Raw genomic sequence first — 112,557 nt, 5'->3', positions numbered from 1 at the left:
TTTGACTCAAGGCACCCAGATGTATGCGCTGGTGCCTACAACCGCAGACCCGACAAAGCTGGAGGTCATCGAGGTGGAATGCATTACAGCGTTCAACCCGGGCGGCAACCCAGCAGACCAAGTTGAAATTACGTGCCTGAGTGACAAGGTAAGGCGATACCTGCGCGGCTTGCGCACGCCTGGACAGGCTTCGTTCTCAGTAGACGCTGATCCGAAAAACGCCTCACACGTCCGGCTTTACCAGCTTTCCGAGGATGACTCGGTCGAAAATACGTCGTGGGTCATTGGCTGGGCTGACGGCTTCGATATCAAGCCCACCTTAAATGCGGCTGGCGATGATTTCGAGCTGCCACCGACACGCACCTGGTTCGTGTTCGACGGCTATGTCGCCGACTTCCCATTCGACTTCGCAGGAAACACAGTCGTGAAGACTGCGGGCACCATCCAGCGCTCCGGCGGCTCCGCCTGGATTCGCAAGTCGGCTAACGCATAAGGCATCGTGATGAAATTAAGTCTTGAAAGCTTGCGCGGCGTGGGTGCGTTCACCGGTCGCCCGGTCGAGAAAGAAATCAAATGGCAGCAGGGCGAAAAAGAATTCGTCGCCACGGTCTACGTCAGGCCGCTGGGGTTTCAAACGGCGATCAACGATGCACTATCCGCCGCTGGCAAGGTGCAGGTTCACGCGGGCCGAATTGCCGCAAGTATCTGCGACGAAGAGGGAAAGCCCGTCTTCACAGTTGAAGACATCACCGGAGAAGCTGATCCAACGCGTGGCTCGCTCGACCCCAGCCTGACTTTCGCGTTGCTGACAGTCATCGCCCAGGTCAACAACTTGGGAAAGACGGCGCCCTCTCCGACGACGAAGAGTTCTGGCACGAGCTCGTCCTCGCCGGCATCGGCGGGCGTACGATCGCGGAAGCCAAGGAAAGCCTCAGCCTGAACGAGTTCAGGTCCTGGCTGAAGTACCGGGCGCTACGTGGCTCTCTGAACATCGGCATGCGGGTGGAACGCGGATCGGCATTGCTCGCAATGATGTACGCCAACGTGAATTACAAGGACGGCCCGTACAAGATTTTCGACTTCATGCAGCATGAGGTCGAGCCGGCCATCAGTCTCGAGCAGGCTATGGAAAGCTGGGCATAAAACTTAAAAGGCCCGCACAGCGGGCTTTACCTTTGGAGGCGAGTTGAATGAGCAAGTCACTGGGCACGCTCACGTTGGATTTGGTGGCCAGGATCGGTTCCTTCACTGGCCCTCTTGACAGGGCGAGCCAAGAGGCAAAGAAACGCAACGCGGAAATCGCCAAGTCTTTTGAAAACCTGGCCAAGGGTGTGGGCGTTGCCATCGCAGCTGTCCCTGCCGCTCTGACAGGGCTGGTCGCCTACACGGCCGGCAGCGCTAAGGAAATCTCCAACCTTGCAGCGCTGGCTGGTCTTGGAACAACCGAGTTCCAAAAATACGCAGCAGGCGCGAAAACTGTTGGCGTTGAGCAGGACAAGCTCGCGGACATCTTCAAGGATACCAACGACAAGCTGGGTGACTTCTTCAACACCGGCGGCGGCGAGCTGAAAGACTTCTTTGAGGTCATCGCGCCGAAAGTCGGCGTGACAGCGGAAAGTTTCAAAAAGCTCAACAGCGCCGAAGCTCTTCAGTTGTATGTTTCGACCCTTGAGAAAGCAAATGTCTCCCAGGCTGAAATGACCTTCTATATGGAAGGCATTGCCGACGAGGCCAGTGCGCTCGTTCCCTTATTGCGCAACGGTGGGAAGGAGTTCAAGCAGCTTGGCGATGCTGCGGAGTCTGCCGGCGCTATTCTCAGCGTTCAAACCATAGCCGTCTCGAAACAGTTTTCGAGCGAGCTTATGGGGCTCATGCAGAACTTGCAGGGGACAAAAAACAAGATCGCTGATGATTTCATGCCAGTGGTTCAGCAATTGACAAAAGACCTTAATGACAGCGTCAAAGCGGGTGGCGGTGTAACAAAGGTCGTGGGGGAGATGGGCGACAAGCTCGTTACCGCAACTGCATTTGTCGTTAATGCTGGCGATGGAGTTACGAGAGTATTCAAGATCGTTTCTGATACCCTTGTAGGTATGTACGCGACGGCAGTTGGCTACACATCTTCGATGATGGCGGATGTCGCGGCGGGTTTGGCAAAGTTCACTATTGGTGATGTTTCCAAGCAGTTCATAGCAGACAGCGTCCGGCTTCGCGATGAAGCTAAAGTAAACTTTGGGGCCGCTGCCGAGGCGGCAGCAGGGATCAAGGCAACTCTCGAGGAACCGCTGGCCGGTGATTTAGGCAAAAAGTTTATTACTGACGCCCGCGCAGCCGGCGCAGAGTATCAGCGACTATTTGGCGGCGTTGGCTTCAGTGATCAGGGTGGCACGGGCAGTGGTGTCGATCCCAAAGCTCTGGAAGCGGCCAAGCAGGCTGCAAAGGACGCTGCGTCGGCAGCGAAGAAACTGAGCGATACCTTCAAGGGTTCAGAGACCGACCTGCAGCGCCAGATCGCGCTGATCAATACCAGCGCGGATGCGCAGAAAAACGCCACGGAAGTGGACAAGATCCGCTTCGAAGTTGCATCGGGCAAGCTCGTCGGGATCAACGCTGTTCAGCAGAAGCGCCTCGAGGGTCTGGCATCTGAACTGGATGCTCTCCAAAAGCTCAAGGTTGCGAACGAGGAAGAGGCCAAGGCCGTCAGCTTCCTGGCCACCCTCAAAGATGAAAACGCATCCATCGGCGCTGGCTTCGATATGGAGCTTGCTGGTGCAGGGATGGGCGACAAGGCCCGTGACCGCCTGAAGCAGGATATGGCCATTCAGGAGGATTACGCGCGCAAGGCCGCAGAGCTCCAGGCGCAACGCAACTCCGGCGATATAAGCGCCGAGCTGTACGCCAAAGAGACCGGCATGCTCTCCGAAGCGCTGGCTGAGCGGATGGTTAAGCAGCAGGACTATTACAATCGTGTCGACAAGGCCCAGTCCGACTGGATGGCGGGCGTGAGTGATGCCTGGAAAAACTATGTAGACGCCGCCGAAAACTACTCGGCGATCGCGGCCGACTTCGTCTCCGGCAGCCTGAATGATTTGACCGGCGGCCTGGGCAACGTGTTCTCCGACGTGGTCACCGGTGCAAAGGACGCTGGAGACGCTATCGCTGACTTCGCTGGGAACATGTCCAAGTCGGTTATCAACGCTCTGGGCGACATGGCGGCGCAGTGGTTGGTCTATCAGGGTATTCAACTGCTCGTTGGTAAAAGCGGCCAATCGGCGGCGGCCACCGGCTTGATCGCCAACGCGCAGGCAGCGTCTGCGCAGGCAGCGCTGAACGCTTACGCATCGACCGCCGGTATTCCGCTGATCGGTCCAGCTGCTGCGCCGGCCGCCGCACTCGCCGCTGCTGCTGCAACTGCGCCAATGGTCGCCGCCGTATCCGCATCCGCACTCGCCGGTATGGCCCACAACGGCATGGACAACATCCCGAAGGAAGGCACCTGGCTGCTCGATGGCGGTGAGCGCGTGCTCAACCCGAACCAAAACCGCGACCTGACCAGGTATCTGGCTGATAAGGCCGGGAGTGGTACTGGCGGGGCACCGTCTTTCACCATCAACGCGCCTGTCACGGTCGAGGCACAGCCCGGCATGAGCGCTGCTGAAGCTGCAATTCAGGGCAAGGCGATAGGCGACAGTGCTGCGGCGCAGATCCGCCAAGTGCTCCAGCAAGAAATGAGGCAGGGCGGCCTGCTCTGGAGACGCGCGTAATGGCTGAGACATTCGATTTTGATGTACAGGTCGGCGCGTCCGGCGATGTGAAGCAACGCACATGGTCGAACGACTTTGGTGACGGCTACACCCAGGCTGGCGGCGTCGGTATCAACACCAAGTCTCAGGCGTGGGACGTGACGGTGACCGGACGGTTCGGCGTGGGCCAAAAACTCCAGCAGGTCCAGGACTTTCTTGACCGACATGAGGGGTTCAAGTCATTCCTCTGGACTCCGCCTGGCAGCGGGCAAGGGCGGTATACCGCCAACGGCTACAAACTGTCGACCCTCGGCGCTGGCCTTCACTCGCTATCCACCAGCTTCAAGCAAACCTTCAAACCCTGACCCCGCCAAGTGCGGGGTTTTTCGTAGGTAACCACCATGATTTACAGCGCGGACATCCAGAAGCTGGAGCCCGGCAACCAGATTCGCCTGTACGAACTGGATGCGACGAGGCTGGGAGCCACGCTCTGGCGCTTCCACGGGCATGAGCATGAGGGCGACATCATCTGGCAGGGCCAGCTGTATTCGCCTATCCAGATCGAGGTCACCGGTTTAGATATCCGTGGTGATGGCCGCCCAGCCATACCCAAGCTCAGGCTGGCCAACGAGCTGTCGGGCATTCCGCGAGCTGTTTCTGCTCTCTGCCTGCAGTTCAAGGATCTGGCCGGGGCGAGCTTCAAGGTGATCGAAACCTTCAAGCACTTTCTGGATGCCGCGAACTTCGACGGCGGCAATCCGGATGCTGCTGATCAGAGCCGCACCAGCCTGTGGAGAATCGAGCAGAAGACCGAAGAGAACTTTTCGGCGGTCGGCTTCGAGCTTTCCAGCCCCATCGACATGGAAGGCCAGCAGCTGCCGTCCCAGCAGATCACTAAGTTGTGCCGCTGGGCGATGCGCGGCCAGTACCGGCAGGAGGCTTGCGCCTACACAGGCACCGCGTATTTCGACAAGAAGAACGAACCCACCGACAACCCTGCGCTTGACCGCTGCGGGGGCTGGTGGAGCAGCTGCAAGTTGCGCGGCAATACCCGCCGGTTCGGCGGCTCAATGGGCGCAAGCCTGATCGCCAAGGGGTAACCATGCGAATCAATCAAAAGCTTCAGGACGCCATGCGGGCACACGCCGAGCAGTCACACCCGGCCGAGGCCTGTGGGCTTCTGATCAAGACCGACGCCGGTCGTGAGTACGTACCGTGCGGCAACGTGGCCACCAACCCGCTGCAGCACTTCCTTATCGACAAGCACGACGCTGCGGCGGCAGAAGACAGGGGCGAGGTGCTGGCCATCGTGCACAGCCACCCCGACCGAGCCGCAACGCCGAGCATGACCGATCTGGTCAGCTGTGAGCTGCATGAATTGCCCTGGGCGATTGTGGGCTGGCCTGGCGGCGACATTCAGTGGTTCAAGCCGAGCGGCTTCCAAGCCCCTTTGCTGGGCCGGGACTTCTCGCATGGCCTGCTCGATTGCTGGTCTGCCTGCCGGGACTGGTACGCCCGCGAGGCCTCACTGTCGCTGCCGAACTTCGAACGCAAGGAACTGTGGTGGGAAGATCCGGACAGCCCCAGCCATTACGAAGAGAACTACGAGGCCTGCGGCTTCGTACGGGTCGAACAGCCCCAGCGGGGCGACCTGCTGGTGTTCCAGATCCCGACCGTGGGTAGGCCTTGTCATTTCCCAAACCACGCCGCGATCTACCTCGGGGCCGATGCCAGCCTGCACAGCGAGGACGCGCCGGCACTGGGCGGGTCTGGTCCGTTCATCTATCACCACATGCCCGGTCGCCTGGCTGCCCGTGAGGTCTACGGCTGGTCGATGGCCAACCGCGTGAAACTGATCCTGCGCCACAAGGAATACACCCCATGACCATGCGCACCATCGTGCTCTACGGCGTTCTGCGCAAGCATTTCGGCCGGGAGTACCGCATTGATGTACACAGCGTGCGCGATGCCGTGAATGCCCTTTGCGCGATGAAGCCTGGCTTCGAGAAGTTTCTGCGGACCGGCGAAGAGCGTGGCTTGGTGTTCAGCGTCTTCTGCGGCAAGCGCAACGCCGGCGAGGCCGAGTTCGATATGCAGGGCAGCGACAACACCGATATCCGCATCGTGCCGCTGATCCAAGGCAGCAAGCAGGCTGGCCTGTTCCAGGTGGTGCTGGGCGTCGCGCTGGTTGTGGGCGGCCTTGTCTCCGGCGGTACGAGTACAGCACTCGGCCTCGGCCTGCTCGGTGCGGGTGCGGCGACAGGTCTTGGCGGAGTGGTGCAGATGCTTTCGCCGACGACGACCGCCAGCGTCGGCAGCAACAACGACGATGGAAACAACCCCAGCTATGGCTTTGGGGGCGCGGTGACCACCGTTGCCCAGGGCAACCCCTATCCCGTGCTCTACGGCGAACGAGAGATCGGCGGTGCCGTCGAGTCGGGCGGCATTTACACACAAGATCAGATTTGATCATCAGGTAACACCAGACCCGCTTCGGCGGGTTTTCTTTTTTCTGGGGGCGGTATGGGAAGTGCGGTAGCAGCGCGAAGCATTCGCGGGAGCAAGGGCGGCGAGGCCACGCAGAAGCAGCCGACGATTGCGTTAAACAGCAGAGCTTCCATTGCCACCGCGCGCATCGTCTACCTATGGAGCTGGGGGCCGATCGTAGGCCCAGTGGACGGACTGCGCTCGGTAAAGCTCGACGGTACTCCGTTGGTGGCCGAGGACGGGACGGTCAACTTCCCAGGCGTGAAATGGCAGTTCCGCAATGGCGAGCTGAACCAGCAGCGTCTTGAGGGCATTGCCGAGTCCAGCAACGAAGTCGACGTAAACCAGCAGCTGCTCAGCACCACGCCCTACCTGCGTACCGTGAATAACCCGGTGCTGGATGCGCTGCGCATCCGGCTCAGCTGGCCACAACTCCAGTCGCAGGACCAGGCCGGCAACATCAACGGCGTGCGAATCGATTATGCGATTGACCTGGCCACTGATGGCGGGCCGTTCGTTCAGATGCTGGCGGACTTCGTAGACCGCAAGAACGTCACCAAGTACGAACGCAGTCACCGCATCAACCTGCCTGCTGGCAGCCGTTGGACTATGCGCGTGCGCCGGATCACACCCGAAGCCAACAGCTCGCTGATTCAGGACAGCATGTTCATCGAGGCGGTGGCCGAGGTCGTAGACAGCGATCAGGAATTTCCGCTCACCGCCGTGGGCTGCGTTGAATATGACGCCCAGCAGTTCGGCGGCGATATCGCCAAGATCGCGGTGTTGATGCGCGGGCGCATCGTGCGCGTGCCCACCAACTACGACCCTGAGACGCGGACCTATGCCACCTCTGGCGCAGGCACCAGCAACGGGATATGGGACGGCACATTCAAAGAGGCTTACACGAACAACCCGGCCTGGGTGTGCTACGACCTGGCGCTGAACCCTTACTACGGTCTTGGGCACCGGATCGATGCCACGATGGTGGACCGCTGGAACCTGTACCGCATTGCGCAGTATTGCGACCAGATGGTGCCGAACGGCATGGGCGGCACGCACCCCCGGATGACTTGCAATATCTACCTGCAAAAGCAGGCGGATGCCTACGCGGTACTGCAGGACCTGTCGGCCATCTTCCACGGCATGAGCACTTGGGATGGCAGTCAGATCACGTTCAACGCCGACATGCCCGGCGACCCGGTCTACACCTACAACCCGTCGCAGATCCTGAACAATGGTGAAATCCAGTATTCGGGCACCCGGGCGCGCGACCGCCACAACCTGGCAATGGTGACGTGGGACAACCCGGACCAGAGTTTTGCGACGGACAAAGAGCCCGTCTTTGATGATGTGGCGATGGCTGAATCTGGATCGGTCAACGAACTCTCGGTAGACGCCTACGGCTGCACTTCACTCGGGCAGGCGCAGCGCGCTGGCCAGTACGCGCTGATCACCGAACAGACGCAGACAAGGCCCGCGACCTTCCGCGTCGGCTTGGACGGCGGCATTCCGAAGACAGGGCAGATCATTGCCGTGGCTGACCCCATGCTGGCCGGTCGTGCGAACGGCGGGCGGATCAGCGCGGTGGCGGGGCGCGTCATCACCGTTGACCGCGACATCGATCTGTCGACCGGTGCCAAGCTGCGGGTGAACCTGCCCAGTGGCAAGACGGAGGCGCGGGTTATCACTTCGCTTGAGGGCCGGCGCGTGACCGTCGCCGCCAGCTTCAGCGAAGTGCCGGAAGCTGAGTGCGGCTGGATACTCGAGTATGAAGACCTGAAAACGATGCAGTTTCTGGTGCGTAACATCACACGCCCGGAATGGCATCAATACCAGCTCGAGTGCATCCAGCACGAACCGAGCAAGTTTGACGCTATCGACTTCGGCGCCGTCGTGGACATCCGCCCTATCAGCGGCATTCCAGTAGGCGTGCAAGCTGCGCCGGGCGCAGTGTTCGTGACACAGCACGTTGTGATCGAGCAGGGCATCGCGGTTACCAACATGACCATCAGCTGGGACGCTGCGCCAGGCGCGGTTGCATACGACGTGGAATGGCGCTGGGGCTCGCGCGAGTGGGTCAAGGTGCCGCGCACTGGCGAGCAGTCGGTGGATGTGCCGGGTATCTACTCCGGTCAGTACATGGCCAGGGTGCGCGCTGTCAGCGCCTTGAACGTCTCGTCCTTGCCGGCCACGTCGCTGCTGACGAACTTGCAGGGCAAGACCAGCTTGCCACCTGCCGTCACGTCGCTGACTGCCGCGTCGCTGATCTTCGGCATCAAGCTGAAATGGACTTTCCCACCAGGCGCAGAGGACACACAGCGCACAGAAATCTGGTACGGGCCGACGACCGACTTGGCCAAGGCTACGAAGCTCAGCGACCTGGCCTACCCGCAGTCGGAACACGTCATGCAGGGGCTGCTGGCGGGGGTGACGTTCTTCTTCTGGGCGCGGCTTGTGGATCGGACCGGCAATGTGGGTCCGTGGTATCCGACCGGCGTGGGCGTCATGGGGCAGACCAGCAGTGATGCTGGAGCGATCCTTGAAATGATTGCTGGGCAGATCACCGAAACCGAACTCGGCCAGAAGCTGCTGGAAAAGATCGAGCTGATCGAGAAGCTGCAGGATCAGGTCAATGCGCTTGACGGGCTCAAGGCCTACAACCCAGACGATACCTATGAAAAAGGTCAGTTGGTGGTGGGTGATGGCCGGATCTACCAGGCTGAAAAGGCGGTGCCCAAAGGAACGCCGCCGCCGAATGCGGACTACTGGGAGGACGTGGGCAACCTGCTGGAGACGGCAAACGGGTTTGCTGCCCAGATATCCGCCAACACCACCGACATCTCCGAGCTCAACGGCGTGGTCACCGCCCAGGCATCGAGCATGCAGGCGTTGCAGGCCGCGTACAGGGACGATGACGGGGAGGGTGAACTCGCGGATGCGCTGAAGGGATACAGCAGCACTGCCAGCATCGTGGCCGAGTCCAAAGTCCGGGCAAGCGAGAATGAAGCAACGGCACGCACGGTCACCCAGCTGACAGCCACGGTGAACACCAGCAGCGCACAGGTAACTGATTTGCGCGAGGTGGTGAGTACCAATCAGGCCGCTACAGCAGCGGCCATCACGCAGCTCACGACGAAGGTCGGCGATAACTCGGCGGCCATCCAGTCAGAGGCAAACGCTCGTTCGACTGCTGACGGCGCTCTGTCGAGCAAGCTAGATCAGGTGCAAGCCACGGCAAATGGTGCCAGCGCTGCGGTTCAGACTGTCAGCTCGGCGCAGGCAACCACTGACGGCAAGCTGGCGGCAATGTACACCGTCAAGTTGCAGGTGAACTCTAACGGCCAGTACGTCATGGCGGCGATAGGCGCAGGCATTGAGAACGTTGGCGGGGTGCTGCAGAGCCAGATCCTTATGTCTGCCGACCGGTTCGCACTGGTGAACACGCTGGCTGGCGGAGCGATATCGACGCCGTTCGTTGCCCAGAATGGGCAATTGTTCCTCGGTCCGACCTTCATCATGGACGGCACGATCACCAACGCGAAAATCGGTAGCTTCATCAGCTCCACCGACTACGTAGCCGGGCAGCGTGGATGGATCTTGCGCAAGGACGGGACGCTTGAGATCAACGGATCAGGCGCTGCAGGCGGCAGGCTGGTGGTCACCAATAGATCGGTACGCGTGTACGACGCCAACAACGTCAAGCGCGTGCAGTTGGGGGACCTCAGCGAATGAGCAACGGAATGAGGGTATGGGGCGCAGATGCTGCGCTTCAGCTGGACGAGAATTCGTTCACGATTCGGGTTGTGCTGTCGACGCTCGTCACCTTCTCCGGCACCACAAAGACCAGCCAGGACTTTGCTGTGCCGGGTGTCGGGCCGGGTAACGGTGTTGCAATCGTGATACCGGCTGGCGCTTACGACAGCAATCAGAGGCAGCACGAAACGGAACTCGTTGACGGTACCGCCAGGGTTTACAACCACACAAGAACTTACGGCTCAAGCACGGTTTCAACCGGCACCATGCGGCTGCTTGTCATGAGGTTTTCATAATGGCGGAAGCATATGGCCTGGAGTTTTCCAACAACAGCAATGTGGTAGTTCTCGATTCGCAATACGCGCGCCTGATGGTGATTGCTTCAGGTCGCTATCAGCCCACCGAGGAAAGCGGGCTTGGCTCAACCACCTACTTTCCTCGGCCTGTTACTTCACAAGAGCCGCCCCTAGTGTTTGTGCGGCCTGACACCGTTAGCGCGGTTGCAGGCCTTTGCATGATGCGCCTTATCGGATCGGCCGGTAACTGGACGGGGTTCTATGTGCGGGCGTATGACGTGAACACCGCTCAACCCAATGGCCGCTATTTCGTCGCTCAGTTCGCCGCCCAGCCTGTGGCTGACTTCGGGATGCGGCTATGGGATGGCGCGACCAACTTGCTGTTTGATTCTGGTACTTCAAGTGCGAACTTCACTCGCTCGTTCCAATCGTGGACCTATGAGAGGTTTGATTACACCAGCCAGAATCTTGTCAGGTGTTATTACTCAGTGCCGTTTAACTTTCCTGATAACGAATATCTATTGATTAATTCTTTCGGTATGGGTCTGAACTCGGGCAGTGCCATATCGCGGGCGCTGTATTGCTGGTGGGACTTTCCGAACAGCAAGCTTTACGCGATCACTATTGCATCCGCCAACCCAACAGCATTTTTTCTACCGGCAGTCTTCGCAAAGATGAATGTCTGAAACCCATTTAGTGAGTAAAGAGTATGCCTTGGTATAAAGCTGGGACGGTTTCCGTCACCCAAAATTCGAACGCGGTGATCGGCAACAATACTGCGTTCATTTCAAACGGCCGGGTGGGGGATGGAATTCGCTTGCCCGATGGCGGCTGGTACGAGGTCACCAACATCGCCAGCGATACAGCGATCTCGATATCCCCAAACTATCAGGGCGCGTCGAACAACGCAGGCGGTTATGCACTCGCCCCTCTGCAGGGCTACGTCAAAGAATCAGCGGATGCTCTGCGGGCGCTTGTGAACAAGTTCGGTACGCAGCTGGCCGCACTCGGCACCACTGGTAACTACGACATTCTCCCAGTGACAAAGGGTGGTACTGGCCGCACTGACGGAAGGGCGCTGTTCTCAGAGGTTGGAGTGCAGCAGGCCAGCGCGCTTTACAACGTGCAAGGCATGTACATGGGCTGGAACTCGAGCTCACAGGGCGAGGGCCATTTCGTTGTCAACCGAGGCGGCGGTGCTGGTGGGTATTCGTGGCGATCGGTGAATTCCGGGAATACAGCCACCGGCCCCAGCATGACCTACAGCTACGACGGGCTGCTGACAGTTTCATCCTTGTCCGTAACTGCTGCGCCTATTGGCATCGCATCCGGCGGTACGGGCGGCAACAGTCAGGCCACGGCACGAAAGGCTCTTGGTATAGGCAACGATCAAGCTCCCACCTTCGGTGGACTCGAGCTCAGCAACATCAGTCCTTATATCGACTTCCACTATAACAACACCGCAGCGGACTATGACGTCAGGCTGATTAACCAATCAGCTGGCGTGCTGACACTGCAGGGAGCGATGCAGGTCACGGGAAGGCTTGAGTCGGCAGGCACCTGGTGCAGGGCAGGGCTGAGCGCCGGTCGTGGCGGCACTGTTTACAACTACAACTGGACCGGCTCTAACGTCGACGTCTGGATCGACAATACCTACGTCGGGACCATGACGCTGTTCGGGTCTGACTACCGGTTCAAGAAGTACATCACCGATGCGAAAGTGCCGTCGTACCGTGATCGCATCAACGCTTACAGAATCGTCACCTACCAGCGCAAGGTGTTCGGCGCGGTGTTTCGTGGCGATGGAACCACCTATCAAGGCTTGATTGCGCATGAGGCGCAGGCGGTAAATCCCTTGGCTGTGACCGGCGAGAAGGACGGCGTCGACGAAAATGGCAACGCACGCATTCAGCAGCTGGACCCGATGGCCTTGATCACCGATCTAATGGGCGCTGTCAAAGAGCTGCACTCAGAATCGGTAGAGCTGCGTGCCGAACTGGCCGCGCTCAAGGCTGCTGCACAGCCAGCGGCAGAACCTACCGCCGCGTAAAGCCTGCACAGCGACACCCGCACCCCGCTTTTTGCCTGGAGAAACATCGATGCCGATCACCACGCAGCAACTACTGCAGATCCTCCCGAACGCCGGCCAGAAAGCCGGCGTTTTTGCACCCGTCCTCAACACGGCGATGAGCAAGTACCAGATCGTGACCCCTCTGCGCATTGCGGCATTCATCGCCCAGGTTGGTCATGAGTCCGGTCAGCTGCGTTACGTTCGCGAGCTGGGCGGTAGCGCCTACCTGTCGAAGTACGACACCGGCAAGCTGGCGGAGCGCCTCGGCAACACACCCGAGGCCGACGGCGACGGCCAGTTGTATCGCGGGCGGGGCCTGATCCAAGTGACGGGGCGTGCCAACTACGAGGAATGCGGCGAAGCGCTGGGCCTGGACCTGATCAACCATCCCGAATTGCTCGAGCTTCCGCAGCACGCTGCGATGTCGGCGGCGTGGTTCTGGCACCGGGCCGCGCTCAATACGCTGGCCGACAAGGGAGACTTCCTGACCATCACCAGGCGGATCAACGGGGGCACGAACGGCTTGGCTGATCGGCAGGCGCTGTATACCCGAGCGCTTGAGGTGCTGGCGTGAAGGCCCTGCCGTGGAAGGCATTCGGCCTGCTGCTGATCCTGCTAGCGCTGGCCGGTGCATTGTACGGGGCATACCGGCACGGCGTGACCGTCACCGATCTGGCCTGGAAGGCGAAGTGGGCCGAGCAAGTCAGCGCCCAATCCGAAGCGGTGGCCACCACGACAACCGAGTACCGAACCGAAGAGCAACGCCGCCAGAAAGCGGCCAACCAGGTGGCAAACGATGCGAGACAAGAACAGACCGCTGCGCTTACTGATGGCTCTGTCGATGATGCTTCTGGTGAGCTCATGCGCATCGAAGCCGGAAAGATGGCAGCAACCGCAAGTTGCGTGCCCAGTGATACCGGAGCTTCCGAGCGAGGCAAGGCAGCCACCCGCGCCGCCATGGTGCTCTCCGACTTGCTCGGCAGGGCTGACGCGCGAGCGAGAGAGCTGGCTAAGGCTTATGACCAGTCCCGAATAGCCGGGCTGGCGTGTAACCGCGTTGTCGAAGAGCTATCCAACACCACCAATTCAGCCAGGCCGTAGGCCGCCGAGGAAGCACTGTGCAGACAGTAACGAAGCAAGAAACCTACGACTGCAAGATGAAAGATCGGCAGGCGCTGTACGTCCGGGCTAAAGGCTCTGGCGTGACACGCTGGAAGCCTGATTAAAGTTCGTGCTTCACGCACAAAAGGAGCGGCTGGTAAGGATGCGTCAACATCCGACCCAGCCACCGAACCGCAGACCATTCCTGCAAGTCCAGCCAAGGCCCCTCGCTCTGTGCACAAAGCGCGGCGAGCCTAGCACCTGTTTATCCATACAGTAAAGGCTTGCATATGACTAACCCGATTGTTCCCTGGATGGGCGGCAAGCGCCGCCTCGCCGACCGCCTTATCCCCCTTTTCCCGCCACATGAATGCTATGTCGAAGTTTTCGCTGGTGGAGCTGCCCTATATTTCATGCGGCCGCAGGCCGCCCCTGTTGAGGTTCTAAACGACATAAATGGTGACCTGGTCAGCTTGTACCGAGTGGTGCAGAACCATCTCGAGGAATTTGTACGCCAGTTCAAATGGGCGCTTAGCTCACGACAAGTGTTCGAGTGGCAAAAAACGACACGCCCTGAAACTCTCACGGATATTCAGCGCGCCGCCCGATTTTTCTATCTCCAGCATCACGCTTTCGCGGGCAAGGTTACTGGCCAGACATTTGGGACCGCGACCACTGGGCCTGCCATAAATCTGCTGAGAATCGAGGAAAACCTTTCTGCAGCTTGGCAGAGGCTTTCTGGCACTTATGTCGAAAATCTTCCTTGGCTGGAGTGCGCCGAGCGTTACGACCGTGCCCATACCTTTCACTACATGGATCCTCCGTACTGGAAAACCGCTGGCTATGGCGTGGATTTTCCGTTTGAAAATTACGAGCGAATGGCCGATTTCATGCGGAGATGCAAAGGAAAGGTGATGGTGAGCATCAATGATCATCTGGACATCAGGAAGGTTTTCGCCGGCTTCCATTTCGAACAAGTGGATATTCGCTACACCACCTCGAATCAGCGACAAGGCAAGAGCGAGGTGAGTGGGGAGCTCGTGATAATGAATTGGGAGCCGTCTGCGCTTGGGGGCTTGTTCTAAGGCTTCGCGCCGTATTTCCATCCGTTCCAATCAGCCCTGGGGGCAAAATGCAGACATCGATTAAACAAGAAACTTACGACCGCACGATGAAAGTGACGTTGGCAGTGAAAGCGAACGGAGGTTCGGTGACGGTCCAGATCCAGGCCGGTGATAACTGGATCACCACCGACACGCTCTGGAAAGACGGTGGCTATCAGCTGAGCATTCCGCCCGCGACGATCCGCTACGTGCCCGCTGCTGGCGCTGCATTTGAGGTCTACGCATGAGCCTTCTTGTCAGCCCACTCCCACGCCGCCAACCGATCCGGCGCGGCCTGGGCCTGCTCGGCGATAGCTTATCGGGCAACTGCCACACCATCGGGGCGACGGTGTTCGGTACCGAGGTCTATGGCTACGCGGCCTGGATAGCGGCGCGCACCGGCCTGTTCCCGAGCTACGTCGACAATCAGGGCAAGGTCGGCGACCACACCGGTTAATTCCTGGCTCGCCTGCCGGCATGCATCATTTCGTCCACCGCCGACCTGTGGATGCTGCCATCCCGAACCAATGACAGCACGACTGCGGGTATGACGCTGGCGGACTCCAAAGCCAACGTGATGAAGATCGTCACCGCGTTCCTGAACACACCTGGCAAGTATCTGATCGTCGGCACTGGTACGCCGCGCTTCGGTAGCAGGGCGCTGACCGGGCAAGCGCTGGCCGATGCGATCGCCTACAAAGACTGGGTGTTGAACTATGTCAGCCAGTTCGTACCGGTCGTGAATATTTGGGACGGCTTCACCGAAGCGATGACCGTCGAGGGCCTGCATCCCAACATCCTGGGCGCCGAGTTCATCAGTTCGAGGGTTGTTCCGATCATCACCGCTAACTTCGAATTTCCCGGCATCCCGCTGCCCACGGACGCTGGCGACGTTTACTCGGCCATCCGACCGTTCGGTTGCCTCAATGCCAACCCTCTGCTGGCGGGCACTGGCGGTGCGCTACCAGCTGGCGTGAATGCTGTGGCCGGGTCGGTGCTGGCGGACGGCTACAAAGCCGTTGGCTCTGGCCTGGCCGGGATCACCACGCGGTGGTACAAGGAGCCTGCCGCCTATGGTGAGGCGCAGTGCATCGAGCTGCGTGGAAACATGGCGGCGGCGGGCGGCTACATCTACATGCAGCCCACGGCCAACGTGGTACAGACCAACCTGTCGGCCGGCGACGTTATCGAAATGGTGTCGGCAGCGGAAATCATGGGTTCGTCGCGCGGCATTCTGGCTTGGGAGGCTGAGTTGACCATCACCAAGACTGTCAGCGGTGCTTCGTCAACGTCCTACTTTCGGTCGATGGACAAGTACCAAGAGCCGTTCACCATGCCGCCCAGCTTTTCCGGGGCGTTGGAAACACAGCGCGGCACGATTGACATGAGCGAAACCGTGATCACCTCACGCATGGGCCTGTACCTGGCTGCAGGCGTACCGCAGGACTCGACAGTCAAGGCCGCGCAGTTTGGGATACGCAAAATTTAGAAGGGTCGTGCGCCTCGCAATAGCGCTTCAGGCGTCTGATACTGTTCACAACTTTCGTCAGGATTTCTCACTTTGAAAGTGGGCGGCTCAGATGCGAACGCCGGCTTCGTGGTGGCGGGATTGATTCGCGGACTCTGGCGTCCGAAGAGGATGCCCTCCGGGCTCAATCGCTCTTCTATCCTCAACTCTACGGTCGACCATTTGAAATAGGAAGTGAGGGCTGAAGGGTAAGCGTCCAGCCATCACACATTGCAATTAACAAGGTGTAATGGCTGACCTCCCACCCGAGCGCCGCTGGCCTAGATAGAACGTTGATTCACCCTGGCAGATAAAGCTTCCGCGCTTTCTTTCCGCTCCGAGTAGCGATCAACCAGATAGCTCTCACGGCCACGAACCAGCAGAGTGAATTTCACCAGTTCCTCCATCACATCGACGACACGGTCGTAGTACGGTGAAGGCTTCATCCGATCTGTATCATCAAACTCCAGATACGCTTTGGGCACCGACGACTGATTCGGGATAGTCAGCATGCGCATCCACCGACCCAGGACACGCATCTGGTTCACTGCGTTGAAGGACTGCGAGCCGCCACACACCTGCATCACCGCGAGAGTCTTACCCTGTGTAGGGCGTACCGCACCCATGGTCAGAGGAATCCAGTCGATCTGCGCTTTGAATACCGCAGACATCGCACCGTGACGTTCGGGGGAACACCACACCTGACCGTCTGACCACAGCACCAGATCGCGCAGCTCCTGCACCTTAGGGTGATCGACCGGCGCGTCATCCGGCAGTGGCAGTCCGGACGGATCGAAGATCACCGTCTCGGCACCCATGTGTTGGAGCAGACGTGCAGCTTCATGCGTCAGCAGACGGCTGAACGATCGTTCTCTGGTCGACCCATAGAGCAGGAGAATGCGTGGTTTGATGTTCGAGTCATCTGGAAACCCCAATTTTTCAGCGCTCGGCAGATCCATCAGCGACAGATCAAGGGCTGGAAAGGCCTCGGCAGAGTCCATATCAAATTCGCTCATCACAGGGCTCCGATCCGATCCAGGGCTTGCTTCAGATCAGCACCCTGAAGCGTTTTCAGATCCAGGGTGAAGAACGCGGCGAATCGCCTCTTGATGTGTTCAACGGTCGCATCAAATGCGGCCTGAACATCCTCATCAGTGCCATTTACCTCAGACGGGTCGGACAATCCCCAATGGCTTTTGATGGCCGGGCCGAAATACACCGGACAAGGTTCGCCACCTGCCTTGTCGCACACGGTGATGACGATATCGGGTGGTGTGTCTGCGAAGGCTTCCGAGCCTTTGCTGTACAGGCCGGACGTATCAACTCCCAAGCCTTGCAGAGTGCTCACGGCACGTGGGTTGAGTTTGCCACTGGGGTAGCTACCCGAACTGATGGCTGCGAACCCGTCCGGGGCTACATGATTGAACAGTCCTTCTGACAGGACGCTGCGGCAGCTATTGGCCGTACACATGAACAGGATCTTCATAAGCTAACTCCTACGCGCTGATGCTCAAGCGCACGGCAAGTGCTGCCAGTGTCGCAAGCAGAATGGGAAAGGTGATTACGCAGCCGACCTTGAAGTAGTAACCCCAAGTGATGCGGATGTTTTTCTGAGCCAGGACATGCAGCCATAGCAACGTCGCCAGACTGCCAATAGGCGTGATCTTTGGGCCGAGGTCGCAGCCAATGACATTGGCGTACACCATCGCTTCGTGCGCGAGTCCAGATGCTCCCGTTCCCTGAATCGCCAAGGCACCGATCAGCACGCTTGGCATGTTGTTCATAACGGATGACAGCAGCGCGGCAGTGAAGCCGGTGCCCAATGTGGCAGCCCACAAGCCATGGTCGGCGAACCAGCCGAGCAGCGAGCTGAGCCCTTCAGTCAGACCGACATTCTTCAGCCCGTAGATCACCAGATACATGCCGAGCGAAAACAGCACGACTTGCCAGGGGGCGTTGAACATCACCTTGCGTGTCGAGATCACATGCCCCTTCGCAGCAATGATCAGCAGCACCAGAGCGCACGCGGCGGCGACAGCACTGACAGGGATGCCAAGTGGTTCAAGGGCGAACAAACCGACCAGCAGAAGCAGTAACACCCACCAGCCCGCAATGAACGTGTGGCGGTCTTTGATGGCATCTTTGGGTCGCTGTAATTGCTCGGGCGAGTACGCCAGCGGCACCTCCTTTCGATAGAACAGCCAGAGCATGCCCAGGGTCGCAACGATGCTGACGAGATTCACTGGCCACATGATCGAGGCGTACCGAGCGAATCCGATATCGAAAAAGTCCGCAGAGACGATGTTCACCAAGTTCGAGACAACCAGCGGCAGGCTAGCCGTGTCGGCAATGAATCCGGCAGCCATCACGAAAGCCAGGGTCGCTGCTGGACTGAAGCGCAGCGCAGTCAGCATTGCGATCACGATGGGGGTCAGAATCAATGCTGCGCCATCATTGGCAAACAGGGCCGAGACCGCTGCCCCCAAGAGCACCATCAGAGCAAACAGGCGTGCGCCGCTGCCTCCACCCCAGCGAGTCACATGAAGCGCTGCCCACTCGAAGAAACCTGCCTCATCCAGCAGAAGGCTGATGATGATCACCGCGATAAACGTCGCCGTGGCGTTCCACACAATGTGCCAGACCACTGGGATATCGCTGAGCGTGATGGCACCGGTCACCAATGCGAGTACCGCCCCGGCAGACGCGCTCCAGCCAACGCCAAGTCCACGGGGTTGCCAGATCACCAATACCAGCGTGATCAGAAATATTGAAACCGCCAGCAGCATGTCACTTCTCCAGAAACACTCAGCAGCAGGAAACCTGGCGTACCGGGCGACCTTCCATCGAAGCAAGGCGACCTTGGTCATCGCCGAGCCAGGAACGGTTAGCCTCAAGGGTCGTTTGGAGCACCTCCACTGCCCATTGAGGCAGTTCTGGATGAAGGCGGTAATAGATCCACTGCCCCTGACGGCGATCCTCCAGCAGCCCGCAGGTACGCAACTGCGCAAGGTGTCGGGAGACTTTTGGTTGGTGATCGTCGAGCGCCCAGATCAGTTCGCAGACACATAGCTCGCCCTCGGCAGCGAGCATCAGCATGATCCGGGCGCGGGTTTCGTCACCGAGGCATTTGAAGAAAGTGTGGGGCTGAACCGACATGGCTGACCTATACATTCGATTTTACGTATATACGAATTTACAGATATGATTGCCCCAGTGGAAGCAGCTTTTTTACTTAAGCCGACCAAACGTGCGGAAGCAGGTCGTGCAGCTTGCTTGCTCTGTGAGTTGGCAACCGCGTCAGTACGTCCTTGAGGTAGGTGTACGGATCATGCCCATTCATGTTGACGGGCGTGCGTGGATGCTGAATTTCCAGGCAGATGCTGGAAGGCTGAGCAAGTGATCCAGCATTCAGCACCTCTGTATGCAGCGGGATGAAGGCAGGCTGGATCGCGTTGGTTTCTTGAGTGTGTAGTCGAATCCACTTGTGAAGGAGATTGGCATTGAGGCTGTAGCCCTGGGCGATATTTGTGATGGAGGCACCAGGTTCGGCGCACTCTTGGACGACCTGGGCTTTGAACGATTTGCTATAGGTACGACGCTTAGGATGCATGAGAATCCGCTTGATGGGCCAGAACTGGTGTCCACTCAAATTAGGTGGACACCATAGCCTTCGGCGGTAGCTTCAGGAAGGTGTGTTTGCCGGACGGTTACGCTGAAGGCTGCGTGAGAGCTAGTGAGGTGGGGATGAGGGGGAAACCCGTCCGCCAATACTCCGCTGCCGGGCTGAGCTGGATAGTGAAAGTCGCGCAGTTCGGTATACGCAAGGTGTAGGTCCGCCTTGAGCGTTACTCCTGTTCACCCCATCTTTCCGGGCTGATTCCTTCGAGCCTCATAACCTCACGATGCTGGTCGATGACGTACTTCTGCGAGTTGATTGTCGCCCAGTAATCGCAAGCGTCGCGCAGCAGATCAGATATCCGGCTGTCCGCTTCCCTCAGCTTTATCCGGAGCTTGTCACGCTCGAGGGCTGCGTCGTTGTGCATGTCAATCAGCTTGGTGACGTGTTTACGATATCGGTCTACCTCATCGCGCAACAGCCTATTTTCTTCCGATACCAGGTGCGCGTGTTGCTTGAGCATCTGCTCCTCCGTGGGGCAGAACGGCCAGTCTTCGGCGTAGTCGATGTTCATGATGAGTGATTCTCAATTGCTGTATATGCATACAGTAGTCGAGTGCTTCGGGTTTGGGGAGTGGTGTTCGTCGGCAGGATGCCGGGAAGGGGGAAAATCAGTTCCGAAATAAAAAGTAGAGTCCGCATTTCACGGGGCCTCCAGAGGACTTTTTTTGCTTCTATTTCGGAACAAAATATCGCTACAGGCCGCAGCCTGATTGTGTTTCATGGCCGGATTGCAAATCCGCCTACGCCGGTTCGATTCCGACCTCGGCCTCCACTATTCAAAGCCCCGCAGATTAACGTCTGCGGGGTTTTTTATTGGACGCAGATTTGTATTTTTCCATCTGATCAGGACAACTCCGGGACACTGAAATCATTCATAGGCACCGCGCTCAGCCAGCAAACAAAAGGGCTGGCTCATACACGATTGGAAAGTGGCGTGAGTTGCTTGAGTGGTCTATTAATTTCATGTGTGTCTTAACGAGGGCTCAGCCTTGGTCGGTAGAATTTCTGATTCCGAACTTCATGAAATGCGGATTCGCAAGTTGCAGAACGACATCGCCGACTCAGAGCGCCTCGGGATGCCGGTGAAATTCATGCACCTGTCCGCGTTGACATCCACCAGTCGGGAGCATCATATCGAACGACATGGCGCGTTGTTCACGGGGCAGCAGATGCTCGAGTGGTGGGCAGAAGGGGATAATCGGGTGCGCTGCCGATGCGCATGCACCCCGATACTTCTGGACAGGCAGGGAAGGCCAATGACGCCTGACCTGATAGCCAATGCCAAAATGGAGTTGAAGAACTTCAAGGATTCCTGAGCTTTCGTTTGATGCTTTACGCATAAATAGAGAGAGGGAAGCTAAGAAGTCGATTGCTAAGTTGATGACGTCTTCACCGCGGACCGCAGGACTTCTTTAGCCCCTGACGCATGCACTGCCGCGTGACCGGTGCGCAGTTCTTCCATACAGATGCCCTGAAGACATACAGCACGATTATTGCTTGGCAAGGCTATCCAGCCTGTCAGGCTCAATCGAGGTAAGTCCCATGAGCAAACCCCTTGTCCGCTGGCCGATCATTCCGCGCAGAACGGCGGTCATCGTTGTAGACATGCAAAAGGTCTTTTGTGAGCCCACCGGGGCGTTGTACGTAAAAAGTACTGCGGGCATCGTCCAGCCCATTCAGATGCTGCTGCAAACCGCACGGGCTGCGCAGGTGACGGTGGTTTATCTTCGCCATATCGTGCGCGGCGATGGTTCTGATACCGGACGCATGCGTGATCTTTATCCGAATGTGGACCAGATACTGGCACGGCATGATCCGGACGTTGAGGTCATCGAAGCGCTAGCGCCTCGGTCGGGTGATGTGATTGTCGACAAGCTGTTTTACAGCGGCTTTCATAACACGGACCTGGACACCGTGCTGCGTGCGCGGGATGTCGACACCATCATCGTCTGCGGTACGGTCACCAATGTGTGTTGTGAAACCACGATCAGGGACGGGGTGCATCGAGAATACAAAGTCATCGCCCTGAGCGACGCGAATGCTGCGATGGACTACCCGGATGTCGGGTTCGGCGCTGTTTCAGCCGAAGAGGTACAGCGAATATCGCTGACGACGATTGCCTATGAGTTTGGCGAAGTGACAACGACTGCCGACGTCATCCAGCGCATTGAAAACGCCTGAAAACAGCGGGTCGAATGTGCGCAATTCTGGCCCGTTTTTCAGACCTGTGCATTCAAACCATGCGTTCTGTTTCAGACCGTTTGATCCGGTTTTAACGGTCGAACCAGCTAACTGCTTGTATGAGCGATGAATTCTTCCAGTGGCATGCTTTCTGCTCTTGCCTCGCTGACCTTCACCCTTGTTGGTGAGCCTTTCCAGCAGCGTGTCAGCGAGAGGAAACAGCCGTATGACTCTGCAATATGTGCCCATTATCAACCTGGCCCCCTATTTCTCAGAAGACCCGGACGGTAAGGCTGCCGTAGCCAAGGCAGTCAATCAGGCGTGCAGGGACATCGGGTTTCTGGTCATTACCGAGCATCAGATTCCCGGAGAGCTTATCGACAGGGTCTCGCGTTTGACCCGCCAATTCTTTGATTTGCCGCTGTCGGAAAAGCGCAAGGTAGATCGGCCCAGCCCGGAGATGGTGCGGGGTTACAGTGCGGTGGCCGAGGAGAGCCTTTCCTATTCTCTGGAGGAAAGTGCGCCGGGGGATCTCAAGGAGTCTTTCTCCATCGGGCCGAGCGATGTGCCGGATGAAGATTATTATCACAATGCCCAAGCCGGCTCGCACTTCGCACCGAATGTCTGGCCTGCGCAAAACCTGCTGCCCGGATTCAAGGAGGCTTATCAGGCCTATTTCGATGCCATGAGCGAATTGGCCCAATCGCTGATGCGCCTGTTTGCCTTGGCATTGGAGCTGGATGAATGTTTTTTCGATGACAAGATCGACCGGCATATCAGCATGTTCCGCAGCCTGAGTTATCCGGACATCAAGACCGAAGTCGAGGCTGGTCAATTACGTGCGAGTGCGCATACCGACTACGGCAGCCTGACCATCGTGCGCCCCGATAACGCGCTGGGCGGCTTGCAAGTACGTAATCGTCAAGGCGAGTGGGTCGATGTGCCGTATGTCGAGAATGGTTTTGTGCTCAACATTGGCGACCTGATGATGCAGTGGACCAACGACCAGTGGATTTCCACGCTGCATCGAGTGGTCAACCCGCCGATGACCAGCGAGCAGGACAACCGTCGACAGTCTCTGGTGTTCTTCCATCAACCCAACTACGACACGTTAATTCAATGCCTGCCAGGCTGCCTGCAGTCTGGCGCCACGCCTCGGCATGCGCCGGTGACATCAGGCGATCATTTGCTGTCCAAGTTCGTCAAGCAGACCACCTTTGGCGGTAGCAAGGTGGCCTGATATGAACTCACTGTCTTACGTCAACGTGTTCGCGCAGGACATCGTCCGCCTGAGCACGTTCTACTCGAACCTGTTCGGCTTTCGCGAAATCGAGGCCATCAGGTCACCCATCTTTCGCGGGCTGGACACCGGCAAGTCCTGCATTGGTTTCAACGCACTGGATGCGTACGAGCTGCTTGGCCTGGAAGCATTTGCAGGCAGCACGGGGTGCAGGTTTTTGCTGAACATCGACGTGTCCGACCAAGCCGAGGTGGACCGACTGGTGCCGCTGGCAGTGGCGCAGGGCGCGAAACTGATCAAGGAACCGTACCTGACCTATTACAACTGGTATCAGGCCGTGCTGCTGGACCCTGAGCATAACGTCTTTCGCATAAACGTGATGCTCTGAAACGCTGCTGCCGAGTATGCAATGGCGAGGTGGATGGGCAGATACCCGAGGCCTTGTTTCAGGGTTTTATGGAAAAATCTACTGGCTGAACTGCTAGCTATTCCGTTCATGAAAGCAGGTCTTCAATTGTGCAACAGGCAAGGCATGCCTGATTCAATAATTGAGGATATGGACATGAATGAATCTGCTAGCGCACAACCCAGACACGGCATGGTAACCAGTCCCGAATCCCGTGGTTCTTATGCCATATCCAAAGGGCTGTTGCTGGAGTGGGAGGTGGTCGCTATGGAAGGAGGCAAAAACTTTCCAGACGAGACATTTGGTCTTGCGCACGACTTCCCTGGCGTCGATGAGCCTATTAATCTCGATCCGCCTGCGTCAGCGCCGCCGCTTGCCAACCCTCCACCAGACGGACTCATACTGAGCGGGGGGCAAGATGATCGGCGTAAATGCTTGAACCTGACGGATGTCGGGATCATTGAGGAAATAACGCAAAAAGGTCATGGTACGGCTGAAAAGTGGCCTCGGTTGAGCGTTGCGGGTGGAGACGAGTTTGAAGTTAGATGGGCGTACCATGCCGTACATGTCACACGCGGCTACCGGTGGTTTATTACCAAAGACGGCTGGGATGAAAGCAAACCCATTAGCCGGGAGGCCTTCCAGGGAAAGAACTACGTCAGTGATAACCACTTCAAATCGGACGGTCAAGACGGGTTGATGTGGAGCGATATCTCGCCGTTGAGTCCTTTTGATAAACACCGGGATGAGCTTCAGCCCGCAGAGATTACAAAAGCAACATTACCCAGCGATAAACACGGACATCATGTCATTCTTCTTGCTTGGATCGTCGCCGAAACCGATAAAGCATTTTATCAGGCGTTTGATGTTGATTTTGGTGAGTAAGGCTCATTCGGCCAGCAGTGTAAGCTCTGCGCCTTGATGACTCCTGGATCCGCTCTGTTTAAGATGTGGCCGCGTTCGGAGAGTGAGGCGACGGATGTGAAGGGTAGGGTGCAAGCGTCCAGCGACGTATTACCCCCGCTTATACTACAAGGCCTGCGCAGAGAAGAAATTGATGATCAGAAGGCCCGGCCTCAGCGCCGGGCTTTTTTTGCATCATGAAAAGGCTTAAAACAACCCACGTTTTTTTATGTGGAGTTTCAAGTGTGGGTCGACTTTTAGAACGATTGCTTGCCCTTGCTTTGTTTATGCCGCTGATGTTCGCAGGTGCATGGCTGGGATTCGAGATTCCTGGAATAGATCACGACACACGGACAATATTTTTCCTTGGCTGGATGATCGCGATGGCATTTGTTGTCGATCGAATCTGCACAAGTGTATTTAGGGAAAAGTAGACATTAGAGCCGGGATCTACATGACCGTGCCTGGTATCTGCTATTGCCTCGAAATCTCGCTGAATGGAACCATGGTGGCGATGAACTTTTTTGGTGTACTTGACGTACGTGGAGTGACCCCTAATCGCGGTGAGGGCGTGCAGTGCTTGAGTGCTTCAGATTTGGAGAGTGGTGTTCGTCGGCAGAGCGCCGGAAAAGGAGTTTTTTGGAGTTGCGGACCACGACTATTTTTCCGCACCAAAACAAAAAGGGCCTACCCGGCAAAATGCCCAGTAAGCCCTTCATATATGTGGTGCCCCGAGCCGGGGTCGAACCGGCACGTCCAAAGGACGAGGGATTTTAAGTCCCTTGCGTCTACCAATTTCGCCATCGGGGCGGTAGCGCCAAGAGCAGGGAATATATACACCCGGCCCCCATGAAGCAAGCTTGAAAGCGTCTCGAAGGGTGCAAGACGCTGCTTTTTTGTCTGTCAGAAATGCTTGGCAAATCATGAGGCTACGAAATTTTATTGCAGCAAAGGCTGATGCCGTGGTCGGGCGGCTCAGGCTTTGCTGTCTTTCACCACCGCATCGTTAACCACGGCCTCGACCTTGTCAGCCAGTATTCGCAGGTAGCTTGCCAGGGCGACTTCTTCCAGGCGCAGGCCTTTGCGTTGTCGGGAGCGGGGGAGTTTGGCCAGATTGCCGAGCAGGAAGCCCTCCAGAACCGCGGGGTGGATGTAGCATTTTCGGCAGATGGCGGGGGTATTGCCCAGTTGTTTCGAGACTGCCTTGACCATGTCGACAATGTGCCGTTTGGCGTCGGCTTCTGGCTCCCAGTGCAGTTTTTGCAGCGTTGCCAGCGCCAGCGCGCTGGCCGCCCAGGTTCGGTAGTCCTTGGCCGTGAAGTCCGAGCCGGTGAGGCTTTGCAGGTAGGCATTGATATCGGATGAGGTCACTGCGTGGCGCACGCCGTCTTCGTCCAGGTACTGGAAGAGGTTTTGTCCGGGCAGCTCCATGCAGCGCTTGATCACGTTGGCCAGACGCCGATCCTTGACGCTGACCTTGTGCTCGACGCCGCTCTTGCCGCGGAATTCGAAGAGGATCTGACCGCCTTTGACCTCGACGTGTTTATTGCGCAGGGTGGTCAGGCCGTACGAACGGTTTTCCTTGGCGTACTGGCTGTTGCCGATGCGGATCAGAGTGGCGTCCAGCAATGAAATGACTGTCGCCATGACTTTTTCCCGGCCCATGCCCGGCTGGGCGAGCTGTGCTTCGATCTGCTTGCGCACTTTGGGCAGCGCATGGCCGAACTCGATCAGCCGCGAGTATTTGTCCTGATCACGTATTTCGCGCCAGCGCGGGTGGTAGCGATACTGTTTGCGCCCACGGGCGTCGCGGCCAGTGGCTTGCAGGTGACCCAACGGGTCGGCACAGATCCACACCTCGGTGTAGGCGGGCGGCACTGCCAGAGCGTTGATGCGCTTGATCTCCGACTCGTCCTTGATGCGCTGACCGTTAGTGTCGAAGTACGCGAATTTGCCGCGCAGTACCTTGCGTGTAAGGCCCGGTTGAGTGTCGTCTACGTAATGCAGTTCACTGGCGGGCTGGCTGATGGCAGTCGAGTCAGGCATGGCTAAGTTCCAAAGGCAGTTAAAAACACTGACCTCGGCCTTTTACGGTGGTGCCGTTTATTTGCTGCGTGGCGGTTTTTTTCGAAAGGTCAGGCCAGCACCGCGACCGCCTTGATCTGCGCCCAGAGCGACTGGCCTCTGTGCAGGTTCAGTTGGTCGCTGGAATAGCGAGTGATGCGCGCGAGCAGCGGCGTGCCGCCCGCGTCCAGTTTGACCAGGACGTGCGCCGAATTGTCGGCCAGCGCTTCCTCGATCACCGTGACCGGCAAGCGGTTGAGGATGCTGCTCTGGTAATCGGGTTGCAGGTTGAGGCTGACGTCCCGGGCCTGGACCTTGATGCGCAGCAGGGTGCCGACCTGCATCTGCACGTGGGCGACGCGCATGCTCAGTTTGCTGCCGGGCAGCGTCACGGTGAGCAGCTGGTAATGGTGATCATAGGCGCTGACCGTGCCTTCGATGACCACCCCCGCATCACTGCCCATCGCCAGAGGCAGGTCCAGCCGCGCCAGGGTTTCGTGGATCGGACCGCTGGCCAGCACGTTGCCTGCGTCGAGCAGTACCAAGTGGTCCGCCAGGCGTGCGACTTCATCCTGAGCGTGGCTGACGTACAGCATGGGGATGTCCAGCTCCCGGTGCAGGCGCTCCAGGTACGGCAGAATTTCACTTTTGCGCCGGGTGTCCAGCGCCGCCAGCGGCTCATCGAGCAGCATCAGCCGCGGGCTGGTCAGCAGCGCGCGTGCGATGCCTACGCGCTGGCGCTCGCCACCGGACAGCTTGTCCGGGCTGCGTTCTAGCAGATGATCAATGCCGAGCAATTCGCTGGCCTGCGGCAGTTGAATGCGGCGCTGCTGGCGCGGGATACGTTTCATCCCGAACTCCAGATTGTCCCGTACCGACAGATGCGGGAACAGGCTGGCTTCCTGAAACACGTAGCCGATCGCCCGCTTGTGCGGAGCCAGGAAAATACCTTTTTCAGTGTCTTGCCAGACTTCCTCGTGAACGCGGATGAAGCCCTGATCGGCTTTTTCCAGACCGGCGATGCAGCGCAGGCAGGTCGTCTTACCCGAGCCGGAAGGCCCGAACAGCGCGGTAATGCCCGAACCCGGCAGTCTCAGGTCGGTACGGACGGTGAAATCCGGGTAGGCCATTTGCAGGCGGACTTCTATCGGCGACGCCATGACTCAGCTCCATGCCGTTTTGGATTTGCCGCTGGAATACAACGCCAGCAGCACCAGAAAGGAAAAGACCAGCATCGCGCCGGCCAGCCAGTGCGCTTGCAGGTACTCCATGGATTCGACGTGATCGAAGATTTGCACTGACACCACACGGGTTTTCTCGGGAATGTTGCCGCCGATCATCAGCACCACACCGAACTCGCCGACCGTGTGCGCGAACCCGAGGATCGCCGCAGTGATAAACCCCGGCTTTGCCAGTGGCAGAATTATGTGGGAAAAAGTGTCCCAAGGACCGGCCCGCAAGGTGGCTGCGACCTCCAGAGGGCGGGTGCCGATCGCTGCAAACGCGTTCTGCAGCGGCTGCACGACGAAAGGCATCGAGTACAGAACCGAGCCAATCACCAGCCCGGCAAAGCTGAAAGTCAGCGTGCCCATCCCCAAGCTTTGGGTAAGCTGACCCACCGCACCGTTAGGCCCGAGCAGCAGCAACAGGTAAAAACCGATAACGGTTGGCGGCAGCACCAGGGGCAGGGCGACCACTGCGCCAATCGGCCCCTTCAGCCATGAATCAGTGCGCGCCAGCCACAGCGCGATGGGCGTGCCGATGATCAGCAGGATAACGGTGGTCAGCGACGCCAGTTTCAGCGTCAGCCAGATCGCCGCGATGTCGGCACTCCCCAGCGGCATTTACAGCTGGTATCCGAAGGACTTGATGATCGCGGCGGCTTTCGGGCCCTTGAGGTACTCGACCAGCGCCTTGGCAGCGGCGCTGTCCTTGCCTTTGTTAAGGATGACCGCGTCCTGCTTGATCGGGTCATGCAGGTCATCCGGTACGATCCAGGCCGAGCCGCCGGTCAACTTGCCATCCTTGTAGACCTGCGACAGGGCCACGAAACCCAGCTCGGCATTGCCGGTGGACACGAACTGGTAGGCCTGGGTAATGCTCTGACCTTCGACGATCTTGGCTTTGGTGGCTTCGGTCAGGCCCAGTTTGCTCAGCACCTGGGTTGCTGCCAGGCCGTAGGGAGCGGTTTTGGGGTTGGCGATGGACAAGTGTTGATACTGATTGGCCTTGAGCACCTGGCCCTTGCTGTCGACATAACCATCCTTGGCTGACCACAGCGCCAGCGTTCCTACCGCGTAGGTGAAACGCGACCCCTTGATGGTGTCGCCTTCCTGCTCGAGTTTTGCGGGTGTCGTGTCGTCAGCCGAGAGGAACACCTCGAACGGCGCGCCATTTTTGATCTGCGTATAGATCTGACCGGTAGCGCCAAACGCAGCGACCAGCTTGTGGCCGGTGTCCTTCTCGAAGTCAGTGGCTATCGCCTGGATCGGCGCGGTGAAATTGGCCGCCACGGCGACCTGCACTTCGTCGGCAGACGCATGGGCTGCAGCAGAGGCGGCCAAGGCCAGCACGGAGAACTTGAGAATGGCGCGCAGCGTGGTCGTTCGCATGAAACAGCTCCTTGATGATGAAAACGCACGCCATCGAGATAAGGGCGTTTCGCTATATAGATAAATATATAGCGTCAGCCTATTGTTCTGAAAGCACTGTTTTATTGCGGAGACAGAATTTTCAGCGCGTTTTCAGCCAGTTGCCGCGTCAGTTCGGTGGCCCCCAGCTGATGTTTGATACCGACTGCCTGGCCTGCCCAGAGGTTCACAAAGTCACTGCTGCCCAGTTTTTCCGCCTGCGCGCGCAGCGGCATCAAGGCACCGCCCGCCAACGGAAATGCCGGGGCTAGCGGGCTGATGGGGCCTGCCTCGCGCATGATCCGGTTGACGATGCCTCGCGCCGGGCGCCCGGTGAAGAGGTTGGTCAGAGCGGTCTGGCTGCCCGAGGCATCGTATAGCGCCTGGCGGTGCAGGGCGCTGACGCTGGCTTCCGGGCAGAATAGATACGCGGTTCCGACCTGTACCGCCGAAGCGCCCAGGACAAATGCTGCTGCGACCCCGCGACCGTCTGCAATGCCACCTGCCGCGATGACCGGGATACTTGTCGCGTCAGCGATTTGCGGCACCAGCGCAAAGGTGCCGACCTGTGTGTGCAGTTGATCGCTGAGAAACAGCCCCCGATGGCCGCCTGCTTCATAGCCCATGGCAATGACCGCATCGCAGCCGTGTCGCTCCAGCCAGACCGCTTCCTCGACTGTGGTGGCTGACGAGATGATCTTCGCACCGGTGGCCCGGACCCGATCCAGTAACGATGGCTGCGGAAGGCCGAAATGGAAACTCACCACTTCCGGCCTCAATCGTTCGATCAGCGTGCAACTGTCACTGTCGAAAGGCGCGCGGTTGGAGACAGGTGTTGGCGCATCGAAATCGGCACCCAGTTCCTCGTAATACGGCTTGAGCGACTGCTTCCAGCGTTCAGCACGCTCGGCATCGTCGGCCGGAGGCTGATGGCAGAAGAAATTCAGGTTCAGCGGGGCGTTGCCGGTCTGCTGTCTGAAAGTCGCGACTTCCTGATCGATTTTCTCAGGGGTGAACATGGCGCAGGGCAATGCCCCCAAGCCGCCAGCCTGAGCCACAGCAATGGCCATCTGCGATCCGCTGGCGCCCGCCATGGGGGCTTGCAACAGGGGCAGTTCGATGGCGAACAGGTCAATGATGCGGCTATCTGGCCATTGGCTCATGGGATTCTCCGGCAGGCATTCGGCAAACGCTCATTGAGCGCGAGAATGGTGTGAATGGCAAACGCAACGGCGAGCGTCGACAAGCCGGCAGGGCCATTCGGTTGACATAAAAAACGATCGGTCTACTATTCAGGCATGACTCAGCCAACTATCCCACTACCCACTCCCTCACTCGCCAGGCCCCGGCGTCCCGGCCGGCCGCCGAAGGTTGATCGCGATAACCTCGAGACCCGCGAGGCGCTGTTGCGCCGCGGTCTGGAAGTGCTCACCGAACAGAGCTTTTCGGCCACGGGGCTGGATTACATCCTCAAGGAAGTCGGCATTCCCAAAGGCTCCTTCTATCACTATTTCCCCAGTAAGGAAGCCTTCGGCCGGGCGGTGCTGGATGAGTACGCGCGCTATTTCGCACAGCGGCTGGACCGCTGGCTGCTGGATGAGGCGCTTTCGCCACTGGAACGACTGGTCGGCTTTGTGCAGAGCGCCAAGGGCGGTATGGCGCGACACGACTACCGACGCGGTTGCATGGTCGGCAATCTGGGCCAGGAAATCAGTCTCTTGCCGGACGGATTTCGAGAGGTACTGGAACAGACGCTGCTGGACTGGCAGTCAAAGCTGGCGGGCTGTCTGAGGTCTGCGCAATCAATGGGCGAATTGGCTGCAGACGCTGATTGCGATGAGCTGGCCGCGTTTTTCTGGATCGGCTGGGAAGGCGCAGTGCTGCGCGCCCGGCTGGTCAAAAGCGCTACACCATTGAACACGTTCATCGCCGGCTACCTTCGTGGTTTGCCGCAATGATTTCTCTTCAGGGCTATTTAAAGACGACCAGTCTAAATTGGAGGCGCATATGTTCAAGGGCATCTTGATCGACAAGGATGAGGCGGGCTACCACGTCAATCTGACCGACATCGACGAAGCGCGGCTGCCCACGGGCGACGTGACGATCGACGTGTCGCACAGCACGCTCAATTACAAGGACGCGCTGGCGATCACGGGTCAGAGCCCGATCGTGCGCAGCTTTCCGATGGTGCCGGGTATTGACCTGGCCGGTACGGTCGAAGCCAGCGACACCCCTGAATTCAAGGCCGGGGACAAGGTTCTGCTCAATGGCTGGGGTGTCGGTGAAGGGCATTGGGGCGGCCTGGCGCAGAAGGCCCGACTCAAGAGCGAATGGCTCATTCCTCTGCCGCAGGCCTTCACGCCGGCGCAGGCGATGGCCATCGGCACGGCGGGCTACACCGCGATGCTCAGTGTCCTGGCACTGGAAAAGCACGGCTTGACCCCGGACCACGGTGATGTGCTGGTCACCGGCGCCAATGGTGGGGTCGGCAGCTTTGCCATCGCCATCCTCGCCAGGCTCGGCTATCGGGTCATTGCCTCCACAGGGCGGGCTTCGGAAAGCGAGTACCTGCAGCAACTCGGCGCGGCACAGATCATTGACCGGCAAACCCTCTCGCAGCCTGGGCGACCGCTAGCCAAGGAGCAATGGGCGGCGGCAGTCGACTCTGTCGGCAGCCATACACTGGCCAATGTGTGCGCCGGTATTCGTTATCGCGGCGTGGTGGCGGCCTGTGGTCTGGCGCAGGGCATGGAGTTTCCGGGTTCGGTTGCGCCGTTCATTCTGCGCGGTGTCACGCTGGCGGGTATCGACAGCGTGACCCGCCCGCGCGCGGACCGGCTGGAAGCCTGGTCGAGGCTCGCGAGCGACCTGGACATGTCGTTGCTGCCGCTGATCAGCCGTGAAGTCGGCTTGAGCGAGGTGATCGACCTCGCGCCGCAATTGATTGCAGGGCAGGTTCGTGGCCGGATCGTGGTGGATACTGCACGCTGAGTGAATCACGGCGCGTCAGCACTGGCACACTCGAGTGCGACCAGTGCGCGATGCACTTGCGTCGTGCCGAGCCCGGTTTCGCATAATTGCAACGGCGTGCGACCGCCGAGTGACGTATTGCGCGTAACCAGCCATTGGCCGGCACGCTCGGGCGTTGCAAACACCTGCAGAGCGTGGCTGGCAATCATCGCCACACGGTCCAGGCGTTCGGAGGCCACCAGGTCCAGTGACTGCTGCTGGCGCTGGCGCCGTTCGAGAGTTGAAATCGATGCGTTGAACAGCGCTTCCATTTGCCGGGGACCAAGGGCCAGCGCGTCCCGGACTGCACGGATCCAGCGCGGCGCAAAGCCCGCCTGAATGTTCGTCAGGCGTTCGGCTTCGCTGCGCTGACTGAGCTGGTAAGTCAGCAACCAGAAACTGGCCGCCGCTTCACGACGACCACTTGTTTTGCTGGTAGAGGACGGAATCAAGGTACGCGCCGACCTTCGGTGGCGGAAAGGACGGCCAAGGCTATCTCAGGCGACACGTTGTTCAAACACCACGATGTTACCGGGCGTTGCCTGACGGCGCTGCAGCGCAGGTGTTGCGCCAGAGCCCTCGTGCTAAAGTCGGTCGCCTGAATACGAATGAAAAGCGCCGTGGCTGTTGGCACGCGCTTGCACCAGAAAAGGCGTCGCTCCCTATGCCGCACGACCCTCACACCGACCAGGACGCACGGATTGTCAGCCAGCCTTCGCTGCCCGACGTCAACAAGCCGCTGCGCCTCTACCTCGACCGCCTGGCACCTTCAAGCCGCCTGACCATGACCTACGTTCTGCAGGATGCGGCAGACCGGCTGGGCATGGCTGACGTCGATATTCATGATATTCCCTGGCATACCCTGCAACCTGGCCACGTTACCGCGCTGGTCGCAACGCTGCGTCAGGATGACTATGCGCCCAATACCACCTCGCTGTATGTGAACGCCATTCGCGGGGTGATGAACGAAGCCTGGCGGCACGACCTGATCAGCCACGATCAGTTGTTGAAAATCCGCTCGATCAAACCGGTCAGCGGCACGCGATTGGTCAAGGGCCGCAACATCCGTCGCACGCTGATTCGCGAGCTGATGGAAGCCTGTGCTGCCGACCCCAGGCCGCAAGGGCGTCGCGATGCCGCGATCATTGCCATTCTGTATGGCTCGGGGATGCGCAAGTCCGAGTCGGTCAACCTCGACCTTTCCCAGATCGATTTCGCCGAGCGCAGCCTGCGGGTGCTGGGCAAAGGCAACAAGCAACTGATCAAGTACGCCCCCGAATGGGCCTTCAAGGCGCTGAACGACTGGCTGGCCTTGCGCCGGTCGTGCCTCCCGCCGGGGCAGGGCGATGACCCGTTCCTGTTCAACCGGATCCGCCGTGGCAGCCATATCACCCGCGACAGAATCACCAAACATGCCATTTACTTCATCGCCAAGCAGCGCGGGCGGCAAGTGGGCGTGAACATCATGCCCCACGATTTTCGACGCTCGTTCATCACCCGGGTGATAGAAGAGTTCGATCTGTCGATTGCCCAGAAGCTCGCGCACCACACGCATATCTCGACCACCGCCAGTTACGACATGCGCAGTGACAACGAGCGGCGCAACGTTGTGGACGGGTTCGACCTTTGAGCAAAAAAAAGCCACCTCGCGTAAACGGGGTGGCTTAAAAGATCTAACCAAAGGAGTGATGAAGCAGAGCAGAGATTCACCGGCATCGCGACGCGGATTCGCGGGGCCGGGAGAAATGTTCGTTCATCGCCGGCAACGTTAACACCGCCGCTCCCGATTCAGTTATCAGCGTTATCGATAGCCGTCATTGTCAAAAAAAATAGGACGGTGGGCCTGCCTGCGGATCGCCATCCAAAAAGTGGATAGTTCGACCCTGAGGTATCCGGCAATCGGATAGCCAACAATTGGCAACAATTTCATGCTTTGCCGCACTTGAAACGTACGGGACTGAGCATGGAAAAGTTCGATATACACCGTAAAACCCGATTCGACTCGTTGGTACAGGAGTACGGTCTGGATGGCAGCCGCCTGCTGCCGTGGGAAGGCTATCCGATGCCGTTTGCTGGCGGCTGGTGCGTGGTCCGTCCGGGCACCCGCAGCGAAGCACACACACAGATCGATCAGGAAATCTTCATCGCCATCAAGGGCAGTGCGCGTCTGGTTGTCGGTGACAGGGAGATGGATTTCAGCGTCGGCGATATCGCCGCCATTCCGAAACACACCAACCATTACGTCATCAACGATTCCGCCGAGGACTTCCACTTTTATGTGGTCTGGTGGGACATGAACTACGTCAACGCATTCGTGGCGCAGCACAGCGAGACCACGGGGTGCCTCGATGAGTAAGTTCATCGTCACCATCACGCCACCGACACCCAACGGCGATTTGCACATAGGCCATATCGCCGGACCGTTTCTGGCCGCTGATGTGTTTACCCGGGTGCAGCGTCAGCGCGGTCACGAGTGTGTGCTGGTGTCCTACTCCGACGACTACCAGTCCTACATGCTGCGCAAAGGACTGGAGCAGGGCGTCGACCCGGTCGAGCTGGCCAGGCGCAATTCCGACCGTATCGAAGCTTCTCTGGCGGCCATCAACATACAGCCCGACAACTGGATGCGCCCGCACGACAATGCGTGGTTTGCCGAAGCGGTGGGTGAGGTGTTCAGTGCGTTGCGTGATGTCGGCGCAATCGAATGTCGGGATTCCAGCGAGCCGTATTGCCCTGATTGCGACGTCTGGGGCTACGAGGCCTTTGCCCGGGGCAACTGCAATTACTGCGGTGCCGAGTCCGACGCCAGTCAGTGCGAGAACTGTGCTCAGGCCCCTGACGCCGAGCTGATGACGGACTTGCGCTGCAAGCTCTGCGGTCAGCCCTCGCAATGGAAAACCGTCCATCGCGCGTTTCTGAAACTGGCCGGGTTCAAGCCGCAGTTGCGTGACCGTCTGCTGGGCCAGTCATGGCGCAAGCCGCTCGACAGCTGGTTGCGCGACAGCCTGGAGCACTTGCATGACTGGGGCGTCACGCGTCCAGGCGACGGCGGGCTCGACCTGCAGGCCGACGGCTCGTGCCGGGTGCACACCTGGTTCATGGGGCTGGCAGGCTATATGGCGGCATTTCGGGAGTACGCCGACCGCGTCGGGCGTCCGGAGCTGTTTCGTCAGTACTGGCAGTCGGGGCAGGGCACGCTGGTGCACTTTCTCGGCTTTGACTGTGTGTTCAGCCACGCCATCGTCTACCCGGCACAACTGTCGGCGCTGCGCGACATCAAGGTCCGCCAGCGCTTCATGCCCAATCAGTTTCTCAAGCTGGACGGCCTGAACCTGTCGACCAGTCGCAACCACGCGATCTGGGTCGGTGACCTGGCCCGTGAAGCCTGCGCCGACAGTGCGCGCCTGTATCTGGCGAGTATCGCGCCGGAAGAAAGCGAAGGTGATTTCCGCCTGGCGCAGTTCCTCGCATGGCGGACAGAGGTGTTCAGCGAGTTTTTCCCGGCCTTGCTGGACGCTGGAAGTAATCGTGACGACCACTGGTGGAGCGGCCTCTGCGGGGCCGACGCCGGACTCCTGGAAGCGCTGCGCTTGCAATGGAGCAAAGCCTCGGAGCCTGCGCAGTTTTCGATGAAACGCATGGCCCAGGTGCTGCTGGACGTAATCGCCATTACTCGCGCGCGTTTGGCCGAAGGTCGTCCGGTCAGCCATCTGGCGGCATTCATCGCGGTGCTTGGCAAGGCGCTGATTCCGGACATGTCAGCGCAGATCATCAGCGCGTTCGGACTGCCCGAGGCCCGCGTCCATGCCACGCTGATGAACGGCCCGGCCGCTGAATACTCCATCTGAACGGACTCACGACAATGCTCATCGATTATGAGATAGCGGTCATTGGCGCCGGGATCACCGGCGCCAGTATCGCGGCGAAGCTGTGCAGCGCCGGTGTGTCGGTCGCGCTGATCGACAAGGGCGCAGCCGGCAGCCTGGGCGCAAGCGGTTATTCCGGCGGCCTGGTTCGCCTGTATGACAGCGATCCGCTGCTGATGGAGCTGGCGGCCTATTCCATCAGCCTGATGGACGACGGGGTTTTTGCGAGCACTTACGCCACTGCGTTGCGGCGTACCGGGGTGATTTACCGGGCGGCTACGGACCAGCTGGATAACCTGCACCGCGCCATCGACCAGTACGGCAGCGAACGCTACCCGATGCGCCTGCTGTCAGGTCACGAGCTCGATGGCCAGCGCTACCCGCACTGTCCGACGCTGGAACGCGTCAACCTGTTCGAGCCGCGCGCCTGCGTCGGCAATGTGCGCCAGGCCGTCGCCGCGCTGTGTCAGTCAGTACGCCAGCAGGGCTTGCTGCTGGAGCATCGCGAGATCAAGTCCATCGACTGCCGTGCGCCCGACCTTGTGCACATCGACCTGGGCAGCGCCACGCTGCGTTGCCGCGCCGTGGTGGTCGCTGCCGGTGCCTGGAGCCAGCACCTGGTGCCGCACTCGGGGCTGGAAGCACGCTCGATTCCCCTGGCCCGGGTGCTGACCGAAGGCGACTGGTCAATGCCGGTGATTGATGCGGTGAGCCAGAGCTACGGCATACCGCTGACTCGCCATATCGTGCAGACCGGCTGTGGCGCGCGTGATAGCGGCCTGTGGCCCGAGCACCTTGCGCAGTCTGACGCACGGCATGCCGAGGACGCCTGCAAGCGCGTCGCCCAGTTGTGCGCCTCGGTCGGCAAGCCGCACGTGCTCGATGTGTTGCCCGGTTTCGACAGCTACAGCGCCGACGGTCGGCCGATGCTGGGGTTCTGCGCCGAGCGCAGCCCGGTGTATCTGGCCGCAGGCATGTCCGGGCTGGGCTTCAAGTTTGCGCCCGGCGTGGCGCACATTGCGGTCGAGCAACTGCGCAGGCATCTGGCCGGAGCTGACCGCGCTTGCTCTGGCTGGTCGGCATTGTCGCCAGGCAGGGCGATGCCGGGCTTTTCAGTCCAAGGCCTCGCGCTGGCGAGCGTGCAGTCATGACGTCTTCGATCGAATCGCGCCTGCCGGGCTTGCGAGTCGGGGTCAGCGCTCTGTTCGACCCCGACGACACGCCGCATGCACGGACCTTATTGAGGGCGCTGGCGGTGGCGCGCAATGGCATGCCGGGGCTCGAGCGGGTGCAGTGGCACTTTCTCGACGACGCTGCCGATGCCGTTCGCGGTGCCGATGTGGCCCGGCAAATGATCGACTGGAAGGCCGATCTGGTCATCGGTCATTTCTCTTCGGATGCCGCCGTCGCTGCCGCGCCGCTGTATCGACACGCCGGCATTGCCCTGCTGACCCCCGCGGCGACGATCGATTGCCTGACTCTGGAGCATGACAACGTCTTTCGTTTCTGCCCCTCGGACCGGCAACTGGCGGCGGAGCTGGTCAGCTGGCTGGCGACTCGTCAGTGGCCGCGCGTGCATGTTCAGGCCGACGACAGTGCTCACGGTCGGGCCTTGTGCGTCGCCATCAGCGCGGCACTGGCCAGTGCCGGTTTGCAACGTGTCGACGAGCTCGACCAGGCCGATGTCGAGGTGTTTGCCGGACGCCTCAAACCCAGTCTCGAGCACTGGCAAGCGCGGCGGCAAGCGGGCAGTACTCGACCGCTGGTGCTGACCGACGACGCTGCCTCGCCGTATCTGGGGCGCGCCGCAGCGCACGACATTAACACCTTCGTGATTGGCTTCGGAGCCCCCGACAACGCCGAACATCGCTGTCAGGCCCAGGCACTGCACCGGTCGCTGTTCGCTGCCGAACCGCAGACCTACTTTCGCGAAAGCCTGCTGATGCTTTACGTGCTGGCCGAGGTGGCTCGCAGCGCTCTTCGCGCCGCACAACTGCCTGACGCACTTCGGCACAGCACCTTCAACACACCGCTGGGCTCGGTCAGCTTCGATCAGGGAGAGCTGCGCAGCGCGACGACCTGCCTCTGGACGCCAGGCCCCACCGGGCTGAGCCGCATCACCCCATAGCACCCAAACACCGCTTTACACCAACTCTAAGGACAGGAACTTCATGGGTAACTCGACACCACACACCTTGCATTCGGACGCCGTCTGTATCGGCTTCGGTCCGGCCGGTATCGCGCTGGCCTGCGCGTTTGCCGATGCGCGGGAGGCCAATGACCCGCTGGGCGCGCTGTCCGTTCGCTATCTGGAGGCCGCGCAGGACAGCCAATGGCATCGCGAACTGCTGCTGGCCGGAACGGACATCAACCATCACGTATTTCGCGATCTGGTGACCCCGCGTAATCCACGCAGCCGCTTCTCGTTCGCCATGTACCTCAAGGAACACGGGAGAATGTTCGATTTCGGCCTGCTGGGCCGCCCGGCCAGTCGCCATGAATGGTCGGACTATCTGGCCTGGGTCGCCGCAGAGGTGGGCGGTCAGACCTGCTTCAACACGCCGGTCACAGGCATTGACCCGGTGCTGCGTCACGGACGCCTGCATGAACTACGCGTATGCACGCCGGATACCAGCTTCACGACGCGCAATGTCGTGCTGTCCAGCGGCAGTGCGCCGCGTATTCCGCACGCGTTCGAGGCGCTGATCGGCCCGACGCTGTTTCACACGTCGCAGTTTCTGAGCCGCCTGCAAGCCTTTGGCGAGCAGTTGCCCAAGCGCTGGCTGGTGCTCGGTTCGGGGCAGAGCGCCAGTGAATCGGTGCTGGAACTGGTCAACCGCGACCCCAACATCGAGGTGCATTCAGTGCATCGCTCGGCTGGTTTCAAACTCACCCAGTTGGGCCAGTTCCCCAACCGGGTATTCGCTCCGGATCACGTCGATTATTTCCATAGCCTGGACCCCGCGGCGCGGCAGCGTTTTCTCGACTGGAGCCGCTCGACCAATTACGCAGGGATTGATCCGGACGAAAGCCAGAAGCTGTTTTCGTTGATCTACGAAGACGCCATCGCTGGTCGCAAGCGCCTGCAGACCTACGCCTACAGCGTGATCAGCGCCATCGAGCCCGTCGCCGAGGGCTACCGGGTCGAGCTGACCGACACGTTCAGCCAGCGCACTCAGGTGCTGGAGGTCGACGCCGTGGTGCTCGGCACCGGGTATCAGCACTACCTGATACCCCCGTTGTTGAGTGGTTTGCAGCCATGGCTGCAGGCCGATGTCGACGGGGGGCTGCTCATCGATCGGGATTATCGGGTCGCCACTCAAGGCGAGTGCGACGTGAATATCTGGGTCAACGGTCTTTCCGAACGCAGTCACGGAATCAGTGACAGTCAGTCGTTTTCACTGATGGCGTTGCGCGCCGAGCGTATCGCCACGGCCCTTCAGGAGGTTGTAGCACCGGCCGCCGAACCCTTGCTGGCACAGTGGAAGTGAAGCCCATGTACAACTCTCTTTGCGAAATCGTTCACGATCAGACCTTCCTCAAGGTGACTGGCCTGGGGGCCGATTTTTTCCTGAAAATGGAATCACTCAACCCGGCAGGCTCGATCAAGCTCAAGACTGCCGTGGGGTTGATCAATGACCTTCAGGCGCGAGGGCTGCTGGGCCCGGACACGATTCTGATCGAGTCCTCGTCGGGCAATCTCGGGGTGGCGCTGGCGATGATCTGTGCTGAACGGGGCATCCCGTTTACCTGCGTGGTCGACCCCAACAGCTCCAGCCACAACATCCGCATGATGCGCAGCTATGGCGCCGAGGTCATCCAGGTCGAAATCCCGGACGCCAACGGCGGCTTCCTCGGGACGCGTATCGAGCTGATTCGTGAAAAAGTGGCCAGCGACCCGCGCTATGTCTGGCTCAATCAATACGAGAATGCGGCCAACCCGCGTGCCCATGCGCTAACCACAGCGCGTTCGATCAGCCAGCATTTCGGCCATGTGGATTATGTGTTCGTCGGTGCCGGGACCACTGGCACGCTGATGGGCTGTGTCCAGCATTTTCAGCGGTATCACCCGACCACCAGAATCATTGCCGTCGACAGCGTCGGTTCGGTGACCTTTGGCACTCCGGCCAGCCGTCGCTTCATACCGGGACTGGGCACCAGCCAGCATCCGCCAATCTTCAAGGCTGATGGTATTTACGCGCTGGAAATGGTCCCGGAATCCCGTACCGTCGCCATGTGCAGAATCCTGGCGCGCAGCAAGGGCCTGCTGGTCGGCGGGTCCACCGCAACGGTGATCGCTGCGGTGCATGCCTGGCGCGAGCGCATCGAGCCCGGTTCAGTGGTCGTGGCGTTGTCGCCGGACTGGGGCGAGCGCTACCTGGACACTCTTTACGATGATCAGTGGGTCGAACAGCGGTTTGGCCGCGAAGTGCTGAGCATGACCTTGGCGGATCTTTCCTCATCAGAGACTGCAACATCTCCGGGAAGCGTGAAAACGCCTTCGCGAGCAAGCTCGCTCCCACAGAATGGGTGTGTAAAGGTCGTGCGCGCGCACGCAACGCCTTGTGGGAGCGAGTTTGCTCGCGAAGACGGCGGTTCAGACGCAGCGCCTTCGGGTGCAAGCGCGCTTGCGCGGGAGCAGAGTTCAACCTTCTGGCTGGCCGCCGAGCGGCTGAAGCGGTCGGCTTTCCATGTGGTCGACGGTGAGGTGGTTGCACGCCTGCTGGCGGCAGACCCGTTGGCCTGTATCGATGACGTTCAGACGGCGTATCTGGCCCATGAGGCTGGCCAGACCATCAATCCCGACAGTTACTTTCTGCGCTTTGCGCAGGCACCGGCCAATCGCATCATTGCCTTGCCCGCCAGCCTGTCGGGCGAGCAGCCGGTCAGTGGCATCAAATGGATTTCCAGCTTTCCGGGCAATATCGACACGGGCCTGCAGCGCGCCTCGGCAGTGCTGATCCTCAACGATCCACTGACCGGCTATGCCTTTGCCTGTCTGGAAGCCTCGCGCATCAGCGCCATGCGCACGGCAGCCTCGGCGGTGCTTGGGGCGCGCTGGATGAACCGCCAGCAGCGTCATGTCGGACGAATGTCGTTCATCGGTGCCGGTTTCATTGCCCGCACCATCCTCGACATGTTCGTCAGCGATGGCTGGACGATGGAGGCCGTCAGCGTCTTCGATCAGCACCATGACTCGGCGCTGGCGCTGGTCGGGCATGCTGCCAGTCGCCATGGACTGCACAGCGAGCCGAGCGACCTGGTGACGTGCCTGCAAGCCGATGTGGTGGTGTTCGCCACTACCGCGCCAAGCCCTTATGTACTGGAGCGGGTGTTTCAGGCGGGGCAACTGGTGCTGAACATCTCGTTGCGCGATCTGGGGCCGGAGGTCATTGCCCAGGCCAACAACATCCTCGATGACGTCGAACACTGCCTCAAGGCTCAGACCTCGCCTGACCTTGCCGTGCAGCAGTATCAGCATCGCTCGTTCATTACCGGCACGCTGGCACAGCTGATGACCGGGCAAGTGGAGCTGAGTCCGGACAAGGCTTCGATCTTTTCGCCGTTCGGGCTCGGCGTGCTGGACCTCGCCGTGGGGCAGCGGGTGTATCGCCAGGCGGTGGCCGAGTGCAGTGCTTTGCCGGTGCCGCAGTTCTTCTTTGAATCGGCGCGCTGGTGATGGCCATGCACACGCATACCGTCGCCATTATCGGCATGGGCTCACGCGGGTTGAGCATTCTGGAGCAGTTGATCGGCATGAGTCGCCAAGACGTGCAGCAACCGCTGCGTATCGAGGTGTTCGATCCGCAGCCGCCGGGCAGCGGGCTGCACCTTGCGCAGCAGCCGGATTACCTGATGCTCAACACCATGGCTGGTCAATTGTCAGCGTTTTCTTCGGCATTCCCGGCGTGCGAACCGCCAGGCCCGACCTTTTTGCAATGGTGCAGCCGTGAGGATGTACGCCTGGACGCGCGCGGTCATGTCAGCCTGGACGGGCAGGGCAGAGCGGTGGCATTTGGCGACTTCGTGCCGCGTGCATTGCTCGGGCGCTATTTGCAGGACAGTTACCGTTTCCTGCTGCAACGCTGCCCGGCGCATGTGCAGGTGCGTCACCACGCCGAGCAGGTGCTGAGCGGCCAGCCAAGGTCACAAACGCCGGGTTTCCGGCTGCGCACCGGCAGCCTGGTAATGGACGTCGACGGCGTATTCCTCACCAGCGGACACGCACCTGAAAACCCCGCGCAGCAGGACGTCGGCGATTGCGTGGTCATCGAAGGCCTGGGACTCACGGCCATGGACACGCTGGCCCATCTGACTGAGGGGCGCGGCGGGCGCTACGTGCGCGATGGTGGCTTTGCCGGCTGGCGCTACCTGCCGTCCGGACGCGAGCCCAGGGTGCTGATGCATTCGCGTAGCGGATTGCCGTTTCATGCCAGGCCGCAATGGCATGCCTGCCGTCACGCCCCGTTGCCAAGGCTGTTTTTTACGGCCGATGCCATAGCCCGTTTGCGCGAGCAGAGGGAAGGCGGGCGGCTCGACTTTCGCGCCGATGTGCTGCCCCTGATCAAGGATGAGATGTGTGCCGTGTTTTATCAGGCCAGGGTCCGGATGGAGGCGCCTGGGCGATTGGACTCTGTTCAGCGCCTGCTGCGCGAGTCCATCACCAGATCGGCAGTGTTTGCCCGTCTGGCAGAGCAATGGGGTGCATTCGATCCTGAGCACTGGCTGAGCACTCAGACCTGGTCTGGCGCCGAAGACTCGTATGGACCGTGGTTTGTCGACTGGATCAAACGTGACCTGGCCCTGAGTCGGCTGGGCACCGCGCACAGCCCGATCTGTCAGGCGCTGGAGGTCTGGCGCGATTATCGCGACCTGTTGCGTCTGGTCGCTGATCGCAACGGCCTGACTGAATCCTCGACGCGGGAGTTCTATGGCGTATGGGCGGGGCTGAGCAATCGTCTGGTCGGTGGGCCGCAGAAGGAACGCCATGAGGACCTGCTGGCGCTGATCGAAGCCGGGGGCGTGACGCTCTTGCCGCCGATGAGTGACGTGCAGGAGCCGCATAACTGCCTGTCTGCCCGCGTTGCCCACAGCGGCGTGTCGGGCAGTCGTCAGGGGTTGATCAACGATCTGCGCGAGCGCGGGCTGATTCGCGCCGCCCATGCCTGGCCTGCCGATGGCATCGACACCGACGCAGCGGGCCGCGCAATCGGTCGCGACGGTGAGGTGCAGCAGCGGCTATGGGTTCTCGGGCCCGCCGTGGAAGGCTGCACGTTCTACAACCACTACATACCGACACCTGACCCGTGCTGTCGCGCGCTGATCGAGGCGCGCCGGGCGGTCGAGTCCTGCCTGGATACGCTGACAAAGACAACTTCAATTGGCATCACATTTCAGTTGAACAAAGCCATTCAAGCTATTAATTAAAATGGAATTATTGCCATGTACGAAATCACGTTGCTGACCGCTCTCGCTGGCGCGTTCATCGTGCTGATCATCAGCCCCGGTCCGAATTTTCTGGTGATCACCCAACTCTCGTTCAGCCAGTCGCGGCAGCAGGGTATCTGTGCCGGGCTGGGCGTGGCCTCGGGCAGCATTCTCTGGGCCTTGCTGGCCGCCACCGGGTTGGGGCTGGTATTTCAACAGTTGCCATGGCTGCAACCGACCCTGCAATTGCTCGGCGGTGCCTACCTCACCTGGCTCGGCAGCAAAAGCCTGCGCAGTGCCGGCAGCCAGCCCAAACCCAGGGACATCGCTGCGCTGGGCATTGGCAGTCTGAGCCGTGCCTATCGGTTCGGTCTGCTGACCAACCTGACCAATCCCAAGGCACTGGCGTTCTACACCAGCGTGTTCACCACCGTGACCACGCCAGGCATGCCGATGTGGGTGCGCACTGCGGGTGTGTCGATCATCGCGGTACTGGCGATTTCCTGGTTCGTGCTGCTCGCCACGCTGTTTTCGATACCTGCGGTACAGGCGCGCTATCAGCGCATGAAGAAGGCCATCGACATCGTCACCGGCCTGTTCATGATCGCTTTCGGCCTGCGCCTGCTGATCGGTTTGCTGCCTGTTGGCTTCATCCACTGAAGTCATCTGTAAAGGAATACCTGAATGCATCGCAACGACTGGCACTACCCGACTTCCATCCGCGCAGGCGCAGGACGCGTCAACGAACTGGCCGACGCCTGCAGGGTGACCGGCATACAACGTCCGCTGCTGATCACCGACAGCTTTCTGGGCAGCACCGACATGATCGCCAGCGCCGTAGAGGACTGCCGCAGTCAGTTGGGCCACTGCGGCCTGTTTGACCGGGTCAAGGGCAACCCGACCGGCACCAACGTCGCCGAGGGGCTGCACGCTTACAGAACCGGTGGCTACGACGGTGTGATTGCGTTTGGCGGCGGCTCGGCGCTGGACGCTGCCAAGGCAGTCGCGCTGATGTCGGGCCAGACCCGCCCGTTATGGGATTTCGAAGACATCAACGACAACCACCTGCGCGCCGATCCGGCTGGCATTGCGCCGGTGATTGCGCTGCCGACGACGGCCGGGACCGGCTCTGAAGTCGGGCGTGCGTCAGTGATTACCGATGAACAGGCGCAGGTCAAACGCACCATCCTGCACATTCGCATGATGCCGCGCATCGCGATTCTGGATGCCACGCTGACACTCGACCTGCCCAGGCACCTGACCGCCGCCACCGGCGCCGATGCCTTGACCCACTGCATGGAGTCCTGGTGTTCGCCGGCCTGGCACCCGATGGCCGAAGCGGTTTCGGTCAAGGGCATGCAGATGATCAAGGCGTTTCTACCGCGTGTCGTCGCCGACGGGCAGGACCTTGAGGCGCGGCAGCAGATGCTGGTGGCCTCCAGCCTTGGCGCCGCTGCATTTCAGCGCGGTCTGGGCGGCGTACACGCGATCGCCCAGAGCCTTGGGGCGCTCTACGATCAGCATCACGGCTTGCTCAACGCAATCCTGCTGCCCTATGTGCTGGAGGCCAATCGTTCGGTGCTGCAGACGCAAATGGACGATCTGGCGGTTTACCTGCGGTTGCCGTCGCCCGGCTTCTCCGGGGTGATGGACTGGCTGCTGACGCTGCGCGAGCAGATTGGCATTCCACATACGCTGAGCGAGATCGGCATCGATGATCGCGAAGCCGAGCGCGTCGGGCGGATGGCTTTCGTCGATGGCTGCTCGCACACCAACCCGATTCGCCATTCGGCGCAGGTCTACGCGCAGATTTTCAGCCGCGCTGTGAGGGGCGAGTGAACCATGGCCGCCCTGACGAGGCGGGCATACAGCGTCTTGACCAGGTCTGGCGGGGATTCGTCGAGCCGGGCCGGATCGTCGGCGGGGTGCTGTTGCTGGCTCGCCAGGGCCGTCTGGAATACGCCAGTGCACGCGGTTGGGCGGATCGCGAGCAGCAGATTCCGGTCACCCGCCACACGCGTTTTCGCCTGGCCTCACTGACCAAGCTGTTGACCTCGGTTGCGGTGTTGCGGCTCTGCGAACGGGGTGTGTTGGATCTGCAGGCTTCGGTGACTCATTGGCTGCCAGCCTTTCGACCGCATCTGGCCAATGGCCGCGAACCGTCCATCACGCTGCAGCACCTGCTGTCGCACACATCGGGTTTGAGCTACGGCTTTGAGCAGGCGCCCGAGAATGCCTATCAGCGGGCCGGGGTGTCGGACGGGCTGGACCGGGTCCCGTTCGACCTGCAGGAAAACCTGACACGTTTGGCGCGTGTGCCCTTGCTGTTCGAGCCCGGCAGCGCCTGGGGATATTCGCTGGCCACTGATGTGCTGGGTGCAGTGGTCGAACAGGCCACTGGCCTGAAGTTGTCAGAAGCCATCGATAAATGGGTCACCGTACCGTTGCGCATGCACGCGACCTCATTCAGGCACCTGCCGGAACATCCGCTGGCCAGCGCGTACAAGGACGGTCTCAGCGGCCCGCAGCGTATCGCCGACGAGGATGAGGTGCTGCTCGCCAGCGGCAAGGCGCGGCTGTCCGCAGCTCGCGTCTTTGACACCGGTGCGTATGAGTCGGGCGGTGCGGGAATGCTGGGCACGGCTGATGACTATCTTCGGCTGCTCGAATGCCTGCGTCTCGGCGGCGCGCCGCTATTGAGTGAAGCCAGTACCGCACGCTTGCTGGGCAATGCGATTGGCCAGACGAGCATCGCCAGCCGCGGACCCGGCTGGAGGTTCGGGTTGGGGCCGATGATTCTCACCGACCCAGTGCTCGCCGGGCAGCGGCAGGGTGCAGGGACCTGGTCATGGTGCGGCCTGTATGGCAGCCATTACTGGGTCGATCCGCATGCTGCGCTGAGCATGGTGGTCCTGACCAATACAGCGGTTGCTGGCGCGTGGGGCGAATTTGCCGACGCGATCGTCGATGCGCTTTACCCCGAGCCTGCGGTCAGGCCCGGGCGAATTGCTTGCGGTAGCTGCTCGGGCTGATGCCCACCAGATTGCGGAAGTGCCGGCGAAACGACTCTTCGGAGCCGAAGCCGGCGCGGTCCACCACTTCGTTCAGGCGTAATTTCGACGATTCCAGCAGTTCCTTGGCGTAGGCAATGCGCTCACCGAGCAACCAGTCGTAAGGCGTCAGCCCGGTGCTTTCCATGAAGCTGCGGTGCAGGGTACGGGTACTGAGCGCCGCCCTGGAGGCCATCTCCTTGATGGTATGCGGGCGCTGCAAGTCGCTGCGAATCCAGTCCATCAGGTTGGAAATCGGCCCGTCGCTGGCTGATACCAGTTGCCGGGATGCGTATTGCGATTGTCCGCCTTCGCGATGAGGCGGGATGACCATGCGCTGCGCGACCATGTTGGCGACGCGCGAGCCGTGATCGTTGCGCACCAGGTGCAACATCATGTCCAGCCCGGCGGCCGAGCCTGCTGCGGTGACGATGCTGCCCTGATCCACATAGAGTTCGTTGGGCTGAATGGTCAGGCCAGGGTACATGGTGGCCAGCAGGTCGGTGTAGCGCCAGTGGGTAGTGACCTTGTGCCCGTCGAGCAGACCCGCCGCCGCCAGGACGAAGGCCCCGGTACAGATCGAGCAGATTCGCGCGCCGCGTGCATGAGCCGCCTGGAGCTGTTCGATTAGCCGTTGCGGAACTGCGGATTCCACCCCGCGCCAGCCCGGCACGATGATGGTGTCGGCGTTTTCCAGCAGCACCTCGCCGGGTGTCGGCACGATAGTGATGCCCCCGGCAGCGGTGATCGGTCCGTCGTCGACCGGGAACGTCGCGAACTCGTACCAACTGACGCCCAGCTCGGGTCTTTTCAGCGCAAAGACTTCCACCGTGCAGCCAAATTCGAAGGTGCACAGCTGGTTATAGATGAGTGCGACAACGAGATGATTTTTCATGGCGCGATGTTACCGGATATTGGCATTTCAGCCAGTAGTTTGGCGTGATGCTACTGAGTAATCTGCTCTGTGTCACCGCTGAAACCCGCTTAACCCTCACTATGATGCAAGTGGTCTGCCATGCAGACCCTGGAGCCAACTCGTGCCACTCAATATCGGTATCTACGTTTATGACGACGTCGAGGTTCTCGACTTCGCTGGCCCCTATGAAGTGTTCACCACCGCAACCCGCATGCACGCTCGCAACAGCCGTGATGACCGGCAGTTGTTCAACGTATTCACCATCGGCCGCAGCACCGCGCCGGTGCGTGCCCGCGCCGGCCTCAAGGTCGATCCGGATTTCTCGATCAACGACCATCCGGCCGTCGACTGCCTGATCGTTCCGGGTGGCGTCGTGACCGCCGAACTGGAAAAACCCGACGTGATTCACTGGATCAGCGATCAGTCGGAGCCTGGCCGCGTGGTCGCTGCCGTGTGCACCGGCGCCTTCCTGCTGGCCAGGACCGGCAAGCTGGCCGGCAAGCAAGTGACCACGCATTGGGAAGACATCGACGACCTCAAGGAAATGTTCCCGTCGGTGGACGTGCTCAGCACGCTGCGCTGGGTCGATGAGGGCTCGTTCGTGACATCGGCAGGTATTTCTGCCGGTATCGACATGAGCCTGCACTTGGTCGAGCGCCTGCACAGCCGTGAACTGGCCGAACGCACGGCGCTGCAAATGGATTTCGACTGGACCGAGAACGACTGAGTCATCCAGTCGCGCTGCGGATACCCCTGAAGAGGCTATGTGCCCGAAATGTGCATAGCCAGCGCTTCAACGCGATAGCCAGCGTTCGCTTTACCCCCGCTTGAGACATTCATTCGAATGGCCGATAACCCGGCCAGATCGGTGTTTCGGCGGGGGTTTCCTGTATTCCCGAGCCTTTGGCTCAGCGGCAGGGCCGCACCCACCTTTGCAAAACCAGAGTGCAGGACACATGAAAACCCACTTCTTCAAAGTCGTTCAAACCGTTGCACAGCACGGTTCGTTCTCGGAGGCCGCCGCCATTCTGGGCTGCAGCCAGTCGAACATCAGCTATGCCATCAAGGAGGTCGAAGATTTTTTCGAAAAACGCCTGTTCATTCGCAGTCGCACAGGCTGCACGCTCACCCCTGAAGGCAAGGTCATCAGCCAGACCCTGGGAAATATCATGGCCACGCTCGAACAACTAAAAAAAATGGGGTCAGTGGTAGCGTCACCATTCATTATCACTCGCACATCCGCGAGACCGGCCTGAGTGCCTCGCTGGACTTTCTCGCCCATCATTACCCCGATATCCATCTGAACGTGCTGCACCGCAGCGAGCAGAATCCGTCGCTGGACGCATTGATAAAGGGCGTGGCCGATATCCTCATCCTGCCGGCTACTGTGCTGGACGAGCATTATCTCGAACACCATTGCTGGTCGGACCATTACGTACTGGTAGCGGCGCGAAGCAAGCAGGGCGCGGCGCAGTGTTTCGCCGAGCTTGCGCAGGTGTCGCGCTATGTGGCCTGGCGGCATCCTGGGGTGGAGCGCCTGCACCAGCAACTGGCATCGGCACAGCTACGGCTCAGCCAACGCGGCGAGCTCAGTTGCCTGGACACGCTGCTGGACCTGGTCGCCAAGCGCCATTGCATCTCGATTGTGCCCAGCGCGCTGTTGAGCGGGCGGCTTCGCGAGCTGGAATCTATCCCGCTGCCGCTGACCGTGAGGCGCCAGATCAGCGTCGTGGCGCGGCCTGCTTCATTGTTGTCCAACGCCGCCAATGCCGTGGTTCAGGCACTCAAGAAACCACCGGCCTCGAACACTCGGCCTGATTGACGGAGGTGTCGCAAAACGTTGTCACAGTGCCCTTAACGAGCGTTTGACCGCGACATGAATGCAACGAATCGGGCCGGCAAGGCTCATATCCGTAAGCAATACATTCAGGACGCTCCGCATGCGGGGCGTCTCAGGTCGCCGATTCGAGAGGAAGACTGAACGCTATGACGATACCGGACAAGCAATACGTGGACTGGCTGGTCGAGCAATCGATGCTTAACGCCGCAAGACAGCGCGCCAAGACCTATTCGGGGCAGGGCAGGCTCTGGCAGCGTCCTTTCGCCCTTGCGCGTCCCAGAGACGCCTCCGCTATCGCCTCGGTCTGGTTTACCGCCTACCCGGCCTCCATCGTCACCCGTGAAGGTGGCTCGGTGCTTGAAGCACTGGGTGATGAAACGCTGTGGCATGCACTGTCGGAAATCGGCATTCAGGGCATTCATAACGGCCCGCTCAAGCTCTCCGGCGGACTGAAGGGGCGTGAGCGCACGCCGAGCATCGATGGCAACTTCGACCGCATCAGTTTCGGCATCGACCCGGACCTGGGTACCGAAGCACAACTGTTGAGCCTGTCGCGCATTGCCGCAGCGCACAACGCGGTGATCATTGATGACATCATTCCGTCGCACACCGGCAAGGGCGCAGACTTCCGCCTGGCCGAGATGGCGTACGAGGATTATCCCGGTTTGTTCCACATGGTCGAGATCCGTGAGGAAGACTGGCAGCTGTTGCCTGAAGTGCCAGCCGGCCGCGATGCGGTCAACCTGATGCCCGATGTGGTGGATCAGCTGCGCGACAAGCACTACATCGTCGGCCAGCTGCAACGGGTGATCTTCTTCGAGCCTGGGGTCAAGGAAACCGACTGGAGCGCCACCGACGTGGTACACGGCGTCGACGGCAAGGCCCGCCGCTGGGTCTACCTGCATTACTTCAAGGACGGCCAGCCCTCCTTGAACTGGCTGGACCCCAGCTTTGCCGCGCAGCAGATGATCATCGGTGACGCGCTGCATGCCATCGATGTCATGGGCGCCCGGGTGTTACGTCTGGACGCCAACGGCTTCCTTGGCGTCGAACGTCGCGCCGAAGGCACCGCCTGGTCGGAAAGCCATCCGCTGTCGATCACCGGCAACCAGCTTCTGGCTGGTGCTATCCGCAAGGCGGGCGGCTTTAGCTTCCAGGAGCTGAACCTCACGATCGATGACATTGCCTCCATGGGGCAGGGTGGCGCGGATCTGTCCTACGACTTCATTACCCGGCCGGCCTATCAGCACGCGCTGCTGACCGGCACCACCGAATTCCTGCGCCTGATGCTGCGTCAGGTGCATGCCTATGGCATCGATCCGGCATCGTTGATCCATGCCCTGCAGAACCACGACGAGCTGACCCTGGAACTGGTGCACTTCTGGACGCTGCACGCTCACGACACCTTCCATTACCAGGGCCAGACGTTCCCGGGCAACATCCTGCGCGAGCACATCCGTGAGGAAATGTACGAGAAACTGTCCGGCGAACACGCGCCATACAACCTCAAGTTCGTCACCAACGGCGTCTCTTGCACCACAGCGAGCATCATCACTGCTGCGCTGGGCATTCGTGACCTGAGCACCATTACCGATGCCGACATTCAGCAGATCCAGCACATTCACCTGCTGCTGGTGATGTACAACGCCATGCAGCCGGGCGTATTTGCCCTGTCGGGCTGGGACCTCGTCGGTGCGTTGACGCTGCCGGCCGAGCAGGTCGACCACCTGATGCAGGATGGCGACACGCGCTGGGTTCATCGCGGCGCCTACGATCTGGTCGATCTGGACCCCGAAGCCGAGTTTTCTGCGGGTGACATGCCGCGTCCCAAGACGCTTTACGGCAGCCTGGTCAGTCAGCTTCAGCGACCTGATTCGTTTGCCTCGCAGCTCAAGAAAATTCTTGCTGTGCGCCGTGCCTATGACATCGCCGCAAGCCGTCAGATTCTGATTCCGGATGTCGAGCATCCAGGGCTGCTGGTCATGGTCCATGAACTGCCGGCTGGCAAGGGCACGCAGATCACTGCGCTCAATTTCAGCGCCGAGACGATCGTCGAAACGCTGCAACTGCCCGGTATTGCGCCAGGTCCGGTGGTCGACATCATCAACGAGCGTGTCGAAGGCGATTTGACCGAGCAGGGCGAGTTCACTATCACCCTGGACGCCTACGAAGGGCTGGCCCTGCGTGTGGTCAGCGCCTTGCCACTGTAAGGTGTAACGCGCAGCCGGATCGGCTGCGCGTTACCGCTGAGTCAGGCTGTTCAGGGCTGACGCTTTTTCAGGCGGTAGGCAAACTGGGCGCGACTCAGGCCCAGCAAGCGCGAGGCGGCCGCCAGGTTGCCTTCGCTCTTGTCCAGCGCCTCCTGGATCAGGCGCTGTTCAAGGTCGTCGATGGAGAACGCCTGATCCGACTGATGAAGGGAGTCCAGCAGGGAGGTAGCAGGTGCCTGCTGTGCGCTCGCAGCCGATGCCTGACGCAGCGCGCCATGGTGATTCAGCGAATAGGCGTCCCGTGGTAACGATTCGTTGCGGAAAATATGCACCAGATCGATGGCCTGGCCTTCATCGCTGGCGATCAGGCCGCGCTCGATCAGATTCTGCAATTCGCGCACGTTCCCGGCAAAGTCATAGCCCAGCAGGGTTTTCAATGCGCGCATGGTCAATCCGGCCGGCGTCCTGCCGTACTCCTGACAGAAGCGCTTGAGAAAGAAGTTGATCAGCAGCGGGATGTCATCGCGGCGCTCGCGCAATGGCGGCAGGGCGATCGGGTAAACGTTGAGGCGATAGAACAGGTCTTCGCGGAAATCGCCATCGGCCACCGCCTTACGCAGGTCGACGTTGGTCGCCGCCACCACTCGCACGTTGACCTTGATACCGTGCCCACCCCCGACGCGCTCGATCTCCCGCTCCTGCAAGGCGCGCAGCAGCTTGCTTTGCCCGGCAAGGCTCAGGGAGGTGATCTCATCCAGGAACAGCGTGCCACCGTTGGCGCGTTCGAAACGCCCGGCTCTGGAGTGCGTGGCCCCGGTATAAGCCCCTCGCTCCACGCCGAACAGCTCGGCCTCGATGAGGTTGTCGGGGATGGCTGCGCAATTGAGTGCCACAAACGGGCCTTCGCGGTTGCGGCTGAGCTGGTGCAACTGGCGGGCGAACATCTCCTTGCCGACCCCGGACTCGCCGCTGATCAAGACGGTTGCCGGGGTCATCGCCACCCGTTGCAGCGCCTGCGTGGCCGCATTGAAGGCAGCGCTTGCGCCGACCAGCGGCTGGTTGCTGCCGGTCGGCGGGCTTGCTTCATAGCTCGCCGCAGGCACCGGTGCGCTGTGCACGGGTGCAGGGGGTTTGACTGCTCTCAGGTAGCTCAGGTCGCGTTCGACATCGCCCCATTGTTCCGAGGTCTTGCCGACCACGCGGCAGCTCGCATGCCCCATGCCACGGCATTCCACTTCGCGGAAAACCACCATCTGTCCGAACAGGCCGCTGACAAAACCGATGGCGTAGCCGATTTCGGTCCAGCACACCGGATCCTGGCCGATGCCGTACGCCGCGACATGCTCATCGGCTTCGCAGGAGTGATGCCAGAGAAACTCGCCCTCGTAAAACCCCGACTCGGCGTCGAATTTGAAGTGCACCGGCTCGACCTTGGTCATGCCTTCCAGGGTATGCAAGTGCGTACCGGCACGAAACGCCGACGAAGCGTCAGCCATTGGCCAGCGTTCGCGAATCAATCGGGCGTCCCGTGCGCCAGACAGATACCCGGCTCGGGTGAACATCCCGCGCGCCTGCTCCTGGCCCAGACGTTCGATGATTTCGCGGCGCAGGGTGCCGAACGATGAGGTGTGCAGCAGCAACATCCGCTGGTCGTTGAGCCAGATGCGCCCATCGTCAGGCGAGAAGAACAGGCAACTGGTCAACTCCTCGGGGGTTGGCGAATCACCTGAATGCATCTGACTGCTGTCGCCGCGAGGCGCGAAATGTTCGGTGGGAACGCTGTGATCGGGCAACTCACAGTGGGGATTATCCATCGTTGTACCTCGGCCGGGTGATGGTCGAAATGATCAAATCATGGCTTGATTAATAAACATAACTTCATCAAATGAACAAGCGGGTCCGCGTAGAGTTTCCGCCTGAGGGGGCTCGACGCTTCAGCGTGGTCGTCGAAAACCCTTGTTCTAAAGCGGTTGAGTGATGACATGATGGTCGGATGACAATCCCGGCACAGGCTTTGCTCTGACGTACGTACGGCGCATGCTTCCCGTGGCAAATGGGGCAGGCGATTACAACCATAAAAGCCGGAGTCTTAATATGTCAGCGTCTGATGGCACCCCTCTGTTGCAACGCGCGATTGAAGCCGAATGTGTTTTCAATGGCGACTGGATTCCTTCCTCGTCTCCCTCATTGCCCGTCATCGAGCCTGCGACCGGCGAGCTGTTGATGAACACAGCCATGGCCGATGCTGCGGACATCGCGGTTGCCTGCCGTGAGGCCGCGCTGGCTCAACCTGCCTGGGCGGCGCTGGGGCCGCGTGAAAAGGCTGACATATTTCTCCTCGCCGCCGATCACGCGGTTTGTGCGTTCGATGAACTGGCGCTGTATGTCGCCCGCGAGACCGGCGGCAGCCTGCAAAAGGGCCAGCACGAAGTGAACGAGACCATCGTGTTGTTGCGTCAGGCGGCGGGCATGCTGTCGCAGGCTCATGGTCATGGCCTGATACTGCCCAGTCAGGCCGGTCGTCTGTCCTACGCGCGGCGTGTCGCGCACGGTGTGGTGGGAGTGATTTCGCCATTCAATTTTCCCCTGGTGCTTTCCCTGCGCTCGGTCGCTCCGGCACTTGCTGCCGGCAATGCCGTGGTGCTCAAGCCCGATCCGCAGACACCCATCAGCGGCGGTTTCCTGATCGCCCGGCTGTTCGAGGAAGCCGGTCTGCCCAAAGGGCTGCTGCACGTGCTGCCGGGTTCTGCCGATGCTGGCGAAGCGCTGTGCCGCGACACCAATGTGCAGATGATCACCTTCACCGGCTCGACCGGGGCCGGACGCAAGGTTGCCGAAGCGGCGGGCCGCAACCTGAAGAAAGTGTCGCTGGAGCTGGGCGGCAAGAATCCGCTGGTGATTCTGGAAGACGCCGACCTTGATCTGGCCGCCAGCAATGCGGCGTTCGGTGCCTGGCTGCACCAGGGGCAGATCTGCATGGCCACCGGGTTGATCCTGGTGCACGAATCCATCGCTGCCGAGCTGACCCGCAAGCTGGCGGACAAGGCGCGGGCGCTGACGGTGGGTAATGCGGCACGCGGTGAGGCTGCTCTGGGGCCGCTGATCAACAAACGGCAGTTGCAGCACGTGCATCAGGTGGTCAGTGACAGCCTGCAGGCCGGTGCGCGACTGGAAACCGGTGGCGAGTATGAAGGCCTGTTCTATCGCCCGACGGTGCTCAGCGGCGTGAAACCCGGTATGCGCGCATTCGAGGAAGAGATTTTTGGCCCGGTGGCGGTTGTGGTCAGCTTTTCCACGGACGAGGAAGCCATCGAACTGGCCAACCGTTCCGAGTATGGCCTGGCAGCTGCGGTGATCTCCCCGGACATCGGCCGCGCGACGGCGATTGGCGACCGGCTCAGGTGCGGCATGTTGCATATCAATGATCAGACGGTGGCCGATGAGTGCGTCAACTCGTTCGGCGGGCGCGGTGCTTCGGGCAACGGCAGCAGCGCTGGCAGCCCCTCGGACTGGGATGAATACAGCCAATGGCAGTGGGTCACGGTGAAGAACCAAGCGCCGGCCTATCCATTCTGAGTCTGACTGACATTCCATGCTTCATTGCAACAGGTGATGTGATTCAACGGCAAGACGTGATCCAACAACAATAAGAGCGCGTGACTATGAACCTGACTAACAAAACACTGATCGTGACTGGTGTGTCATCCGGCATCGGCGCTGAGCTGGCACGTGTGGCACGCTTCCAGGGTGCCCGAGTGATCGGCATCGATCGTCATGAACCGCAATTGACCGTAGACAGTTTTTTCCAGGCGGACCTGGCCGATCCAAAGAATATAGATGCGTTGATCGAGCGCTTGCCCAAGCAGATCGACGGCCTGTGCAACATCGCCGGTGTACCTGGCACAGCGCCCGTTCAGGCGGTCGCCCAGGTCAATTACCTCGGGCTGCGCCACCTGACCCAACGCGTTTTGCCGCGCATCGTGTCGGGCGGCAGTATCGTCAACGTGGCGTCGATACTCGGTTCGCAGTGGCCGGAGAGGCTGGAGCTGCACAAGGCGCTGGCTGCCACCGAAAGCTACAGCGAAGGGCAGGAGTGGCTGGCGGCCAATCCGGTCGCCCATGAAACCTGCTACCAGTATTTCAAGGAAGCGCTGATCGTCTGGAGCTTCAAGCAGTCGCAGGAATGGTTTCGCGATCATTCGGTGCGCGTCAACTGCGTGGCACCGGGGCCAGTGTTTACGCCGATTCTGGGAGATTTTGTCAGCATGGTTGGCCAGGAGCGGGTTACCCGTGATGGCCTGCACATGAAACGTCCTGCGCTGGCCGATGAGGTGGCCGAGGTGATTGCGTTTCTGTGCTCCGACGCCTCGCGCTGGATCAACGGCGTCAACTTGCCCATAGATGGAGGGTTGGCCGCTTCCTACGTGTAATGGCTGCACGTGTTGCAACCCCGGCGACGCGTTCGTGGCGTCGGGGGCACTTGAAAACAACAACAATAAGTACAGGAATCACAAGATGCCCAAGTCTGTCTTGCGTACCGTTGCGACCGTATCATTCATCGCCTTGTCCTCGACTGCATACGCCTATGACTTGCCCGGCCTCAATCTGGGCAACACCAGCTTCTACGACGGATCCCCGGCGCCTGCGGGTCCGGGCTGGTATCTGGAGGAGTATCTGAACTATGCCAAGGCCAATCGTTTCAATGACGTGAATGGCGACAAACTGCAACTTCCCAAACAGGATGTGGATGTATTGGCGGTGACCACGCAGATCATCTACGTCGGTCAGCCAATGGCCAATGGTGCCATGCCGGGTATTACCGCAATCAACACGTCGCTGGCACATGTCGACGTGGATGACGGCCTGGGCAACACCGCCCTGAGTTCGCGTGCCGGTTTCGGTGATTTGGTCATCGGTCCGTTTCTGCAACTGCCGACGATCACCCGTGCCGATGGCAGCCCGCTGCTGACCCAGCGTGTCGAGGCGGACATTGCGATTCCGGTCGGCGCTTATGATCGCAATCGCTCGATCAACCCGGGCAGTAATTTCTGGTCGTTCAACCCGTACTACGCCGCGACTTACTGGTTCTCGCCGAAATGGTCGGCCAGCGGGCGTTTCATGTATTTGTGGAACGGCAAGAATGATGACCCGCAAGCCGGATTCGGCAATGCTTCCGACACGCAGGCAGGGCAGGCTCTGCATGCCAACCTGACTCTGCAATACGCAGTCAACGAGCAACTTTCGCTGGGGCTCAACGGTTACTGGCTCAAGCAGTTCACCGACACTCAGGTGGACGGCCATGATGTCAGTGGTCGCAAGGAAAAGGTCTGGGCTATCGGCCCGGGCCTGCTGTATGCCTTCAACAAGGAGAACGTGCTGACGGTCAATAGCTACTTCGAACAGGGCGCGGAAAACCGCACCGAAGGCAACAAGCTGGTGCTGAATTTTCTGCACAAGCTTTAAGGCATTGGAATGTTTTGACTATCGTTCCTCACGCTCCGCGTGGGAATGCAGTTCGTGACGCTCTGCGTCACACAAGGGCTCTGCGATGTCAGGTGGATTGAGGTTCGGCTCAGGTCACCTTTTCGCCCCTCGGCGAGTTACTTTGATGGGGCCAAAGTAACCAAAGCCCCTCGCTCCTGTTTCCGGCCCGACTTCGTCGGTTCCTTCGCCCTGACACTGATCCGGGGGTCGCCGCAGCGGGCCATCCATGGCCCGGTGCGGCTAGCCTGGTGTCCTGCCAGGCTACCCCCGGATCAGCGCCAGGACTCAGCCGTCACTAACGTCGTACTCTGCGTCGACAGTGCCATCGCGATCAAAAAAGCAGCCTGAGATCTAAAACAAATCTCACTTAACCCCCAGAACTATGTGACACGGATTGCTCATTGTTATACATAAATCCGCTTTTGATTCTGGCCGGAGGCCGTGGGAGTGGACCGGGCGACGCTTCGCTTGTTCGCGAAGAGGGCCTTGATCAGCTCGACCCTGCAGCCTTGAGCTCACGCTGCTCGACGGCGGCAGACCTGGACAGCACTGTAATCGCCGCCAGTGCGGCAATCACCAGGCCTGGGGAGGTGGCCAGCAGTACGCCGGCGGTTCCAGCGCCAGCGCCCAGCAGTTGTCCGGCCGCCAGCGGGCCGGCAACCGAACCGAGACGGCCGATGGCTACTGCAGCACCTACACCGGTGGCGCGTACCGAGGTCGGGTAGGACGGCGGGGCCAGCGCATACAGCACCAACTGCGCGGCGATGACGAACACCCCGGCTGCAAACCCGGCAATGGCCATCGGTACGATACCGACCGACAGACCCACGCCTGCCAGCGCTGCTAGCAAGCCGGCATAGACGAACAGCACGACCTTGATGCCATTGCAGCGATCAAGCAACAACCCGCCCAACAGCGAGCCCAGTGCGCCGCCGATATTGAACAACATCTGCACCATGCCCGCCTGCGGTTTGCTGAAGCCCTGACCGATCAGCAGTGAAGGCAGCCAGTTGAGCAGCATGTACATCACGGTCAGGGTGAAGAAGTAGCCGAGCCACAACGCCAGCGTGGTGCGAGCCCGGCCTTCGCCGAACAACGCAGTGGCGCTTGAATGCCGAACGCTGTCAGCACTGGTCTGCTGTTTGAAAGCGCTGGACTCGGGCAGCAACAGGATCATCAGCGGAGCCACCAACAGCGGCACCAGACCACCGATGATGAACGTGGTTTGCCAGTGCTCGCTGGTGAACATGGCGACGACCGCCGCCAGGGCACCGCCCAGTGGAACACCTGCGTACATGACGCTGATGGCCAGGCCGCGGTGACGTTCGCTTGCAGCTTCTGCACACAGGGCAATCAGGTTGGGCAACGCCGCCCCCAGACCCAGGCCCGTCATGAAGCGCACCAGCAACAGGCCGGAAAAGCTTTCGACATACGCAGTGCTCAGCGAAAAGACCCCGAACAGCAGCACTGCGCTCACCAGAATCTTCTTGCGGCCGATGCGATCGGCAATCCATCCGCCAAAGAACGCCCCAGGCAGCAGCCCGATGATCCCGGCGCTGAACACCCAGCCCATCATTTTTGGATCAAGGGCGAAGGTCTGGCGCAACCCGGCGGCCGCCGTTCCGGCAGCCTGCAGGTCGAAACCCTCGATGAGCGCAACGATAAAACACAAGACAATGGTCAGCGTCGATCGACGTAATGGACTGTTCATGGCAAGCCTCATTGTTGTTTTTGTTGTGGAGAAAAGCCTGTTCCCGAGCGCCAATCGAGGCGTTGTGACAGGTCGTTATCAAGGTAACAAAAATAACTAAAAAGTGAATCTGACTGGGAGAGTGATAAAAAGAAGTGTTTAGTCTTTCAAAAACATTGAGTTAGCAGCGGAATATCAACAAGCTGATAAAGTAGTTAATAGTATTAATGTTCGATTATCGGTCATTTTGGATTGACGCGGCGGTGGAATCTTTCAATTCTCTACTCACGGGCCCGCAGTTAGCGCCGGACCGACTCCAAAAACAACAACAATAAGTGGACACCGAACATGTCAAAGCTCGCTCATGATGCAGCAAGCGCTGTGTCAGCTCCCTTTTTACGTGGAAAACGTTGTGGCCTTGCACTGGGCCTGCTGGGTATCAGTGCCATTCCCGACCCTGCACAGGCGCAGGGCTTTCTGGATGACAGCCATGGCACCCTGACGCTGCGCAACTATTATATGGACCGCGATTACAAGGATGATGGCGCCAAGACTGCGACTCGGGAGTGGGCGCAGGGCTTCATCATGAATGCGGAGTCCGGCTTTACCCAAGGGCCGGTGGGTTTCGGTCTCGATGCGCGAGCGCTGGTCGGGGTGAAACTGGATTCCTCGCCAGACCGCAGCGGCACCGAGCTGTTGCCAGTATCCGCCAGCGATGGCCGGGCGGCTGACGAGTATTCGCGGCTGGCCCTGACCGGCAAGCTGAAATTTCACGAAACCACGGTCAAGACCGGCGACGTGTCGATTTTCCTGCCGTTCGCTTTCGCCAGCCCCTCGCGACTGTTGCCGCAGACCTTTCGTGGCACCACGCTGACCTCCAAGGACATCGATGACCTGACCCTCAATGCGGGCTACATCGACCGGGTCAACAAACGTGACTCCACCAACTACCAGCCTATCAGCCTCGCTTCACCGAACCGCCGTTTCAATGGGGCGGCAACCTCGTCGCACATGGCTTACGCCGGAGGCGATTATCAGGTCAACAAGGACCTGAGCCTGCGGGCGTACCACGCCGAGGTAGACGATCTCTACACCCAGAACACCCTGGCCCTGTTGCACAAGCTGGCGATTGGCGACGGCGTGCTGACCACCGATCTGCGCAGCTTTTTCAGCCGCGATACCGGCAGTGCGAAGGCCGGCGAAGTAGACAACCAGAACCTTTCCGCGTTGCTTGGCTACAAGTGGGGAGGGCACAGCGTGAGCCTTGGCTACATGCATTCCAGTGGCGACACGGCAACGCCTTATGTCTCGGGCACCGAACTGATGGGGTTGAGCGAGATGACCATGAGCTCGGACTTCCTCAACGCCAAGGAGCGCACCTGGCAAGCCATCTACGACTATGACTTCACGGCCGTCGGGCTGGTCGGGCTGCGCAGTCGTCTGCGTTACGTGCGCGGCGACAACATCGAGCTGGCCGCTTTCAATGCCGATGATCGCAAGGAGCGTGAGTTTCAGATGGAACTGGGCTACGTCGTGCAAAGCGGTCCGCTGAAGAACGTCGGGCTGCTGGCGCGCAAGTCGATCTATCGCAACGACTTCCCGGCGGGTGCAGCCTTTCGTGACGAGAACCAGACACGCTTTATCGTGCAATACAGCTTGCCGCTCTGGTAATCATCGCGCATCGACGGCAGGGAAGCCGTCGATGAGCGCTTTTACGATTGATACACCTTTTTCAGCAACCTGAGCAGGTCCTGACGTTCCTTTTTATCCAGCGCGGCGGTGGATTCCAGGTCGCTGTCCACGGCGATCTGTTTCAATTCGCGCAGCAGTGTTTCGCCGCTTTTGCTGAGAAAAATGCCGTATGAGCGTTTGTCCGGCTTGCAACGCACCCGGACGGCCAGCGCACGCTCTTCGAGCTTGTTCAGTAATGGAACGACCTGCGGCGGTTCGATCGCCAGCGCCTTGGCCAGGTCTGCCTGCATGAGACCCGGGTTCTGCTCGATGATCGCCAGCGCCGAGAACTGCGCCGGGCGCAGGTCGTGTGCGGAAAGACGTCCGATCAGGTTCTGGAACAGCTTGAGTTGTGCGCGGCGCATGGCATAACCGATCAGATCATCCAGCGCAGAATCCGTTGGCAAACGTGCCTCGGCAGCCTGTACGGGAGCCTGGCAAACGTCGGCGATGTCAGATGGCTTGGCCATTGAAAATGCGGTCCTTATGGTTTGATGGGTCAATCAGCCGGTCAGTTTGCCGAGGTTGGCGAACGATAGCTATGGGGCATACGTGACTGTGACCAGCCTGTTCGGGCGGAGTGCCGAGATTTTGATTAATGTGAATAACAGTTAATTGACATAACTATATTTGCGGTTTAGCTTTGAGTCATCTTCAAGCCAAGAACAAGAGAGCATCGCCATGAGCAAATATGAAGGCCGCTGGTCAACCATCAAGGTCGAGATCGAGCAAGGTATCGCGTGGGTCATCCTCAATCGGCCGGAAAAACGCAACGCCATGAGCCCGACCCTGAACCGCGAAATGATCGATGTGCTGGAAACCCTGGAGCAGGATCCCGATGCGGGCGTTCTGGTGCTGACCGGTGCCGGCGAGGCGTGGACCGCTGGCATGGACCTCAAGGAGTATTTCCGCGAGGTGGACGCCGGACCGGAAATTCTGCAGGAAAAAATCCGTCGCGAAGCCTCCCAGTGGCAGTGGAAGATGTTGCGCATGTACGCCAAGCCAACCATCGCGATGGTCAACGGCTGGTGCTTCGGTGGAGGTTTCAGCCCGCTGGTGGCCTGTGATCTGGCGATCTGCGCCGATGAAGCGACCTTCGGCCTGTCGGAAATCAACTGGGGCATTCCGCCCGGCAACCTGGTGAGCAAGGCCATGGCCGACACTGTGGGCCACCGCCAGTCGCTGTACTACATTATGACCGGCAAAACCTTCAACGGTCAGAAAGCCGCTGAAATGGGCCTCGTCAATGAAAGCGTACCGCTGGCACAACTGCGTCAGGTGACCATCGATCTGGCCAATAATCTGCTGGAAAAGAATCCGGTGGTACTGCGCGCCGCCAAGCACGGCTTCAAACGCTGCCGCGAACTGACCTGGGAGCAGAACGAAGACTATCTGTACGCCAAGCTGGACCAGTCACGTCTGCTGGACAAGGAAGGCGGGCGCGAGCAGGGCATGAAGCAGTTCCTCGATGACAAGAGCATCAAGCCTGGTCTGGAAGCGTACAAACGCTAGTCTGATATCCAGACGTTTCGAGCCAAGTCTGTAGTTCCTGATAAAGACAATAAAGAGGAATCACCATGCTGGACGTGCCCCTGCTGATCGGCGGACAGTCGTGCCCCGCGCGTGACGGACGTACATTTGAACGCTGCAACCCGGTGACTGGCGAGGTGGTTTCGCGGGTAGCGGCGGCGACTCTGGAAGATGCCGATGCGGCAGTCGCAGCCGCTCAGGCTGCGTTCCCCTCATGGGCGGCGATGGTGCCCGGCGAGCGTCGGGCGCGTCTGCTCGAGGCTGCTACGCAGTTGCAGGCCCGCAGCGGCGAATTCATCGCTGCTGCCGGCGAAACCGGAGCAATGGCCAACTGGTACGGCTTCAACGTACAGCTGGCCGCCAACATGCTGCGCGAAGCGGCATCCATGACGACGCAGATCACCGGCGATGTCATTCCTTCCAATGTTCCCGGCAATTTTGCCATGGCGCTGCGCCAGCCCTGCGGTGTGGTCCTCGGTATCGCGCCGTGGAATGCGCCGGTGATTCTCGCCACACGGGCCATCGCCATGCCACTCGCCTGCGGCAACACCGTGGTGCTCAAGGCCTCGGAGCTCAGTCCCGCCGTGCATCGGCTGATCGGCCAGGTGCTGCAGGATGCCGGGTTGGGTGACGGCGTGGTGAACGTGATCAGTAACGCGCCGGCCGATGCGCCGGCGATTGTCGAGCGCCTGATTGCCAACCCGGCAGTGCGGCGGGTCAATTTCACCGGTTCCACTCATGTAGGCCGCATCGTCGGTGAGCTGTCGGCGCGGTATCTGAAACCGGCACTGCTGGAGTTGGGTGGCAAGGCACCGTTTCTGGTGCTTGACGACGCGGATCTAGACGCGGCAGTAGAGGCCGCCGCCTTTGGCGCCTACTTCAATCAGGGCCAGATCTGCATGTCCACCGAACGGCTGATCGTCGACCACAAGGTCGCCGATGCCTTCGTTGCCAAGCTGACGGCCAAGATCAAAACGTTGCGCGCCGGTAATCCGGATGACAGCGAATCAGTTCTCGGGTCGCTGGTCGACGTGGGTGCCGGGACGCGCATCAAGGGCCTGATTGACGACGCTGTGGCGCTTGGCGCAACGCTGGTGGCGGGCGGGCAACTGCAGGGCAGCATTCTGCAACCGACGCTGCTCGACGGCGTGACAGATGCCATGCGCCTGTACCGCGAAGAGTCCTTCGGCCCGGTGGCCGTGGTGCTGCGCGGCGACGGTGACGAGGCGCTGTTGCGGCTGGCCAACGATTCGGATTTCGGTCTCTCGGCGGCGATTTTCAGTCGTGACACCAGCCGCGCCCTGGCGCTTGCGCAACGGGTGGAGTCCGGGATCTGCCATATCAACGGACCCACCGTGCACGACGAGGCGCAAATGCCCTTCGGTGGGGTGAAGTCCAGCGGCTATGGCAGTTTCGGCGGCAAGGCTTCGATCGAGCACTTTACCCAGTTGCGCTGGGTGACGCTGCAAAACGGGCCCAGGCACTATCCGATCTGAGCCATCCGATTCGAACGCTTCCAGGCTGGCGGCAGCGGTCTTTTGTACAAGACTGTGTCGCCGGTAAGTCAGGCATAACAATAACAAGGCTGCAGCCTGGTGCTGCAACGCTCGGCCCGGACCGCTGCATGGCGTTTGGTGCCTGCGTACCTTGATGGAGAGAACGCACGTGAGTTCCGATATCAGATCATCAACGCTGCAGAGTGAAGATAATCCACCGCGCTACCGTCAGGTCTCCATCGGCCACCCGCCCATCGAGGTGCGGGAAGAGCAGGGCGTTCTGCACATGCGAGCCCTGGAACCTCTGGCGCGGTTACCCGACCGGCTGCTCGACCGACTGGTGCACTGGGCGCGGTTGCGTCCACAACAGACCTTCATTGCCGCGCGCGACAGCCGGGGCGGCTGGCGCAAGGTCAGTTATGCCGAGATGCTGACTGACGTGCGCGCTATCGCACAGAGCCTGCTGGCGTACGGCCTTTCCGCCGATCGGCCGCTGGCGTTGCTGTCAGGTAACGACATCGAGCACTTGCAGCTTGCTCTGGGGGCCATGTACGCCGGCATTCCGTACTGCCCGGTATCACCGGCGTATTCGGTCATGTCTCAGGATTTCGCCAAGTTACGCCACGTCTGCGACGTATTGCAGCCAGGATTGGTATTTGTCAGCGATGCCGCGCCGTTTCAGCGTGCCATCGATGCGATCATTCCTGCGGAAACGCCCGTCATCACTGTACGCGGACAGCTCAATGGCAGGCCTCAGCTGAGCTTCTCCAGCCTGCTCGAAGAGCCGGGTGGCAGCGAGGCCGAGGCCGCTTTCCTGGCCAGCGGCCCCAACACCATCGCCAAGTTTCTGTTCACTTCGGGCTCGACCAAACTGCCCAAGGCAGTGGTGACTACCCAGCGCATGCTGTGTGCCAATCAACAGATGCTGTTGCAGACGTTCCCGGTGTTCGGCGAAGAGCCGCCCGTGCTGGTCGACTGGCTGCCCTGGAACCACACCTTCGGCGGCAGTCACAACATCGGTATCGTGCTGTACAACGGTGGCACGTTCTATCTGGACAACGGCAAGCCAACTGCACAAGGCTTCGCCGAGACGCTGCGCAACCTCAAGGAAATTTCGCCTACCGCTTACCTGACTGTGCCCAAGGGCTGGGAAGAGCTGGTCAACGCACTGGAGCAGGACGCCGAGCTGCGCGAGCGATTCTTCTCGCGCATCAAGCTGTTCTTCTTCGCCGCTGCCGGCCTGTCGCAAAGCATCTGGGATCGTCTTGACCGGGTGGCCGAGCAGCATTGCGGCGAGCGGATTCGCATGATGGCCGGACTGGGTATGACCGAGGCCGCGCCGTCCTGCACGTTCACCACCGGGCCCTTGTCGATGGCCGGATATATCGGCCTGCCCGCACCGGGATGCGAAGTGTGCCTGGTGCCGGTGGATGGCAAGCTCGAAGGGCGTTTTCGTGGCCCGCACATCATGCCGGGCTATTGGCGCTCGCCGCAGCAGACGGCCGAAGTGTTCGACGAGAACGGCTTCTATTGCTCCGGCGATGCGATCAAGCTTGCCGATCCTGCGGCCCCGGAGCTGGGCCTGATGTTCGACGGGCGACTGGCCGAGGATTTCAAGCTGTCGTCGGGCGTGTTCGTCAGTGTCGGCCCGATGCGCAACCGCGCGGTGCTGGAAGGCTCGCCGTACGTGCAGGATGTGGTCATCACCGCGCCTGACCGCGAATGCCTCGGGGCGCTGGTGTTTCCCAGGGTGCACGAGTGCCGGCAACTGGCCGGGCTGGATGCACAGGCCAGCGATGCGCAGGTCCTGGCCAGTGCGCCGGTGCGTGAGTGGTTCGCCGGCTGGCTGGCGCGCCTGAACCAGGGCGCGAACGGCAACGCCAGCCGGCTGGAGTGGATCGTGCTGCTTGATGAGCCCGCGTCTATCGATCGCGGCGAAATCACCGACAAGGGGTCGATCAACCAGCGCGCCGTCCTGCAGTGGCGCGCAGACAAGGTCGAAGCGCTGTACCGTGATCAGGACCCCGACAAGCTCAGTGCCGAGCCCAAGGCATGAGTGGCGGCGGGCAGTATTCGGCATTCAGCGACGTGGCCATCGTCGATGCCGTGCGCACACCCTGGGTGGATCTGGGCGGTGCTCTGGCGCCTGTTTCGCCCATCGATCTGGGTATCAAGGTCGGCCGCGAGGTCCTGGCGCGGGCCGTCATTCAGGCGGATCAAGTCGACAGCGTACTGGCCGGCTCAATGGCGCAGGCCAGTTTCGATGCGTACCTGCTGCCCCGGCACATCGGCCTGTACAGCGGCGTCGCGCAGAGCGTTCCGGCGTTGGGTGTGCAACGCATCTGCGCGACCGGTTTCGAACTGTTGCGCCAGGCCGCCTTGCACGTGGGCGAAGGTGGGCAGATGGCGCTGTGCGTCGCCGCCGAGTCCATGTCGCGCAACCCGATCGCGGCCTATACCCACCGCAATGGCTTCTCGCTCGGTGCCGCCGTGCAGTTCAAGGATTTTCTCTGGGAAGCGCTGTATGACCCGGCACCGGCGATGGACATGATCTCCACCGCAGACAACCTCGCCAAGCGTCATGGATTGAGTCGTGAGGCGGTAGACAGTTATGCCTTGCTCAGCCATGAGCGGGCGCTGCAATCACAGATTTCCGGCAAATGGACCGAGGAAATTGTCCCGGTCAGCCGCGAGCGCTTTGCGCTGGAAGGCTATCAGCCGCGTGGCATCGAGTTGCCGCGTGGGGTTGAAGTGGTCACGCAGGACAGCCATCCGCGTGCGACCCATCTCGCAGCGCTATCGCGTTTGCGCGCCATTCACGCGAACGGTGTGCAGACCGCAGGCAATAGCTGTGCGGTGGTCGATGGCGCGGCGGCGGCCTTGGTGGGGCGTGCTTCACAGTCAACGAGACCGGTGTTGGCGCATCTGCTGGCCAGCGCGGTGACGGGTGTCGCTCCAGAGTTTATGGGCATCGGCCCCGCACCTGCGATCCGCTTGCTGTTACAGCGCAGCGGGCTGGCGCTGAGCGATATCGGTCGGCTGGAAATCAATGAAGCGCAGGCCGCTCAGGTTCTGGCAGTGGCACAAACGCTGGAGCTGGACCACGAGCGGCTCAACTGCCTGGGTGGATCACTGGGCCTGGGTCACCCATTGGCTGCCACCGGGCTGCGTCTGGTCATGACTCTGGCCCGGCAACTGCGCGACGCAGGCCTGCGTTACGGTATCGCGGCAGCCTGCGTCGGCGGCGGGCAAGGCATGGCGCTGCTGATCGAGAATCCCCACTGTGCGTCCAGCCGTGTCTAGCCAGGCAAATACCCGCAAATGCGACATTTTCCTGCTTTAAACGCTACGCCTCACGCAGGTCATCCTTTAGCGCTTGACCGAATCGTGGCGAACGGTGAATCTCGCACCTCTCGACCCCACGGAACCCCGTCTATGCGTGCCCTCGCTGAGCTTTCTTTCGATTTCGTCTGGCATTTGATGTTCACGGATGACAAGCAGCTCGACCAGGATCTGGCGGTGCGCTCGCTGGAAAATCTTTCCGATTGTTTTTCGTCGATGTCCGACGAAGAGAAAAGGGCGTTCATCGCGGTGGCCCACGAACGCAAGGCGCGCCTTTTCGCAGTGCCCGATGCCGACGGCTACTCGCCGATACGTCTGGCCACCGAAGAGCAGGCGCAGTTTCTCGATCATGTCGTTTCCGGGCAGTTCTTCCAGCAGTTCGAAGAGCCCCTGGCGGCGGATGCAAGCGACCGTGTGGTGCCGATTCGCCGCTGAGCGGACCCACGCTGCCCGGTTATTGCTCGACGGCTTCCGGCAGCCTGGCGATGACCTTGATTTCAAAATCGAAGCCATACAGCCAGGTCACGCCGACGCCGGTCAGGGTCGGGTGCGGCGCTTCGCCCCAAAACTCGGGAATTAGCTTCCATATCCGCTCGAACCTTGTCTCGGGATCGACAATGAACACCGTCACGTCGACCACATCGTCGAAGGTGCAACCGGCCGCCAGCAGGATGGCGTTCAGGTTGGTGAACGCCAGGCGCACCTGTTTTTCCAGATCAGGCTCGGGTGAGCCGTCTTCGCGACTGCCGACTTGTCCGGACACGAGCAGAAAACCATTGGAGCGTATGGCGGGCGAATAGCGATTGCGCTCGTAAAGCGCCTGGCGGCCAGCCGGGAAAACGACGTCACGTTGGGTCATGGGGATCTCCATCAGAGCTTGAGTACGAAGGCTGAAGTCAGCGTTGAAGCCACAGTAAGGACTTGCGTCAGCGCGATAAACGAGCAACCGTACTCAGCACTGTTTGGGAAACCCAAACAATCGACAGGCTGATGGGACAAGACAGGCGGGGCGAGGATGGACCGTTTCGACGCAATGCAAGCGTTTGCTCGCGTGGTGGAAACCGGCAGTTTCACCAAGGCTGCCAGCACGCTGCACATGAGCAAGACCAGCGTGACGCAACTGGTGCAGCAACTGGAGGTACGCTTGCGGGTCAAGCTGCTCAACCGCACCACGCGGCGGGTTAACGTGACTGCCGACGGTGCGGTATTTTACGAGCGCGTGGTCAGGCTGCTGGCCGATATGGATGACGCCGAGACCAGCCTGTCCAGTGCAACATCGCTGCCCAGAGGGCGTTTGCGCGTGGACGTACCCAGCCCGCTGGCCAGCATGCTGCTGTTGCCCGCCTTGCCAGGGTTTCATGCGCGTTATCCGGACATTCAGATCGATATGGGCGTCAGCGACCGTATGGTCGATCTGATCGGCGAGAACGTCGACTGCGTGGTGCGGGGAGGTGAAATAGCCGATCAGTCGCTGATGGCGAGGCGGGTGGGCGACCTGCAACTGGGCGTTTACGCTGCGCCGGACTATCTGCAGCGCATGGGCACGCCTGTTCATCCGCAAGAGCTTGAAGACTCGGCCCATCGCATCGTCGGCTATCTGTGGGCGCGCACCGGCAAGGCGCTGCCCTACGCCATGCACCGCGCCGGGGAAAAGGTCCATGTGCAGGGGCGCTATACGCTGGCGGTGGATGATGGCAATGCCTACGTTGCCGCAGGGCTGGCCGGAATGGGCATTCTCTGGCTGCCGGACTACATGGCCAGGCCATATCGGGAGCGCGGAGCCCTTGTCCCGCTGTTCGAAGACTGGCAGCTGGACAGCATGCCGATGTACGTGGCTTTCCCGCCGAACCGTCACATCAGCATCAAGGTCCGCGTGTTTATCGACTGGATCACCGAGCTGATGGCCGAGCATGCGCCCGTCACTCGGCCACCGACACGGCCTGCGCAATAGCGTGCCGCGGGTTCAACGCCGTGCCGACAGTTGCTGCGGGGCCAGAAATGCGTCATGAAAATAGTTGCGGAAGGCCTGCATGGCCGGGCTCAATTCACGTTCGCGGTGCCAGGCCAGGCCGACGCTCATGGGCGTTACTGTGTCGGTGACGGTGATTGTTTCGATACGCTTGCCTTCCAGCGACCAGGGGCGATGCACCAGATCGGAAAGGATCGCCACGCCGCTGCCGTTGGCGACCATGCTGCGTACTGCTTCCACCGAGCTGGTGCGGATTCTGACGTTGGGCTGCTGCCCGGCCAGTTCCCAGTAGCGCATGGCGCTTTGTTCGGCTTCGTCGACGGTCAACAGGATATAGGGCTCCTGCGCGACGTCGGCGAGGCTGACAGAGGCGCGTTGACACAGCGGGTGATGGCTGGACAGCCACAGGCGGCGCTCGGAGTTGAACAACGTTTCCGAGATGATATCCGGGTGAGTGATGTTGGCCGTCAGCACCACCGCCATGTCGAAGCGACCTTGTAGCAGGCCTTGTTCGATGGCTTGTCTTTCCTGCTCATGCACCTCGATGGCGACGTCCGGGTGCCAGTGTTCCAGGCGCTGCAAATGATGCGGCAGGAAGTAGCCGATGACGGTGTAGCTGGCGGCCAGACGCAATACGCCGCTGGCGCGGATATCGGGCAGCGGACTGTTCAGCGCATCATCGACGCTGCGCAGAATGACGTAAGCCCTGTTGAGAAAATGACGGCCTGCTTCAGTCAGGCTCATGCCTTGCGCCGAGCGCTGAAACAGCAGGGTGCCGAGCATGCTCTCCAGCTCCTTGATCGCCGTGGTGACCGCCGACTGGGAAATGTTCAGGTGAATGGCCGCCTGCGAGATTTGCCCGATCTCGGCAGTTGCCACGAAATAACGGACCTGGCGCAAGGTCAGGGACATAAGCACTCCAGACAGACGTTCGATGTAGCGGGGTATCTGTTTTTCAGAAGATGGCGTATCTGTTAATAGATCTACCCAAGGGGTGCGGGTGAATTTAACGTGCTTTGCATGAAGCCGGATAGCCCCTTGTCCGGACAACCCACAGGAGCAACAGCCATGCAGGTGGATTTCAACTCGGACATGGGTGAAAGCTTTGGCGCGTGGACCATTGGTGACGGCGTCGATACTGAATTGATGACCTTTATCAGCTCGGCCAATATTGCGACCGGTTTTCACGCGGGCGACCCTGGCACCATGCGCCGCACGATCGAGCAGGCGAAACGTCTGGGCGTTGCCATCGGCGCACACCCGGGGTTCCGTGATCTGGTCGGCTTTGGCCGCCGGCATATCAACTCGACGCCCCAGGAACTGGTCGACGACATGCTCTACCAACTGGGCGCCCTGCGCGAGCTGGCGCGGGTTCAGGGTGTGGCCTTGCAGCATTTCAAACCCCACGGAGCCTTGTACATGCACTTGGCCAGGGACGAAGCCGCAGCCCGCCTGCTGGTGGAAAACCTGCAGCGCCTGGAGCCCGATTTGCTGCTTTACTGCATGCCCGGTTCGGTGATCTGCAAGATCGCCGAGGAGCTGGGCCAGCCGGTGATCCGCGAGTTCTACGCCGATCGTGATTACGACGTCAGCGGCTCCATCGTTTTCACCCGTCACGTACGGGCCCTGGACCCGACCGAAGTCGCAGCCCGCGTGGTGCGCGCTTGCCTGCAAGGTCTGGTGCGTACTGTCGAAGGTGAGGACCTGAGCATCGAATTCGATTCGATCTGTCTGCACAGCGATACGCCCGGCGCGCTGGACCTTGCAGAAGCGACACGCCTGGCGCTGGACGCTGCAGGCGTCAAGGTGCGTGCACCGCGTTGAGTCAACGGCATCGTGCGCGTAGACGCACGAGCTGTGTTACTGATTTTTGCCTGCCGTTCTACAACGATTTCAAGAAAGGAACAGACATGGCTGATCCGATTCGCTACAGCTTTGGCGCTGATGAACATCTGTTCGCCGAAGTCAGTGACAGTATGTCGCTGGAAGCATTTTTCACGGGGCTTGCGGTGACCCGTGCGGTCGAGCGTCTGGCGCTCGATGGTGTGCTGGACGTGTGTCTGGCCAACGCGTCATTCCAGATTCGTTTTGACCCGGACCGTATCGCACCGCATGCCTTGCTCGAGGCGGTAAGGGCGGCCGAGGCCGGTGCAGTCGCCGAACGTACCCTGCAGACCCGGATCATCGAGATCCCGGTGCTGTACAACGATCCGTGGACCCACGAAACCCTGATGCGCTTTCGTGACCGCCATCAGGACCCCGGTTCCACCGACCTGGAATACGCAGCACGCATCAATAATCTGGCGGATGTCGATGCCTTCATCGCGGCGCACAGCGGCGCGCCGTGGTTCGTTTCGATGGTCGGTTTTGTCGCCGGTCTGCCGTTCATGTTCCAGATGGTGGAACGCGAACGCCAGCTGCAAGTGCCCAAATACCTGCGTCCGCGCACCGATACCCCCAAGCTCACACTCGGTCACGGCGGCTGCTTCGGCTGTATCTATTCGGTACGCGGGGCGGGCGGTTATCAGATGTTTGGCGTCACTCCGGCGCCGATCTATGACCCGCAGCAGGGGTTGGCCTATCTGAAAGAGCACATGGTGTTTTTCCGGCCTGGCGACATCGTCCAGTTCAAGCCGCTTGACCGGCAAGCCTATGACGAGGCTGTCGCAGAGGTGGAAGCCGGACGCTTCGATCTGCGCATCCGCCCGGTCGAGTTTTCACTGGATGCCTTTCTCGCCGATCCGGTGGGCTATCCCAAGTCGTTGCAGGAGGTGCTGGCATGATCAAGGTGCTCAAACCCGGTCTGGCCACCTCGGTTCAGGACCTCGGCCGCGAGGGCTATTACCACCTGGGCATACCGCCCTCCGGTGCGCTCGACCAGTACGCCCTCAGCGCCGCCAATCAGCTGGTCGGCAATCCGCCCGGCGCGGCGGGGCTTGAATGCACACTGCTGGGGCCGGAACTGGAGTTCCAGTGCGACACGTTGGCTGCAGTCTGCGGCGCGCACATGGCGGCGCGCCTCGACGGCGTGGAAATGCACCACGACACCGCCTTTGCGGTGAAGGCCGGGCAAGTGCTGCGCTTCGACTTCCCCAAGGACGGCGCGCGTACCTATCTGGCCGTCGCGGGCGGTATCGATGTGCCGCTGGTACTGGGCAGCCGTTCGACTTACACGCTGGGTGCGCTTGGCGGTTTTCAGGGGCGCCGACTGGCCGCTGATGACCTGCTGCCGATAGGCACGCCCAGCGGCAAGGGACGTGCCGGGGCCAGCCTGCCGATGGCCTTGCGCCAGTCTCTGGGCGGGGAAGTGTATCTGCGGGTCGTGCCGGGCCTGTATTACGAGCGTCTGACCGAATTTGCCGCCACCAGTTTTTTCTCCGAGCCCTGGAGCGTAGGGTCGGAAGCCGACCGCATCGGTTATCGCTTCAAGGGGGGCAGGGCGCTGACCTTCCAGCCCAGGGAGCAGCCCTTCGGCGCCGGTTCCGATCCATCCAATATCGTCGACAGCTGCTACCCGATCGGTTCAATTCAGGTGCCTGCCGGGCTGGAACCGATTGTCTTGCACCGTGATGCCGTATCGGGCGGTGGCTACGCGATGATCGGCACGGTGATCAGCGCGGACCTGGATCTGATCGGTCAGATGCAACCCAATCAGACCGCCCGATTCGTGGCTGTAACGCTGGAGGAAGCGCTGGTGGCGCGCAAGTCATACAAGAAGAAGCTGGCGTGCCTGAGCAAACTGTTTCCTTCCTGAGACGGTCAGTCGGTTTGCCCGGACTCCAGGTGTGCCCGCATCTTCGCGCGGCACACCTCGAGTATTTCGTCCGCCAGCGGCGAGTCATCCGGGCAGCTGCGTGATAGCAGCAGCGCCCCCAGCGCATGGGCAAAGCGGTCGATGGTGTTTGCCCGCGCCTGTTTCCATTCTTCGCCGCCGGGTGCTGCCTGGTCGGGAGCAAGCGCTGCCAGCAGGCTCTCGATGCCGTCGGCGAAGGTTGCTTTGACCGGGTCCGACTGGCGCGCTGCATCGCCGCTCAGCGCGGCCATGGGGCAGCCCGTGCCAAGGTTGTCACGGTGCTCTCGGGACAGGTAATAATCGATGAACTGCGCTGGATCGATGCCGGTCGATTGCGCCACGGTCTGCGAGATGGCGCACGCCGCCGACTCGGCCATCAGGTCGGACTTTGAACCGAAATGCTTATAGAACCCGCCGTGGGTAAAGCCTGCCGCAGCCATCAGGTCGGCGACCCCGACACCGTCATAGCCATGCTCGCGAAACTGCACGGAGGCCGTCTCGACGATATGTGCCCGGTTGGCCTGGGCCTGGGCCTTGGTGACTCTCATAGGGGTCGCCTCTTTGCCTGTCTGATTGTGGCTTTCTGGGCCAGGAAGAGCGTGACTATAGCATTGATGCTGACCGTCATCAAAACCGCTGATCGTCAGGATGCTGACTGCAGGGAATGGCTGGCAAGCAACACGGATCTTCGCCTTCGCGTTGAAAGTGTTAGCGTGTTACCCGCGTTTTTCTTTGTAACAAGAAAGCTCAGACTAATCGCCAACCTGTTTATGGCACAAAAAGCCCCCAATGCTGATGGGCCGCTGGCCCTTCAGGAGAGAGCACCATGCATCGAACGAAAATTTCCGCCGCAATTGCCATCATTTCCGTAGCCACACTCGCCACTTCGCTGGCCTACGGCGCGACCGCCATTCCATTGCCTGCCAGTGCGCCTGCCGACAAACCGATCGGCAAGCTCGAACAGGTGCATGCCTTTTACGATGCGATGCCCACCGGTGTGACAGTCACTGAAACCGGGCGAATTTTCGTCAACTTCCCTCGTTGGGGTGACAAGGTGCCGTTTACGGTGGGTGAGATTCGTGACGGCAAAGTGGTTGCCTACCCCGATCTGGCGGTCAACAAGGAGAACCCCAAAGACCCTGGTGATGGGCTGATCAGCGTGCAGAGTGTGGTCGCCGACGGCAAGGGCCGTGTCTGGCTTCTGGACACGGCCGCACCGGGTTTTGCGTCTCCGCGTCCAGGCGGCGCCAAACTGGTTGCGGTGGACCTGGCCACCAACCGAATCGTCAAGCGCCTGGTGTTTCCGGATAACGTCATCTTGCCCGGCACCTATGTCAACGACATGCGCTTTGACTTGCGCAAGGGATCGGAGGGCACGGTCTATGTAACGGATTCATCCTTGAGCGGGCCGGGTGCGATCATTGTCATGGATATTGCCAGCGGTCACGCCGTGCGGCGCCTGAACGGGGCGCAGTCAACATCTGTCGATCCGGCTTTCGTACCCGTCGTCGAGGGCGTGGCCGTGCTGGGCGATGGCCCGAACGGAACGCGCAAACCGGTCGGCGTCGCTTCGGATGGCATTGCGTTGTCGGCAGACGGCAAGACACTGTATTTCTCGCCGTTGTCCAGCCGTCATCTGTATGCCGTGGCCACCGATCTGTTGAATGACAGCAAGGTCAGTGAGCAGCAGTTGGCAGCGGCGGTGCAGGACCTCGGTGAAAAAGGCGCTTCGGATGGCCTGGAGGCTGATGCCAAAGGCGCCGTATACGCAGGCGACTACGAGCATAATTCGATTCGCAAGCGCCTGCCGGACGGCACCTGGCAAACAGTGGCACACGATCCGCCATGCTCTGGCCTGACACCTTGTCGATCGGCCCGGATGGCTATCTGTACTTCATCGTCAACCAGTTGCACCGCCAGGCCAACTTCAACGCCGGCCACGACAAGCGCGAAAAACCCTACAGCCTGCTGCGTTTGAAAATAGACGCTGCGCCCGCACCGACCCATTGATCGAATCGAATACCGGAGCATCGATAATGAACACATCTGCAAAGCCAATGGCCTTGATGGCCGTCCTGAAAGCCAGTGCTGGCAAAGAGGCGGCCCTGAAACACGCATTATCGGCACTGGTGGAACCGACCCGGGCGGAGCCGGGCAATATCGAGTACACGCTGTTCGAGGCGCGTGATGAGCGCGGCACGTTCTACATGCGTGAATGCTTCAAGGATCAGGCAGCACTGGACGCACATGTCGCCACGTCGCACTACCAGCAGTTCGCGGCGGTCAGCGGCGAGTTGCTGGCAGAGCCGCCGCGGTTGATATTTCTTGATCAGGTATCGAGCTGAGTGTCCAAAAGGGCCCAGTCAGTCCGGGCCCTTTCGCGGTGAGTCAGCACACCGTATTGAGCACCTTAGAAAATATTGATCGGGTAACTGACGATCACCCTATGCTCATCGGAATCGCGCTGGCTGGCGAATTCGGTGCGCAGTTGCGCGTGGCGCAGCGCGATGCTGAGGTTTTTCGCCGGGCCGGACTGCACCACGTAACTCAGGGTAACGTTGCGTTCCCATTCCTTCTTGTCGCCGTCGGACGTCTGGATGTTCGAGCCGCTTTCATACATGGCCAGGAAGTTCAGGCCGGGTACGCCCAGTCTGGCGAAGTCGTAGCCATAGCGAACCTGCCAGGTGCGCTCTCCGGCACGCTGGAATTTACCGATCATTGATTCGGTCATGAAGTAGGCAGTCGAGCCGTCACCCTGATTCAGCCAGACAGCATCACTGTCGCCGGTCACCGCCTGGTAACCCGCAGCAAAGGTGTGGCCATTGATCAGGTAGGTGAACTGGGCGCTGGACAGGCGGCTGTCGACTTCACCCTTGGTGACGCCGTTGCCGTAATAGCCAACTGTGTAGTACGCCGGGTCGTGACCGTTGGCGCCGTCCGAGCGGTTGTCGAAGTGGCGCAGGTCGGTGCGCAGTATGCCCGGACCCAGCTGCATGTCGTATTTCAGGCCCAGGAAGTTCTGCTTGTAGAAGTTTTCCAGGTTGCCGTAGTAGTACTGCAAGGTCAGGTCTTTGGTCGGTTTGTAATCGACGCCTGCATAGTAGAACTTGTTGACGAACTCGCCGGTCAGCGGATTGTTTGCACCCGGAATCGACATGCCCATCTGATTGGTCGAACCACGGCCCATGACATGCTCCAGCTGGCCTGCGGTGAAGGTGAAGTCCTTCAGGTCGCCAGACTGAATCTGCCCGCCACGAAAAGTCTGTTGCAACATGCGGTCAGTGGACATCACCACCGGCAGCATGGGCACCAGCGTGCCGTATTTCAGTTCGGTTCTGGAGACGCGTGCCTTGAGCGTCGCGCCCAGGCTGCTGAACTCATCGACCGCGCGGCCATCGCTGTCCGTGGGGAAGATATTGCCGTTGAACGCCGTGCTTTGCGGGTTGTAGTGACGGCCCTTGCCCGAGTCCAGACGGATGCCCAACTGGCCGAGTGCGTCGACACCGAAGCCCACTGTGCCCGGCGTGTAGCCCGACTGGTAGTTGAGCATGAAGCCCTGGCCCCACTCCTGAGTGTAGTTCGGGTCGGCGGCGCCGCTGCGGTTGTCTGCGTTACTGAAGAAGTTACGCGCAAGAATACTGGCCTTGCTGTCCTCCAGAAAACCTTCGGCGTAGCTCTGCTGAGCGATCAGCAGTCCACAAAAGCCCGCAACGAAAGGGGCGGCGCGATTGATACGCTCCATCGGATTCATCCTCATACTGTCATTAAGTGTTGTGAGAGGCAGGGTCGGGCGGCAGTCAGGTTTCTTATTGTTTTTCAGGAACAGGTGTTGCAGATGAATCCGTTGCAGACGTTGCTGCATGGGATACCTGATGAAGGGTGACGCGAGGCAGGCGGTGCAGAACCAGCAACGCGAGCACGCCCAGCCCGGCGCATGTCAGCAGCCCCGTGCCCACCGCCTGGGCGAGGGCGGTGCGCGCTATCAGCAGCGCCGCATCGACATTGGCAGGCGTGTGCTGCAGCAGAACCTGAGGGTCGGCCAGGCGCGGTAAGGCCGACGCCTGACCTGCTGCGTTCAGCGCACTTTGCAGATTGGCGACATACAGCACCTTGACCAGCACGCCCATGGCCGCTGTGCCCAGCAAACCGCCGACCAGTCGCAAGGACTGGGTCAGCGCCGTGGCAATGCCGAGAAATTGCCGCTCGGCGAGCGTCTGGGTGAACACGGTGAGGTTGAGCAGAATGAACCCCAGGCCCAGCCCCGCCAGCAGAATCAGCCCCAGTAAGGTCGTGAAGCCGGCGTGCAGTCCGACCAGTGCCAAGGCGATGCAGGCAACCGACAGGGCAATGAATCCGCCAATAGGTAACCAGTTGGGGTTTGTCAGACGCGTGACGATCCGGCTGTTGACGATTGCGCCCAAAGTGATACTCAGGGCCAGCGGTGTGAGCAGCAGCCCGGCGTCCTGCGGCGAGTAGTCGTAGCTGCCCTGCAACAGCAGCGGCAGGTAGAACAGAAGGGTGAACATGATGGCGCCGGCCAACAGCGACATGATGAACAGCAGGCGGATGCTGCGGTTGGCGAACAGCCCGGCGGGCAGCAAGGCAAAGGCACAGCGGCGCTCGTGGAACCACAGGCCGAGCATGGCAGCGAGGGTCACGGCGCCACATGTCAGGCTGACGCGCAGGGAACGCTGGCCCAGCCATTCGACGAACAGTTGCAGGCTGCCCAGCGTCAGGACGATCAATAAAGCCCCGAGCCAGTCGAGCCTGATCGCACCGTCAGAATGGGGTCGATGGCCTTGCGGGCGATACCACGGCAAAAAGCGCCAGGCAAAAAACAAGGCAATCACGCCCAGGGGCAGGTTCAACCAAAACACCGACCGCCAGCCAAACTCGCCGGACAGATAACCGCCCAACCCCGGGCCGATGGCATTGACCACGCTGAACATGGCGCTCAGCAACACCTGCCAGCGCAACCGCTGGCGGGTGTCGGGAAACAGCTCGGGCACACAGGCAAAGGCAGTACCGATCAACATACCGCCGCCCACACCTTGCAAGGCTCGCCCGATCACCAGTACCAACATGCTGTCTGCCAGTGCGCAGAGCAGCGAGGCCAGCGTGAAGATGACTGTTGCGGTCAGCACGAACGGTTTGCGCCCGTAAAAATCGCCCAGCCGGCCAAAGATCGGGATGGTCACGATAGAGGCCAGCAGGTAGCCGGTGGCGACCCAGGCGTACAACTCGAAACCGTTGAGCTCGGCGACGATGCTTGGCAGTGCGTTGCCGATGACGGTCTGATCCAGCGCGGAAAGGCCCAGTACCAGTGATATGCCGAGCATGGCCAACAAGGCCTGTTTGAAGGTCAGGGCCGGATGGCTCGGCGTCGTCATGTCGAGGTGCTCAGCGCAACGCAGCGACAGCAGTCGCAATGCGCGCGCAGCCGTCTTCAAGGGTTTCCAGGGCAGTCGCCGTAGACATCCGGAAAAACGGTGCCAGGCCATAGGCGGTGCCTGCGACAACGGCAACGCCCTGACTTTCCAGCAGGTACAGAACCACGTCCGTATCGGCTTCCAGTACCGAGCCTGACGGTGTGGTTTTGCCGATCAGCGCGCCGCAATTGACGTACAGATAGAACGCGCCTTCGGGCTTGATGCAGCTCAGGCCGTCAATCGCGTTGATCAGCTCCAGGCAACGATCGCGGCGCTGTCTGTAGACCTTGACGCTGTCGCCGACAAAAGACTGGTCGCCGGTCAGGGCGGCCACCGCAGCGGCCTGGCTCACCGAGCAGGCGTTGCTGGTGGACTGTGATTGCAGGGTCGCCATCGCGTTGATGATATCGCCGGGGCCTGCTGCGTAGCCGATGCGCCAGCCGGTCATGGCGTAGGTTTTTGACACGCCGTTGATGATCAGCACGCGTTCGCGCAGCGCTGGCTCGACAGTGAGCAGGTGGCTGAGCGGAGCGTCGTCGTAGCGAATGTGCTCGTAAATGTCGTCGGTCATGACCAGCACGTCCGGGTAGTCGAGCAGTACGTCGGCCAGCGCGCGCCATTCGGATGCGCTGTAGGTGGCACCGGTCGGGTTGCTCGGCGAATTGAGCAGCAGCCAGCGGGTGCGCGGCGTGATCGCGTTGCGCAGCTGCGCGGCAGTCAGCTTGAACTGGTTTTCCTCCGGGCAGGCCAGGGTCACTGGACGACCGTCGCAGGCCAGGACCATGTCCGGGTAAGACACCCAGTAAGGCGCGGGGATCAGCACTTCATCGTCGACACTCAATGTCGCCGCGAATGCATTGAAAATCGCGGCCTTGGCACCGCTGGTCACCATGATCTGGCCGGGCGCGTAAGCAAGGCCGTTTTCACGCTGCAGTTTGGCGGCGATTGCCTCGCGCAGCGCCGTGGTGCCAGCGTTGAGCGTGTAGCGTGTTTCACCGTTCTCGATGGCGGCACAGGCGGCCTGACGAATGTGCGCCGGTGTGTCGAAGTCCGGCTCGCCAACCACCAGATTGATGATCGATTTGCCTGCGCGCCGCAGTTCATTGGCCCGATCGGCAGCAGCGCTGCTTGGCGACGGTTTGATGCGGAGCACGCGGGCAGCGATGCGAGATGCGGTCACGTTGGCATTCCTCGTTGATGGCCTTGACGGGGAATACGTTACGAGCCAGAGCAGCGAGCGCCATAAGACCATTTCGTTCTGGGTTGATAGGCAGCGCTTATGACCGCAGATGAACCGGCGTCGCACCAAAAGCGGGCGTGCAATGGTTGCAGGGGGATCAGCGCCTGGCGAGCCCATTCAGCGGGAGCTGACATAGCAATTGCTTATGCCTGGTTTTTCCAGAGCTGGCCTGGGTCTTGCTGAAGCCCGTGTGTCGTGACTCTGGAGTGCAGCACCTTGAACCTTCGCCGTTTGAAATATTTCGTGAAAATTGTCGATATCGGCAGCCTGACTCAGGCCGCCGATGTGCTGCACATCGCACAACCTGCGCTGAGTCAGCAGTTGGTGACGCTGGAGGCCGAGTTGCAGCAACAGTTGTTGATCCGCACCAAGCGCGGCGTCACCCCGACCGAGGCGGGCAAGGTGCTGTACGGGCATGCTCAGGTGATCCTGCGCCAGTGCGAGCAGGCACAGAGTGACGTCAACGCCAGTGGTCTGGCGTTATCGGGGCCTGTGTCGGTAGGGCTGGCACCCGGCACTGCCGCTTCGACCCTGTCGCTGCCATTGCTCAAACGCGTACGCGAGCGTCATCCGGGCATTCTGCTGTACCTCAATGAGAACTTTGGCACCACCCTCAGTGAGTTGATCATGAACGGGCGTATGGACATGGCCGTTCTTTATGGCGGACGCGAGGTACATGGCTTGAGTTTTGTGCCCTTGATACGCGAGCAGCTGTACCTGGTGAGTGCCGAAGAGGCGCTTCAGGGTCGCGAGGAAATTCCGCTCAGGGAACTGGCCGATATCGACCTGCTGTTGCCGCGCACCTACAACACTGTCCGTCGTCTGGTAGACGAGGCATTTGTGCGTATCGAGCACAGTGCCCGGGTGGTGGCAGAAGTCGAATCTTCGACGACGCTGGCTGCGGCAGTCGCCGATCGATTCGGCTCGACCATTCTTCCCGAATCTGCAGCGCGGGTGCTGGCAGACACGCATGCGGTCAACCTGAGCCGCATTGTCGAACCCGAGATCGAAGCCCCTCTCGCGCTGTGCCTGTCCGGGCACTTGCCGCTGTCGGTGCCGGCCCAGGCGGTCAAGGCGATCCTTCTGGAACTGGTCGCCGAAATGCGCGGCAACCGCCGCGCGCAGTGATCCCGACGTCATAAGGGGCGCTTATCACCCCACAGTCAAACCGTCTTGGCGGTCAAAAACCTGCCTCGTTACATTGCCCTCAGCCACATTTCATTTGCCAGGCAAGGGCTCTTGCATGAATCCGGAACGTATCAAAGCACTTATCGACCTGATGGCCGAATCGGACCTGAGCGAACTCAGCCTGTGTGAAGGTGACGCGCAGCTGCGTTTGCTGCGCGAGCCCGCTCAGGTCGCCAACCGCGTCAATCCGGCTGTTGCGACAGTGCAGACGACGCTCGCAGCGCGCACTGTTTCTCCGACTCAGACAAGTACGACGACCGCCGTACAACAGACACAGGCGTGCGCCTCGCTGTACGGGGTGTTGCACCTGACCCCGGCACCCGACCAGCCGCCTTTTGTCGAGATCGGTACGTCCGTCGAGGTGGGGCAGACTCTGGCGGTGGTCGAGGCCATGAAGATGTTTCATCCGGTGAAGGCTGAGGCGGCAGGGGTGGTGACTGCCATTCTGGTTGCCAATGGCGAAGAGGTTCAGGCCGGTCAGGCGCTGTTCAGCATTGCGTGATGGTCTTGAGCTGCCTTGCAGGCCGTCTTGCGGGTTCACCGATCAGGGGTTTTTGATGTTCGATAAAGTATTGATCGCCAATCGCGGCGAAATCGCCCTGCGCATCCAGCGTGCCTGCAAGGGCCTGGGCCTGCGCACGGTAGCGGTGTATTCCGAAGCGGATCGCGATGCCGGTTATGTACAACAGGCTGACGAAGCGCTGTGCATCGGTCCCGCCGCAGCGGCGCAGAGCTATCTGAATCAGGCGGCCGTGCTCTATGCCGCGCAACTGACCGGTGCTCAGGCGATCCATCCCGGTTATGGCTTTCTGTCTGAAAATGCCATGTTCGCCGAACGCATCGAGCAGGCTGGCCTTACCTTCATCGGCCCCAGTGCTGCGTGCATTCGGGTCATGGGCGACAAGGTCGCTGCCAAGCGGGCGATGCGCGAAGCCGGCGTGCCGTGCGTACCCGGTCCGGATACCAGCATGCCGGCCGACCCGCAGAGCATTCTGCAGATCGCTCGCGACATCGGTTACCCGGTCATCGTCAAGGCCGCAGGCGGCGGCGGAGGGCGGGGCATGCGTGTGGTTCAGGAAGAGTCTCGTCTGCTCGATGCGATTGCGCTGACCCGCGAAGAAGCCCGACACGCGTTCGGCAATCCCGAGTTGTATATCGAGAAGTTTCTGGGCCAGCCGCGCCATGTCGAGATTCAGGTGTTGTGCGATGCCTATGGCAATGCTGTCTGGCTCGGCTCACGGGATTGCTCGATGCAGCGCCGCCACCAGAAGGTGCTTGAGGAGGCGCCTGCACCCGGCATCGACGCAGCATTGATGGCCAGGGTGGGCGAGCGTTGCGCACAGGCTTGCCGCCAGATCGGCTATCAGGGCGTCGGCACGTTCGAGTTCCTCTTCGAAAAGGACGAGTTCTATTTCATCGAGATGAACACCCGCCTGCAGGTCGAGCACCCGGTAACGGAAATGACCTCCGGCATCGACATTGTCCAGCAGCAGATCCGCATGGCGATGGGCGAGCGCCTGAGTTTCAGTCAGGCCGACGTAACGGTGTCGGGCCATTCGCTGGAGTGCCGGATCAACGCCGAGGACCCGCGCAGCTTCATGCCGACGCCGGGCCAGGTCACCCGCTGGCAGATCCCCGGTGGTTTCGGCGTGCGGGTCGATTCGCATGTCAGCCACGGCTACCGCGTTCCGCCTTATTACGATTCGATGGTGGCCAAGGTCATCACTCATGGTGCCAGTCGCGATGAGGCGTTGGCACGCATGCGTCTGGCACTGAGCGAAATGCACGTCGAGGGCATCTCTACCAACATCGCGCTGCATCGCGACATTCTGCAGGACCCGGTGTTCTGCAAGGGTGGCATGGACATTCATCACCTGGAGCGCTGGTTGCAGACAAGGAGCCACCCATGAGTCTCGTGCAGGCGCCGAATGCGCCAAGAATCACCTTGCTGGGAACCACCGCGTTGCTGTTCGAAGCACCCGGCGAGCTCGACCTGGCACCGCAGCAACGCATATGGGCACTGGCCCGTCTGAGCAAGGACTGGCCGCAGGTACGCGAGGCGGTGCCGGGGATGAACAACCTGATGCTGACCTTCGCGGCGCCACCGCGGGACCTGGCCGGTCTGAAAACCCGTTTGCTGGAGGCCTGGGAGCAGTGCCAGCCGCTGCCGTTGCAGGGCCGGATCATTGAATTGCCGGTGGTATACGGCGGTGACGGCGGACCGCACATGGCCGATGTCATCGCCCATACCGGGCTGGATATCGAAACCATCGCCAATCTGCACTGTGAGCCGCTGTACCCGGTGTACGCCCTGGGCAGCCATCCGGGTTATTGCTACCTGGGCGGTATGGACCAGCGCCTGGCAACGCCGCGGCGCAAGGTGCCGGTACTCGATATCGGGGCCGGGTCGGTCTCCATCGGTGGCGTTCAGACGGGTATTTCCGCGTCGGCCGGCCCCAGTGGCTGGAACACCATAGGACGCACGGAAATGGTGTTTTTCGATGCGGGTCAGCAGCCTCCGGCGCTGTTGCAACCCGGCGATCAACTGCGCTTGCGTATCGAGAGGATCATCCGATGATCGAAGTTATCAGCGCTACGTCACTGGCGACCGTTCAGGATCTGGGGCGACACGGCAGCCTCGGCTACGGCGTCGGCACGTCTGGCGCGATGGACACGCTGTCACTGCGGCTCGGCAACCTGTTGCTGGGCAACGATGAAGACGCGGCGGGGATTGAAATTCCGCTGTTCCCGTTCGAAGTGCGCTTTGTCGATGACTGCACCTTCGCGATCACCGGCGCCGCCTGCGCCGCGTCGCTCGATGGTGAGCGGCTGCCAGGCAATTGGGTCGCTCAGGCACGCAAGAATCAGGTGTTGCGGCTCAATTACCCGACGATGGGCAGCCGCGTGTATCTGTGTCTGGCCGGCGGCGTCGACGTGCCGTTGGTGCTGGGCTCGCGCAGCACGCAATTGCGCGGCGCTTTTGGTGGCTGGCAGGGCCGTGCGTTGCAGCAGGGTGATGTGATTCCTGCGGGCGCTGCCAACGAACTGCGTGCCAGTGATTTCGGGGTGCAATCGTCGGTGGCGGCCTTGCCGTTGTTGCTTGACGGGCTGCCGGCCATCCGCGTGCTGCCGGCTGCCGAATTCGACTGTTTCAGTGCCGAGGCGCAAGCAGCGTTTTTTGCCGGTGAGTGGAAAATCACCACGCAGAGCAACCGTTACGGCTACCGCATGGAGGGCACGCCCTTGCTTGCGCGCGAGACGCTGGAAATCCGCTCTCATGGCATCGTGCCTGGCGTGATTCAGGTGCCCCACGGCGGACAGCCGATCGTGCAGATGCGGGATGCCCAGCCCAGTGGCGGTTATCCCAAGTTTGCCACAGTCATCGAGGCCGATCTGTGGCGTCTTGGCCAGGCGCCGATCGGCAGCAAGGTCCGTTTTGTGCAGTGCAGCTACGACGAAGCGGTCGACGCGCTGGACACCAATCACGCTTTCATCGAAGACGCCCGGCGCGTGCTCGCGCTGCGCAGCCTGCAAGGACATCGCTGATGGACATCAAAGAGATTCGCCAGCTGGCAGCGTGTATTCGGGACGCCGGCATTACTGTGCTGGAGTTGAGGCGGCCGGGGTTTGAGCTGTTGATCCGCCGCGGCGAGCCTGTACAGGCCTGCGCTGTGCCCTCTGCGCCACAGGTCGCCGTTGAACCGTCGGCGCTGGCTGCCCATGTGGTGAGTGCCGACAACCCCGGCGTGTTTGTATCGAGTCATCCCGATGAACGCAGCAGCTACGTAAAACCCGGCGATGCAGTGGCTGTGGGGCAGTTGCTGGGGCTGTTGCGTATCGGCCTGTTGTACCTGCCGGTGCGCAGTCATCAGGCAGGGCGCGTACTGCGCTTCCTGGCCGCCGAAAACGAGCGCGTCGGTTATGGCCAGCCGCTGATTGAACTGGAGGAACTTGATCATGCGCATTGATCTGAATGCTGATCTGGGTGAGGGCTTCGGGCCCTGGACCATGGGCGAGGACGAGGTCCTGATGCCATTGATCTCCTCGGCCAACGTGGCGTGCGGCTTTCATGCCGGGGATCCGCTGATCATGGACAGCACAGTGCGCCGCGCCAAGGCGCTGGGCATTGATCTCGGTGCGCATGTCGGCTTTCCGGATCTGCAGGGGTTCGGCCGCCGCAGAATGAACATCGAGCTCAAGGAGTTGTGCGCCATTGTGGTGTATCAACTCGGCGCTCTGGCGGGCCTTGCAGCCGCTGCCGGTTACCGCGTCACGCACATGAGTTTTCACGGGGCGCTGGGCAATATGGCCGCAGCGGATGCCGAACTGGCCGGGCCTTTGGTAAGGGCTGTTGCAGGTTTTGACCCGCAGATGATCATCAGCTCATCCAGCAGCGCGGCCATCGAGCAGGCCGCCGAGGCGTGCAACCTGAGGGTGGCAACGACCTTTCTGGCTGATCGCGCCTATGACGAAAATTGCCTGCTGGTGCCGCGAGGTACGCCCGGTGCGGTGATCAAAGACCCGGAGCAGGTCAGGGCCAGGGTTGCGCAACTGTTGCAGGACGGCTCGGTAACGACCCTGAGCGGCAAGCGTGTGGCGGTCAACGCCCAGTCGATTCTGTTGCATGGCGACACGCCGGGGGCGGTGGAGCTGGCGCGCAGCATTCGCCGGAGCATCGAAGAGCAGGGCGGTGTCATCACCCCGGTTTCACAGTTGCTCGGGTCATAAGCGCAGCTTATTGCCACACAACCATTGTGTCTTGGTCGCTGCCCATGACGCTCGTTAAAGTCCAGTACAAGGCGATCAGCATTAACAGCCAAGCGGCTGATCGACGCTTATTCAAGGAAACCCTGACATGCCTTTTTCCGATTATAAAACCGCGCTGGTCACCGGCGCTTCTTCCGGCATTGGCGAGGCCGTCGTCGAGCGGCTGTGTGCCGAAGGTTTGCAGGTCCATGCGCTGGCGCGCAGTGCAGACAAGCTGGCGGCACTGGCGCAGCGCACCGGTTGTATCGCGCACGCTATCGACGTGACTGATCTGGCTGGCCTGACGGCCTTGTTTCAGGCCCATCATTTCGATGTCGTGGTCAACAATGCCGGCGTCGACCGGCCCGGCTCGCTGCTCAAGGCGGACGCTGAAGGGATCGATCTGCTGGTCGATGTGAACCTGCGCGCAGTATTGCAGATTGCCAGGCTCTCGTTGCCGGGGATGGTCGAGCGTGATTGCGGGCACATCATCAACATCAGTTCGATCGCTGCTGCCTACAACTTCGGTGGCAACTCGACGTACCACGCGACCAAGGCTGCGGTAAGCATGCTGTCCCGTCAGTTGCGCATCGATGCCTTCGGCAAGCGCGTGCGGGTCACCGAAATCTGCCCGGGGCGCGTGGCGACGGATATCTTCGCTCACGTGCATGGCGACTCCGAGGAAGTGCGCAAGCGTTTCATCGAGGGCTATGAGCTGCCGGTGGCCAAGGACATTGCCGATGCGATCGCCTATGTGATTGCCGCGCCCATCGCGGTCAACATCGGGCATATGGAAATCACCCCGACGCTGCAGGTGCCCGGCGGTCTGTCGACTGCGCGTCCGCAGGACTACGAAGGCTGAGGCTGCGTCTGCAAGGGCTGTCCCCCATCACGAGAGCGGCATCAGCCGCCATGTCATACCCGCGCCAGACCCGCTGGCGCCTTGCTTCTGCCCTGGCTGAATGTCTATGGGAACAACCATGACGAGTAAATTCGATCTTTCAGCGATCCTGCAGGGCGAGTACGCCGAGCTGATCGTCAAGGGCATAGAAACGACCCTGCAACTGGCATTCGTTGCCTGGTGTCTGGCCATGGCGGTAGCCCTGCTGCTGGTGTCGATTCGCCTGACCGGCAACAAGTACGCCGAGCGCCTGGTGGCGGGTTATGTGTCCTATCACCGCAATGTGCCGACGCTGGTGCAACTGATGCTCTGGTATTTCGGCATTCCCACGCTGCTGTCCGAAAACACACAGATCTGGCTGGCCAACTACAGCACCGAGTACCTGTTTTCGGTCATCGCCCTGGGCCTTTGCCAGGCGGCGTATTTCAGTGAAGACATTCGCAGCGGGTTACGCGCGATTCCGGCCGGGCAAGTCGAGGCGTCGCGCGCGCTGGGCCTGGGTTATGTGCGCTCGATGCGTTACGTGATCCTGCCGCAAGGGGTTCGCAACTGCCTGCCGTCGCTGATCAATCACACGGTCCTGCTGTTCAAGAACACCAGTCTGGTCATGGCCATCGGCGTGGTGGAGCTGACTTATGCCACCCGCGAAGTCGAGAACTACACCTTCCGCACCTTCGAAGCGTATCTGGTCGCAACCGTGGTCTACCTGGCCATTTCATTGATGCTGATGGGCCTGGGTGCTGTGCTGGCCCGGCAATTCAGCAAAGCCATGGCGAGGTAGGCGGCGATGTTCGATGTCTTCACGATTGTTCGCGATAACTGGACCTTGCTGCTGGTCGGTCAATACCCCCACGGTCCGATGGGCGGCCTGATTTCGACGCTGATGCTGGCGGCGCTGGCCCTGTTGCTGGCCTTTCCTCTAGGGCTGCTGTTGTCGCTGGCGCGGGTTTCGCCGTGGCGCTGGCTGCGCTACCCGGCGACGGTCTGGGTCTACGTGATGCGCGGCATTCCGCTGCTGATGGTGATTTTCTGGACCTACTTTCTGGTCCCCTTGCTGATCGGCCATAACATCACCGGTTTCACCACCATGCTCTGCACGCTGGTGGTCTATCAGAGCGCCTACCTGTGCGAAATCATCCGCGGCGCTATTCAGGCGCTGCCGACCGGTCAATACGAAGCCTCCCGCGCACTGGGCATGGGCTACCTGCGCACCACGGTCTGGGTGATCCTGCCGCAGGCGCTGTACAACGCCTTGCCGAGTCTGATCAGCCAGTTCATTTCGATCATCAAGGAAACGTCGCTGGGCTACGTGATCAACGTCCAGGAAGTGACCTTTGCTGCCAATCAGATCAATAACCAACTGCTGACCAAGCCGTTTCAGGTGTTCTTCATCCTGGCGATCACTTACTACGTGCTGTGCTACGGCCTGACCCGTCTCGCCGCCGTGGTGGAGCAGCGGATTGCCCGCAAACGTGAAGGCGATGTATCGCCTGTGCCCGTTCCCCGGCCTTTGACTACCGATAATTGAGGGTTGCCCAATGCATCCGATGATCATGTTTTCCAGGATCAATAAATGGTATGGCGAGTACCAGGCCCTGACCGATATCACCGCCGAGGTGCAGCGCGGCGAAGTGGTCGTGCTGTGCGGGCCCTCAGGCTCGGGCAAGTCGACACTGATCCGCACCGTCAATCGTCTTGAGGACGTGCAAGAAGGCCAGATTCTGTTTGACGGCCGTGACGTGAACGGCACCGACGCCAACGTCAATCGGCTGCGCAGCCGCGTGGGTTTCGTGTTCCAGAGCTTCAATCTGTTTCCGCACTTGTCGGTGCTCGACAACATCATCCTGACCCCGACCAAGGTCCGTGGCTTGAAGAGCAGTGAAGCGCGCGCCCGCGCCATGGAGTTGCTGGATCGGGTGGGGCTGGCACACAAGGCCGGTGCCTACCCCGCACAGTTGTCCGGTGGCCAGCAGCAGCGTGTGGCGATTGCTCGCGCGCTGGCGATGGAGCCGCCCGTCATGCTGTTTGACGAGCCCACCAGCGCTCTTGACCCGGAAATGGTCGGCGAGGTGCTCGGCGTCATGAAAGGCCTGGCCAAAGAGGGCATGACCATGATGTGCGTCACCCACGAGATGAATTTTGCCCGGGAAGTGGCCGACACCATCTGGTTCATGGATGCGGGGCAGATCCTCGAAAAATCCAGCCCTGAGGTGTTCTTTCAGCAACCGAGCCATCCGCGTGCCCAGCGCTTCATTGCCGACCTGCGCAGCCATTGAGCGCAGGCACTGATTTCAGCGAATCACTCAATTCATTTCCAGGAGTCTCACCATGCGTATCAAGTCTGTACTGGCTGCACTGGCGTTGTCGCCGCTGGCTGTTTCGGTGGTCCATGCTGATCAGCTCAGCGATGTGATGAGCAAGAAAAGCCTGAGCTGTGGCGTGTATGCCGACGTTCCGCCGTTCTCGGCACCGGACCCTCAAACCCGCGAACTGGTGGGCATGGACGTCGATCTTTGCAAAGCCCTGGCCAAACACATGGGCGTGGAGCTGGAACTCAAGCCACTGTCGGTCGAAGCACGTATCCCGGAAGTCAAAATGGGCCGTGTGGACGTGATTTTCGCCAACCTGGCTTACACCAAGAGCCGTGCCGACCAGATCCAGTTCAGCGACCCTTACTACATCGCCAAGGAAACACTGGTAGTCCGTGCCGCGAATGCCGATCAACCGAAATCGTTCTTCAAGGGCAAACGCATCAGTTCGACCAAAGGCTCTACCTCCGAGCAGTCGATCCGTCTGGCTGACGCGACGCCAGTGACCTTCCAGGACACCGGCTCTGCCTATATGGCACTGCAACAGAACAAGGTGGTGGGTCTGGTGACCAACACCATGACCGCAATCAAGCTGGTAGGGCAGGCCAAGGCCGGCGGCGTGGAATTGGCCATTGCCAAGGAACCGATGGCGCTTGAGCCCATCGGTGCCGGCATGCGCCAGGGCGAACCGGCCTTTCTGGCGAAGGTCAACGAATCGCTGCGCGCAATGGAAGCCGCAGGTGAGATCGACGCGATCTGGGCGCACTGGATCGGCCCGAATACCGAATACAAGATGGTTCGCGAAGACAAGGTACAAAGCCTCAGCGAATTGAAATTCGACCCGTTGCCTTGAGCAAGGGCATGAAGCCGACCAAACGGTCGGCTTCATGCCGCACGGCACCATCGCATCTTGATCAGATATTGATATTTCCTTGATGGTTTATTAATAGCCGAGGTTCAGAGTCCGACCGACAGTATCAATCGTCGGCATGACCCCGCGTGGGCGTCTCAGAGGACAAAATGTCTGATCGCTCAGGTTCGGTTTCTCCATCGGCAGTCGCTGCTTTCATCACCCGAAAGAGACGTTTCGGCGTATCCCCTGTATGGCTGGTTCCGCTGCTCGCTGCCTTGATAGGCCTGTCGCTGCTGATCAGCAGCACACTGTCGAAAGGCTCGAGAATCTTCGTCACCTTCCAGAGCGCCGAGGGGCTTGAACCTCACAAGACGAGGGTCAAGGTCAGGAATGTGGTGATTGGCGAGGTATCGGCCGTGGCCTTGAACAAGGACCGTACAGGCGTTGTGGCGACGGTGGACCTTGATGCCAGCGCCCGTGCTTTCACTGCCGAGGACTCCCTGTTCTGGGTGGTGCGCCCGCGTATAGGCGTCACCGGTGTATCGGGCTTGGATACCGTGCTTTCCGGGCCATTTATCGCGGCGGACAGCGGTACGTCCGGGCATACGAAAAAACACTTTGTCGGTCAGGAAGCTCCGCCACCCATTACCTACGGCGCAAAAGGCACGCGTTTTACCCTGCACGCCGCAGACATGGGCTCACTAGAGGTCGGGTCTCCTGTGTACTACCGACGCATTCAGGTCGGACAGATAGCGGCCTGCCATTTATCCGCAGACGGCAAGGGCGTGGATGCGGAAATTTTCATCAATGCGCCCAACGACAGTTTCGTGACCACCGACACGCGCTTCTGGAATGCCAGCGGTATTGGCATGACGGTGGATGCCGATGGTCTGAAAATAAAGACTGAATCGGTCTCGACGATACTGGCGGGAGGGGTGGCCTTCGTCGAGCCGGATTACCGTACGAATGCGCCCCGGGCCGCGGAGCATGCACGCTTCATGCTGTTTGACGATCAGCAGAAGGCGCTGTCGCCGCCCGACGGCGAACCGGGTTACATCCGTATGATATTCAGTCAGTCGCTGCGGGGGCTGGAGGTCAATTCGCCGGTCGAGTTCATGGGCATAACGCTGGGTCGAGTCGTCTCGGTAGACCTGGACTACGACGCCGCCAGCAAGTCGTTCACCAGCATCGTAGGGGCGCAGATATACCCCGACCGCCTGGGTATGGCCAATGAAAAAATCGTGAAGACGTTAGGCGTTACCGATGATGCACGTACGGCACAGTTGATAGCCGACTTCGTCAAACGAGGCCTGCGTGCGCAGCCTCGCAGCGAGAGTCTGCTGACCGGACAACTGTATATTTCCCTGGGTTTTATCGCCAACGCTGCGCCGGTGCCGTTCGATGTCAGTGCGCAGCCGTTGATAATCCCGACCGTGCCGGGGGAGCTTGAAAAGATGCAGGAGCAGGTACAGCAGATCATCGACAAGTTCAGCAACGTGCCGGTGCAGGAGATCGCCGGCAACTTCAATGGCAGCCTTGGCGAGGCGCAAAAGACGTTCAGGCTTTTCAACGCGCAGGTGATGCCTGAACTGCACGGCGTTCTGCTGCAATCCCGAAGCACACTGGACATTGCCGGTGCAGCACTCGCCGAGGACTCGCCTGTGCATCAACAGATCGACCGGACAATCGACGACGTTCAGCGCATGGCCCGCTCGGTAAGGGTCCTGACCGATTACCTGAGCCGCAACCCCGAAGCCTTGATCCGTGGCCGCACCCGTCAGGATCGACCGGGTGTCTACCAGAGGATCGCGCCTGCTCAGCAGGCCGATTAAGCCGAGCCGGACGGCTTCAGTACCTCGGTTTGACCGCCTTCCAGTCCGGCTTGTACTTTTGCATCTGCTTCACGTCATCGCGCTGCCGAATGCCACAGCTGTGATACTGGTCGTTGAGCTTGCCGAGCTGGTCATGGTCCAGTTCCAGCCCCAGGCCGGGCGCGCGGGTGATGCTGACGCAGCCGTCGACAATCGGCAGTTTGCCGCCCTTGATGACTTCCTCGTCCGGCTCCTGCCACGGGTAGTGCGTGTCGCAGGCGTAGTCCAGATTAGGCACCGACGCTGCGACGTGGGCCATGGCCATAAGGCTGATACCCAGATGCGAGTTGGAGTGCATCGACACGCCGAGGCCAAAGGTGTCACACATCTTCGCCAGTGCCTGAGTGTCGCGCAGGCCGCCCCAGTAATGGTGGTCAGCGAGTACGATTTGCACGCTGTCGAGGGCCACGCTGCGGCGGAACTCGTCGAAATCGGTTACCACCATGTTGGTTGCCAGCGGCAGACCGGTGCGTTTATGCAGCTCGGACATGCCGTCGAGGCCCGGCGTCGGGTCTTCGTAATATTGCAGATCATCGCCCAGCAGCTCTGCCATGCGAATCGAAGTCTCCAGTGACCAGTTGCCGTTGGGGTCGATGCGCAGCGGATAACCGGGGAAAGCCTTTTTCAGCGCCTTGATGCATGACACCTCGTGTTCCGGCGGCAGTGCTCCGGCCTTGAGCTTGATGCTTTTGAAACCGTAGGCTTCGATCATGCGCCGGGCCTGAGCAACGATCTGCTCTTCGCTGAGCGCTTCACCCCAGCTGTCGGGCGCGTAAGGCGCATCGGCATGCTGCGCGTATTTGAAAAACAGGTAGGCGCTGAAGGGTATCTGGTCACGAATGGCACCGCCGAGCAGGTCCACCAATGGCAGGTTCATGGAACGCGCCTGCAGGTCCAGAAACGCCACTTCGAACGCAGAATAAGCATTGCTGACCGCCTTGCTCGCGTGTGAGCCCGGCGCCAGTTCGGCACCCGCCAGGCTGGCAGGCTTATGCGCTGCCACGGTCGCCTGAACGATGCTGCGCAGCTGATTGAGGTTGAACGGGTCGAGCCCGATCAGCTGGTTCTGCACGTGTTGCTGAATCGCCAGTGCCGGGGCATCCCCGTAGCTTTCACCGAGACCGATGTAGCCGTTGTCGCTTTCCACCTCAATGATCGAGCGCAGGGCAAAGGGTTCGTGAATACCACTGGCGTTGAGCAGTGGCGGGTCGCGAAAGGCGATAGGGGTCACGGTCACACGTATGATTTTCAAAGGGCGGTCTCCCGGAGGTCAGGGTTTGAGGCTGGAAGGGGTGCCAGTAACGGCAGGGCTGAGCGCTGCAGGCCGCTCAGCCCTTGACGGGCGGCCGCGATCACCTCGTGGCGTGGTACGGGCGAAGAAGATCACCACGGCAGCCAGCAGCGATGTCGCTGCCAGTCCATACAGACCGCCTTGAATCGAACCGGTGGTCTGTTCCAGAAAGCCGAACGTGGTGGGCGCAACGAAACCGCCCAGGTTGCCGATTGAGTTGATCAGCGCAATGACCGCAGCGGCAATGCGTGCATCCAGATAGCCCTGAGGGATTGGCCAGAACAGCGCAGACGCGGCCTTGAAACCGATGGCCGCGAAGCAGATGGCGACAAAGGCGAACACCGGACCGCCGACGGTGGACATGAACATGCCGGCGGCGGCGATGACCAGGGTGACTGCCACCCAGGCCTGCTGGTGCTTGAAGCGTGCAGCCAGTGCTGCAAAGCCGTACATGGCCACGATGGAGATGATCCACGGGATCGAATTGAACAGCCCGACCTCGAAATCGCTGAAGCTGCCCATCTTGCGGATCATGCTCGGCAGCCAGAAGGTGGCGCCGTAGATGGTCAGCGCCACGGAAAAGTAGATGAAGCAGAACAGCAGGATCTGCCGGTCCGCCAGCAGGCGCAATACCGAGGGTCTGACGGTTTGTGCTGCTTCGCGCAGCCGTTGCTCTTCGGCGATGGCGGTGCTGAGCGCGGTTTTTTCTTCATCACTGAGCCAGCGTGCTTCGTGAGGATGTGATTGCAGCCAGAACCAGACGAAACCGCAGAGCACGATCGATGCGAAGCCTTCGATCAGGAACATCCATTGCCAGCCATGCAGGTTCAGGCCCTCGATGCCGAGCAGGGCGCCGGACACCGGTCCGGAGATGACCGACGCTATCGCCGAGCCGCTGAGAAACAGCGCCATGGCTTTGCCGCGGTCGCTGGAAGGCAGCCACTGGGTGAAGTAATAGATGATGCCGGGGAAGAAACCGGCTTCGGCGGCGCCGAGAATGAAGCGCAGCACGTAGAAGCTGGTTTCACCCTGAACGAATGCCATGGCCATCGCAGCCGCGCCCCAGGTAAACATGATGCGGGTCAGCCAGGCGCGGGCGCCGTAGCGCTGCAAGAGCATGTTGGAGGGGACTTCGAACAGTGCGTAACCGACAAAGAACAATCCGGCGCCCAGCCCATAAGCCGCTGCGCCGATACCCAGATCGGTTTCCAGATGGCTGCGTACAAAACCGATGTTGACCCGGTCGATGTAATTGACGATGAACATCACCACCAACAGCGGCAGCACGTGGCGTTTCACCTTGGCGGCCGCACGGGCAAGCACCGTGACGTCCGTAGTACTAGGGACGGTATTCAAGAGGCGACTCCCATTCATTGTTATTTTGGGGATGAGTCGATCATGAGGGCGTGTATTATTCCCGTCTAATCCAGTTAGTGACTTGATTGATACCGGGAGTGGATCAATGTTCGAGCTTTCTCAACTGCGTTGCTTCACCACGGTGGCAACGGAGCTGAATTTTCGCCGTGCCGCCGAACGGCTGAACATGACGCAGCCGCCGTTGAGTCGGCAGATTCAGATACTGGAGCATAATCTGGGCGTCGAGCTGTTCACCCGCAGCACCCGCAGTGTGGCCCTGACCGCGGCGGGCAGGGCTTTTTTCATCGAGGCGCAGACCCTGCTGGAGCGCGCGCAGCAGGCGGCCATTTCCGCGCGGCGCTTTGCCGAAGGTGACATCGGCTCGGTGACCATCAGTTTCGTCGGCAGCGCCGTGTACGAGTTTCTGCCCAGGGTGATCGCCGAGGCGCGCCTCAAGCAGCCGCAGGTGAAGATTTCCCTGACTGAAATGAACACCTATCAGCAGCACGAAGCACTCAGGGCGCGGCGCATTGACCTCGGTATCGTGCGAGCGCCACTGTTTCAGCCGGGGTACGAGAGCGAATGCCTGGTACGCGAGCCTTTTGTGCTGGCCGTGCCGAGCAATCATCGATTGGCGCATGCGGACTCGGTCGCGGTGGCCGATCTGGATGGCGCACCGTTCCTGATGTATTCGCATTCGGCGTACCCACCGTTCAACGAACTGCTGACCGGTATGTTTCGCTCCGCACGAGTTGCACCGGAGTATGTCCAATGGCTTGGATCGTCACTGACTATTCTGGCGCTGGTCAACGCTGGCATGGGGCTGGCACTGGTACCGCGTTGTGCGACCAATGTGGTGTTCAAGGACGTCGTGTTTCGTGACATTGACCTGGGCGAAGGCGTGCAGAGCGAGTTGCACCTGGTCTGGCGCACCGACAATGACAACCCGGCGTGCCGGATGCTGCTCGAAGCCATTCGTGCGGCCGTCAGGGCGGATGAAAATTGAAGCGAAAAACCTTGTAACGTAGTGGTATCAACTATCATTCATTCAGTCGATAGTCATCATCAAGCAAGGCAAGTTCTGTTTTTCCGGCAAAGGAGGAGGATGGCGCCATAGCCACCTGCTCCAAAGGGAGACGACGCGATGAGAATGTTCAATCTGTTGACGTTTGCTGCCGTGTTCAGCACCAGCATTATGTTCACTGCCCCCGTCAATGCTGCCGTCTCTCCGGTCTCCGAACAGTCCTGCCATTTCATGCCCGTCGTCGACAGCGCTGCCAGCCTGCAACACACTCAGTCGGTGGGGGTGCTGTACAGCGAAAATACCCTCAGCAACCTTCAGTATTTGAACAACTACCATTCGGTGGCACTCAGGAGCGGCAGCAATGGCGCACTCGATGCGCGTATCCGCAACGCATTCATCAACAGCTCGGATCCTGCGCTGGCGACCGACTGGCTGGTGGGCTCATTGAAGAAAGAGTTCGCCTCGGTAACCGTTTACAACAACCTCGATGCGCTGATGCAGGCCCGCCCGGACGTAGTGGTCATGCTCGATACTTACAACCGCCTGGTGAGCAAGCGCAACAGTCAGGTCGAAGCGCGTTTCATGGCGCGCTTCTATGACAACAACCTGCAATACATCGGCAAGGCCGAAGGTGAAGTGGTTCGGGAAATGACCTCGGTCTGGGTGCAAGGCAAGGCCGCTCCGGAGATTGCTGCACAAATCGATCAGCAGCGTGATTTGCAGGTGAATGCCTTGAAACAGTTCGACGCCTCGCTCAAGGCTCTGGTCATGCAGGCCGACCGGGCTCAGGTGGCGGCGAACTGATGGAGTGACTGCGCCAGGCTGAGAAGGCGCGGCGCAGCATTTCACACTGGCCTCAGCTATTGATGACCTGGGCGAAGTTGTTGCTGAACGCCACCTGCGAGACACCCAGCACTGACGCAATCATTCGTGAGCCGCTGCCTTGCAGCTGTATCTGACCACAATGGTTGTCCTGCGGCGTCAACTCGGTGTTGACCGACAGAAACTGCTCATCGATTTTTGTCGCTGCAATACCACCTGCCATCAGCATGGTCGCCAGCGGATCGAAGATCGGCACGGGAAGCCCTTCGGCGTGTGTTCCGGATTTGTGTTCGAGCACTTGTTTGACCAGTGTGGCGACAGGGTCGGTGGCGGTGATCAATTGCCAATAGCTGGCGTCGAGGATGATCTGGTTGCAGACATCCAGCGGCACCAGCGTCAACGGCAGGCTCGACTGGAAAACAGTGTTGGCGGCGACAGGGTCGACGAACACATTCCATTCTGCATAGTGGTTGCTGCTGTAGGCCTCTCCCTGATCCCATGCCTTTTGCGCGTTGTTCAATGCCGCGACGTTGCCGTCGACGTAAACCGCGCCGGCCATGGCGACGATCTGCTCGACCATTTTGAAGTCGGCTGGCTGGCTGCTCAACGAAAGCATCTTCGCGATGTTGGTAAAGCCCCCCAGCGACAGCACTGTGATGGGGTCCTGGCTGTTTTTTACCGTCTGATACATGAACTCCCAGGCGGGCAGGCTCGACAGTTCCGGTAGCGTGGCAGGGTTCAGTGTCCCGAGCAGCCCCATGATGTCGTTCATGTCGTTTTTGAAGGGTTGCGGAAAGCGGTTGTCGTACTCAAGTGGCTGATCGGTACCCTTTGCCACGACGGTGCCGAGTCGATTGCCGATGCCCAGCAAATGCTGCGCGATGATCACGCCCCAGCCGAGGTCTGTTTCGCCGCATCCGGTCACTGTAATGCCGAGGATGTCGATGTCCTGTCGTTTCATCAGGTAGGCGATCGACAGTACGTCATCCCAGCCCATGTCCGTATCGATAATGACTTTCCTGTTCACGGTAACGCTCCTTGCCTGTAGGGGACGATTGAAAAGAAGGTGTGCAAGCGCCGCTGACTTATGCGAAGGCACGCGGAAAAAAGGTTGCCAACAGGTTATTTCAATTAAACCGATGCACGGCTCGGTTTTACCGTAAAGAATTAATCACATCCGCCGAGAGCCTGACAAGCGAGCCGACAATTAGCTGTCCGGTTCGCATGATGAGCAGCAAGCCACGTGTGCTTTGACTGTGGTAACAGAGAAGCCTTGCGATGCTGAAAAAACTACCGGGTGCCTTGCGTGCCCTGATGTCTGTGCCTGCTGATAACCCCAGGTTGTTGCAGGCCCAATACGTTGCGTTGTCCCGGCAACTGCCGTTGATGTACTTTGTGCTGCTGGTCAATACCTGGGCGTTGGCGTTCACCCATTGGCGAACCGCTCCGGTGTGGCTGACGCTGCTGGTCCCGGCGCTGCTTACGGTTATCTGTGCCGTCCGTGCACGCAAATGGTTGCGCACGGTAAACCGGCCGCCACCCGCTCCGGCGATCATTCTGGCCACGCTGCGTGGTACACATGGCCTGGCAGGCGTGATAGCGGCCGGGTTTGCCGCCTGGTCGCTATCGCTCTACCCATACGGCGATGCCTACTCCCAGGCGCATGTCGCGTTTTTCATGGGGATTACGGTGATCGTCTGCATCTTCTGCATGATGCACTTGCGGCCTGCAGCGCTGACCACCGCCCTGGTCGTCAACACCGCCTTCGTCATTTTCTTCGCCTCGACGTACAACGTTACCTTTATCGCCACAGCGGTGAATATCGTGCTGGTGTCGATCGGCATGCTGATCATTCTTCATTACCAGTACCGCGATTTCACCAGCCTGGTGAATGTGCAGGTAAAGACCGAGCAACTGAGTAACGAGAATCTGCTGCTGGCCAATCAGGACAGCCTGACGGGCCTGCCCAATCGTCGCCAGTTCTTTCAGACTCTGGATGCCGCGATGACCGAGGCAATGGCGCAGCGCAGCGGCCTGGCAGTGGGGGTATTGGACCTGGACGGGTTCAAGCCGGTCAATGACCTCTATGGTCACCGCATCGGCGATCGTTTGCTGATGCTGGTGGCTGAACGCCTGACCAGCGCCTCGAGTGACAAGGTGCATGTGTCGCGACTGGGCGGTGACGAGTTCGCGCTGGTGATCAAGGGTGACATGGACAGTGACGCGTTGCTGGCGTTTGGCAAACACCTGTGTGACCTCATGCACGAAAGCTTCGAACTGTCGGACATGCCGATCCAGATTGGCGCGACACTGGGCCTGGCGACGTACCCGGCCACGGCGGATAATGCGACCCAGCTGTTCGAGTTTGCCGATTACGCGCTGTATCAAGGCAAGAACCATAACCCCGGAACCACCTGCCTGTTCTCCGCCAGCCACCGTGAGCAATTGCATGCCGACGGCGTTACCGAACAGGCCTTGCGGCGCGCCAATCTGGAAACCGAGTTCCACGTATCGTTTCAGCCGATCATTGAGAGCTGCACGCGCGAAACGGTGGCTTTCGAGGCACTGGCGCGCTGGAACAGCCCGGAACTGGGGTCTGTTTCGCCGGCGCATTTCATTCCGATCGCCGAGCGCATCGGCATGATCAACAAGCTCACCGTGCCCTTGTTGACCCAGGCGCTTGGCATGGCCCTTTCGTGGCCCGCGCCTATCAGGCTGTCGTTCAATCTGTCCGCGCACGACTGTGCGACCTGGGAAAGTGTCAGCAGAATTGTCGAGATCATCGAACACAGCGGCTTCGATGCGTCGCGGCTCGATCTGGAAATCACCGAAACGGCGGTCATGCAGGATATTGCTCAGGTGCAGCAGGCCATTACCCAGTTCCGCAAGCTGGGTTGCGGTATCTCGCTGGATGACTTCGGCACCGGATTCTCCAGCCTCAGTCAGTTGCACGCGCTGGCGCTGACCAAGCTGAAGATCGACCGCAGTTTTGTCACCGGCGTGCACCACAACCCGGCCAGTTACAAGATCGTCAAATCGCTGGTTGCCTTGAGTCTGGACATGTCTCTGGGCTGCGTGATCGAAGGCGTTGAAACACAGGATGAGCTGAATGCACTGACCACCCTGGGTTGTACGATGGTGCAGGGCTACTTCTACAGCCCGCCGATCAGTTTTGCAGAAACGCTGGCCTGGATTGAAATACCCGATGAAGAGCGCACCTTCGGCTACGCAGCATCGTGCCCTCTCTGATCGATTGCATGTGGGCGATTCTCTCGGGCGTGCGTGGGGTAAGATGCGTTTTTTGATCCCCACGGAAGCCTTTTGATGAGCAAACCCGGGCAGACCGTCCTTGTTGCGTTGCGCAAGATGATTGCATCAGGCGAGCTGGCTGCCGGCGAGCGTCTGATGGAGGTGCCGACTGCCGAGCTGTTCGGCGTTTCGCGCATGCCGGTGCGCATGGCGTTCCGGACGCTGGAGCAGGAGGGGCTGCTGGTGCCCTTTGGCGGGCGTGGTTTTCAGGTGCGCTCGATCAGCCCGATGGAAATCGCCGGCGCGGTGGATGTCCGCGGTGTCCTTGAGGGGCTTGCCGCGCGGCAGATGGCCGAGCGCGGCCTGACCCAGGAGGCGCGCGACGAGCTGGAGGCCTGTCTGGTACAGGGTGACGCGCTGTTCGAGAAGGGCCATGTCACTGAAGATGACCTTGAGGTCTATCACGACATGAACATGCGCCTGCATCGCGTGATCGTCGAGGGCAGCGGCAATCGCGCCATTGCCGATGCACTGTCACGCAACGACCATCTGCCTTTTGCCTCGGTAACCGCGCTGGCCGTGGATCGCGACAACCTGATTCGCGAATACCGGCGGTTCAATTTCGCCCACATGCAGCATCACGCCGTCGTGGATGCGCTGGTGAATGGGCAGGGCGCTCGCGCCGAGGCCATCATGCGCGAGCATGCCAATGCCACCTTGCGCTATGCAGAAATCTTCGGCACCGGGCAGAACGAGCGCATGAAAGTCATTCAGCGCCCGGACTGATCAGATGTCGAGCACCAGCACGGGCGTCTTGGAACGTGAGCAGCAGGGCGTGAACTGATCGTTGAGCGCCTGCTCGTCTTCGGTCAGAAACAGATCACGATGATCCGGAATGCCTTTCAACACCCGCGTCAGGCAGGTGCCACACACACCTTGCTCACACGACAGCGGAATATCGATACCATGGCTTTCGAGCACCTGAGCGACCGTTTTATTGGCCGGAATGGCGATGACCTGGCCGGTACTGGCAATCTCGATTGAAAAACTGCCATCGTTGCTGGTGTCGACCGGCTCTGCGGAGAAGTACTCGCGGTGCAGAGTGTCCTCGGACCAGCCAGCGGCCCGCGCGCTGTCGAGGATGTATTGCATGAAACCGCCCGGCCCGCACACGTACAGGTGGGTATCGGGCTGTGGGCGGGCGAGTACTTTGCCAGCCTCCAGCGCGGTGTCCGGCTGTTCATCGAAGTGCAGCGTGATGCGCTCGGCAAATGCCGAATGCTTCAGGCGTTCGATGAAGGCGCCGCGTTCGGCGGAACGCATGCAGTAATGCAGCTCGAAATCGGCAGCCTCCAGCGCAAGTTGTTCGGCCATGCAGAGGATGGGTGTGATGCCAATACCGCCGGCGAACAGCAGAGTGCGTCGGCTGTTTTCAGCCAGCGGGAACAGGTTGCGCGGTTCACTGATGCGCAACTGTGCGCCAGTCTGAATCTGTTGATGCAGGCTACGCGAGCCACCACGCGAAGCCGGGTCGTTGAGGACGCCAATCAGGTAGCGGTGACGCTCGTTCGGGGCATTGCACAGCGAGTACTGACGAATCAGCCCGTCAGGCAGGTGTACGTCAATGTGCGCGCCTGCGGTGAACGGCGGCAACAGCGCTCCGTCTGCCCGCACCAGTTCAAAGCTGCAGATGTCCAGCGCTTCATCGTTGCGTGATAACACCTTCACGTCGATCATGTCAGGTCCTCGGGTGACCGCGGCACGGGTCACTTCTGATTGTTTTCTTGGTGTTTCGACGGGCAATGGCCGGTCATTTCGTCGCCATCACGGGAATCTGCTCGCCGCGACCGGCCTGCTCGGCAGCGATCAGGCGCTCCAGGATCTTGCGTGACTGCACGCCACCGGCGTCGATATTGAGCTTGAGCAGGCTGCGATGCGGGTGCTTGAGCAGGTTCTGTTGCTGGCGTTCAAGCATTTCCAGATCTTCGGTGAAGATCTTGCCCTGGCCTTCACGGATGCTGGCGGTCAGCTCTGCATCAGCGGGATTGAAGTTGCGCGCCATGCCCCAGAAGTACCAGATGGAGGTGTCGGTCTCGGGGGTGATGAAGTCGACGACGATGCTCGACGCCTTGAACTCTTTGGGCGCGTGATAGCCGCCTTTGCCTGCATGGGCTACGCCGACTTCGATCAGCACATGGCTGGGCGGCGTGAAGCGGCAGATCTGCCAGCGATCGACCGGCACGTCATCGGCCAGGTTGTTGCCACGCAGTGCCATCTGCCAGAACGGCGGCGGCATGATGTTTTCCATGTGCCGGGCGGTGACCACTTCCTCGCCTTCGACCGTTGTGACGGGCGCTGCCTCGTCGATTTCCTTCTGGCCGATGCTTGACGCATGCACATAGGTTTCGTGGGTGAGGTCCATCAGGTTGTCGATCATCAGGCGGTAATCGCACTGGATATGAAACAGCCCGCCGCCGTAGGCCCAGTCGTCGCTGACTGCCCATTCCAGATGGTGGATGAGTGCCGGGTCGGCCTTTTCCCGGTCACCGGGCCAGACCCAGATGAAGCCGTAGCGCTCGACCGCCGCGAAGGTCTTGTTGCAAGGGAAGCCGCGAACACGCTGGCCGGGCATTGAAACAGTCTTGCCGTCGCCGCCCATGACCAGTCCGTGATAACCACACACCAGCTGGCCGTTCTCGACATAACCCAGCGAGAGCGGGGCGCCGCGATGCGGGCAGAAGTCTTCGACGGCAATGACCTGCTGGTCCTGGTCGCGATAGAACACCATCTTTTCGTTGCAGATCTGCCGCCCCAGAGGCTTGTCGGCGACTTCATCCGCTGTACAGGCGACGTACCACGCATTTTTCGGGTGCATGATGGTTCTCCACGGTTCGATTATTGATCTTATGGATCCACAGAATGAATCATGTTGTTTCCTCGCGATTATTAATGCCACAGGATCGAGATTAATCCAATGATTAATTTAGTTAACTATTATTTAATGGATCCACAGAGATTGATCAGCCGGGGCTGGATACCAGCAGCGCCGCTCGCAGGCGCGGCGCGAGTGCTTCCAGCAGGGTCTGCACAGAACGCAGGGCGCGGCAGTCGGGGCGGGTCAGCAGCCACAGGTCAGTGCGGCATCCTTCCAGAGGGCCGCTCAGGCGTTCGACCGCACCCAGGCCCTCGACCGTGAAACCGGTCAGCGCCGCCACGCCCAGGCCGGCAGCGACCAACTGCGAGACAGCCGACATGTTGCTGCAGCGGTAGCTCGGTAATACCCCTGGAAACGCCTGTTTGCGCCAGATCACCGAGGTGTGGTCGGGCATCGAGTCGTCCGGGCTGATCCAGGGGATCGAGGCAGGGTTTTGCGTCAGGGCCTCGCGGTATTCCGGGCGACCGCAGACAAAGTAGTCGGCACTGCCCAGGCAGCGCCCGATCAGGTGCTCGGGAGGCGTATTGGTCAGGCGCAGGGCGATGTCGGCATCGCGACGGCTGAGGTTGGCAAAGGCGTTGGAGGTGGCCAGCTCCAGCGTAAGGGCAGGGTACTGCGGCATGAAGTCTGCCAGCGCGGGCAACAGCAGGCTGTGCAGTACCGCATCGGTACAGGTCAGGCGCACCGTGCCGCTGACGACTTGTTCGCCCTGCTGCAAAGCGATGCGCGCAGCGGCAAGCGCCTGTTCGGCACGCTCGGCCTGTTCGGCCATGGCCTGAGCGGTATCGGTCGGTACGTACCCGCGCCGGTTCTTTTCAAACAGCGCGGCACCAAGGGCGGCTTCCAGACGACGGATCGAGCGAAACACGGTCGATACATCAACCTGCAACAGGTCGGCGGCACGGGCGAGGGTGCGGCCGCGAACCAGGGCGAGCACCAATGAAAGGTCGGCGTGGGTGATTTCATATTGCATTGGTGCATTGTTCCTTTGCCTGAATGCCTATGTTTGTTGCGCGGATGACTATCCTAGACTGGTTTCATTCCCGCTGGATAGCGTCCGGTAATCGGCGCTGACCACTCAGACTTCATACAGGATTCAACCTATGTCGCGACCTCCCTTGATTGGTGTCACCGCCTGCCGTCAGCAGTTGGGCAAGTACTCTTCTCACACCGCAGGCGACAAGTACGTCGAGGCCGCAGCCTTCGCGGGCATGCCGGTAATCCTGCCTGCGCTCGAGGTGCCCACCGAGCCTGCGCAACTGCTTGCGTCACTGGATGGCCTGTTGTTTACCGGCTCGCCGTCCAACGTCGAGCCGCGTCACTACAATGGGCCGGCGAGCGTGGAGGGCACCGCCCATGACGTCTTCCGGGATCGCACAACTTTGCCATTGCTCAGGGCTGCCATTGCTAAGGGGGTGCCGGTGTTGTGCATTTGCCGCGGCTTTCAGGAGCTGAATGTCGCGCTGGGCGGCAGCCTGCATCAGCGGGTCCAGGAGCTGCCCGGCTATCTGGATCATCGCGAGCCGCAAAGCGAGGTGCTGGCGGTGCAGTACGCGCCAAAGCATGCCGTGCAGGTACAGCCTGGCGGTTTGCTCGACTCGCTGGGGCTGGCACCGGGGTTCGAGGTCAACAGCCTGCACAGTCAGGGTATCGATCGCATGGCGTCGGACCTGCGCGCGGAAGCATTGGCCCCCGACGGTCTGGTCGAAGCGGTGTCCATGCCTGGTGCGCCAGGCTTTGTGCTGGGCGTGCAGTGGCACCCGGAATGGGCGTTCATGGACAACCCCGTGTCGCTCAGCCTGTTCAAGGCCTTTCGCGAGGCCTGCCAGAGGTATGCGCGCAGCAGTCGCTAGAGCGATGAGCTGCTGAGTGTTGTGGGCAAACGTGATTTAATATCCGGCTTGATGGCTTCGGGTGATGGACGATCCATTGCACCGGGGCGCTGCCTCATTCACCGGATATCTTTCACATAAGGCCACTATGGATACGGGAGCACGACTCAAACTGGTGCGTGAAAGCTACAAGCTGTCACAGCGTGAGCTCGCCAGACGCAGTGGTGTGACCAATGCCACGATTTCCCTCATCGAACAAAATCGTGTCAGTCCTTCCATCAGCTCGCTGAAAAAGCTGCTTGAAGGGATTCCCATGACGCTGGCGGATTTTTTCACGTTCGATCAGCCTCCCGGGCAGGATCAGTACGTGTTTCGAGCCGGTGATCAACCCGACCTGGGGCGCAACGGTGCCCGCCTGCTGCTGGTCGGCGCGACGTTGCCAAGCCGGCAGATGCGGTTTCTGCGTGAGCAATACGCGCCGGGCGCCGACTCGGGCGATGAACCCATCGTCCACAGCGAAGGTGAGGAGTGCGGTCTGGTGACGCGCGGCACCGTGGAGCTGACCATCGATGGGCAGGTCAACATTCTCGGTCCGGGTGACGGCTATTACTTCCCGACCACCTTGCCGCATCGCTTCCGCAACATCGGCCAGGACGAAGCGGAGATCATCAGCGCCAACACCCCGGCCAACTTCTAGGTGCCGATAGCCAACGATGCCTTGCGCCTAACGAAGGCTCCAGGAAATACCGGCATAAATCCCCATCCCGTCGCCGGGTGTCGAGCGTGCGATGTCTTTGCCGTTGTCGTCATAGCCGGGTGTCACGGTGCTGGCGTAACGCTGGTTAGTCAGATTGCGCAGGTCCAGCCAGGTCTGCCAGTCTTCGCCGGGTGACGCGTAGCCCAGTGTGGCGCCCAGTAAGGTGTACTGATCGGCGTAAAACGAGTTGGCGTAATCGACCGCGATCCTCGACGCGTGCTCAGTGTTGAGTGCTACGTAAACGCCGACAGGATGGCTGTAGCGCAGCTCGGCCTGATAGTAATGCCGGGGGATACCCGGCAGCGCGTTGGCGCCGAAGCGGTCGTCGTTACGGTAGTGAAAGTCGCTGAACGTGTAGGCCTGGCGTAAATCGACCTTGCCCGCAGCGCCTCCCTGCCACAGCGGGCTGTCCAGGCTGAGTTCGATACCGGTGTGGATGGTCGGGCTGGCGTTGGACTCGGCAATGACTTGCGAGCCTGTCGCGCTGGCTGCCTGGGTTTCGACACTGAGCAGTTCATGTCTGACCTGCGAGTAATACCACCCTGCGGTCCAGTCGCCTGCTGCGCTATTACCCTTGCCGCCGAGCTCCAGCGTAGTCGCAGTCTGATTTTCAAGTTTGACGCCAATACTCTGCAGGCCGGTCGCCGCACCGCTGCCTGCTGGGAAGAAATGGTTGGAACCCCAGATCATTGACCAGGCGTGCGGCGGCTCGACCGAGCGACTCAGATTGCCGTAAAGCTGCAATTGCGGCGTGAAGTCGTAGCGCAGGCCCAGCCGGGTGGCATAGTCCCAGGCGTGAGTGCTGACGGCCTGTTGGGTTGCGGGGTAGGTGACCTCTGTTTCGCGACGGGTATAGAGGGCGGCAACGCCCGTTGTCAGCCACAGGTCCGGTACCAGCTCCAGATCATTGCTCAGGTGCAGCACGCTGTCCGAGCCCAGGTAGCTGTAATCCCGGGTTCTGGTCCCTGGCGCATAGCCTGCGGTGTTGCCGGCAGGCACGCGGACGAATTCCGATGCGCCGTTGTCAGGCAGCCCCTTGGTGGTTCGCAGTCCCAGCGTGGTCGTGCTCTGATGGCCAGACACGGTGTCCTGGCGTATGTAATTGAGCGTGCCGCTGATATCGGTGTAAGCGACTTTCAGGCGATTGGTGCCCTCGCGCAGGTCCATGGGGTAATCGTGATAGACCAGACCCGTTTCGAGGCGTGAGCTTTCATCCAGATAAACAGTGGTCTTGTTGCCGAGCCAGGTGCTGCCGGGTTGCAGGCGTTTTGAGTCGCGCGTGCGGTTGAGCGCATTGGCCGTCTGTGGATCATGGCGGATCTGCTCGCGGGTCAGTCTGCCCGGCGAGTCGTTGTCGGTTTCCCGGTAACGAAAGAAGAAGCGGGTTTCCAGATTCGGGCTGAACCGGTAACCGACGTTGGCTGCGATACCCTGGCTACCGCCGGCACTCTGGTCCTGGAAGCCGTTGTAGCTTGAGTCGGTCACGCTGACGTAATAGTCCAGATCGCCCAACACCTGTCCCGAGCTGATCTGCCGTTTCGAGTAACCGTGGCTTCCTGCTTCGTAGCGCAACTGCAGCCTGGGCGCGTCATAACCGGTGTGGGTGACATAGTTAACCGCGCCACCCAGCGCCAGCGAGCCCAGTTCAAAGCCATTGGCACCGCGTCGTACTTCTACGTGGCTCAGCCATAACGGCTCCTTGAGTTCGTAGGGCGTACCCCCGGGGCCGGTCAGCGGCAAGCCGTCGAGCATTTCGAACAGCCCGGAGGCATGCGCGCCAGGCGCCCGGTTCAGGCCCGAACCACGAATCGAGATTTTTGCCCCCTCACTGTTGGCGGCCTTGGCGTAGATGCCGGGCTGGTATTTGAACACGTCTTCATTGTTGGCGACCCGTCCTTGCTCGACGGTGTTCATATCGACAATGTTGGTACCGCCCGGAACTTCCCGTAACGCGTCGCGCGGGATTTGCGCCGGGCTGTCGATACGTGAGCCGTCCACTTCGATGTTGGACAGGCTGACAACATCAGCCTCGGCGACACAGGTAAAAGCAAGAGCCGTACTGAAACCGAACAATTGCAGGGTCAGGTTCAAGGGGGAAAGCAGAAACGGTGGGTGGTACTGCAAGTGCATACGCCTTGTGGTTCACGGCCAGCGTCAACTGCCAGCCCTGCGTGCTCTGGAAAAGGGACAGGTGTTCGATGCCTGATGTGTGACTGGCGTCACTAAACCGGTGAGTGAACAGTCGATGCCGGGCGATATTTTCAGGCTGTTCAATGCACTAAGTGAATATAATTTGCTTTTTGTCTGCTCAGCGAGAACCCTTTCAGGCTTCGCCAGTCCTAGCCATTAGAGAGCATTCGCACTAGCCCAATAAACAGTCGTGGAGTTTCTGGAGTGTCGGAAAATAAAGCCCGAGTCGACAATGCGGCGACGGGAGATATCAAGCATCAGGGAAAGGATATCTTTTTCGCAGCGGTAGAAACGACACGGATGCCGATGATCGTGACGGACCCCAATCGCCCGGACAACCCCATCATTTTTGCCAACCGTGCATTTCTGGAAATGACCGGTTATGCGTCAGAAGAAATCATCGGTAGCAACTGCCGGTTTCTTCAAGGGCCGGACACTGATCGGGCGGTGGTGAAATCCATTCGCGATGCAATCGATGAACGCGTCGATATCTCCACTGAGATTCTCAACTACCGTAAGGACGGTTCAACGTTCTGGAATGCCCTGTTTATTTCTCCGGTCTATAACGACGCGGGTGACCTGATCTATTTCTTTGCGTCGCAGCTGGACATCAGCCGCCGTAGAGATGCCGAAGAGGCATTGCGTCAGGCACAGAAGATGGAGGCCCTGGGGCAGCTTACCGGTGGCATCGCGCACGACTTCAATAACCTGCTGCAAGTGATGGGCGGTTATATCGACTTGATCGGCAGTGCGGCAGAGAAACCCTCCATTGACGTGCAGCGTGTCCAGCGCAGTGTTCATCACGCCAAGTCTGCTGTTGAACGCGCCAGCACATTGACCAAGCAATTGCTGGCGTTTGCCCGCAAACAGAAGCTGCAGGGGCGAGTCCTCAATCTCAATGGCCTGGTCTCCACGACGGAGCCGTTGATCGAGCGTACTTTTGGACCGGAAGTGGTGATCGAAACCGATCTGGATCCGGCACTGAAAAACTGCCGCATTGACCCGACCCAGGCAGAAGTTGCCTTGCTGAATATTTTCATCAACGCCCGGGACGCGCTGATTGGCAGGCCCAACCCCAAGATATTCATCGAAACCCGCAATCTGGTCGTCGATGAGCTGGCCAATATGTCCTATGACGGTCTGTTGCCGGGGCGTTATGTTTCTATTGCGGTGACGGACAATGGCATCGGCATGCCCGCGAGTATCCGTGATCGGGTAATGGACCCGTTTTTTACCACCAAGGAAGAAGGCAAGGGTTCCGGGCTCGGTCTTTCGATGGTCTACGGCTTTGCCAAACAGTCGGGCGGCGCGGCGCGTATTTATACCGAAGAAGGTGTCGGTACTACGCTGCGCTTGTATTTCCCGGTAGACGAGGCGGTACTGAGTAAAAACGATCCGCCGAAAGCTTCGGAAAGGCGCATTGGCAGCTCCGAGCGGATTCTGATCGTGGAAGACCGTCCTGACGTGGCCGAACTGGCGAAGATGGTGCTGGATGATTACGGCTATGTGTCGGAAATCGTCCTCAACGCCCGTGAGGCACTGAAGCGCTTCGAGGCCGGCAGCACGTATGACCTGTTGTTCACCGACCTGATCATGCCGGGCGGCATGAACGGGGTAATGCTCGCGCGGGAAGTCAGGCGCAGGTACCCCAAGGTCAAGGTGCTGCTGACCACCGGCTACGCTGAGAGCTCGATCGAGCGAACCGACATTGGCGGCTCAGAGTTTGAGGTGGTGTCCAAGCCCTGTATGCCGCAGGACCTCGCCAGGAAGGTCAGGCAGGTTCTTGACGGGCCTAACGGTATCGCCTGACGGCACTGGCAATGCACCTGCGAAGGCCTGACTGTTCTCAGTCGGGCCTTCATGCTTTTTGGCGCACAGTGCACGGCGCTGTCTTTATTACGATACCTGCGCGCATCCTGCAGAGTTGCGTATATCCAGTGAGTATCGACAGTTAAAAGTTGGCAACAGGTTAATTCTCGTCCGTTATTAGCAGACGTCAGACAACTTCAATAATTAGAGCAAACAGCCTAATGAAACGGTACGTGTGTAAAGCGCTTGGAGCATCGGGCGAAGTTTACGTTCCGTTGCTGTGCGTCATTAACAATACTGTTCTATTGTGCTGTGTACAGCCTGAAAAAAAGTCTATAAAAGTTTTAAACTTCTTGAACGTCGCCTGGGTCATTGATGGGTACGTCACACATTTGTGCGTTCACTGCCAATGACTCAAAGGACTATGACTATGATTCGCGACGACCGTATCGCCCCAGGTGCCCCTGTGTACCACGAAACTCATGCAGCGGCTCCGCTGCTTAAACGAATCTCCTGGAGTGCGATTCTGGCCGGTGTTGTTCTGGCCATGGTTGTGTCGCTGTTGCTGAACCTGCTGGGTACGGCAATCGGAAGTGCCAGTATCGATCCCATGCAGGAAGCCAATCCACTGTCCGGTATGGGTACGGGCGCAGGTATCTGGGTCGTTGTAAGCTCGGTGATCTCGCTGTTCGTCGGCGGCTGGGCCGCGGGACGTCTCGCGCAGCGCGAAGGCGCGTTTCATGGCCTGCTGGTGTGGGCGACTGTATCGCTTATCACTGTTTATCTGGTCTCCAGTGCAGTGACCGGCGTCGTACGCGGTGGCCTCAATCTGGCAGGTAGCGGCATGTCGGCCCTGGGCAGCGGTATCGCACAGGTGGCTCCGGCCGTTGGCAGCAAGATTCAGGATCAATTGCGCGCTCAGGGCATTGATTTCAATCTGGACGATATCCAGGGCGAAATCGAAACGGCCATGCGTCAGACCGGCAAGCCCGAGCTGAACCCGGACAATGTCAAGCAGGAAGCTCAAGCGACTCAGCAGGATGCGCAGAATACTGCCAAGCAGAGCGCACAGAATCCTCAGCAAGCTGACGAGCAATTGAGCGGTCTGATGGATCGCATCAAAGCCAAAGGCGACCAGGCTTGGGATGCGGCTGATCGTCAGGCGCTGGTCAATCTGATCAAGGCGCGTGGCAACAAGACTGATGCCGAAGCCAATCAGATCGTCGATCAGGCGCAGGCCAGCTATCGTCAGGCTTATGCCAAGTATCAGGAACTGAAAGCTCAGGCAGAACAGAAAGCCCGTGAAGCAGCTGAAGTGACTGCCAAGCGCGTTTCGCAAGGTGCCTGGATTCTGCTTATCACTCTGGTGATCTCGGGTCTGGTAGCAGCGGGCGCCGGTGTACTGGGTCGTCGTACTCAGCCGCCAGCCAAAGTTGTCGCTGCGATCTGAACCAACGCAACAAGACTGGACTGAAGTATCAGACGGGGAGCGTTGATCGCTCCCCGTTTTTATTTCAGCCATTCGATATCGTGTCAGTGCCGATCCGCTTCGACAACACGTTGGTAAAGTCCATCCCTCAATTTTTTACCTTATCATCGTGCGGCTCTACAGCTTGCGTAACAGTGCAACTTTCAAAGAGCAAATACTCTAACAGCCTGCGGCGGGATATATATTCAATCTCAACGGTGGCACCTGTGCCATTGATGTTGCCAAGTCTATATTCACTGGGTTTTAAGGGTTGTTACTGTGAAGGTGTCCCGGTGGAATATCGGGTCGGGCTTTGGCTGTTCGGCAGTGGGCTCAGGCTGGGTGAATTCGGCACTTAGCAAGTACGCTTGTGAGCGTGCAGAATCAAACGTCATGTTGTGCGCCCACAAACGGGTGCTGACACTTCCTTTGGTCCGATACTGCCCGTCCGGGTCACGTGCCACCACGGTCAGACTGGCATCTGCACCACTGGGTATCAACAGGCGATCGTTTTGGCGGTCGTACGCCATGCTGTTGACAGCGCGGGTGGTGGGCAATGCTGCGAGGCGTTTGCCGGTCATCAAGTCGGCAATAATTAACTGAGGGCTTGCGCCACGACAGGCAATGAACAGACGTTGTCGCGATTCATCGGCGGCGACCGCGCTGGGTTTGTTGCAGCCCTCGAACGTCCAGTACTGATGTTTCTCCAGCAGTTGGCCTGAAAGAACGGCCACTTGATTCTCGTCACGCATCGGCACTATCAGCGTGCCGTCGCCGAGGATGATCGGCGCGTCGAGTTTCTGTGCCGGAACCTGCCGGGAACCCACGAGTGCGTCGGTACGTGTGTCGATGAAATACAGTGTGGAGTGGTCGCCGCGACGGCCGCTGGTAACGATCACTCGCTGATGCCCGGGATCGTAGATGACATTGTTCAGGTTGCCTGAGTCCAGTTTGAGCCGGTTTTGTACGGTCATGCGGTCCAGCGCGACGATGCCTAATGTACCGTCCATGTTGGCGACATAGGCGTGATTGTGCTCAGGTGCAAAGGCAACGGCATTGGCACCGGTCGAGTTGTCCAGGGTCTTGATCAAAACCTGCCGTTCGACGTCGAACACGGATAAACCGTTCTCGCGGCGTGCGATGTACAAATGAGGCTGTGCCGGCTGCAATGCCGCGAACCCCCAACTGTAGCCAGCGCCTGGCAGCACGGTTGCTGCGCGGGTGGTGTACAGCAGCGAGTCATCCGCCTGAACCGAAAGAGGTGCCAGCAGCGTGAACACACTGGCAAAAATCTGTAATCCCGTCACCTTGAGCCACCTGATCAACGACATCATCGGCTTAAAACTCCAGAGTGGTGGAAACAATGAACTGCCGCGCATCACCAACGGACACGAAGTAACGGTTGGCGCTGGAGGTGTAATACGTGCGGTCAAACAGGTTCTTGACGTTGAACTGAATGTTGAGCTTGTGCTCATCGACTTTTGTATCGTAAGACGCGAAGGCATCCGCCACGGTGTAGGCGGGCAGTTCGAATGAGTTGGCAGAGTCTCCCGGGCGCTCTCCGACGTAATGTGCGCCAGCGCCGGTGCGCAAGCGGTCACCGCCGCCGATAATGCTGCCCCAGTCGTATACCGCAGACACTGCCGCTGTGCGCCGGGCGACGTTCCACAGCTCGTTGCCCTTGTAGAGCGGGTCCTTGGTGATCTTCGCATCCAGTAGTGCAAAGCTGCTGATCACGCTCCAGCGATCGGTCAATTCTCCAGCCACGTCCAGTTCTATGCCTCGCGAGCGGGCTTCTCCGGATGTCCGCCAGTCGGTGAGCTTGGTCGCATCGTTGAACTGGGAGACCAGAATGTTTTTCTTGCGAATATCGAAGACCGCTGCGGTAGCCGTAATGCGTCCCGGAATGTCCAGTTTGGCACCCAGTTCGTAGGACCTGGCTTGCTCAGGCAGCACGGCAGAGTCAATGACCACGCCACTGCTTAACGGCGCAATGGTTGAGCTGGGTTTCAGTGATTGCGTGTAGCTGCCGTAGAACGACAGCACATCGTTGTATTTGTAGACGACGCCACCGCGCGGCAGCCATTTCTGCCCATTGATATTGGTGTTTGCCACAAAGGGGCGACCGCGTCCGGCTATTTGATCGTAGGTTTGGTAGCGCGCACCGGCCACCAGAATCCACTGTTCGTTGAGGTGGAACGAGTCCTGAGCAAATAACGAGGTGGCGCGCAGTTTATCGGTCTGGTCACTGTCGCTGGCCGATACGGTGCTGGACGGGGATTCCCGGCCATAGACAGGGTTCAGATAATTGAAGCTGGACCGCGCTGTTTGACGCAGCAGGTCCGAGCGGAAGATTTTGCGTTTCTCATCATCGACGCCAACCTGCAAGTCATTCTGGAAGCCTGCGATCTGAAAGGTGCCTTCCAGGTCGGCAATTGCAAAACTGTCGGCGCTCACAGCACCATGGGTTGCATCGTTACTGCGCGTCACTGCGCCCGTGGCGGCATTGATGGCATTGATCCGCAATTGGTTGGCATCGTAGGTTTCACGGTTCCAGCTGTAGCCGAAATGAGATTTCCAGTTGTCGTTGAACTGATGGTCGACGCTCAGTTGCGTGAGGTCCGAGCGACCTTCCATTTCATTGAACGGTTCGTCCAGGCGCCGTGTTCTGGGAATATCCAGCGGGTGGTTGGTACGCGGGTCCAGTGCCGTTCCGCGGTCGAAAGGGTAAAGAAATTCCCTGTGCTCATATGAAAGCACCACTTGTGT

General features: G+C 60.1%; 107 protein-coding genes, 1 tRNA gene and 3 pseudogenes (2 of these 111 only partly in view). 78 read left to right on the top strand and 33 right to left on the bottom strand.

What is annotated here, in order from left to right:
• From BLR16_RS02435 to BLR16_RS02355, 18 genes are all read left to right on the top strand, one after another.
• Positions 1-493, top strand: partial view of a phage tail tube protein gene (locus tag BLR16_RS02435; RefSeq protein ID WP_058417334.1) — the 3' portion only. Its footprint begins 8 nt before the window's first position; only the last 493 of its 501 coding nucleotides appear in the window; its start codon lies off the left edge, out of view; the stop codon is at positions 491-493.
• 9 nt (positions 494-502) lie between these two features.
• On the top strand, positions 503-940 hold the full coding sequence (locus BLR16_RS02430) for a phage tail assembly chaperone family protein, TAC (RefSeq protein ID WP_054986373.1): 438 nt from the start codon (positions 503-505) through the stop codon (positions 938-940).
• 56 nt (positions 941-996) lie between these two features.
• The gene (locus tag BLR16_RS28505; RefSeq protein WP_164989071.1) at positions 997-1,143 is read left to right on the top strand and encodes a hypothetical protein; all 147 of its coding nucleotides are present in this window, start codon (positions 997-999) and stop codon (positions 1,141-1,143) included.
• A gap of 47 nt (positions 1,144-1,190) precedes the next feature.
• Positions 1,191-3,764 (top strand): phage tail tape measure protein, encoded by a 2,574-nt coding sequence (locus BLR16_RS02425; protein ID WP_074806338.1) that lies wholly within the window; start codon positions 1,191-1,193, stop codon positions 3,762-3,764.
• Positions 3,764-4,108 (top strand): phage tail protein, encoded by a 345-nt coding sequence (locus tag BLR16_RS02420; RefSeq protein ID WP_057405749.1) that lies wholly within the window; start codon positions 3,764-3,766, stop codon positions 4,106-4,108. Before BLR16_RS02425 ends, BLR16_RS02420 begins: the two co-directional genes overlap by 1 nt.
• A 36-nt stretch (positions 4,109-4,144) precedes the next feature.
• Positions 4,145-4,843 (top strand): phage minor tail protein L, encoded by a 699-nt coding sequence (locus BLR16_RS02415; protein ID WP_074806341.1) that lies wholly within the window; start codon positions 4,145-4,147, stop codon positions 4,841-4,843.
• A gap of 2 nt (positions 4,844-4,845) precedes the next feature.
• Positions 4,846-5,628, top strand: a complete 783-nt coding sequence (locus BLR16_RS02410; protein ID WP_080484286.1) for a C40 family peptidase — start codon at positions 4,846-4,848, stop codon at positions 5,626-5,628.
• Entirely contained in the window at positions 5,625-6,212 is a 588-nt protein-coding gene (locus BLR16_RS02405) for a tail assembly protein (RefSeq protein WP_024639076.1), read from the top strand. Before BLR16_RS02410 ends, BLR16_RS02405 begins: the two co-directional genes overlap by 4 nt.
• Before the next feature lie 54 nt (positions 6,213-6,266).
• Positions 6,267-9,962 carry a TipJ family phage tail tip protein gene (locus tag BLR16_RS02400; RefSeq protein WP_074806343.1) on the top strand — a complete coding sequence of 1,232 codons (3,696 nt, stop codon included), beginning with the start codon at positions 6,267-6,269 and terminating at the stop codon, positions 9,960-9,962.
• Between the two features lie 8 nt (positions 9,963-9,970).
• Entirely contained in the window at positions 9,971-10,279 is a 309-nt protein-coding gene (locus tag BLR16_RS02395; protein ID WP_074806345.1) for a hypothetical protein, read from the top strand.
• Complete coding sequence (locus tag BLR16_RS02390; protein WP_074806348.1) at positions 10,279-10,965, top strand: hypothetical protein; 687 nt, start codon at positions 10,279-10,281, stop codon at positions 10,963-10,965. Before BLR16_RS02395 ends, BLR16_RS02390 begins: the two co-directional genes overlap by 1 nt.
• A 23-nt stretch (positions 10,966-10,988) precedes the next feature.
• Positions 10,989-12,329, top strand: coding sequence for a tail fiber domain-containing protein (locus BLR16_RS02385; protein WP_074806351.1), 1,341 nt, complete (start codon positions 10,989-10,991; stop codon positions 12,327-12,329).
• A gap of 49 nt (positions 12,330-12,378) precedes the next feature.
• Entirely contained in the window at positions 12,379-12,924 is a 546-nt protein-coding gene (locus BLR16_RS02380; protein WP_058397584.1) for a glycoside hydrolase family 19 protein, read from the top strand.
• Entirely contained in the window at positions 12,921-13,451 is a 531-nt protein-coding gene (locus BLR16_RS02375; RefSeq protein ID WP_074806354.1) for a DUF2514 domain-containing protein, read from the top strand. Before BLR16_RS02380 ends, BLR16_RS02375 begins: the two co-directional genes overlap by 4 nt.
• A gap of 290 nt (positions 13,452-13,741) precedes the next feature.
• The gene (locus BLR16_RS02370; protein WP_092194070.1) at positions 13,742-14,536 is read left to right on the top strand and encodes a DNA adenine methylase; all 795 of its coding nucleotides are present in this window, start codon (positions 13,742-13,744) and stop codon (positions 14,534-14,536) included.
• A 47-nt stretch (positions 14,537-14,583) separates the two neighbouring features.
• A complete protein-coding gene (locus tag BLR16_RS02365; RefSeq protein WP_074806360.1) occupies positions 14,584-14,802 on the top strand; it encodes a hypothetical protein in 219 nt (72 codons plus the stop codon).
• Positions 14,799-15,011, top strand: coding sequence for a hypothetical protein (locus tag BLR16_RS02360; protein WP_074806364.1), 213 nt, complete (start codon positions 14,799-14,801; stop codon positions 15,009-15,011). The genes BLR16_RS02365 and BLR16_RS02360 overlap by 4 nt, the downstream gene beginning before the upstream one ends.
• A gap of 51 nt (positions 15,012-15,062) precedes the next feature.
• A complete protein-coding gene (locus tag BLR16_RS02355) occupies positions 15,063-16,043 on the top strand; it encodes an SGNH/GDSL hydrolase family protein (protein ID WP_074806367.1) in 981 nt (326 codons plus the stop codon).
• A 299-nt stretch (positions 16,044-16,342) separates the two neighbouring features.
• Here BLR16_RS02355 and arsH read toward each other — a convergent pair whose 3' ends face one another.
• From arsH to BLR16_RS02325, 7 genes and pseudogenes are all read right to left on the bottom strand, one after another.
• Positions 16,343-17,062 carry an arsenical resistance protein ArsH gene (gene arsH, locus BLR16_RS02350; RefSeq protein WP_371123437.1) on the bottom strand — a complete coding sequence of 240 codons (720 nt, stop codon included), beginning with the start codon at positions 17,060-17,062 and terminating at the stop codon, positions 16,343-16,345.
• Between the two features lie 14 nt (positions 17,063-17,076).
• Positions 17,077-17,547: an arsenate reductase ArsC gene (locus tag BLR16_RS02345; protein ID WP_074806375.1), complete on the bottom strand. Its 471-nt coding sequence runs from the start codon at positions 17,545-17,547 to the stop codon at positions 17,077-17,079.
• Positions 17,548-17,557: 10 nt separating this feature from the next.
• A complete protein-coding gene (locus BLR16_RS02340) occupies positions 17,558-18,847 on the bottom strand; it encodes an arsenic transporter (RefSeq protein WP_074806377.1) in 1,290 nt (429 codons plus the stop codon).
• A 19-nt stretch (positions 18,848-18,866) separates the two neighbouring features.
• The gene (locus BLR16_RS02335) at positions 18,867-19,217 is read right to left on the bottom strand and encodes a metalloregulator ArsR/SmtB family transcription factor (RefSeq protein ID WP_074806380.1); all 351 of its coding nucleotides are present in this window, start codon (positions 19,215-19,217) and stop codon (positions 18,867-18,869) included.
• A 76-nt stretch (positions 19,218-19,293) separates the two neighbouring features.
• A pseudogene (locus BLR16_RS29155) lies at positions 19,294-19,473 on the bottom strand (transposase domain-containing protein); the annotation flags it as partial.
• Between the two features lie 105 nt (positions 19,474-19,578).
• Positions 19,579-19,671 (bottom strand): annotated as a pseudogene (locus BLR16_RS28760) (transposase); the annotation flags it as partial.
• A gap of 235 nt (positions 19,672-19,906) precedes the next feature.
• The gene (locus tag BLR16_RS02325; RefSeq protein ID WP_074806384.1) at positions 19,907-20,251 is read right to left on the bottom strand and encodes a hypothetical protein; all 345 of its coding nucleotides are present in this window, start codon (positions 20,249-20,251) and stop codon (positions 19,907-19,909) included.
• A 514-nt stretch (positions 20,252-20,765) separates the two neighbouring features.
• On the opposite strand from BLR16_RS02325, the gene BLR16_RS02320 reads away from it, so the two are divergent.
• The 6 genes from BLR16_RS02320 to BLR16_RS29150 all read left to right on the top strand — a co-directional run bounded on the left by BLR16_RS02320 (position 20,766) and on the right by BLR16_RS29150 (position 24,904).
• On the top strand, positions 20,766-21,056 hold the full coding sequence (locus tag BLR16_RS02320) for a hypothetical protein (RefSeq protein WP_074806386.1): 291 nt from the start codon (positions 20,766-20,768) through the stop codon (positions 21,054-21,056).
• 226 nt (positions 21,057-21,282) lie between these two features.
• Entirely contained in the window at positions 21,283-21,921 is a 639-nt protein-coding gene (locus BLR16_RS02315; RefSeq protein ID WP_003370729.1) for a cysteine hydrolase family protein, read from the top strand.
• Positions 21,922-22,147: 226 nt separating this feature from the next.
• Positions 22,148-23,161: an isopenicillin N synthase family dioxygenase gene (locus BLR16_RS02310; RefSeq protein WP_092194068.1), complete on the top strand. Its 1,014-nt coding sequence runs from the start codon at positions 22,148-22,150 to the stop codon at positions 23,159-23,161.
• A 1-nt stretch (position 23,162) separates the two neighbouring features.
• Positions 23,163-23,549 carry a VOC family protein gene (locus tag BLR16_RS02305; RefSeq protein WP_074806390.1) on the top strand — a complete coding sequence of 129 codons (387 nt, stop codon included), beginning with the start codon at positions 23,163-23,165 and terminating at the stop codon, positions 23,547-23,549.
• 144 nt (positions 23,550-23,693) lie between these two features.
• Positions 23,694-24,452: a lytic polysaccharide monooxygenase auxiliary activity family 9 protein gene (locus BLR16_RS02300; RefSeq protein WP_054081104.1), complete on the top strand. Its 759-nt coding sequence runs from the start codon at positions 23,694-23,696 to the stop codon at positions 24,450-24,452.
• A gap of 263 nt (positions 24,453-24,715) precedes the next feature.
• Entirely contained in the window at positions 24,716-24,904 is a 189-nt protein-coding gene (locus tag BLR16_RS29150) for a hypothetical protein (protein ID WP_003370737.1), read from the top strand.
• A 290-nt stretch (positions 24,905-25,194) separates the two neighbouring features.
• Here the strand turns inward: BLR16_RS29150 and BLR16_RS02290 are convergent.
• The 6 genes from BLR16_RS02290 to BLR16_RS02265 all read right to left on the bottom strand — a co-directional run bounded on the left by BLR16_RS02290 (position 25,195) and on the right by BLR16_RS02265 (position 30,327).
• A tRNA-Leu gene (locus BLR16_RS02290) sits at positions 25,195-25,280 on the bottom strand.
• Positions 25,281-25,445: 165 nt separating this feature from the next.
• The gene (locus tag BLR16_RS02285; protein ID WP_003435474.1) at positions 25,446-26,516 is read right to left on the bottom strand and encodes a DNA topoisomerase IB; all 1,071 of its coding nucleotides are present in this window, start codon (positions 26,514-26,516) and stop codon (positions 25,446-25,448) included.
• 89 nt (positions 26,517-26,605) lie between these two features.
• Positions 26,606-27,694 (bottom strand): molybdenum ABC transporter ATP-binding protein, encoded by a 1,089-nt coding sequence (gene modC / locus BLR16_RS02280; protein WP_074806393.1) that lies wholly within the window; start codon positions 27,692-27,694, stop codon positions 26,606-26,608.
• 3 nt (positions 27,695-27,697) lie between these two features.
• Positions 27,698-28,378 (bottom strand): molybdate ABC transporter permease subunit, encoded by a 681-nt coding sequence (modB, locus tag BLR16_RS02275; RefSeq protein ID WP_003370743.1) that lies wholly within the window; start codon positions 28,376-28,378, stop codon positions 27,698-27,700.
• On the bottom strand, positions 28,379-29,146 hold the full coding sequence (modA, locus tag BLR16_RS02270; protein ID WP_046719347.1) for a molybdate ABC transporter substrate-binding protein: 768 nt from the start codon (positions 29,144-29,146) through the stop codon (positions 28,379-28,381).
• Between the two features lie 101 nt (positions 29,147-29,247).
• Positions 29,248-30,327, bottom strand: a complete 1,080-nt coding sequence (locus tag BLR16_RS02265; RefSeq protein WP_058396874.1) for an NAD(P)H-dependent flavin oxidoreductase — start codon at positions 30,325-30,327, stop codon at positions 29,248-29,250.
• A gap of 135 nt (positions 30,328-30,462) precedes the next feature.
• Between BLR16_RS02265 and BLR16_RS02260 the strand changes: the two genes are divergently transcribed.
• Complete coding sequence (locus BLR16_RS02260; RefSeq protein ID WP_044308005.1) at positions 30,463-31,122, top strand: acrylate utilization transcriptional regulator AcuR; 660 nt, start codon at positions 30,463-30,465, stop codon at positions 31,120-31,122.
• A gap of 49 nt (positions 31,123-31,171) precedes the next feature.
• Positions 31,172-32,155, top strand: coding sequence for an acrylyl-CoA reductase (NADPH) (locus tag BLR16_RS02255; protein ID WP_074806396.1), 984 nt, complete (start codon positions 31,172-31,174; stop codon positions 32,153-32,155).
• A 5-nt stretch (positions 32,156-32,160) separates the two neighbouring features.
• On the opposite strand, the gene BLR16_RS02250 is transcribed toward BLR16_RS02255, so the two are convergent.
• Positions 32,161-32,625, bottom strand: a complete 465-nt coding sequence (locus BLR16_RS02250; protein WP_046719350.1) for an antitoxin Xre/MbcA/ParS toxin-binding domain-containing protein — start codon at positions 32,623-32,625, stop codon at positions 32,161-32,163.
• 212 nt (positions 32,626-32,837) lie between these two features.
• On the opposite strand from BLR16_RS02250, the gene xerC reads away from it, so the two are divergent.
• The 11 genes from xerC to BLR16_RS02195 all read left to right on the top strand — a co-directional run bounded on the left by xerC (position 32,838) and on the right by BLR16_RS02195 (position 46,499).
• Positions 32,838-33,803 (top strand): site-specific integrase, encoded by a 966-nt coding sequence (gene xerC, locus BLR16_RS02245; RefSeq protein WP_003370754.1) that lies wholly within the window; start codon positions 32,838-32,840, stop codon positions 33,801-33,803.
• Positions 33,804-34,136: 333 nt separating this feature from the next.
• Complete coding sequence (locus BLR16_RS02240; RefSeq protein WP_003435452.1) at positions 34,137-34,529, top strand: cupin domain-containing protein; 393 nt, start codon at positions 34,137-34,139, stop codon at positions 34,527-34,529.
• Positions 34,522-36,021 carry a methionine--tRNA ligase gene (locus BLR16_RS02235; protein WP_003435449.1) on the top strand — a complete coding sequence of 500 codons (1,500 nt, stop codon included), beginning with the start codon at positions 34,522-34,524 and terminating at the stop codon, positions 36,019-36,021. Before BLR16_RS02240 ends, BLR16_RS02235 begins: the two co-directional genes overlap by 8 nt.
• A 14-nt stretch (positions 36,022-36,035) precedes the next feature.
• Complete coding sequence (locus BLR16_RS02230; RefSeq protein ID WP_074806399.1) at positions 36,036-37,190, top strand: NAD(P)/FAD-dependent oxidoreductase; 1,155 nt, start codon at positions 36,036-36,038, stop codon at positions 37,188-37,190.
• Positions 37,187-38,167, top strand: coding sequence for an ABC transporter substrate-binding protein (locus BLR16_RS02225; RefSeq protein ID WP_074806403.1), 981 nt, complete (start codon positions 37,187-37,189; stop codon positions 38,165-38,167). The genes BLR16_RS02230 and BLR16_RS02225 overlap by 4 nt, the downstream gene beginning before the upstream one ends.
• A 43-nt stretch (positions 38,168-38,210) precedes the next feature.
• Positions 38,211-39,530: a lysine N(6)-hydroxylase/L-ornithine N(5)-oxygenase family protein gene (locus BLR16_RS02220; protein ID WP_074806405.1), complete on the top strand. Its 1,320-nt coding sequence runs from the start codon at positions 38,211-38,213 to the stop codon at positions 39,528-39,530.
• A 5-nt stretch (positions 39,531-39,535) separates the two neighbouring features.
• Positions 39,536-41,719 carry a 2,3-diaminopropionate biosynthesis protein SbnB gene (sbnB, locus tag BLR16_RS02215; RefSeq protein WP_074806408.1) on the top strand — a complete coding sequence of 728 codons (2,184 nt, stop codon included), beginning with the start codon at positions 39,536-39,538 and terminating at the stop codon, positions 41,717-41,719.
• Positions 41,719-43,467 (top strand): FAD/NAD(P)-binding protein, encoded by a 1,749-nt coding sequence (locus tag BLR16_RS02210; RefSeq protein WP_161437851.1) that lies wholly within the window; start codon positions 41,719-41,721, stop codon positions 43,465-43,467. Before sbnB ends, BLR16_RS02210 begins: the two co-directional genes overlap by 1 nt.
• Before the next feature lie 15 nt (positions 43,468-43,482).
• Positions 43,483-44,127 carry a LysE family transporter gene (locus BLR16_RS02205; protein WP_003370769.1) on the top strand — a complete coding sequence of 215 codons (645 nt, stop codon included), beginning with the start codon at positions 43,483-43,485 and terminating at the stop codon, positions 44,125-44,127.
• A 24-nt stretch (positions 44,128-44,151) separates the two neighbouring features.
• Positions 44,152-45,306, top strand: a complete 1,155-nt coding sequence (locus BLR16_RS02200; protein ID WP_074806411.1) for an iron-containing alcohol dehydrogenase — start codon at positions 44,152-44,154, stop codon at positions 45,304-45,306.
• Positions 45,303-46,499, top strand: a complete 1,197-nt coding sequence (locus BLR16_RS02195) for a serine hydrolase domain-containing protein (protein WP_080484290.1) — start codon at positions 45,303-45,305, stop codon at positions 46,497-46,499. The genes BLR16_RS02200 and BLR16_RS02195 overlap by 4 nt, the downstream gene beginning before the upstream one ends.
• Here BLR16_RS02195 and ftrA read toward each other — a convergent pair.
• On the bottom strand, positions 46,459-47,412 hold the full coding sequence (gene ftrA / locus BLR16_RS02190) for a transcriptional regulator FtrA (RefSeq protein WP_003370777.1): 954 nt from the start codon (positions 47,410-47,412) through the stop codon (positions 46,459-46,461). The genes BLR16_RS02195 and ftrA overlap by 41 nt on opposite strands.
• 142 nt (positions 47,413-47,554) lie before the next feature.
• Here ftrA and BLR16_RS02185 point away from each other — a divergent pair, with 142 nt between their 5' ends.
• From BLR16_RS02185 to treS, 4 genes are all read left to right on the top strand, one after another.
• Complete coding sequence (locus tag BLR16_RS02185) at positions 47,555-48,160, top strand: DJ-1/PfpI family protein (protein ID WP_003435425.1); 606 nt, start codon at positions 47,555-47,557, stop codon at positions 48,158-48,160.
• Between the two features lie 229 nt (positions 48,161-48,389).
• Positions 48,390-48,689 (top strand): helix-turn-helix domain-containing protein, encoded by a 300-nt coding sequence (locus BLR16_RS02180; protein ID WP_003370783.1) that lies wholly within the window; start codon positions 48,390-48,392, stop codon positions 48,687-48,689.
• Positions 48,686-49,255, top strand: a complete 570-nt coding sequence (locus BLR16_RS02175; protein WP_231989862.1) for a substrate-binding domain-containing protein — start codon at positions 48,686-48,688, stop codon at positions 49,253-49,255. Before BLR16_RS02180 ends, BLR16_RS02175 begins: the two co-directional genes overlap by 4 nt.
• 164 nt (positions 49,256-49,419) lie before the next feature.
• Complete coding sequence (treS, locus tag BLR16_RS02170; protein WP_058396881.1) at positions 49,420-51,483, top strand: maltose alpha-D-glucosyltransferase; 2,064 nt, start codon at positions 49,420-49,422, stop codon at positions 51,481-51,483.
• Positions 51,484-51,533: 50 nt separating this feature from the next.
• On the opposite strand, the gene BLR16_RS02165 is transcribed toward treS, so the two are convergent.
• Positions 51,534-53,297: a sigma-54-dependent Fis family transcriptional regulator gene (locus BLR16_RS02165; RefSeq protein WP_074806414.1), complete on the bottom strand. Its 1,764-nt coding sequence runs from the start codon at positions 53,295-53,297 to the stop codon at positions 51,534-51,536.
• A gap of 280 nt (positions 53,298-53,577) precedes the next feature.
• On the opposite strand from BLR16_RS02165, the gene BLR16_RS02160 reads away from it, so the two are divergent.
• The 3 genes from BLR16_RS02160 to BLR16_RS02150 all read left to right on the top strand — a co-directional run bounded on the left by BLR16_RS02160 (position 53,578) and on the right by BLR16_RS02150 (position 56,946).
• On the top strand, positions 53,578-55,059 hold the full coding sequence (locus BLR16_RS02160; protein WP_003435421.1) for a benzaldehyde dehydrogenase: 1,482 nt from the start codon (positions 53,578-53,580) through the stop codon (positions 55,057-55,059).
• Between the two features lie 86 nt (positions 55,060-55,145).
• Entirely contained in the window at positions 55,146-55,913 is a 768-nt protein-coding gene (locus BLR16_RS02155; RefSeq protein WP_074806417.1) for a coniferyl-alcohol dehydrogenase, read from the top strand.
• Between the two features lie 85 nt (positions 55,914-55,998).
• Positions 55,999-56,946, top strand: coding sequence for a SphA family protein (locus tag BLR16_RS02150; protein ID WP_024661376.1), 948 nt, complete (start codon positions 55,999-56,001; stop codon positions 56,944-56,946).
• A 511-nt stretch (positions 56,947-57,457) separates the two neighbouring features.
• Here BLR16_RS02150 and mhpT read toward each other — a convergent pair.
• Entirely contained in the window at positions 57,458-58,678 is a 1,221-nt protein-coding gene (gene mhpT, locus BLR16_RS02140; RefSeq protein WP_058416486.1) for a 3-(3-hydroxy-phenyl)propionate transporter MhpT, read from the bottom strand.
• Positions 58,679-59,005: 327 nt separating this feature from the next.
• On the opposite strand from mhpT, the gene BLR16_RS02135 reads away from it, so the two are divergent.
• Positions 59,006-60,328 (top strand): OprD family porin, encoded by a 1,323-nt coding sequence (locus tag BLR16_RS02135; protein ID WP_058396886.1) that lies wholly within the window; start codon positions 59,006-59,008, stop codon positions 60,326-60,328.
• A gap of 41 nt (positions 60,329-60,369) precedes the next feature.
• On the opposite strand, the gene BLR16_RS02130 is transcribed toward BLR16_RS02135, so the two are convergent.
• Positions 60,370-60,858, bottom strand: coding sequence for a MarR family winged helix-turn-helix transcriptional regulator (locus tag BLR16_RS02130; RefSeq protein ID WP_003370802.1), 489 nt, complete (start codon positions 60,856-60,858; stop codon positions 60,370-60,372).
• A 211-nt stretch (positions 60,859-61,069) separates the two neighbouring features.
• Here BLR16_RS02130 and BLR16_RS02125 point away from each other — a divergent pair, with 211 nt between their 5' ends.
• From BLR16_RS02125 to BLR16_RS02105, 5 genes are all read left to right on the top strand, one after another.
• The gene (locus BLR16_RS02125; protein ID WP_003401024.1) at positions 61,070-61,900 is read left to right on the top strand and encodes a p-hydroxycinnamoyl CoA hydratase/lyase; all 831 of its coding nucleotides are present in this window, start codon (positions 61,070-61,072) and stop codon (positions 61,898-61,900) included.
• Between the two features lie 65 nt (positions 61,901-61,965).
• Entirely contained in the window at positions 61,966-63,414 is a 1,449-nt protein-coding gene (locus tag BLR16_RS02120; protein ID WP_044308021.1) for an aldehyde dehydrogenase, read from the top strand.
• A 169-nt stretch (positions 63,415-63,583) separates the two neighbouring features.
• Positions 63,584-65,470: a feruloyl-CoA synthase gene (locus BLR16_RS02115; protein ID WP_161437850.1), complete on the top strand. Its 1,887-nt coding sequence runs from the start codon at positions 63,584-63,586 to the stop codon at positions 65,468-65,470.
• On the top strand, positions 65,467-66,717 hold the full coding sequence (locus tag BLR16_RS02110) for a thiolase family protein (RefSeq protein ID WP_003435397.1): 1,251 nt from the start codon (positions 65,467-65,469) through the stop codon (positions 66,715-66,717). The genes BLR16_RS02115 and BLR16_RS02110 overlap by 4 nt, the downstream gene beginning before the upstream one ends.
• A 132-nt stretch (positions 66,718-66,849) precedes the next feature.
• Positions 66,850-67,191, top strand: coding sequence for a hypothetical protein (locus tag BLR16_RS02105; RefSeq protein ID WP_003370812.1), 342 nt, complete (start codon positions 66,850-66,852; stop codon positions 67,189-67,191).
• Between the two features lie 19 nt (positions 67,192-67,210).
• On the opposite strand, the gene BLR16_RS02100 is transcribed toward BLR16_RS02105, so the two are convergent.
• Positions 67,211-67,615 (bottom strand): RidA family protein, encoded by a 405-nt coding sequence (locus BLR16_RS02100; protein WP_054080952.1) that lies wholly within the window; start codon positions 67,613-67,615, stop codon positions 67,211-67,213.
• A gap of 156 nt (positions 67,616-67,771) precedes the next feature.
• Here BLR16_RS02100 and BLR16_RS02095 point away from each other — a divergent pair, with 156 nt between their 5' ends.
• Entirely contained in the window at positions 67,772-68,707 is a 936-nt protein-coding gene (locus tag BLR16_RS02095) for a LysR family transcriptional regulator (RefSeq protein WP_058416492.1), read from the top strand.
• Between the two features lie 12 nt (positions 68,708-68,719).
• Here BLR16_RS02095 and BLR16_RS02090 read toward each other — a convergent pair whose 3' ends face one another.
• Entirely contained in the window at positions 68,720-69,637 is a 918-nt protein-coding gene (locus BLR16_RS02090) for a LysR family transcriptional regulator (RefSeq protein WP_003346362.1), read from the bottom strand.
• Positions 69,638-69,793: 156 nt separating this feature from the next.
• Here BLR16_RS02090 and BLR16_RS02085 point away from each other — a divergent pair, with 156 nt between their 5' ends.
• From BLR16_RS02085 to BLR16_RS02075, 3 genes are all read left to right on the top strand, one after another.
• Complete coding sequence (locus BLR16_RS02085; RefSeq protein ID WP_074806425.1) at positions 69,794-70,549, top strand: 5-oxoprolinase subunit PxpA; 756 nt, start codon at positions 69,794-69,796, stop codon at positions 70,547-70,549.
• A gap of 86 nt (positions 70,550-70,635) precedes the next feature.
• Entirely contained in the window at positions 70,636-71,508 is an 873-nt protein-coding gene (locus tag BLR16_RS02080; protein WP_003435393.1) for a 5-oxoprolinase subunit B family protein, read from the top strand.
• On the top strand, positions 71,505-72,479 hold the full coding sequence (locus tag BLR16_RS02075) for a 5-oxoprolinase subunit C family protein (protein WP_003435392.1): 975 nt from the start codon (positions 71,505-71,507) through the stop codon (positions 72,477-72,479). The genes BLR16_RS02080 and BLR16_RS02075 overlap by 4 nt, the downstream gene beginning before the upstream one ends.
• A 5-nt stretch (positions 72,480-72,484) precedes the next feature.
• On the opposite strand, the gene BLR16_RS02070 is transcribed toward BLR16_RS02075, so the two are convergent.
• Positions 72,485-73,066, bottom strand: a complete 582-nt coding sequence (locus BLR16_RS02070; RefSeq protein ID WP_046719366.1) for a TetR/AcrR family transcriptional regulator — start codon at positions 73,064-73,066, stop codon at positions 72,485-72,487.
• Positions 73,067-73,117: 51 nt separating this feature from the next.
• Here BLR16_RS02070 and BLR16_RS28495 point away from each other — a divergent pair, with 51 nt between their 5' ends.
• The 3 genes and pseudogenes from BLR16_RS28495 to BLR16_RS02060 all read left to right on the top strand — a co-directional run bounded on the left by BLR16_RS28495 (position 73,118) and on the right by BLR16_RS02060 (position 74,863).
• Entirely contained in the window at positions 73,118-73,390 is a 273-nt protein-coding gene (locus BLR16_RS28495; RefSeq protein WP_129402409.1) for a hypothetical protein, read from the top strand.
• Positions 73,345-74,528: pseudogene (locus BLR16_RS02065) on the top strand (L-dopachrome tautomerase-related protein). Before BLR16_RS28495 ends, BLR16_RS02065 begins: the two are co-directional and overlap by 46 nt.
• A 26-nt stretch (positions 74,529-74,554) precedes the next feature.
• Positions 74,555-74,863, top strand: coding sequence for a putative quinol monooxygenase (locus BLR16_RS02060; RefSeq protein WP_003370828.1), 309 nt, complete (start codon positions 74,555-74,557; stop codon positions 74,861-74,863).
• 65 nt (positions 74,864-74,928) lie between these two features.
• On the opposite strand, the gene BLR16_RS02055 is transcribed toward BLR16_RS02060, so the two are convergent.
• The 3 genes from BLR16_RS02055 to BLR16_RS02045 form a co-directional block, all read right to left on the bottom strand.
• Complete coding sequence (locus BLR16_RS02055; RefSeq protein WP_046719368.1) at positions 74,929-76,260, bottom strand: OprD family porin; 1,332 nt, start codon at positions 76,258-76,260, stop codon at positions 74,929-74,931.
• 64 nt (positions 76,261-76,324) lie between these two features.
• A complete protein-coding gene (locus BLR16_RS02050) occupies positions 76,325-77,947 on the bottom strand; it encodes an MFS transporter (protein WP_161437858.1) in 1,623 nt (540 codons plus the stop codon).
• A complete protein-coding gene (locus tag BLR16_RS02045; RefSeq protein WP_074806431.1) occupies positions 77,919-79,127 on the bottom strand; it encodes an aspartate transaminase in 1,209 nt (402 codons plus the stop codon). The genes BLR16_RS02050 and BLR16_RS02045 overlap by 29 nt, the downstream gene beginning before the upstream one ends.
• 276 nt (positions 79,128-79,403) lie before the next feature.
• Between BLR16_RS02045 and nac the strand changes: the two genes are divergently transcribed.
• The 13 genes from nac (at position 79,404) to BLR16_RS01980 (ending at position 91,016) form a co-directional block, all read left to right on the top strand.
• Entirely contained in the window at positions 79,404-80,315 is a 912-nt protein-coding gene (nac, locus tag BLR16_RS02040) for a nitrogen assimilation transcriptional regulator NAC (protein ID WP_003370836.1), read from the top strand.
• A gap of 115 nt (positions 80,316-80,430) precedes the next feature.
• Positions 80,431-80,877, top strand: coding sequence for an acetyl-CoA carboxylase biotin carboxyl carrier protein (locus tag BLR16_RS02035; RefSeq protein WP_003370838.1), 447 nt, complete (start codon positions 80,431-80,433; stop codon positions 80,875-80,877).
• Between the two features lie 55 nt (positions 80,878-80,932).
• Positions 80,933-82,285, top strand: coding sequence for an acetyl-CoA carboxylase biotin carboxylase subunit (gene accC / locus BLR16_RS02030; RefSeq protein ID WP_003370840.1), 1,353 nt, complete (start codon positions 80,933-80,935; stop codon positions 82,283-82,285).
• Positions 82,282-82,953, top strand: a complete 672-nt coding sequence (pxpB, locus tag BLR16_RS02025) for a 5-oxoprolinase subunit PxpB (protein WP_003370843.1) — start codon at positions 82,282-82,284, stop codon at positions 82,951-82,953. Before accC ends, pxpB begins: the two co-directional genes overlap by 4 nt.
• Entirely contained in the window at positions 82,950-83,921 is a 972-nt protein-coding gene (locus BLR16_RS02020; protein ID WP_074806434.1) for a 5-oxoprolinase subunit C family protein, read from the top strand. The genes pxpB and BLR16_RS02020 overlap by 4 nt, the downstream gene beginning before the upstream one ends.
• Positions 83,921-84,343 carry a biotin/lipoyl-containing protein gene (locus tag BLR16_RS02015; protein ID WP_074806437.1) on the top strand — a complete coding sequence of 141 codons (423 nt, stop codon included), beginning with the start codon at positions 83,921-83,923 and terminating at the stop codon, positions 84,341-84,343. Before BLR16_RS02020 ends, BLR16_RS02015 begins: the two co-directional genes overlap by 1 nt.
• Positions 84,333-85,103, top strand: a complete 771-nt coding sequence (locus BLR16_RS02010; protein ID WP_003370850.1) for a LamB/YcsF family protein — start codon at positions 84,333-84,335, stop codon at positions 85,101-85,103. Before BLR16_RS02015 ends, BLR16_RS02010 begins: the two co-directional genes overlap by 11 nt.
• A 127-nt stretch (positions 85,104-85,230) precedes the next feature.
• Positions 85,231-85,983 (top strand): SDR family oxidoreductase, encoded by a 753-nt coding sequence (locus BLR16_RS02005; protein WP_003370854.1) that lies wholly within the window; start codon positions 85,231-85,233, stop codon positions 85,981-85,983.
• A gap of 118 nt (positions 85,984-86,101) precedes the next feature.
• Positions 86,102-86,803 (top strand): amino acid ABC transporter permease, encoded by a 702-nt coding sequence (locus BLR16_RS02000; RefSeq protein ID WP_003370856.1) that lies wholly within the window; start codon positions 86,102-86,104, stop codon positions 86,801-86,803.
• 6 nt (positions 86,804-86,809) lie between these two features.
• Positions 86,810-87,550: an amino acid ABC transporter permease gene (locus BLR16_RS01995; protein WP_003435366.1), complete on the top strand. Its 741-nt coding sequence runs from the start codon at positions 86,810-86,812 to the stop codon at positions 87,548-87,550.
• A gap of 19 nt (positions 87,551-87,569) precedes the next feature.
• Positions 87,570-88,298, top strand: coding sequence for an amino acid ABC transporter ATP-binding protein (locus BLR16_RS01990; RefSeq protein WP_170846033.1), 729 nt, complete (start codon positions 87,570-87,572; stop codon positions 88,296-88,298).
• 52 nt (positions 88,299-88,350) lie between these two features.
• Positions 88,351-89,184 carry an ABC transporter substrate-binding protein gene (locus BLR16_RS01985; RefSeq protein ID WP_058396896.1) on the top strand — a complete coding sequence of 278 codons (834 nt, stop codon included), beginning with the start codon at positions 88,351-88,353 and terminating at the stop codon, positions 89,182-89,184.
• 167 nt (positions 89,185-89,351) lie between these two features.
• Positions 89,352-91,016, top strand: coding sequence for a PqiB family protein (locus tag BLR16_RS01980; protein WP_074806543.1), 1,665 nt, complete (start codon positions 89,352-89,354; stop codon positions 91,014-91,016).
• Positions 91,017-91,032: 16 nt separating this feature from the next.
• On the opposite strand, the gene BLR16_RS01975 is transcribed toward BLR16_RS01980, so the two are convergent.
• Both BLR16_RS01975 and BLR16_RS01970 read right to left on the bottom strand, forming a co-directional pair.
• The gene (locus BLR16_RS01975; protein WP_046719380.1) at positions 91,033-92,307 is read right to left on the bottom strand and encodes a glucarate dehydratase family protein; all 1,275 of its coding nucleotides are present in this window, start codon (positions 92,305-92,307) and stop codon (positions 91,033-91,035) included.
• Positions 92,308-92,325: 18 nt separating this feature from the next.
• Positions 92,326-93,669, bottom strand: coding sequence for an MFS transporter (locus BLR16_RS01970; RefSeq protein WP_170846034.1), 1,344 nt, complete (start codon positions 93,667-93,669; stop codon positions 92,326-92,328).
• A gap of 139 nt (positions 93,670-93,808) precedes the next feature.
• Between BLR16_RS01970 and BLR16_RS01965 the strand changes: the two genes are divergently transcribed.
• Together BLR16_RS01965 and BLR16_RS01960 are read left to right on the top strand one after the other, a co-directional pair.
• On the top strand, positions 93,809-94,708 hold the full coding sequence (locus BLR16_RS01965) for a LysR family transcriptional regulator (protein ID WP_003370874.1): 900 nt from the start codon (positions 93,809-93,811) through the stop codon (positions 94,706-94,708).
• Positions 94,709-94,846: 138 nt separating this feature from the next.
• A complete protein-coding gene (locus tag BLR16_RS01960; protein ID WP_003370876.1) occupies positions 94,847-95,530 on the top strand; it encodes a hypothetical protein in 684 nt (227 codons plus the stop codon).
• 52 nt (positions 95,531-95,582) lie between these two features.
• On the opposite strand, the gene BLR16_RS01955 is transcribed toward BLR16_RS01960, so the two are convergent.
• Positions 95,583-96,575, bottom strand: coding sequence for a nucleoside hydrolase (locus BLR16_RS01955; RefSeq protein ID WP_003435353.1), 993 nt, complete (start codon positions 96,573-96,575; stop codon positions 95,583-95,585).
• A 251-nt stretch (positions 96,576-96,826) separates the two neighbouring features.
• Between BLR16_RS01955 and BLR16_RS01950 the strand changes: the two genes are divergently transcribed.
• Positions 96,827-98,797, top strand: a complete 1,971-nt coding sequence (locus tag BLR16_RS01950; RefSeq protein WP_003435351.1) for a putative bifunctional diguanylate cyclase/phosphodiesterase — start codon at positions 96,827-96,829, stop codon at positions 98,795-98,797.
• A 75-nt stretch (positions 98,798-98,872) separates the two neighbouring features.
• Entirely contained in the window at positions 98,873-99,583 is a 711-nt protein-coding gene (locus BLR16_RS01945) for a GntR family transcriptional regulator (protein WP_003435349.1), read from the top strand.
• On the opposite strand, the gene BLR16_RS01940 is transcribed toward BLR16_RS01945, so the two are convergent.
• From BLR16_RS01940 to BLR16_RS01930, 3 genes are all read right to left on the bottom strand, one after another.
• Complete coding sequence (locus BLR16_RS01940; protein WP_060707819.1) at positions 99,584-100,534, bottom strand: PDR/VanB family oxidoreductase; 951 nt, start codon at positions 100,532-100,534, stop codon at positions 99,584-99,586.
• 73 nt (positions 100,535-100,607) lie between these two features.
• A complete protein-coding gene (locus tag BLR16_RS01935) occupies positions 100,608-101,672 on the bottom strand; it encodes an aromatic ring-hydroxylating oxygenase subunit alpha (RefSeq protein ID WP_074806446.1) in 1,065 nt (354 codons plus the stop codon).
• Between the two features lie 145 nt (positions 101,673-101,817).
• The gene (locus tag BLR16_RS01930) at positions 101,818-102,705 is read right to left on the bottom strand and encodes a LysR family transcriptional regulator (RefSeq protein ID WP_058416498.1); all 888 of its coding nucleotides are present in this window, start codon (positions 102,703-102,705) and stop codon (positions 101,818-101,820) included.
• A gap of 130 nt (positions 102,706-102,835) precedes the next feature.
• Here BLR16_RS01930 and BLR16_RS01925 point away from each other — a divergent pair, with 130 nt between their 5' ends.
• Together BLR16_RS01925 and BLR16_RS01920 are read left to right on the top strand one after the other, a co-directional pair.
• Positions 102,836-103,585 (top strand): gamma-glutamyl-gamma-aminobutyrate hydrolase family protein, encoded by a 750-nt coding sequence (locus BLR16_RS01925; protein WP_074806449.1) that lies wholly within the window; start codon positions 102,836-102,838, stop codon positions 103,583-103,585.
• 127 nt (positions 103,586-103,712) lie between these two features.
• Positions 103,713-104,261 carry a cupin domain-containing protein gene (locus BLR16_RS01920; protein WP_003344936.1) on the top strand — a complete coding sequence of 183 codons (549 nt, stop codon included), beginning with the start codon at positions 103,713-103,715 and terminating at the stop codon, positions 104,259-104,261.
• Between the two features lie 27 nt (positions 104,262-104,288).
• Here BLR16_RS01920 and BLR16_RS01915 read toward each other — a convergent pair whose 3' ends face one another.
• Positions 104,289-106,451 (bottom strand): TonB-dependent receptor family protein, encoded by a 2,163-nt coding sequence (locus tag BLR16_RS01915; RefSeq protein ID WP_232917471.1) that lies wholly within the window; start codon positions 106,449-106,451, stop codon positions 104,289-104,291.
• 264 nt (positions 106,452-106,715) lie between these two features.
• Here BLR16_RS01915 and BLR16_RS01910 point away from each other — a divergent pair, with 264 nt between their 5' ends.
• Together BLR16_RS01910 and BLR16_RS01905 are read left to right on the top strand one after the other, a co-directional pair.
• Positions 106,716-108,320, top strand: a complete 1,605-nt coding sequence (locus BLR16_RS01910) for a hybrid sensor histidine kinase/response regulator (protein ID WP_044308042.1) — start codon at positions 106,716-106,718, stop codon at positions 108,318-108,320.
• A 430-nt stretch (positions 108,321-108,750) separates the two neighbouring features.
• Positions 108,751-109,770, top strand: coding sequence for a hypothetical protein (locus BLR16_RS01905; RefSeq protein ID WP_054080941.1), 1,020 nt, complete (start codon positions 108,751-108,753; stop codon positions 109,768-109,770).
• 272 nt (positions 109,771-110,042) lie between these two features.
• On the opposite strand, the gene BLR16_RS01900 is transcribed toward BLR16_RS01905, so the two are convergent.
• Together BLR16_RS01900 and BLR16_RS01895 are read right to left on the bottom strand one after the other, a co-directional pair.
• Entirely contained in the window at positions 110,043-111,122 is a 1,080-nt protein-coding gene (locus BLR16_RS01900) for a YncE family protein (RefSeq protein ID WP_058416500.1), read from the bottom strand.
• Positions 111,123-111,126: 4 nt separating this feature from the next.
• Positions 111,127-112,557, bottom strand: partial view of a TonB-dependent siderophore receptor gene (locus BLR16_RS01895; protein ID WP_371123433.1) — the 3' portion only. 942 nt of this gene lie beyond the right edge of the window; the window shows 1,431 of its 2,373 coding nt (coding positions 943-2,373); its start codon lies off the right edge, out of view — the gene reads right to left on this strand; it ends in the stop codon at positions 111,127-111,129.

It is taken from the genome of Pseudomonas sp. BS3767 (assembly GCF_900099665.1).
In the GTDB taxonomy this organism is placed as follows: Bacteria; Pseudomonadota; Gammaproteobacteria; order Pseudomonadales; family Pseudomonadaceae; genus Aquipseudomonas; species Aquipseudomonas cerasi.
This window is presented reverse-complemented; position numbering and strand designations above follow the sequence as displayed.

Excerpts from the sequence above, each read along its gene's own strand:
- BLR16_RS01980 (WP_074806543.1), top strand. The coding sequence starts at position 89,352 with ATGTCTGATCGCTCAGGTTCGGTTTCTCCATCGGCAGTCGCTGCTTTC.
- BLR16_RS02260 (WP_044308005.1), top strand. The coding sequence starts at position 30,463 with ATGACTCAGCCAACTATCCCACTACCCACTCCCTCACTCGCCAGGCCC.
- modB (WP_003370743.1), bottom strand. The coding sequence starts at position 28,378 with ATGCCGCTGGGGAGTGCCGACATCGCGGCGATCTGGCTGACGCTGAAA.
- BLR16_RS02015 (WP_074806437.1), top strand. The coding sequence starts at position 83,921 with ATGGACATCAAAGAGATTCGCCAGCTGGCAGCGTGTATTCGGGACGCC.
- BLR16_RS02055 (WP_046719368.1), bottom strand. The coding sequence starts at position 76,260 with ATGGAGCGTATCAATCGCGCCGCCCCTTTCGTTGCGGGCTTTTGTGGA.
- BLR16_RS02380 (WP_058397584.1), top strand. The coding sequence starts at position 12,379 with ATGCCGATCACCACGCAGCAACTACTGCAGATCCTCCCGAACGCCGGC.
- BLR16_RS02110 (WP_003435397.1), top strand. The coding sequence starts at position 65,467 with ATGAGTGGCGGCGGGCAGTATTCGGCATTCAGCGACGTGGCCATCGTC.
- BLR16_RS02430 (WP_054986373.1), top strand. The coding sequence starts at position 503 with ATGAAATTAAGTCTTGAAAGCTTGCGCGGCGTGGGTGCGTTCACCGGT.
- BLR16_RS02095 (WP_058416492.1), top strand. The coding sequence starts at position 67,772 with ATGGACCGTTTCGACGCAATGCAAGCGTTTGCTCGCGTGGTGGAAACC.
- BLR16_RS01960 (WP_003370876.1), top strand. The coding sequence starts at position 94,847 with ATGAGAATGTTCAATCTGTTGACGTTTGCTGCCGTGTTCAGCACCAGC.
- BLR16_RS02225 (WP_074806403.1), top strand. The coding sequence starts at position 37,187 with ATGACGTCTTCGATCGAATCGCGCCTGCCGGGCTTGCGAGTCGGGGTC.
- BLR16_RS02035 (WP_003370838.1), top strand. The coding sequence starts at position 80,431 with ATGAATCCGGAACGTATCAAAGCACTTATCGACCTGATGGCCGAATCG.
- BLR16_RS02390 (WP_074806348.1), top strand. The coding sequence starts at position 10,279 with ATGGCGGAAGCATATGGCCTGGAGTTTTCCAACAACAGCAATGTGGTA.
- BLR16_RS02335 (WP_074806380.1), bottom strand. The coding sequence starts at position 19,217 with ATGTCGGTTCAGCCCCACACTTTCTTCAAATGCCTCGGTGACGAAACC.
- mhpT (WP_058416486.1), bottom strand. The coding sequence starts at position 58,678 with ATGAACAGTCCATTACGTCGATCGACGCTGACCATTGTCTTGTGTTTT.
- BLR16_RS02120 (WP_044308021.1), top strand. The coding sequence starts at position 61,966 with ATGCTGGACGTGCCCCTGCTGATCGGCGGACAGTCGTGCCCCGCGCGT.
- BLR16_RS02265 (WP_058396874.1), bottom strand. The coding sequence starts at position 30,327 with ATGAGCCAATGGCCAGATAGCCGCATCATTGACCTGTTCGCCATCGAA.
- BLR16_RS02085 (WP_074806425.1), top strand. The coding sequence starts at position 69,794 with ATGCAGGTGGATTTCAACTCGGACATGGGTGAAAGCTTTGGCGCGTGG.
- BLR16_RS02385 (WP_074806351.1), top strand. The coding sequence starts at position 10,989 with ATGCCTTGGTATAAAGCTGGGACGGTTTCCGTCACCCAAAATTCGAAC.
- arsH (WP_371123437.1), bottom strand. The coding sequence starts at position 17,062 with ATGGACTCTGCCGAGGCCTTTCCAGCCCTTGATCTGTCGCTGATGGAT.
- BLR16_RS02155 (WP_074806417.1), top strand. The coding sequence starts at position 55,146 with ATGAACCTGACTAACAAAACACTGATCGTGACTGGTGTGTCATCCGGC.
- BLR16_RS02255 (WP_074806396.1), top strand. The coding sequence starts at position 31,172 with ATGTTCAAGGGCATCTTGATCGACAAGGATGAGGCGGGCTACCACGTC.
- BLR16_RS02075 (WP_003435392.1), top strand. The coding sequence starts at position 71,505 with ATGATCAAGGTGCTCAAACCCGGTCTGGCCACCTCGGTTCAGGACCTC.
- BLR16_RS01925 (WP_074806449.1), top strand. The coding sequence starts at position 102,836 with ATGTCGCGACCTCCCTTGATTGGTGTCACCGCCTGCCGTCAGCAGTTG.
- BLR16_RS02220 (WP_074806405.1), top strand. The coding sequence starts at position 38,211 with ATGGGTAACTCGACACCACACACCTTGCATTCGGACGCCGTCTGTATC.
- BLR16_RS01950 (WP_003435351.1), top strand. The coding sequence starts at position 96,827 with ATGCTGAAAAAACTACCGGGTGCCTTGCGTGCCCTGATGTCTGTGCCT.
- BLR16_RS02310 (WP_092194068.1), top strand. The coding sequence starts at position 22,148 with ATGACTCTGCAATATGTGCCCATTATCAACCTGGCCCCCTATTTCTCA.
- BLR16_RS02405 (WP_024639076.1), top strand. The coding sequence starts at position 5,625 with ATGACCATGCGCACCATCGTGCTCTACGGCGTTCTGCGCAAGCATTTC.
- BLR16_RS02060 (WP_003370828.1), top strand. The coding sequence starts at position 74,555 with ATGAACACATCTGCAAAGCCAATGGCCTTGATGGCCGTCCTGAAAGCC.
- BLR16_RS02370 (WP_092194070.1), top strand. The coding sequence starts at position 13,742 with ATGACTAACCCGATTGTTCCCTGGATGGGCGGCAAGCGCCGCCTCGCC.
- modA (WP_046719347.1), bottom strand. The coding sequence starts at position 29,146 with ATGCGAACGACCACGCTGCGCGCCATTCTCAAGTTCTCCGTGCTGGCC.
- BLR16_RS02000 (WP_003370856.1), top strand. The coding sequence starts at position 86,102 with ATGACGAGTAAATTCGATCTTTCAGCGATCCTGCAGGGCGAGTACGCC.
- BLR16_RS02005 (WP_003370854.1), top strand. The coding sequence starts at position 85,231 with ATGCCTTTTTCCGATTATAAAACCGCGCTGGTCACCGGCGCTTCTTCC.
- BLR16_RS02235 (WP_003435449.1), top strand. The coding sequence starts at position 34,522 with ATGAGTAAGTTCATCGTCACCATCACGCCACCGACACCCAACGGCGAT.
- BLR16_RS02020 (WP_074806434.1), top strand. The coding sequence starts at position 82,950 with ATGATCGAAGTTATCAGCGCTACGTCACTGGCGACCGTTCAGGATCTG.
- BLR16_RS02325 (WP_074806384.1), bottom strand. The coding sequence starts at position 20,251 with ATGAACATCGACTACGCCGAAGACTGGCCGTTCTGCCCCACGGAGGAG.
- BLR16_RS02070 (WP_046719366.1), bottom strand. The coding sequence starts at position 73,066 with ATGAGAGTCACCAAGGCCCAGGCCCAGGCCAACCGGGCACATATCGTC.
- BLR16_RS02105 (WP_003370812.1), top strand. The coding sequence starts at position 66,850 with ATGCGTGCCCTCGCTGAGCTTTCTTTCGATTTCGTCTGGCATTTGATG.
- BLR16_RS01900 (WP_058416500.1), bottom strand. The coding sequence starts at position 111,122 with ATGATGTCGTTGATCAGGTGGCTCAAGGTGACGGGATTACAGATTTTT.
- BLR16_RS01930 (WP_058416498.1), bottom strand. The coding sequence starts at position 102,705 with ATGCAATATGAAATCACCCACGCCGACCTTTCATTGGTGCTCGCCCTG.
- BLR16_RS01905 (WP_054080941.1), top strand. The coding sequence starts at position 108,751 with ATGATTCGCGACGACCGTATCGCCCCAGGTGCCCCTGTGTACCACGAA.
- BLR16_RS01945 (WP_003435349.1), top strand. The coding sequence starts at position 98,873 with ATGAGCAAACCCGGGCAGACCGTCCTTGTTGCGTTGCGCAAGATGATT.
- BLR16_RS02395 (WP_074806345.1), top strand. The coding sequence starts at position 9,971 with ATGAGGGTATGGGGCGCAGATGCTGCGCTTCAGCTGGACGAGAATTCG.
- BLR16_RS02345 (WP_074806375.1), bottom strand. The coding sequence starts at position 17,547 with ATGAAGATCCTGTTCATGTGTACGGCCAATAGCTGCCGCAGCGTCCTG.
- BLR16_RS02135 (WP_058396886.1), top strand. The coding sequence starts at position 59,006 with ATGTCAAAGCTCGCTCATGATGCAGCAAGCGCTGTGTCAGCTCCCTTT.
- BLR16_RS02200 (WP_074806411.1), top strand. The coding sequence starts at position 44,152 with ATGCATCGCAACGACTGGCACTACCCGACTTCCATCCGCGCAGGCGCA.
- BLR16_RS28505 (WP_164989071.1), top strand. The coding sequence starts at position 997 with ATGCGGGTGGAACGCGGATCGGCATTGCTCGCAATGATGTACGCCAAC.
- BLR16_RS02150 (WP_024661376.1), top strand. The coding sequence starts at position 55,999 with ATGCCCAAGTCTGTCTTGCGTACCGTTGCGACCGTATCATTCATCGCC.
- BLR16_RS02100 (WP_054080952.1), bottom strand. The coding sequence starts at position 67,615 with ATGACCCAACGTGACGTCGTTTTCCCGGCTGGCCGCCAGGCGCTTTAC.
- BLR16_RS02230 (WP_074806399.1), top strand. The coding sequence starts at position 36,036 with ATGCTCATCGATTATGAGATAGCGGTCATTGGCGCCGGGATCACCGGC.
- treS (WP_058396881.1), top strand. The coding sequence starts at position 49,420 with ATGACGATACCGGACAAGCAATACGTGGACTGGCTGGTCGAGCAATCG.
- BLR16_RS01990 (WP_170846033.1), top strand. The coding sequence starts at position 87,570 with ATGATCATGTTTTCCAGGATCAATAAATGGTATGGCGAGTACCAGGCC.
- BLR16_RS02355 (WP_074806367.1), top strand. The coding sequence starts at position 15,063 with ATGCTGCCATCCCGAACCAATGACAGCACGACTGCGGGTATGACGCTG.
- BLR16_RS02400 (WP_074806343.1), top strand. The coding sequence starts at position 6,267 with ATGGGAAGTGCGGTAGCAGCGCGAAGCATTCGCGGGAGCAAGGGCGGC.
- pxpB (WP_003370843.1), top strand. The coding sequence starts at position 82,282 with ATGAGTCTCGTGCAGGCGCCGAATGCGCCAAGAATCACCTTGCTGGGA.
- BLR16_RS02080 (WP_003435393.1), top strand. The coding sequence starts at position 70,636 with ATGGCTGATCCGATTCGCTACAGCTTTGGCGCTGATGAACATCTGTTC.
- BLR16_RS02130 (WP_003370802.1), bottom strand. The coding sequence starts at position 60,858 with ATGGCCAAGCCATCTGACATCGCCGACGTTTGCCAGGCTCCCGTACAG.
- BLR16_RS02240 (WP_003435452.1), top strand. The coding sequence starts at position 34,137 with ATGGAAAAGTTCGATATACACCGTAAAACCCGATTCGACTCGTTGGTA.
- BLR16_RS02165 (WP_074806414.1), bottom strand. The coding sequence starts at position 53,297 with ATGGATAATCCCCACTGTGAGTTGCCCGATCACAGCGTTCCCACCGAA.
- ftrA (WP_003370777.1), bottom strand. The coding sequence starts at position 47,412 with ATGAAAAATCATCTCGTTGTCGCACTCATCTATAACCAGCTGTGCACC.
- BLR16_RS02125 (WP_003401024.1), top strand. The coding sequence starts at position 61,070 with ATGAGCAAATATGAAGGCCGCTGGTCAACCATCAAGGTCGAGATCGAG.
- BLR16_RS02415 (WP_074806341.1), top strand. The coding sequence starts at position 4,145 with ATGATTTACAGCGCGGACATCCAGAAGCTGGAGCCCGGCAACCAGATT.
- BLR16_RS01920 (WP_003344936.1), top strand. The coding sequence starts at position 103,713 with ATGGATACGGGAGCACGACTCAAACTGGTGCGTGAAAGCTACAAGCTG.
- BLR16_RS02420 (WP_057405749.1), top strand. The coding sequence starts at position 3,764 with ATGGCTGAGACATTCGATTTTGATGTACAGGTCGGCGCGTCCGGCGAT.
- BLR16_RS01995 (WP_003435366.1), top strand. The coding sequence starts at position 86,810 with ATGTTCGATGTCTTCACGATTGTTCGCGATAACTGGACCTTGCTGCTG.
- BLR16_RS02360 (WP_074806364.1), top strand. The coding sequence starts at position 14,799 with ATGAGCCTTCTTGTCAGCCCACTCCCACGCCGCCAACCGATCCGGCGC.
- modC (WP_074806393.1), bottom strand. The coding sequence starts at position 27,694 with ATGGCGTCGCCGATAGAAGTCCGCCTGCAAATGGCCTACCCGGATTTC.
- xerC (WP_003370754.1), top strand. The coding sequence starts at position 32,838 with ATGCCGCACGACCCTCACACCGACCAGGACGCACGGATTGTCAGCCAG.
- sbnB (WP_074806408.1), top strand. The coding sequence starts at position 39,536 with ATGTACAACTCTCTTTGCGAAATCGTTCACGATCAGACCTTCCTCAAG.
- BLR16_RS02365 (WP_074806360.1), top strand. The coding sequence starts at position 14,584 with ATGCAGACATCGATTAAACAAGAAACTTACGACCGCACGATGAAAGTG.
- BLR16_RS02315 (WP_003370729.1), top strand. The coding sequence starts at position 21,283 with ATGAGCAAACCCCTTGTCCGCTGGCCGATCATTCCGCGCAGAACGGCG.
- BLR16_RS02320 (WP_074806386.1), top strand. The coding sequence starts at position 20,766 with ATGCGGATTCGCAAGTTGCAGAACGACATCGCCGACTCAGAGCGCCTC.
- BLR16_RS02160 (WP_003435421.1), top strand. The coding sequence starts at position 53,578 with ATGTCAGCGTCTGATGGCACCCCTCTGTTGCAACGCGCGATTGAAGCC.
- BLR16_RS02340 (WP_074806377.1), bottom strand. The coding sequence starts at position 18,847 with ATGCTGCTGGCGGTTTCAATATTTCTGATCACGCTGGTATTGGTGATC.
- BLR16_RS02425 (WP_074806338.1), top strand. The coding sequence starts at position 1,191 with ATGAGCAAGTCACTGGGCACGCTCACGTTGGATTTGGTGGCCAGGATC.
- BLR16_RS02210 (WP_161437851.1), top strand. The coding sequence starts at position 41,719 with ATGGCCATGCACACGCATACCGTCGCCATTATCGGCATGGGCTCACGC.
- BLR16_RS02010 (WP_003370850.1), top strand. The coding sequence starts at position 84,333 with ATGCGCATTGATCTGAATGCTGATCTGGGTGAGGGCTTCGGGCCCTGG.
- BLR16_RS02090 (WP_003346362.1), bottom strand. The coding sequence starts at position 69,637 with ATGTCCCTGACCTTGCGCCAGGTCCGTTATTTCGTGGCAACTGCCGAG.
- BLR16_RS02205 (WP_003370769.1), top strand. The coding sequence starts at position 43,483 with ATGTACGAAATCACGTTGCTGACCGCTCTCGCTGGCGCGTTCATCGTG.
- accC (WP_003370840.1), top strand. The coding sequence starts at position 80,933 with ATGTTCGATAAAGTATTGATCGCCAATCGCGGCGAAATCGCCCTGCGC.
- BLR16_RS01965 (WP_003370874.1), top strand. The coding sequence starts at position 93,809 with ATGTTCGAGCTTTCTCAACTGCGTTGCTTCACCACGGTGGCAACGGAG.
- BLR16_RS02410 (WP_080484286.1), top strand. The coding sequence starts at position 4,846 with ATGCGAATCAATCAAAAGCTTCAGGACGCCATGCGGGCACACGCCGAG.
- BLR16_RS02300 (WP_054081104.1), top strand. The coding sequence starts at position 23,694 with ATGCCTGATTCAATAATTGAGGATATGGACATGAATGAATCTGCTAGC.
- BLR16_RS01935 (WP_074806446.1), bottom strand. The coding sequence starts at position 101,672 with ATGCACCCGAAAAATGCGTGGTACGTCGCCTGTACAGCGGATGAAGTC.
- BLR16_RS02305 (WP_074806390.1), top strand. The coding sequence starts at position 23,163 with ATGAACTCACTGTCTTACGTCAACGTGTTCGCGCAGGACATCGTCCGC.
- BLR16_RS02285 (WP_003435474.1), bottom strand. The coding sequence starts at position 26,516 with ATGCCTGACTCGACTGCCATCAGCCAGCCCGCCAGTGAACTGCATTAC.
- BLR16_RS01940 (WP_060707819.1), bottom strand. The coding sequence starts at position 100,534 with ATGATCGACGTGAAGGTGTTATCACGCAACGATGAAGCGCTGGACATC.
- BLR16_RS01985 (WP_058396896.1), top strand. The coding sequence starts at position 88,351 with ATGCGTATCAAGTCTGTACTGGCTGCACTGGCGTTGTCGCCGCTGGCT.
- BLR16_RS02180 (WP_003370783.1), top strand. The coding sequence starts at position 48,390 with ATGAAAACCCACTTCTTCAAAGTCGTTCAAACCGTTGCACAGCACGGT.
- BLR16_RS01915 (WP_232917471.1), bottom strand. The coding sequence starts at position 106,451 with ATGCACTTGCAGTACCACCCACCGTTTCTGCTTTCCCCCTTGAACCTG.